Annotated in this window: 115 protein-coding genes, 6 tRNA genes and 1 riboswitch; of the genes, 37 read left to right on the forward strand and 84 right to left on the reverse strand. The window is 37.9% G+C overall.

All coding sequences use genetic code 11. The features are described 5' to 3' along the window. Positions 1 to 172: 172 nt before the first annotated feature. The 18 genes from EXE10_RS06390 to EXE10_RS06475 form a co-directional block, all read right to left on the reverse strand. Positions 173 to 247 (reverse strand) — tRNA-Thr (locus EXE10_RS06390). A gap of 14 nt (positions 248 to 261) precedes the next feature. Then, positions 262 to 337, reverse strand: a tRNA-Gly gene (locus EXE10_RS06395). 37 nt (positions 338 to 374) lie between these two features. Next, positions 375 to 458, reverse strand: a tRNA-Tyr gene (locus tag EXE10_RS06400). 54 nt (positions 459 to 512) lie between these two features. Then, positions 513 to 588 (reverse strand) — tRNA-Thr (locus EXE10_RS06405). A gap of 97 nt (positions 589 to 685) precedes the next feature. Continuing rightward, positions 686 to 2,179 carry an anthranilate synthase component I gene (trpE, locus tag EXE10_RS06410; RefSeq protein ID WP_130112781.1) on the reverse strand — a complete coding sequence of 498 codons (1,494 nt, stop codon included), beginning with the start codon at positions 2,177 to 2,179 and terminating at the stop codon, positions 686 to 688. Between the two features lie 153 nt (positions 2,180 to 2,332). Further along, positions 2,333 to 3,001: an HAD-IA family hydrolase gene (locus EXE10_RS06415; protein WP_130112782.1), complete on the reverse strand. Its 669-nt coding sequence runs from the start codon at positions 2,999 to 3,001 to the stop codon at positions 2,333 to 2,335. A 94-nt stretch (positions 3,002 to 3,095) separates the two neighbouring features. Then, complete coding sequence (locus EXE10_RS06420; RefSeq protein ID WP_130112783.1) at positions 3,096 to 3,815, reverse strand: FHA domain-containing protein; 720 nt, start codon at positions 3,813 to 3,815, stop codon at positions 3,096 to 3,098. A gap of 143 nt (positions 3,816 to 3,958) precedes the next feature. Next, on the reverse strand, positions 3,959 to 6,232 hold the full coding sequence (gspD, locus tag EXE10_RS06425) for a type II secretion system secretin GspD (RefSeq protein ID WP_130112784.1): 2,274 nt from the start codon (positions 6,230 to 6,232) through the stop codon (positions 3,959 to 3,961). Positions 6,233 to 6,273: 41 nt separating this feature from the next. Further along, positions 6,274 to 7,137: a type II secretion system protein N gene (locus EXE10_RS06430; protein ID WP_130112785.1), complete on the reverse strand. Its 864-nt coding sequence runs from the start codon at positions 7,135 to 7,137 to the stop codon at positions 6,274 to 6,276. Continuing rightward, complete coding sequence (gene gspN / locus EXE10_RS06435; RefSeq protein ID WP_068972944.1) at positions 7,137 to 7,880, reverse strand: type II secretion system protein N; 744 nt, start codon at positions 7,878 to 7,880, stop codon at positions 7,137 to 7,139. Before gspN ends, EXE10_RS06430 begins: the two co-directional genes overlap by 1 nt. Positions 7,881 to 8,044: 164 nt before the next feature. Continuing rightward, positions 8,045 to 8,371 (reverse strand): H-NS family nucleoid-associated regulatory protein, encoded by a 327-nt coding sequence (locus tag EXE10_RS06440; protein ID WP_087553917.1) that lies wholly within the window; start codon positions 8,369 to 8,371, stop codon positions 8,045 to 8,047. A 215-nt stretch (positions 8,372 to 8,586) separates the two neighbouring features. Next, a complete protein-coding gene (locus EXE10_RS06445; RefSeq protein WP_130112786.1) occupies positions 8,587 to 9,021 on the reverse strand; it encodes an acyl-CoA thioesterase in 435 nt (144 codons plus the stop codon). Positions 9,022 to 9,028: 7 nt separating this feature from the next. After that, on the reverse strand, positions 9,029 to 10,222 hold the full coding sequence (locus EXE10_RS06450) for a hypothetical protein (protein WP_087553918.1): 1,194 nt from the start codon (positions 10,220 to 10,222) through the stop codon (positions 9,029 to 9,031). Positions 10,223 to 10,226: 4 nt separating this feature from the next. Then, positions 10,227 to 11,060, reverse strand: a complete 834-nt coding sequence (locus EXE10_RS06455) for a hypothetical protein (protein ID WP_130112787.1) — start codon at positions 11,058 to 11,060, stop codon at positions 10,227 to 10,229. After that, positions 11,057 to 11,836 carry a uroporphyrinogen-III synthase gene (locus EXE10_RS06460; RefSeq protein ID WP_130112788.1) on the reverse strand — a complete coding sequence of 260 codons (780 nt, stop codon included), beginning with the start codon at positions 11,834 to 11,836 and terminating at the stop codon, positions 11,057 to 11,059. Before EXE10_RS06460 ends, EXE10_RS06455 begins: the two co-directional genes overlap by 4 nt. Positions 11,837 to 11,849: 13 nt before the next feature. Continuing rightward, complete coding sequence (hemC, locus tag EXE10_RS06465) at positions 11,850 to 12,773, reverse strand: hydroxymethylbilane synthase (RefSeq protein WP_213073845.1); 924 nt, start codon at positions 12,771 to 12,773, stop codon at positions 11,850 to 11,852. A 107-nt stretch (positions 12,774 to 12,880) separates the two neighbouring features. Further along, entirely contained in the window at positions 12,881 to 13,618 is a 738-nt protein-coding gene (locus tag EXE10_RS06470; RefSeq protein WP_068972950.1) for a LytR/AlgR family response regulator transcription factor, read from the reverse strand. 49 nt (positions 13,619 to 13,667) lie between these two features. Continuing rightward, a complete protein-coding gene (locus EXE10_RS06475; RefSeq protein WP_165382996.1) occupies positions 13,668 to 14,828 on the reverse strand; it encodes a sensor histidine kinase in 1,161 nt (386 codons plus the stop codon). On the opposite strand from EXE10_RS06475, the gene argH reads away from it, so the two are divergent. Both argH and EXE10_RS06485 read left to right on the forward strand, forming a co-directional pair. After that, positions 14,819 to 16,249: an argininosuccinate lyase gene (gene argH / locus EXE10_RS06480; RefSeq protein WP_068972952.1), complete on the forward strand. Its 1,431-nt coding sequence runs from the start codon at positions 14,819 to 14,821 to the stop codon at positions 16,247 to 16,249. The two genes, EXE10_RS06475 and argH, sit on opposite strands and share 10 nt — an antisense overlap. A 41-nt stretch (positions 16,250 to 16,290) precedes the next feature. Continuing rightward, positions 16,291 to 16,560, forward strand: coding sequence for an oxidative damage protection protein (locus EXE10_RS06485; protein ID WP_130112790.1), 270 nt, complete (start codon positions 16,291 to 16,293; stop codon positions 16,558 to 16,560). A 399-nt stretch (positions 16,561 to 16,959) separates the two neighbouring features. Here EXE10_RS06485 and EXE10_RS06490 read toward each other — a convergent pair whose 3' ends face one another. After that, positions 16,960 to 17,598 carry a sterol desaturase family protein gene (locus EXE10_RS06490; protein WP_130112791.1) on the reverse strand — a complete coding sequence of 213 codons (639 nt, stop codon included), beginning with the start codon at positions 17,596 to 17,598 and terminating at the stop codon, positions 16,960 to 16,962. Positions 17,599 to 17,832: 234 nt separating this feature from the next. Here EXE10_RS06490 and EXE10_RS06495 point away from each other — a divergent pair, with 234 nt between their 5' ends. Both EXE10_RS06495 and aqpZ read left to right on the forward strand, forming a co-directional pair. Then, entirely contained in the window at positions 17,833 to 18,852 is a 1,020-nt protein-coding gene (locus EXE10_RS06495) for an AraC family transcriptional regulator (protein ID WP_130112792.1), read from the forward strand. 260 nt (positions 18,853 to 19,112) lie between these two features. Beyond that, entirely contained in the window at positions 19,113 to 19,805 is a 693-nt protein-coding gene (gene aqpZ / locus EXE10_RS06500) for an aquaporin Z (RefSeq protein WP_130112793.1), read from the forward strand. A gap of 132 nt (positions 19,806 to 19,937) precedes the next feature. Here aqpZ and EXE10_RS06505 read toward each other — a convergent pair whose 3' ends face one another. The 3 genes from EXE10_RS06505 to EXE10_RS06515 all read right to left on the reverse strand — a co-directional run bounded on the left by EXE10_RS06505 (position 19,938) and on the right by EXE10_RS06515 (position 23,571). Further along, complete coding sequence (locus EXE10_RS06505; protein WP_068972957.1) at positions 19,938 to 20,183, reverse strand: hypothetical protein; 246 nt, start codon at positions 20,181 to 20,183, stop codon at positions 19,938 to 19,940. A gap of 76 nt (positions 20,184 to 20,259) precedes the next feature. Next, positions 20,260 to 21,312, reverse strand: a complete 1,053-nt coding sequence (locus EXE10_RS06510; protein ID WP_130112794.1) for a DNA/RNA non-specific endonuclease — start codon at positions 21,310 to 21,312, stop codon at positions 20,260 to 20,262. 378 nt (positions 21,313 to 21,690) lie between these two features. Beyond that, positions 21,691 to 23,571 carry a potassium transporter Kup gene (locus EXE10_RS06515; RefSeq protein WP_087553926.1) on the reverse strand — a complete coding sequence of 627 codons (1,881 nt, stop codon included), beginning with the start codon at positions 23,569 to 23,571 and terminating at the stop codon, positions 21,691 to 21,693. 119 nt (positions 23,572 to 23,690) lie between these two features. Here EXE10_RS06515 and EXE10_RS06520 point away from each other — a divergent pair. Beyond that, positions 23,691 to 23,781 (forward strand) — tRNA-Ser (locus tag EXE10_RS06520). 198 nt (positions 23,782 to 23,979) lie between these two features. On the opposite strand, the gene EXE10_RS06525 is transcribed toward EXE10_RS06520, so the two are convergent. Continuing rightward, positions 23,980 to 24,324, reverse strand: coding sequence for a hypothetical protein (locus EXE10_RS06525; RefSeq protein WP_228255410.1), 345 nt, complete (start codon positions 24,322 to 24,324; stop codon positions 23,980 to 23,982). A gap of 296 nt (positions 24,325 to 24,620) precedes the next feature. Here EXE10_RS06525 and EXE10_RS06530 point away from each other — a divergent pair, with 296 nt between their 5' ends. From EXE10_RS06530 to EXE10_RS06540, 3 genes are all read left to right on the forward strand, one after another. Then, positions 24,621 to 24,848 (forward strand): hypothetical protein, encoded by a 228-nt coding sequence (locus EXE10_RS06530; RefSeq protein WP_068972961.1) that lies wholly within the window; start codon positions 24,621 to 24,623, stop codon positions 24,846 to 24,848. A gap of 420 nt (positions 24,849 to 25,268) precedes the next feature. Continuing rightward, complete coding sequence (locus EXE10_RS06535) at positions 25,269 to 25,781, forward strand: tetratricopeptide repeat protein (RefSeq protein ID WP_130112795.1); 513 nt, start codon at positions 25,269 to 25,271, stop codon at positions 25,779 to 25,781. Between the two features lie 345 nt (positions 25,782 to 26,126). Next, positions 26,127 to 26,202 (forward strand) — tRNA-Thr (locus EXE10_RS06540). Positions 26,203 to 26,305: 103 nt separating this feature from the next. Here EXE10_RS06540 and EXE10_RS06545 read toward each other — a convergent pair. The 5 genes from EXE10_RS06545 to EXE10_RS06565 all read right to left on the reverse strand — a co-directional run bounded on the left by EXE10_RS06545 (position 26,306) and on the right by EXE10_RS06565 (position 31,591). Continuing rightward, positions 26,306 to 27,121, reverse strand: coding sequence for an SAM-dependent methyltransferase (locus EXE10_RS06545; protein ID WP_130112796.1), 816 nt, complete (start codon positions 27,119 to 27,121; stop codon positions 26,306 to 26,308). 32 nt (positions 27,122 to 27,153) lie between these two features. After that, positions 27,154 to 28,452, reverse strand: coding sequence for an FAD-dependent oxidoreductase (locus EXE10_RS06550; protein ID WP_130112797.1), 1,299 nt, complete (start codon positions 28,450 to 28,452; stop codon positions 27,154 to 27,156). A 720-nt stretch (positions 28,453 to 29,172) separates the two neighbouring features. Further along, complete coding sequence (locus EXE10_RS06555) at positions 29,173 to 30,051, reverse strand: pirin family protein (RefSeq protein WP_068972965.1); 879 nt, start codon at positions 30,049 to 30,051, stop codon at positions 29,173 to 29,175. A 188-nt stretch (positions 30,052 to 30,239) separates the two neighbouring features. Further along, positions 30,240 to 30,803, reverse strand: coding sequence for an alkyl hydroperoxide reductase subunit C (ahpC, locus tag EXE10_RS06560; protein WP_130112798.1), 564 nt, complete (start codon positions 30,801 to 30,803; stop codon positions 30,240 to 30,242). Between the two features lie 155 nt (positions 30,804 to 30,958). Next, positions 30,959 to 31,591: a TetR/AcrR family transcriptional regulator gene (locus EXE10_RS06565; protein WP_171457593.1), complete on the reverse strand. Its 633-nt coding sequence runs from the start codon at positions 31,589 to 31,591 to the stop codon at positions 30,959 to 30,961. A gap of 132 nt (positions 31,592 to 31,723) precedes the next feature. On the opposite strand from EXE10_RS06565, the gene EXE10_RS06570 reads away from it, so the two are divergent. Beyond that, positions 31,724 to 32,194 (forward strand): hotdog fold domain-containing protein, encoded by a 471-nt coding sequence (locus EXE10_RS06570; RefSeq protein ID WP_068972968.1) that lies wholly within the window; start codon positions 31,724 to 31,726, stop codon positions 32,192 to 32,194. A gap of 70 nt (positions 32,195 to 32,264) precedes the next feature. Here the strand turns inward: EXE10_RS06570 and EXE10_RS06575 are convergent, their stop codons facing one another. After that, the gene (locus tag EXE10_RS06575; RefSeq protein WP_130112800.1) at positions 32,265 to 32,714 is read right to left on the reverse strand and encodes a hypothetical protein; all 450 of its coding nucleotides are present in this window, start codon (positions 32,712 to 32,714) and stop codon (positions 32,265 to 32,267) included. 314 nt (positions 32,715 to 33,028) lie between these two features. After that, entirely contained in the window at positions 33,029 to 33,175 is a 147-nt protein-coding gene (locus EXE10_RS21445) for a hypothetical protein (RefSeq protein ID WP_165382997.1), read from the reverse strand. A gap of 156 nt (positions 33,176 to 33,331) precedes the next feature. Here EXE10_RS21445 and EXE10_RS06580 point away from each other — a divergent pair, with 156 nt between their 5' ends. The 3 genes from EXE10_RS06580 (at position 33,332) to EXE10_RS21450 (ending at position 35,531) form a co-directional block, all read left to right on the forward strand. Then, a complete protein-coding gene (locus EXE10_RS06580; protein WP_130112801.1) occupies positions 33,332 to 34,303 on the forward strand; it encodes a PDZ domain-containing protein in 972 nt (323 codons plus the stop codon). Positions 34,304 to 34,436: 133 nt separating this feature from the next. Beyond that, complete coding sequence (locus EXE10_RS06585; protein ID WP_130112802.1) at positions 34,437 to 35,030, forward strand: recombinase family protein; 594 nt, start codon at positions 34,437 to 34,439, stop codon at positions 35,028 to 35,030. A 3-nt stretch (positions 35,031 to 35,033) separates the two neighbouring features. Beyond that, the gene (locus EXE10_RS21450; RefSeq protein WP_165382998.1) at positions 35,034 to 35,531 is read left to right on the forward strand and encodes a hypothetical protein; all 498 of its coding nucleotides are present in this window, start codon (positions 35,034 to 35,036) and stop codon (positions 35,529 to 35,531) included. 404 nt (positions 35,532 to 35,935) lie between these two features. Here the strand turns inward: EXE10_RS21450 and EXE10_RS06590 are convergent, their stop codons facing one another. The 7 genes from EXE10_RS06590 to EXE10_RS06620 form a co-directional block, all read right to left on the reverse strand. Next, on the reverse strand, positions 35,936 to 36,355 hold the full coding sequence (locus tag EXE10_RS06590; protein ID WP_130112803.1) for a hypothetical protein: 420 nt from the start codon (positions 36,353 to 36,355) through the stop codon (positions 35,936 to 35,938). Position 36,356: 1 nt separating this feature from the next. Then, positions 36,357 to 38,480 carry an integrase gene (locus EXE10_RS06595; RefSeq protein ID WP_130112804.1) on the reverse strand — a complete coding sequence of 708 codons (2,124 nt, stop codon included), beginning with the start codon at positions 38,478 to 38,480 and terminating at the stop codon, positions 36,357 to 36,359. Continuing rightward, positions 38,473 to 40,029 carry a site-specific integrase gene (locus tag EXE10_RS06600; RefSeq protein ID WP_130112805.1) on the reverse strand — a complete coding sequence of 519 codons (1,557 nt, stop codon included), beginning with the start codon at positions 40,027 to 40,029 and terminating at the stop codon, positions 38,473 to 38,475. Before EXE10_RS06600 ends, EXE10_RS06595 begins: the two co-directional genes overlap by 8 nt. After that, complete coding sequence (locus EXE10_RS06605; protein ID WP_130112806.1) at positions 40,022 to 41,248, reverse strand: site-specific integrase; 1,227 nt, start codon at positions 41,246 to 41,248, stop codon at positions 40,022 to 40,024. Before EXE10_RS06605 ends, EXE10_RS06600 begins: the two co-directional genes overlap by 8 nt. A 155-nt stretch (positions 41,249 to 41,403) precedes the next feature. Then, entirely contained in the window at positions 41,404 to 41,979 is a 576-nt protein-coding gene (ssb, locus tag EXE10_RS06610) for a single-stranded DNA-binding protein (RefSeq protein ID WP_130112807.1), read from the reverse strand. 51 nt (positions 41,980 to 42,030) lie between these two features. Further along, positions 42,031 to 43,395: an MFS transporter gene (locus EXE10_RS06615; RefSeq protein WP_130112808.1), complete on the reverse strand. Its 1,365-nt coding sequence runs from the start codon at positions 43,393 to 43,395 to the stop codon at positions 42,031 to 42,033. Positions 43,396 to 43,567: 172 nt separating this feature from the next. Next, a complete protein-coding gene (locus EXE10_RS06620) occupies positions 43,568 to 44,653 on the reverse strand; it encodes a DUF475 domain-containing protein (protein ID WP_130112809.1) in 1,086 nt (361 codons plus the stop codon). A gap of 220 nt (positions 44,654 to 44,873) precedes the next feature. On the opposite strand from EXE10_RS06620, the gene tenA reads away from it, so the two are divergent. Next, positions 44,874 to 45,545, forward strand: a complete 672-nt coding sequence (gene tenA, locus EXE10_RS06625) for a thiaminase II (RefSeq protein WP_087554238.1) — start codon at positions 44,874 to 44,876, stop codon at positions 45,543 to 45,545. Positions 45,546 to 45,606: 61 nt separating this feature from the next. On the opposite strand, the gene EXE10_RS06630 is transcribed toward tenA, so the two are convergent. From EXE10_RS06630 to EXE10_RS06640, 3 genes are all read right to left on the reverse strand, one after another. After that, positions 45,607 to 45,960 (reverse strand): DUF1304 domain-containing protein, encoded by a 354-nt coding sequence (locus EXE10_RS06630; RefSeq protein WP_068972974.1) that lies wholly within the window; start codon positions 45,958 to 45,960, stop codon positions 45,607 to 45,609. A 153-nt stretch (positions 45,961 to 46,113) separates the two neighbouring features. Then, a complete protein-coding gene (locus tag EXE10_RS06635) occupies positions 46,114 to 47,079 on the reverse strand; it encodes a hypothetical protein (RefSeq protein ID WP_130112810.1) in 966 nt (321 codons plus the stop codon). A 203-nt stretch (positions 47,080 to 47,282) separates the two neighbouring features. Next, positions 47,283 to 49,124: a choice-of-anchor I family protein gene (locus EXE10_RS06640; RefSeq protein ID WP_130112811.1), complete on the reverse strand. Its 1,842-nt coding sequence runs from the start codon at positions 49,122 to 49,124 to the stop codon at positions 47,283 to 47,285. Positions 49,125 to 49,300: 176 nt separating this feature from the next. On the opposite strand from EXE10_RS06640, the gene mdtD reads away from it, so the two are divergent. The 4 genes from mdtD to EXE10_RS06660 all read left to right on the forward strand — a co-directional run bounded on the left by mdtD (position 49,301) and on the right by EXE10_RS06660 (position 52,876). Then, positions 49,301 to 50,692, forward strand: coding sequence for a multidrug transporter subunit MdtD (gene mdtD, locus EXE10_RS06645; RefSeq protein ID WP_130112812.1), 1,392 nt, complete (start codon positions 49,301 to 49,303; stop codon positions 50,690 to 50,692). Positions 50,693 to 50,760: 68 nt separating this feature from the next. After that, on the forward strand, positions 50,761 to 51,729 hold the full coding sequence (locus tag EXE10_RS06650; RefSeq protein WP_130112813.1) for a hypothetical protein: 969 nt from the start codon (positions 50,761 to 50,763) through the stop codon (positions 51,727 to 51,729). A gap of 71 nt (positions 51,730 to 51,800) precedes the next feature. Further along, positions 51,801 to 52,490: a GH25 family lysozyme gene (locus EXE10_RS06655; protein ID WP_416346097.1), complete on the forward strand. Its 690-nt coding sequence runs from the start codon at positions 51,801 to 51,803 to the stop codon at positions 52,488 to 52,490. Beyond that, a complete protein-coding gene (locus EXE10_RS06660; RefSeq protein ID WP_130112814.1) occupies positions 52,454 to 52,876 on the forward strand; it encodes a hypothetical protein in 423 nt (140 codons plus the stop codon). Before EXE10_RS06655 ends, EXE10_RS06660 begins: the two co-directional genes overlap by 37 nt. Before the next feature lie 122 nt (positions 52,877 to 52,998). Here EXE10_RS06660 and EXE10_RS06665 read toward each other — a convergent pair whose 3' ends face one another. Beyond that, the gene (locus tag EXE10_RS06665) at positions 52,999 to 53,190 is read right to left on the reverse strand and encodes a hypothetical protein (protein ID WP_130112815.1); all 192 of its coding nucleotides are present in this window, start codon (positions 53,188 to 53,190) and stop codon (positions 52,999 to 53,001) included. A 119-nt stretch (positions 53,191 to 53,309) separates the two neighbouring features. Here EXE10_RS06665 and dinB point away from each other — a divergent pair, with 119 nt between their 5' ends. Beyond that, the gene (gene dinB / locus EXE10_RS06670; protein WP_130112816.1) at positions 53,310 to 54,365 is read left to right on the forward strand and encodes a DNA polymerase IV; all 1,056 of its coding nucleotides are present in this window, start codon (positions 53,310 to 53,312) and stop codon (positions 54,363 to 54,365) included. 55 nt (positions 54,366 to 54,420) lie between these two features. Here the strand turns inward: dinB and EXE10_RS06675 are convergent, their stop codons facing one another. The 5 genes from EXE10_RS06675 to EXE10_RS06695 all read right to left on the reverse strand — a co-directional run bounded on the left by EXE10_RS06675 (position 54,421) and on the right by EXE10_RS06695 (position 58,003). Then, positions 54,421 to 55,023, reverse strand: a complete 603-nt coding sequence (locus tag EXE10_RS06675) for an alpha/beta fold hydrolase (protein WP_130112817.1) — start codon at positions 55,021 to 55,023, stop codon at positions 54,421 to 54,423. Positions 55,024 to 55,029: 6 nt separating this feature from the next. Beyond that, on the reverse strand, positions 55,030 to 55,671 hold the full coding sequence (locus tag EXE10_RS06680) for a glutathione S-transferase family protein (protein ID WP_130112818.1): 642 nt from the start codon (positions 55,669 to 55,671) through the stop codon (positions 55,030 to 55,032). Positions 55,672 to 55,766: 95 nt separating this feature from the next. Beyond that, positions 55,767 to 56,165, reverse strand: coding sequence for an OsmC family protein (locus EXE10_RS06685; RefSeq protein WP_068972985.1), 399 nt, complete (start codon positions 56,163 to 56,165; stop codon positions 55,767 to 55,769). 49 nt (positions 56,166 to 56,214) lie between these two features. After that, complete coding sequence (locus EXE10_RS06690; protein ID WP_130112819.1) at positions 56,215 to 57,162, reverse strand: pirin family protein; 948 nt, start codon at positions 57,160 to 57,162, stop codon at positions 56,215 to 56,217. A 229-nt stretch (positions 57,163 to 57,391) separates the two neighbouring features. Then, positions 57,392 to 58,003 carry a TetR/AcrR family transcriptional regulator gene (locus EXE10_RS06695; RefSeq protein WP_228256793.1) on the reverse strand — a complete coding sequence of 204 codons (612 nt, stop codon included), beginning with the start codon at positions 58,001 to 58,003 and terminating at the stop codon, positions 57,392 to 57,394. A 95-nt stretch (positions 58,004 to 58,098) separates the two neighbouring features. On the opposite strand from EXE10_RS06695, the gene EXE10_RS06700 reads away from it, so the two are divergent. After that, complete coding sequence (locus EXE10_RS06700) at positions 58,099 to 59,565, forward strand: carotenoid oxygenase family protein (RefSeq protein ID WP_130112821.1); 1,467 nt, start codon at positions 58,099 to 58,101, stop codon at positions 59,563 to 59,565. Positions 59,566 to 59,578: 13 nt separating this feature from the next. Further along, on the forward strand, positions 59,579 to 60,061 hold the full coding sequence (locus tag EXE10_RS06705; RefSeq protein ID WP_130112822.1) for a GFA family protein: 483 nt from the start codon (positions 59,579 to 59,581) through the stop codon (positions 60,059 to 60,061). Between the two features lie 228 nt (positions 60,062 to 60,289). On the opposite strand, the gene EXE10_RS06710 is transcribed toward EXE10_RS06705, so the two are convergent. From EXE10_RS06710 to EXE10_RS06775, 14 genes are all read right to left on the reverse strand, one after another. Beyond that, positions 60,290 to 60,568 (reverse strand): DUF2798 domain-containing protein, encoded by a 279-nt coding sequence (locus tag EXE10_RS06710; RefSeq protein WP_087552593.1) that lies wholly within the window; start codon positions 60,566 to 60,568, stop codon positions 60,290 to 60,292. Further along, positions 60,558 to 60,875, reverse strand: coding sequence for a DUF3861 domain-containing protein (locus EXE10_RS06715; protein ID WP_130112823.1), 318 nt, complete (start codon positions 60,873 to 60,875; stop codon positions 60,558 to 60,560). The genes EXE10_RS06710 and EXE10_RS06715 overlap by 11 nt, the downstream gene beginning before the upstream one ends. Positions 60,876 to 60,893: 18 nt before the next feature. Then, on the reverse strand, positions 60,894 to 61,289 hold the full coding sequence (locus EXE10_RS06720; protein WP_068972992.1) for a transcriptional repressor: 396 nt from the start codon (positions 61,287 to 61,289) through the stop codon (positions 60,894 to 60,896). Positions 61,290 to 61,329: 40 nt separating this feature from the next. After that, positions 61,330 to 61,863 (reverse strand): PadR family transcriptional regulator, encoded by a 534-nt coding sequence (locus EXE10_RS06725; RefSeq protein ID WP_130112824.1) that lies wholly within the window; start codon positions 61,861 to 61,863, stop codon positions 61,330 to 61,332. A gap of 201 nt (positions 61,864 to 62,064) precedes the next feature. Beyond that, complete coding sequence (recJ, locus tag EXE10_RS06730; RefSeq protein WP_130112825.1) at positions 62,065 to 63,768, reverse strand: single-stranded-DNA-specific exonuclease RecJ; 1,704 nt, start codon at positions 63,766 to 63,768, stop codon at positions 62,065 to 62,067. A 25-nt stretch (positions 63,769 to 63,793) separates the two neighbouring features. Further along, positions 63,794 to 64,450, reverse strand: coding sequence for a pyridoxamine 5'-phosphate oxidase (gene pdxH / locus EXE10_RS06735; RefSeq protein WP_087552598.1), 657 nt, complete (start codon positions 64,448 to 64,450; stop codon positions 63,794 to 63,796). Positions 64,451 to 64,589: 139 nt separating this feature from the next. Then, the gene (gene glmM / locus EXE10_RS06740; protein WP_068972996.1) at positions 64,590 to 65,921 is read right to left on the reverse strand and encodes a phosphoglucosamine mutase; all 1,332 of its coding nucleotides are present in this window, start codon (positions 65,919 to 65,921) and stop codon (positions 64,590 to 64,592) included. Positions 65,922 to 66,093: 172 nt separating this feature from the next. Next, positions 66,094 to 67,560, reverse strand: a complete 1,467-nt coding sequence (guaB, locus tag EXE10_RS06745) for an IMP dehydrogenase (RefSeq protein ID WP_130112826.1) — start codon at positions 67,558 to 67,560, stop codon at positions 66,094 to 66,096. Between the two features lie 253 nt (positions 67,561 to 67,813). Next, positions 67,814 to 68,179 (reverse strand): YkgJ family cysteine cluster protein, encoded by a 366-nt coding sequence (locus EXE10_RS06750; protein WP_086322735.1) that lies wholly within the window; start codon positions 68,177 to 68,179, stop codon positions 67,814 to 67,816. A 138-nt stretch (positions 68,180 to 68,317) separates the two neighbouring features. Then, positions 68,318 to 69,115 (reverse strand): MBL fold metallo-hydrolase, encoded by a 798-nt coding sequence (locus EXE10_RS06755; RefSeq protein ID WP_068972999.1) that lies wholly within the window; start codon positions 69,113 to 69,115, stop codon positions 68,318 to 68,320. A gap of 189 nt (positions 69,116 to 69,304) precedes the next feature. Further along, entirely contained in the window at positions 69,305 to 69,883 is a 579-nt protein-coding gene (locus tag EXE10_RS06760) for a TMEM165/GDT1 family protein (protein ID WP_130112827.1), read from the reverse strand. Positions 69,884 to 69,972: 89 nt separating this feature from the next. After that, a riboswitch (yybP-ykoY riboswitch) is annotated at positions 69,973 to 70,127 on the reverse strand. A 118-nt stretch (positions 70,128 to 70,245) separates the two neighbouring features. Further along, positions 70,246 to 72,213 (reverse strand): 2-oxo acid dehydrogenase subunit E2, encoded by a 1,968-nt coding sequence (locus EXE10_RS06765; protein ID WP_165382999.1) that lies wholly within the window; start codon positions 72,211 to 72,213, stop codon positions 70,246 to 70,248. Between the two features lie 2 nt (positions 72,214 to 72,215). Continuing rightward, positions 72,216 to 74,924: a pyruvate dehydrogenase (acetyl-transferring), homodimeric type gene (gene aceE / locus EXE10_RS06770; RefSeq protein ID WP_087552601.1), complete on the reverse strand. Its 2,709-nt coding sequence runs from the start codon at positions 74,922 to 74,924 to the stop codon at positions 72,216 to 72,218. A 283-nt stretch (positions 74,925 to 75,207) separates the two neighbouring features. After that, a complete protein-coding gene (locus EXE10_RS06775; protein WP_130112829.1) occupies positions 75,208 to 75,891 on the reverse strand; it encodes a M23 family metallopeptidase in 684 nt (227 codons plus the stop codon). Positions 75,892 to 75,995: 104 nt separating this feature from the next. Here EXE10_RS06775 and EXE10_RS06780 point away from each other — a divergent pair, with 104 nt between their 5' ends. Beyond that, a complete protein-coding gene (locus EXE10_RS06780; protein WP_130112830.1) occupies positions 75,996 to 76,445 on the forward strand; it encodes a DUF721 domain-containing protein in 450 nt (149 codons plus the stop codon). Positions 76,446 to 76,542: 97 nt separating this feature from the next. Here EXE10_RS06780 and lpxC read toward each other — a convergent pair whose 3' ends face one another. The 8 genes from lpxC to gshB all read right to left on the reverse strand — a co-directional run bounded on the left by lpxC (position 76,543) and on the right by gshB (position 85,928). Beyond that, positions 76,543 to 77,445 (reverse strand): UDP-3-O-acyl-N-acetylglucosamine deacetylase, encoded by a 903-nt coding sequence (lpxC, locus tag EXE10_RS06785; RefSeq protein ID WP_068973005.1) that lies wholly within the window; start codon positions 77,443 to 77,445, stop codon positions 76,543 to 76,545. A gap of 125 nt (positions 77,446 to 77,570) precedes the next feature. Beyond that, positions 77,571 to 78,761, reverse strand: a complete 1,191-nt coding sequence (gene ftsZ / locus EXE10_RS06790) for a cell division protein FtsZ (RefSeq protein ID WP_068973006.1) — start codon at positions 78,759 to 78,761, stop codon at positions 77,571 to 77,573. Between the two features lie 162 nt (positions 78,762 to 78,923). After that, positions 78,924 to 80,186 carry a cell division protein FtsA gene (ftsA, locus tag EXE10_RS06795; RefSeq protein WP_068973007.1) on the reverse strand — a complete coding sequence of 421 codons (1,263 nt, stop codon included), beginning with the start codon at positions 80,184 to 80,186 and terminating at the stop codon, positions 78,924 to 78,926. A 63-nt stretch (positions 80,187 to 80,249) separates the two neighbouring features. After that, positions 80,250 to 81,104 (reverse strand): cell division protein FtsQ/DivIB, encoded by an 855-nt coding sequence (locus tag EXE10_RS06800; protein ID WP_068973008.1) that lies wholly within the window; start codon positions 81,102 to 81,104, stop codon positions 80,250 to 80,252. A gap of 3 nt (positions 81,105 to 81,107) precedes the next feature. Beyond that, positions 81,108 to 82,037 (reverse strand): D-alanine--D-alanine ligase, encoded by a 930-nt coding sequence (locus EXE10_RS06805; protein WP_130112831.1) that lies wholly within the window; start codon positions 82,035 to 82,037, stop codon positions 81,108 to 81,110. 81 nt (positions 82,038 to 82,118) lie between these two features. Then, positions 82,119 to 83,567 (reverse strand): UDP-N-acetylmuramate--L-alanine ligase, encoded by a 1,449-nt coding sequence (gene murC, locus EXE10_RS06810; protein WP_068973010.1) that lies wholly within the window; start codon positions 83,565 to 83,567, stop codon positions 82,119 to 82,121. 13 nt (positions 83,568 to 83,580) lie between these two features. Next, the gene (gene murG / locus EXE10_RS06815) at positions 83,581 to 84,678 is read right to left on the reverse strand and encodes an undecaprenyldiphospho-muramoylpentapeptide beta-N-acetylglucosaminyltransferase (RefSeq protein ID WP_130112832.1); all 1,098 of its coding nucleotides are present in this window, start codon (positions 84,676 to 84,678) and stop codon (positions 83,581 to 83,583) included. A gap of 305 nt (positions 84,679 to 84,983) precedes the next feature. Further along, complete coding sequence (gene gshB / locus EXE10_RS06820) at positions 84,984 to 85,928, reverse strand: glutathione synthase (RefSeq protein ID WP_087552604.1); 945 nt, start codon at positions 85,926 to 85,928, stop codon at positions 84,984 to 84,986. 111 nt (positions 85,929 to 86,039) lie between these two features. On the opposite strand from gshB, the gene EXE10_RS06825 reads away from it, so the two are divergent. Together EXE10_RS06825 and EXE10_RS06830 are read left to right on the forward strand one after the other, a co-directional pair. Continuing rightward, positions 86,040 to 86,228, forward strand: a complete 189-nt coding sequence (locus tag EXE10_RS06825) for a DUF3565 domain-containing protein (protein WP_130112833.1) — start codon at positions 86,040 to 86,042, stop codon at positions 86,226 to 86,228. 204 nt (positions 86,229 to 86,432) lie between these two features. Further along, positions 86,433 to 86,948 carry an SMI1/KNR4 family protein gene (locus tag EXE10_RS06830; protein WP_130112834.1) on the forward strand — a complete coding sequence of 172 codons (516 nt, stop codon included), beginning with the start codon at positions 86,433 to 86,435 and terminating at the stop codon, positions 86,946 to 86,948. A gap of 122 nt (positions 86,949 to 87,070) precedes the next feature. Here the strand turns inward: EXE10_RS06830 and EXE10_RS06835 are convergent, their stop codons facing one another. Beyond that, entirely contained in the window at positions 87,071 to 87,601 is a 531-nt protein-coding gene (locus EXE10_RS06835; protein WP_130112835.1) for a hypothetical protein, read from the reverse strand. 81 nt (positions 87,602 to 87,682) lie between these two features. After that, entirely contained in the window at positions 87,683 to 88,333 is a 651-nt protein-coding gene (pyrE, locus tag EXE10_RS06840) for an orotate phosphoribosyltransferase (RefSeq protein WP_130112836.1), read from the reverse strand. A gap of 40 nt (positions 88,334 to 88,373) precedes the next feature. Between pyrE and EXE10_RS06845 the strand changes: the two genes are divergently transcribed. Both EXE10_RS06845 and EXE10_RS06850 read left to right on the forward strand, forming a co-directional pair. Further along, entirely contained in the window at positions 88,374 to 89,192 is an 819-nt protein-coding gene (locus EXE10_RS06845) for an exodeoxyribonuclease III (RefSeq protein ID WP_130112837.1), read from the forward strand. Between the two features lie 585 nt (positions 89,193 to 89,777). After that, a complete protein-coding gene (locus EXE10_RS06850) occupies positions 89,778 to 90,125 on the forward strand; it encodes a Spx/MgsR family RNA polymerase-binding regulatory protein (RefSeq protein WP_087552609.1) in 348 nt (115 codons plus the stop codon). A gap of 60 nt (positions 90,126 to 90,185) precedes the next feature. Here EXE10_RS06850 and EXE10_RS06855 read toward each other — a convergent pair whose 3' ends face one another. Further along, positions 90,186 to 90,617 (reverse strand): DUF2147 domain-containing protein, encoded by a 432-nt coding sequence (locus tag EXE10_RS06855; RefSeq protein WP_068973019.1) that lies wholly within the window; start codon positions 90,615 to 90,617, stop codon positions 90,186 to 90,188. A 153-nt stretch (positions 90,618 to 90,770) separates the two neighbouring features. Here EXE10_RS06855 and EXE10_RS06860 point away from each other — a divergent pair, with 153 nt between their 5' ends. The 3 genes from EXE10_RS06860 (at position 90,771) to EXE10_RS06870 (ending at position 93,925) form a co-directional block, all read left to right on the forward strand. Next, the gene (locus EXE10_RS06860) at positions 90,771 to 91,685 is read left to right on the forward strand and encodes an alpha/beta hydrolase (protein WP_130112838.1); all 915 of its coding nucleotides are present in this window, start codon (positions 90,771 to 90,773) and stop codon (positions 91,683 to 91,685) included. A gap of 355 nt (positions 91,686 to 92,040) precedes the next feature. Beyond that, on the forward strand, positions 92,041 to 92,643 hold the full coding sequence (locus EXE10_RS06865) for a GGDEF domain-containing protein (protein ID WP_087552655.1): 603 nt from the start codon (positions 92,041 to 92,043) through the stop codon (positions 92,641 to 92,643). Between the two features lie 439 nt (positions 92,644 to 93,082). Beyond that, positions 93,083 to 93,925: a GGDEF domain-containing protein gene (locus tag EXE10_RS06870; protein ID WP_228256794.1), complete on the forward strand. Its 843-nt coding sequence runs from the start codon at positions 93,083 to 93,085 to the stop codon at positions 93,923 to 93,925. Positions 93,926 to 93,962: 37 nt separating this feature from the next. Here the strand turns inward: EXE10_RS06870 and EXE10_RS06875 are convergent, their stop codons facing one another. From EXE10_RS06875 to EXE10_RS06890, 4 genes are all read right to left on the reverse strand, one after another. Then, positions 93,963 to 94,640, reverse strand: a complete 678-nt coding sequence (locus EXE10_RS06875; RefSeq protein ID WP_130112840.1) for a glutathione S-transferase family protein — start codon at positions 94,638 to 94,640, stop codon at positions 93,963 to 93,965. Positions 94,641 to 94,750: 110 nt separating this feature from the next. Then, positions 94,751 to 95,518, reverse strand: a complete 768-nt coding sequence (locus tag EXE10_RS06880; RefSeq protein ID WP_130112841.1) for a transporter — start codon at positions 95,516 to 95,518, stop codon at positions 94,751 to 94,753. Positions 95,519 to 95,538: 20 nt separating this feature from the next. Next, positions 95,539 to 96,075: an ankyrin repeat domain-containing protein gene (locus EXE10_RS06885; RefSeq protein ID WP_130112842.1), complete on the reverse strand. Its 537-nt coding sequence runs from the start codon at positions 96,073 to 96,075 to the stop codon at positions 95,539 to 95,541. Between the two features lie 175 nt (positions 96,076 to 96,250). Further along, on the reverse strand, positions 96,251 to 96,604 hold the full coding sequence (locus EXE10_RS06890; RefSeq protein WP_068973025.1) for an HPF/RaiA family ribosome-associated protein: 354 nt from the start codon (positions 96,602 to 96,604) through the stop codon (positions 96,251 to 96,253). A gap of 500 nt (positions 96,605 to 97,104) precedes the next feature. On the opposite strand from EXE10_RS06890, the gene EXE10_RS06895 reads away from it, so the two are divergent. The 4 genes from EXE10_RS06895 to EXE10_RS06910 all read left to right on the forward strand — a co-directional run bounded on the left by EXE10_RS06895 (position 97,105) and on the right by EXE10_RS06910 (position 99,117). Further along, positions 97,105 to 97,845 (forward strand): outer membrane protein OmpK, encoded by a 741-nt coding sequence (locus EXE10_RS06895; protein WP_068973026.1) that lies wholly within the window; start codon positions 97,105 to 97,107, stop codon positions 97,843 to 97,845. 126 nt (positions 97,846 to 97,971) lie between these two features. Further along, on the forward strand, positions 97,972 to 98,475 hold the full coding sequence (locus EXE10_RS06900) for a GNAT family N-acetyltransferase (protein ID WP_130112843.1): 504 nt from the start codon (positions 97,972 to 97,974) through the stop codon (positions 98,473 to 98,475). Between the two features lie 32 nt (positions 98,476 to 98,507). Beyond that, on the forward strand, positions 98,508 to 98,813 hold the full coding sequence (locus EXE10_RS06905; RefSeq protein ID WP_130112844.1) for a hypothetical protein: 306 nt from the start codon (positions 98,508 to 98,510) through the stop codon (positions 98,811 to 98,813). Further along, positions 98,758 to 99,117, forward strand: a complete 360-nt coding sequence (locus EXE10_RS06910; protein ID WP_130112845.1) for a hypothetical protein — start codon at positions 98,758 to 98,760, stop codon at positions 99,115 to 99,117. Before EXE10_RS06905 ends, EXE10_RS06910 begins: the two co-directional genes overlap by 56 nt. Positions 99,118 to 99,142: 25 nt before the next feature. On the opposite strand, the gene parE is transcribed toward EXE10_RS06910, so the two are convergent. Together parE and EXE10_RS06920 are read right to left on the reverse strand one after the other, a co-directional pair. Next, complete coding sequence (gene parE, locus EXE10_RS06915; protein ID WP_130112846.1) at positions 99,143 to 101,020, reverse strand: DNA topoisomerase IV subunit B; 1,878 nt, start codon at positions 101,018 to 101,020, stop codon at positions 99,143 to 99,145. 16 nt (positions 101,021 to 101,036) lie between these two features. Further along, positions 101,037 to 101,621, reverse strand: a complete 585-nt coding sequence (locus EXE10_RS06920; protein WP_130112847.1) for a YqiA/YcfP family alpha/beta fold hydrolase — start codon at positions 101,619 to 101,621, stop codon at positions 101,037 to 101,039. Between the two features lie 243 nt (positions 101,622 to 101,864). On the opposite strand from EXE10_RS06920, the gene EXE10_RS06925 reads away from it, so the two are divergent. Next, a complete protein-coding gene (locus tag EXE10_RS06925; protein ID WP_130112848.1) occupies positions 101,865 to 103,196 on the forward strand; it encodes an alpha/beta hydrolase in 1,332 nt (443 codons plus the stop codon). Between the two features lie 269 nt (positions 103,197 to 103,465). Here the strand turns inward: EXE10_RS06925 and EXE10_RS06930 are convergent, their stop codons facing one another. From EXE10_RS06930 to gshA, 3 genes are all read right to left on the reverse strand, one after another. Beyond that, a complete protein-coding gene (locus EXE10_RS06930) occupies positions 103,466 to 104,203 on the reverse strand; it encodes an SH3 domain-containing protein (protein WP_165383000.1) in 738 nt (245 codons plus the stop codon). Between the two features lie 72 nt (positions 104,204 to 104,275). After that, positions 104,276 to 104,770, reverse strand: coding sequence for a disulfide bond formation protein B (locus EXE10_RS06935; protein ID WP_130112850.1), 495 nt, complete (start codon positions 104,768 to 104,770; stop codon positions 104,276 to 104,278). A gap of 51 nt (positions 104,771 to 104,821) precedes the next feature. Then, positions 104,822 to 106,399 (reverse strand): glutamate--cysteine ligase, encoded by a 1,578-nt coding sequence (gene gshA, locus EXE10_RS06940; RefSeq protein WP_130112851.1) that lies wholly within the window; start codon positions 106,397 to 106,399, stop codon positions 104,822 to 104,824. A gap of 246 nt (positions 106,400 to 106,645) precedes the next feature. On the opposite strand from gshA, the gene EXE10_RS06945 reads away from it, so the two are divergent. Next, complete coding sequence (locus tag EXE10_RS06945) at positions 106,646 to 107,185, forward strand: DUF924 family protein (protein WP_130112852.1); 540 nt, start codon at positions 106,646 to 106,648, stop codon at positions 107,183 to 107,185. A gap of 1 nt (position 107,186) precedes the next feature. On the opposite strand, the gene EXE10_RS06950 is transcribed toward EXE10_RS06945, so the two are convergent. From EXE10_RS06950 to EXE10_RS21880, 3 genes are read right to left on the reverse strand one after another with little or no spacing between them, the layout of a single operon-like run. Further along, complete coding sequence (locus EXE10_RS06950) at positions 107,187 to 107,873, reverse strand: HAD family hydrolase (protein WP_130112853.1); 687 nt, start codon at positions 107,871 to 107,873, stop codon at positions 107,187 to 107,189. 47 nt (positions 107,874 to 107,920) lie between these two features. After that, positions 107,921 to 108,160: a dihydrofolate reductase family protein gene (locus EXE10_RS21875; protein WP_265937136.1), complete on the reverse strand. Its 240-nt coding sequence runs from the start codon at positions 108,158 to 108,160 to the stop codon at positions 107,921 to 107,923. Between the two features lies 1 nt (position 108,161). Further along, positions 108,162 to 108,413 carry a dihydrofolate reductase family protein gene (locus tag EXE10_RS21880; protein ID WP_228256796.1) on the reverse strand — a complete coding sequence of 84 codons (252 nt, stop codon included), beginning with the start codon at positions 108,411 to 108,413 and terminating at the stop codon, positions 108,162 to 108,164. Positions 108,414 to 108,672: 259 nt separating this feature from the next. Between EXE10_RS21880 and EXE10_RS06960 the strand changes: the two genes are divergently transcribed. From EXE10_RS06960 to EXE10_RS06970, 3 genes are all read left to right on the forward strand, one after another. After that, positions 108,673 to 109,239 (forward strand): CC0125/CC1285 family lipoprotein, encoded by a 567-nt coding sequence (locus EXE10_RS06960; protein WP_130112854.1) that lies wholly within the window; start codon positions 108,673 to 108,675, stop codon positions 109,237 to 109,239. Between the two features lie 18 nt (positions 109,240 to 109,257). Continuing rightward, on the forward strand, positions 109,258 to 110,577 hold the full coding sequence (locus EXE10_RS06965; RefSeq protein WP_130112855.1) for a DUF445 domain-containing protein: 1,320 nt from the start codon (positions 109,258 to 109,260) through the stop codon (positions 110,575 to 110,577). Positions 110,578 to 110,775: 198 nt separating this feature from the next. Next, positions 110,776 to 111,141, forward strand: coding sequence for a rod shape-determining protein (locus EXE10_RS06970; RefSeq protein ID WP_130112856.1), 366 nt, complete (start codon positions 110,776 to 110,778; stop codon positions 111,139 to 111,141). A 318-nt stretch (positions 111,142 to 111,459) separates the two neighbouring features. On the opposite strand, the gene EXE10_RS21455 is transcribed toward EXE10_RS06970, so the two are convergent. After that, on the reverse strand, positions 111,460 to 112,198 hold a 739-nt coding region (locus EXE10_RS21455), incomplete at its 5' end, for a hypothetical protein (protein ID WP_165383001.1).

A 112,198-nucleotide genomic window follows, 5' to 3' on the forward strand; every position in this document is an offset into this window, starting at 1 on the left:
CTTATTACGTTCAAACTTAGCCTTAGCCATTTGTTCTTCCTCGTTTATGTCGAACACGAGTTAAACAACTCAGCATCGACAGTCGTCTAAAAAACTAGACACCTAATACTTGAAAAGCAGACTAATAAGCCTGCTTTTGGAATCTTTTGCGAATAATCGCTAAACTGTAATCTGGAGCTCTTATCGAGATTTGAACTCGAGACCTCTCCCTTACCAAGGGAGTGCTCTACCACTGAGCTATAAGAGCAAAATCATCTTCGATGGAGCGGGAGACGAGGGTCGAACTCGCGACATGTAGCTTGGAAGGCTACCGCTCTACCAACTGAGCTACTCCCGCTTAATGTTGGTAATTACCACTTATCGAAGTGAAGTAATGGTGGTGAGAGAAGGATTCGAACCTTCGAAACTTTCGTGGCAGAGTTACAGTCTGCTCCCTTTGACCGCTCGGGAATCTCACCATTTACACTTACTTTCAGTGTTGTTCTTTTTACTACACGCTTGAAACTTTAAGATGGTGCCGGCACACGGATTCGAACTGTGGACCTACTGATTACAAGTCAGTTGCTCTACCAACTGAGCTATGCCGGCGTTTCTTTTGTTTCGTACGTTTCGTATCGGAACGGTGTGCAGTTTAGCAAAACTCTGAATCCTTGCAAGTGTTTTTTTAAAAAAAACTATCAAAAACTCATAAAATCAATCCGTTTGACGATAATTCAACCGCTTTGATCACTGCGCGAGCTTTTATTTGGGTTTCATTCCACTCAGATTCAGGATTTGAGTCGGCAACAAGCCCTGCACCAGCCTGTACATAGACTTTATTTTCACGAATGACACAGGTACGAATCGCAATCGACATGTCCATTTCACCATGCCAGCCTAAATAACCAACAGCTCCACCAAAAATACCGCGTTTTACAGGTTCAACTTCATCAATAATTTCCATCGCACGAATTTTTGGTGCACCTGAAAGTGTTCCCGCAGGGAATGTTGCTTTAAAAACATCCAAAGCATCAACATCATCACGCACTTCACCTTGCACATTGGACACAATATGCATGACATGCGAATAACGTTCGATCACCATTTGATCAGTCACTTGAACTTTACCAATTTTTGAGATGCGACCGACATCATTTCGACCTAAGTCAATCAACATTAAATGCTCTGCAATTTCTTTTTCATCTGAAAGCAAATCTTTTTCGAGCGCCAAATCTTCTTCTTTGGTTTTCCCGCGCGGGCGCGTGCCTGCAAGCGGACGCACAGTCGCAATGCCATTTTCCAGACGTGAAAGAATCTCTGGTGATGAGCCTACAATGTGAAATGGCTTTTGATCTGAAATGGTTTGACCTTGCACCAAGAATAAATAAGGCGATGGATTGAGGTGACGTAAGGCACGATAGACTTGCAATGGCTCACCATCAAAATCAGATACCATACGATGCCCTGGCACGACTTGCATCACATCCCCAGCACGGATGTATTCTTTGACTGTTTCAATTGAGGTGAGATAATTTTCTTTACCTGTGAGTGATTCAAAATGTGGCGCTGTATGCTTCTGCGCCACCAAACTGATTGGTGTCGCCAACAGAGCTTCAATTTGATCTAATTGTTGCTGTGCTTTTGCATAAGCATCTGAATCTTGAATATCCGCATGTACAATAAGAAATAGCGTATCTTTTAAATTATCAAAAACGATCACTGTTTTAGACAGCATCATCCATAAATCTGGTAAGCCCACAGGATCGGCTTCAGGCACATTTTTTAAACGTGGCTCGATATAGCGTACTGAGTCATAACCAAAGTAACCCACTAGCCCACCTGTAAAGCTTGGCAATGCTGGTAAATCTGCTTGTGTAGGTACTTTAAACTGCGCTTGGAAATCACGAATGAACTGAAATGGGTCACTACAATCCTGTGTTGCAACCTGTCCATCTGGTGATTGAATGGTGAGTTGCCCAGCATTACACGAGAAAACCGTTGATTCGCCCAATCCAATAATAGAATAGCGCGCCCAATTTTCCCCACCTTCAACTGATTCAAATAAATAAGCTTGTTGATGTTCTTTCAATCGTGCAAATACAGATAATGGTGTATCTGTATCTGCCAATCGCTGGCGATAGACTGGAATTAAGTTATAGCCAGCAGATTTTAATTGTTCAAATTGCGCTAAAGTTGTCATGAGGAATTCTCTCTATTTTCGATATTACTAAGTTTGATTGCGATAGATCTAACTTAGTGACGCCATCGAAAAGCAGTTTTGCTGTTCATTCCTCTTTCCTTTTCTCACAACTTATTTAAAAACTTAATCCAAAAATTAATTTACACAGCCAATTCAAGCCAAAAGTTCAGCCAAATTATCGACCACTTGCTGCGGTTGGCATAAATGAATGTCTTCACCATGATTATAACCATAGCTGACCACAATACAATCAACCTCTGCACGGCGCGCTGCCTCAACATCATTACTTGAATCACCCACCATGAGGGTTTTTTCTTTGCTCGATTGATAATGCTCTACACAATAGTTCAACTGAATCGGGTCAGGTTTACGCTTTTCAAAACGATCACCACCAATCACATCGGCAAAATAGTGATCCATGTTTAAAACTTCTAGAATTTTTCGAGCAGGCTGTTCTGGCTTGTTGGTCACACAGATTAATTTTTTATTATTTTTAATTCCCCAGTCCAAGAATTCTAAAATCCCATCAAATGGACGGGTATCTACACAAGGTTCAGCATTGTAAATTTCTAAAAAAGTATCTAAGAGCTGTTGATGCAAAACTGGATCAACCTCACCTTTTAAATACTTCAAGGTACTTTCACAAAATAATGAGGTGCCTTTACCAATCCAAACACGCACTTGTGCTTCTGTGACCAAAGGTAAATCTAAACGCGCTAGACTCAAATTCATCGCACGATATAAATCAAAAGCAGAATCGACCAATGTTCCATCCAAATCAAATAAAATTAAGTCGCGTTGGGCCAATTTTGCTACATTCATGATTTACACCCCGTATTTATTCACATTCAAAAAAATCAAAGTACAGACAACAAAGGCATGCGATTGCATGCCTTGAGTGTATCGCATTCAAAACTTATTTAAAGAATAGCCATGCAATAATTGCCAAAATAACCAAGGCAATAATGGTATATAAACCCAACATTGCATTTTTTTGGGTAGTCACTTCTTCTTTTGCACATTCATCTGAAGTTTTAATATCACATGCTTCTGGTATTGGCGTAGCATGAATATCAACATTCGCAGGGATTGGTGCTGGTTTTGGCACCCCCATACCTGTTGGCATTCCGTCTTTTGAAACCTGAACATTTGCATCACGTGCAGAAAGTTCTGGCATACCTTGCTCATTCATTTGTTGAGCAGGTGTTTTTTCAACAGGTGCTTGTTGAACCTCAGCAGTTGCAATCGCTTCTGACGGCTGTTGAATTGACTGTTCAACTGGCGTCGAAACTGGCTCGACTTCAATCTCTGGTACTTCTGTTCCTACAACATTTTCAACAGGTTTTGCAGGAGCAAGCACACTAAACTTAATACTGGCAAATTGAACAATATCACCATCCATCAACAGCTTATCTTGATCGATACGAATATCGTTCACAAAAGTGCCATTGGATGATTTTAAATCTTGAACCCAAAGCGCCTTGTCTTTAAGCAAAAATGCAGCATGACGACGTGAAATTTCAGCAGCTTGTAATTGAAGATCGGCATCTTGGTGACGTCCAACCAACATATCACGGTCAACCGTAACTTCCTGCCCTTCAAGTTCACCTGTAATCGCTTGTAGTTTCCAAGTCATGATATTTTCTCATTTCCAATTCATTTCTAGTTTAGCACGACGCATTCATCCGTCCACTGTCTAGGGTCAAATAATACGCATCACATAGTCTGGAGCTTTATTTGTAAATAGTAAAAAGCTACACCGCTTGAGAGTTAAGCCCACTATGAACCTTTTGATTGTTGCCTAATAATATTGCTCGGTTCTTCAGCAACAGGTGTGGTGATAGCCCCTTGAGGTGTTGATTTTGTCACACCACCTGATGGTACTTTCTGATACTGGCTTGGTTGCTGTGCAGGTTGCGCGGGTGTTTGAATAATTGCTTGTGAACTTTTAGGGGTTTCGATTGGTAAACGCTGTTGGAATACATCATCGACACTAGCTGGAAGTTTGGCAAAGTTACCCTCTTTATCAAGTGCCAATTGCAAGCTATACAATTGATCATAACGTCCCTGTGAAAGACGACGCATTTCGTTGTTATCTGCTACAATCGTTGGGTGAATAAATACAAGTAAATTGCGCTTTTTGTTCGACTTTCCATCAGCTCTAAATAAGCGACCAAGACCTGGAATATCACCCAATAATGGTACTGACTGGCGCGTATGCTCAGAATCATCTGAAATCAATCCACCTAAGACCACAGTCTGCCCATGATCAGCCAACACCGATGTTTTAATCGAACGTTTTTTAGTGACTAAATCCTGCGCCTGCCCCTTATTGTCAGTTACCGCAGAAACTTCTTGTTCCACTTCTAGACGAATCGAACCACCCTCACCAATATGTGGAACAACTTTTAAGGTCACACCGACATCTTTACGCTCAATCGAGGTATAAGGATTAACCGTCCCACCTGTACCCGTACTGACTGAGCCCGTAACAAAAGGAACGTTCTGACCCACAACAATATAGGCTTCTTCATTGTCCATCGTCAGAATCGACGGTGTAGACAATAGATTCGACTTAGTACGTTCTTTGAGTGCTTGAATCAAAGCACCATACAAGCGTCTTGAACCATTTGCACCTTCTTTATAATCACCTAAAACCAGTGATGTACCTGAAGGTGTCAATTTAGATGCCGCACCTGCCGCACCACCTGTTAAATAGCCTGCAGCGATACTCGCCAAACTTGACCCGACATTATCAAAACTCATCAAGCCGACACCACTGCTCAAATCACCCATTGCCCATTGCACACCGAGTTGATCTGCATCATTTCCTTCAACTTCAATAATGGTGGCTTCAATCAACACTTGTTGACGACGGATGTCTAGTTGCTGAACTGCCGCGTCAATTTCTCGCATCAACTGTGGCTCAGCTTTGACGATCAATGCATTCTGAGTACTGTCCGCAATAATGCTGACCCCGTTAGCATTAAAACTAGAGACATTGTTTTGATTGTTGTTATTTGAGTTTCCACCAAGATTAATACTTGGTGTTGAAATACTGCTACCTGAGCTTGATGAACTGCTGTTATTCGAATTATTTGAGTTATTAAAATTATTGAGGCTACTTGAGCTATTGTTTGATGAACTATTCGATGAATTATTAGCACTTGAATTCACCGCTTGTCCTGTAACCAGGCCTTGTAAAATTTCAGATAAGTTTTTCGCACTGGCATATTTAAGTTTAAATACTTTTAATCCACCCAAACGATCTGCCGATGGCACATCCAACATTTCAATCATGTTGCGAATGCGCTTACGAGAACCCGTATCACCTTTGATGAGAATACGATTGGTACGTGCATCAGCAACGATACGCACTCGTGCACCTGCATAATCTTTTGAAGCACCTGTTGCACTCATCGCTTCAAGTTGTTTAATAATTTCTTCAGCTTGGCTTTGTTGTAATGGCACAGCTTCAATATCATTCTGACCTGTACCATCCAAATTACGGATAATAGTTTCAAGCTGATAAATGTTGGCAGCACGATCAGACACAATTAAAGCATTTGTCCCTTGGATTGCAGCAAGGTGTGCAAATTGTGGCATCAAAGGACGTAAAGCAGGGATCAAATCATTTGGATTGGTATTTTCCAACCAAATCACACGAGTGACGACTTGATCACCTCGTGCATTGTTACGTGGATCATATGGCACACCTGAGTTTTTCACATTGCTGTCAGGTACAAGGCGAATGGTATTCCCTGATGGCACAGCCACCACACCATTGACATTTAAAACCCCTAAGAACAAATCATAAACTTCATTTTTATTAAGCGGTTTATTTGAAATAACCGTAACGTTGCCACGTACACGTGGATCAACCGCAAAGTTTTTACCTGTAATGTCTGCAACTTCATTAATAAAAGCAGTGAGATCAGCATCGCGTAAGTTGATTTTCCACGTTTGTGCATGTGATGCAGTGCTCACCGCCATCATCATCGGTGTAGCAGCGACTAAAGCCCAAAGTGGTCGATTGTGATTCAAAAAAGCCATAACTTATTATCTATCCTAATTTTATTTGTAGTCCTAGCCACTTACAAACTTTGCTGTATGGTCATCACCTGATCACCACGCTTAATTTCAATTTTAACTTTGCCTTCACGTTTGGCTTGTTCTAAGAGTTGAACATCACTCTGTCCTTGCCCAACAGCCTGACCATTCAGCGAAAGAATACGATCGCCTGAGCGAAGCCCCAATTTATTCCGAAGCGCTGCGGGGGTTTGATCTGTCACTTCGTAGCCTTGACCGCCACTGGTGCTTACCCCCATGTTCTTTAGGTATTGTTCCCTATTTTCATTCATTCGATCAATAGCCTGCCCTAAAGCATTTTGACTCGAATTTTGCGGTACTTGTGGCGTTGATTCAGGATTACTGGATGGTGAAGGCGTAGATGGATTTTGATTCTGTCCATCTGCATTCTGCGGTATAGGTTGATACAAACTATCTAATTTATTAAAACGTAATTCCTTAGAGTTATTACCATTCTGACTTAAAACAACATGATCCCAATAGACTTCTGACAGTTGATAACTTGTTCCCTCAAGCGTATCCCCCACCGCATAACGGTCTGCAACCTCTTTAACTTTAATCACTGCCGAAGAAGCGCGCGAAGGATAAGCAACCATAACACCTTGCAACTGCATCGGAATACTGTCATCAGCCGCAGCATTAGAACCCACTTCATTAAACAATGAAAATCCTGAAATATTCGGCACCTGAACTTGTTGTGACCCCAAACTCACTTGTTCAGGCTGCATCACTTGTGGCGGGGCAACCACCCACCAAAAAATAGATGCCAACTTCCAACACAGCGCCAAAATTAATATGAATAATACAACTGGAGCAAGTTGATCCGTTTTCTTCCACGAGATATTTTCAAATTGTTGTCTTAAATTCATTAGAAACCACCTTGAATCAGGGGTTGTCTAGTACTGATCACATAAGTGTCTAGTCCTGCTTTTCCATCATAAGATGGTACATTCAATAACATGCGCTGTGTTAACTGCACATCAAGCATCATGCTCGGATCTAGGCTAATATTTGCCATCTTCTGACTACGTTGATCTTGAATATCAAAAATCAATTTACCTGCTTCATCTTTGAGCTGACCATTCAAGGATGGGATATTCATCTGATCTTGACGTTGCCCAAAGGTATAACGAAGTTCACCACCACCCCATTGTAATTTACCTTCAGTATCACTAAAGCCTGTATCTTTTTTAAATCGAAGTGTCATATCTGAAATTTGAATTGAATTGGCTGGCCACTGCCAATTGGCAACATTTTTTAATGTCTCTGGTGCAATTTGCCCCTGCATCTTATTGATAATAATCTTTTTCCCAAAGCCATAACCAACTACCCCATTCAGTTGAGTTTGACCGCTATGTACTTCAACATTGGCACCGACACGTAGTAAAAGCAAATCCCAAGGACGTGTACGCCAAGTGACTGAACCTCGTAAATTACCTTTATGCCAATCTGCTTGACCCTGCCAAATATTGCCACTGACATTCTGTAATGTCTGATTATTTTTATAAAATTTAGAAATTAGCCATGTTGCAGGGACTTGTAAAAGTACAAAAATTAAAAAAGTGATAACCCCAGTAATCCACCAAGTGATCTGTTTTGATTTTTTATTCATCCAGCTTTACCATAATTCATTTATTCTTCCGTGCGAGATGATGCCCTCTTTCTCTATACATTATGCATAATTTTTTCACATCGCCAATTCACTCTTATAAAAAAACCAAGCTGTTTTGCTTGGTTCTTTCATTTTATGGGTCTTGAATGACACTTCGATGAAGATTAGATCAAGAAATCTTCTAATTTTGCACCTTTTTCAATTTCTGCAACTAACCAGCGTGGTTGTTTACCACGACCCGTCCAAGTATCTGCAGCGTTATTTTTATTACGGTAACGTGGCTCTACAACTTTACGCGTCGTTTTTTTGCGTTTTTGCGCGCCATACTCAATGAACTGCTCTAAAGTCAAACCAGCAGACTCTGCAATTTTAATAATTTGATTATATGCGTCTTCAACAGCTTGATCTTTTTTAGATTCAATTAATGCTTCTGCTTCAGCTGTTAATTTCCTTAACTCTTCAACCGATAAATTACTAATATCAGGCATCATTAACTCTCCACTTAAATTCATAATAATTATTTAAAATAATTTCTCAGCAATAGTATTTTTATTTAACTCAATTAGCAATAGTTAGCTTTACTTATTAATACATAAAAAAACAAAAAATAGATTATTAGCTAAATCATTATATATCACCTTAAATAAATATATATGTGATTTAGCTACACTTCGCTATTTAAAATATATTTCAGTTTTCATTCCCATTAAGCAAGGCCATTTTCTACGGTCGCTTCTAAATCAATAATAACTTTACGTAAATGCTCAGGAATCAAAGTTTTTTTCATTTCATCTTTATCAACAAATACAATCACAGCATCGCCTTCAGCAACGATTTGCTGTTGTTGTTGACTAAATAAAACATAATACATGCGAATCGCGCTATTGCGCATTTCTTCAATACGTGCACCGACTTCTAATACATCGGGATAAAATACAGGCTTTAAATATTTACACTGACTCGAAGATACAACGGTTAAAACTTCTTGTTCAAATACATTTAGGCGATCAAAATATGCGATACGTGCACTTTCGATATAGCGATAATACATCACGTTATTTACATGACCAAAAGCATCCATATCTCCCCAAGCGACTTTTTGCTCATAAACTACAGGGAATTTCACTAAATCATTGTTCATAATTTTCTCAGATTTTAAATTGAATATAATTGCTGTCTTTTTCAAAAATTGAATTCAATTGTTGAATTAATGCCTCATTACCATTCAATGTCGCTTTAATTCTCAAATAGTTCATCAAAACATCATTTGGATATAATGTTAAAAGTTGATCTGCTTCATTATCTCGTTGTGTCGCTGTATATATATGCCACATTGCAAAACTAAATACAGGAATATTCATATACTTGGTTTCTAGTTTTATAATTTGTTGCTCTAACTGCTCATAATCAGGGTTTTGACGCAACAGTTGATGCTGGAACCACAAATAAAAGACATCTTGATCAAATTTTTCATCGAGTATTTGAATCGCCAATTGTTGCTGTTGCTGTGCCAATTCAGGCAAACGCATAATGAGTTTTAACCATAAAATCTTGGTTTCATAAGGCATTTGATCTAATTGTGGTTGTATTTCAAAGAATTTTTGCTGTAACAATTCCAAGTCTTCGAAACTTGCTTGATCATAACAACCCAAAAGTTGCATGAGCCATTGTTGCTTTGTTGCTATTTCCAGTTGACCAAACTGAGTGCCATGTAAGTATTGCCATGGAAATTGAATTGCAAATTGCCCCCATAACTTTTGTAGACGCAATTTATAACTTTCTGCGAGTTCACCTAACCAAGGTGATAAATCATGTCCATTTAGAAACTCTAAATGAGTCAAAGCTTGTTGTTGATCTTGCTGTGCTAAATAAATTTCAATTCGCAAAATTTCTGCAAGTTCAAATGCTGAAGGTGGACTATTCTCCAGTATCTGTAATGCTTCAACACACTGAGCTTTTTTGAATAATAACTGTGCGTGAATAATTGATTTGAGCAAACCAGATTGATCAAAGATATTACGAATGACCTGTTCTTGCTCTTCTTCACCATCCAATAACCACAATACCCCTAATTTTTCAAAGGGATGTAAATTATTAAAACTTAAAATCTGTTCTAATTTTCTTTTTTCACGATTTAAATAACGTTTTATCAAATACCATGCAAGGTGCATGAAAAAACTTATCCACACGCCAAAAAACAACAACACCCACAGATTGGTTTGGATCTGAATATTATGCCATAGCACATAAACATAGCCTGCGCCTGCGCTATAACTCAACACACTGAGAACGGCAAAAATAATCAGGCTAATCAGGGCATAGATTAAAAATATATGCTTCATTCAACTACCCCAAAACTGCCAAGCTACTGAGCTTGGGTATAGGTGCTTGTGTAATCTGCTTAAGCTTTAAAATCTGTTGCTTCAGTTTCTGACTCGTCGCATCAGGTAAGGTATCTAACAATTGCACAACTTGATTCAACATCTCTTGATATTCAGTGCTTTGCCCTTTGCTCAAAAGCTGTTGTGCAAGTAATAATCTGAGCTGTGCTTCTTTTAAAATAAATTTGCGATTTGCCAAAGCTGCTGAATCTGGCTCAACAATATCAACACTAAGCCACTTCTCCCAAAAATGCTTTGGATGGTCTTGAGGCACACTAAGTTGATTATTCTTTAACTCTTTTTGCAAACTTTGGTCAATTTGTTTAATAAGGATATTTAATTGATCTTGTTGCGCATTGCGATCAATCACAAACTGCTGAATGCTTTGCATATCTTGTGCAATGGCTTGGTGTAGACTTTGCTGTACTGCATCCGCTAAAGCATAATGATCCAAAGATTGGTTCAGCTCAGTTAAATGCTCAATTGCATAAACAAATTGCTGTTGCTGTAGAGCAAACTGTACCAATTCTAATTTTTGTTTAATCACCACACTCGGGCTAATACCCACAATTTGTTCAGGTACTGATACGACTTTTTGAGCTGTTTCTTTTTTTATAGGCTCATCACTTTGACGTTGAACAGCAACCAATTGATCATTCAAACTGGCATTTTTTTGCTCACTTTTATGCAAACTTTGCTGAATCTCTGTGAGCTGTTGCGAAACATGATAGAAGTCATAACTCAATTTAATGAGCCATCCTAAAGCGATCAACAATAAGATATAGATAAACTTCTTCATAACTTCCTTTGCAACTGCATAATACTTTGTAGAATTGTATTTGGCTCTAAATCTTGAACCTGAGTAATATTAAAACACTTTTGAGTGACATTTTTATCATGTTGCAATAATTGATACAAACGCTCACCCAAAACTAAATAATGGCAATCATTGACTATACTGGTATGAGTCTGAGTTAACGCCAACCAATTACGCCAGCTTGCTTCACTGCTTATACAGTTCCAATATGGTTTTGGTTGATCAACTTGATCAAGAAAATCAAAGAGTAATTGCGGTGTTTGTTCGGGGCAATGACGCTCATACAAAACAAAGTTTAACACTTGAATTTGGCGAGCTTGGCATTGTTGCATCATAAACTGACGCCCACCCTCACCTCGCCAAAAAGCAATTTTTTTTAAACCTGTGAATGTATTAAAAATAGGTAGACTAAGCATTCCTTCAGAAGTCTCCACTTCTGGAATGTCACTGTCAATGCCATACTGATTCAATACTTGAGCCGTCTTTCTCCCTACAGCAACCCAGTGGATATGTCGAATTTGCTCAAGAGAAAGCCCTGCTTTTTCCAAATACTGCATGCCGATTTCAACAGCAGTTGGGCTGACTACAACAATGACTTGTGTATCAATCAATTGTGAATAAAGTAGCTCTAATTCTGAACTATAGGGACATGCCGTGAGTTCCAACAAAGGTAGATTTACGACTTCAAAACCCGCAGTACTCAAGCACTGGGTCAGTGCTTGAGCTCGATCGATTGGGCGAGTATTGATAAAAAGCATGAAGACTGAGAAATTAATCTTGATACAGTGCTTTGAGAAGTTCTCCAGCACCTTGTTTTAATAGCACTTGAGCCAACTGTACGCCTAGTTGTTCCGCATCTTCTGCTGAACCAGTCACTTGACTACGCAACAATGTTTGACCATCAGGACTCCCCACACGCCCTTCAATCGACAAAATTTGACCATCCAATGTTGCAAAACCTGCAATTGGAACCTGACAACCACCTTCTAAATAGGCATTAAATGCGCGTTCTGCACGAACACAAGCATTTGTTTCAGCATGCATCAAAGGTAAGATCAAATCTAAAATTTCCTGATCATTTGCACGACACTCTAAACCCAAAGCACCTTGACCGACTGCGGGTAAGCTCACTTCTGCTGGTAAAGTGTGACGAATACGCTCTGAAAGTTCTAAACGCTTTAGACCTGCACTGGCAAGAATAATGGCATCGTACTGCCCCGCATCAAGTTTCGATAAACGTGTCCCCACATTGCCACGTAAATCAATCACATCAAGATCAGGACGCTGTTTTAAAATCTGACTTTTACGGCGTAAGCTCGAAGTTCCCAATTTTGCACCTTGTGGCAAATCTTCAAACTTTTCATATTGATTGGATACGAAAGCATCGAAAGGATCTTCACGCTCGCAAATCACAGCAAGCTCTAAACCTTCTGGCAGTTGCATCGGTACATCTTTCATCGAATGAACCGCTAAATCGGCACGACCATCAAGCAAGGCTGCTTCTAGTTCTTTAACAAATAAACCTTTACCACCGATTTTCGCCAAAGGCGTATCTAAAATTTTGTCGCCTTGAGTCACGAAAGTTACCAACTCCACTTTTACATGCGTGTGTAGTTGCTCTAGTCGGTCACGAATATGCTCAGCTTGCCACATTGCAAGCGGGCTTTGACGAGTTGCTATTTTCAAGGTTTTGATCATGTCAGCTTAGCCAAATTTTTAAACACCCTAAACTTACCCTGCAATCATAAAATTGCAAGTAAATTATCAAATGATTTAAAGGCAAACGTTAATTTCCTACAAAATTATAAATTTTGCATGCGCTCTCTTAACAATGGTAAATGACGACGACTCACAGCAAGTCGCTCTTCGAGTTCACGACAACGTGCTTGATACTGCCCTGACGCAACCATTTCTAGACCATCCAAATAATCCAATGAAATGAGCGCATTGCGATGAATTCGAATAAAGCGATCAGAAAATTCCGTTTCCAAATCCTTTAATGTTTCATCTATCAATACACTGCCATTTTTATGACGTACCGTGACATATTTTTGATCTGCCAAAAAATAATAAATATTTTCAACAGGAATCAACTCCAAACCTCGATAGGTTTTTGCAGCAATTTGCTGTCTTTGCACTTTTTCTTCCATGAGTTCTTTTTGTTCTAAGTTAGTTAATTGAGCTTGCGTCAGTTTGGTCACATTCTCCAAAACTGTTTCTAACTCAGCTTTTGCAATTGGCTTCAACAAATATCCTTTTGCTTGAGACTGAATTGCTTGTAAAGCGTGCTCATCAAACGCTGTACAAAAAATAATAGCAGGCATGGGATTAAAATGTGCCAAATGCTGTGCACAAGTCAAGCCATCCATTTCTGGCATTTGAATATCTAACAAGACTACATCTGGCTCAAACTGCTGAACCATTTCCAGAGCTTGTTTGCCATGTTGTGCTGTCGCTACAACCTGATGCCCCAATTGCGCCACCAATCGTGATAGCCGTTCCACCGCAAGTGGTTCATCATCACAAATCAGGATGTCCATTACACCTCCTTGCCCAAATCCCTAATACTTATTTTAATAAATTTCTCAGTCATCTATTTTTATACTGATATTGAATAACAGTAGTAAATAATCCATTTCCCGCATAATTTCGAAAATAAACAGAATCACCAAAATGTGCTTTTAAACGCTGTTTTACATTTTCTAAAGCAATTCCATGCCCTTCTCTAACTTTTATTCTATCTTGTAAAAATGGGTTAGTAATGACTATATTGACTTGATTTTGCAATATTTCAACCAGTATTCCAATTTTAGCGTCGATGATCTTTTTCTCAACACCATGGAAAATACTATTTTCAATGAGTGGCTGCAAAGTGAGTAAAGGTATTTTAACTTGCCCTAATAATTCTGGATGCAGAATATTCCACTCCACTTTTAATCGTTCTCCTAAACGAATTTGTTCAATTGCAATATATTGCTTAGACAGTTCCACTTCTTCTTTTAAAGTCACCAGTTTTAATTCTTGTAAGCTTGCTCTAAATAACTTTGATAAATCAATCAGCATTTGTTCAGCTTTATCTGGATCTATGGCAATTAAACTCACCACACTATTTAAACTATTAAATAAAAAATGAGGGTGAATCCGTGCTTGCATCGCTTGAACCCGTGCATTCAACTCGCTGTTTTGTTGTAAAACAGATTGCTCTCGAATATACATATAACGCAAACAAAATGCGCCCAATAACACCCCATAACTCAAATGTAGGATCACATTATGAAAGATTTGATCGACGCTTATATTTTGTAATGAAATATGTGAACCAATAAATCCAAGAAGATTTAAAACAACACTGGTACAAAACACGATCGTTTGTAGCAAAATAAAACTAAATATCGCTGCTGAAAAATAGCTATATTCTGAGAGGCGTTTTTGGAAGATATCTTGAAAAGCAGCAAATGCCAGTAATATCCAATTAATATATAAAATATAAGCTAAAACGTGTCCAAAATTAAGATTCGACCAAGATTGTGCCTCTGCCAATGCCAATAAAAATGCCAATACATTACTGGCTATAAACAATTCCAATAAATATTGCCCATGTCCCATTTTGCTAAAAAAATAAGATTGATGAAAATGTGTTCTCGATTTTATTGACGAATGATTACGCTTTCTTTCGGCAAGAGAGACTGAATTTGCTATACTAGCCTCAGTTTTACTGCTTTTTTTCTTATTGAGCCGATATGACCACATCTTCTAATTCCTCTAATCCGTCACAAGCCCAAACTTCAGGCATGTGGGGCGGTCGTTTCTCCGAAGCTACTGATGCCTTTGTTGCTGAATTTACTGCATCTGTTCAATTTGACCAACGCTTTTATAAACAAGATATTGCAGGCTCTATTGCACATGCAACCATGTTAGCAAAAGTTGGGGTCTTGACTGAACAAGAACGTGATGACATCACCAACGGTTTGAACACAATTAAAGCTGAAATTGAAGCGGGTAACTTCGAGTGGCGCATCGACTTAGAAGATGTACACATGAACATCGAATCACGCCTCACTCAGCGTATCGGTATTACAGGTAAGAAATTACATACAGGTCGTAGCCGTAACGACCAAGTGGCAACAGACATCCGTTTATATGTGCGTGATGAAATTGATGCCATTTTAAAATTATTGGAAAAATTACAAAAAGGTATTTTGGGTCTTGCTGCAAAAAACACCAATACCATCATGCCTGGTTTTACCCATTTACAAACTGCACAGCCGGTGACTTTTGGTCACCACTTAATGGCGTGGTTTGAAATGTTGGTGCGTGACTCAGAACGCCTAATCGACTGTCGTAAACGTGTCAACCGTATGCCTTTAGGTTCTGCTGCGCTTGCAGGAACAACCTATCCAATTGACCGCGCATATACTGCAGAATTGTTAGGTTTTGAAGCTGTTGCTGAAAACTCACTTGACGCTGTTTCTGACCGTGACTTCGGGATTGAGTTTAATGCCGCTGCATCTTTAATCATGATGCATTTGTCACGTATGTCAGAAGAAATGATCCTATGGACTTCTGCACAATTTAAATTTGTGAATATTCCAGATCGTTTCTGTACAGGTTCTTCGATCATGCCACAAAAGAAAAACCCAGATGTTCCTGAGTTGATCCGTGGTAAAACAGGTCGTGTCTATGGTGACTTAATGAGTTTATTAACACTCATGAAAGGTCAACCGTTGGCGTACAATAAAGACAACCAAGAAGACAAAGAACCTTTGTTTGATGCGATTGATACCGTTCGTGGTTCACTCATGGCATTTGCAGATATGATTCCTGCATTGGTTCCAAATATTGAAATCATGCGTGAAGCTGCACTTCGTGGCTTCTCTACAGCAACAGATTTAGCAGATTATCTTGTTAAAAATGGCGTGGCGTTCCGTGATGCACACGAAATCGTCGGTAAAGCGGTTGCTTTAGGTGTTGAAGAATCGAAAGATTTATCTGAACTCACACTTGAGCAACTTCAACAGTTCTCTGACTTGATTCAAGCAGATGTGTTTGAAAAAGCACTGACTTTAGAAGCATCAGTGAATGCACGTAACCATATCGGCGGTACTGCACCTGCTCAAGTTGAAGCTGCAATTCAACGTGCTTATGTACGCTTAGAAAAACTTTACGCTTAATTTTTTAAGTTTAATTATCAGATTAAATTTGGAGTATTGATATGTCTCGACAAATTTTTTGCCGTAAATATCAAAAAGAAATGGATGCTTTAGACTTTGCACCTTTCCCTGGTGCAAAAGGTCAGGAATTATTTGACACGATCTCTAAGCAAGCTTGGCAAGAATGGCTCAAACACCAAACCACGTTGATCAATGAAAAACGATTGAATGTGTTTGAACCTGATGCGAAGAAGTTCCTTGAAGAACAACGTGAAAAATTCTTCAACAATGATGAATCATTGGAAAAAGCTGAGGGGCTAAAACCTGAGTAAAAAGAAAGCAACGCTTTCTTTTTACTCAAGGCAAACATTTGAAAAGCTCCTGAATTGGGGCTTTTCTTTTGTCTAGAACATTGCTCTGCCCTGAGGAATATATTCCGCAAGAAGACAAACCTCAAAGATCCCATACGCTTTGATCAAAACAATCTCCATACATTTGGGGATTGTTTTACTTTCACTTTTCTACAGCCATAAAAAAAGGAGTCTTGGAGACTCCTATAAACTTCAGAAACCACAGCTTTTCCGAAACACTTTCGATGCTTAATGTATCCGAATTCATACTGTAGATATTGACAATATATACATATTTTTTTGACAATTCACGACAATAGAACTCACTCATCAGTGATTCATGTCATTTTCATTGTTCAAACTTTCTGTGCAAATAGCACGTTAAGCCACAGAATCTATCGTATTTTCAGCATCATCACTGATCAATTTCGGTGCTTTTTCCACCCATTTTGCAGGAAAGAACTGTTCCACTTTGGTAGATAACCATCGTGCAACAGGTTCAGGCAATGCCACACCCAAAGGATTCTGTTCTTTTAAATCTGCTGATGAAACCACACGTGTTCCCATCAAATAATCAAACCACGGTTTTGTCACACACCAGTTCGCATCTTGGTTAGAATTCATATGGTGGTCATAATGCCAAGGAATTTTTTTCTTCGCCCAATCTGGCTCTAAATGTGCACGACGGTGAATATAGTAATAATTACATGCACTATATAAAGATGCTGCCACCATACCTTTTGAAATCGGATAAAAAATTAGACTCGCCGCACTTGCAACGACCGCCAAGGAAACGATTTCATTTTTTGTACGCCAGTTTGAGATCCCTTCAACATAACCATCGTCATGAAAACCTTGCTTACGCACCTCTCTATGATGCTCCCAATGAGATTTCATACTGTCTGGCACGGGGCTATAACGTGGCTGCCCTTTACGATGAGTTCCATGTAAAATGAACTTATGTGCAACCCATTCAAAACCATTTGCAACAACTAATCCTACAACAAAGCCTTTTAGCATGACTCTCTCCTATTCTTCTCATATTTTTTAATATAAAGCGTAATAGAAATTTAATATTGACAAGAAAAGTCTTTTACATTGACAAATTACGACAATTATTAGGGTGTGCTTTTCTCTACATTAGCTCAACTTGATTACGCCAGATAACAGTTTTGACTTGTTTGTGCTGTTTAATTCTGATTAGAATAAGCTCGTTTTTAAAATAATATTTTTGTAATAAAAAAGACGATACATATGCAACTACTCAAGGATTATGTAGGCTCAGTCTATGGTGGACTCGGACAATTATTACTCGCATACGCTGAAGCGAATCATCTAAATATTTCAGAGAAATTACGTCAAGTTCAAACACAAGAACGTTTTGACTTTAATCTATGGCGTGAACTTTTAGATGATATTCAAACGCAAGTACAAAGCCCTGCTTTAGGTGTAGAAATTGCAAAACATTTGCAGCCCAAGCATATTGGTATTATTGCGTATATCGCCCAATCTTGTGACACCATGGGTGAAGCATTAACACGCTATTTTGACTTTCACCGCTTGGTTTATGATGGAAGCCCTCTCAAAGTCGAACCCTTTGATAACGATAACATTATTATTCGTTGGGATACTTTACCGTCTCACTTGACAACACAAATCACGGATGAAATTGCGATTGCCATCATGGTGCAATTTTTAAGACATTTTTTATCTTCACACCACACCAAAATCCATCAAATCAATTTCACCCATGAAAAGCCTAGCAATATGGCAATTTATGAAGATTTTTTCCAATGCCCTGTGCTGTTTAAACAAGCCAATCCTGAATTGGTCTTTCCTCTTCAAGCATTAAGCACCCCACTCAATCAAGGTGATCAAACTCTACAAAAACTCTTAATGCAGCAAGCGCAAGCTTTATTGGATGATTTGCCAAATTCAACACAATTAGATCAACGATTACAGCAATATATCTTATTAGGTCTTCAGAAAAACCATTATCAAATTGAGCATATTGCACAACAACTCAATATGTCTGTAAGACAGCTTCAACGCCATTTACAAAACCAAGGTACAACCTATCAACAGCGCGTCCAAGAAATCCGAAAGATTCTCGCTCTTCAATATTTGCAAGATCCATTCCTTGGTTTACATGAAATTGCTTTATTACTGAGTTATTCAGAACAAAGCGCCTTTCAGCGTGCATTTAAACAGTGGACTGGAATGACCCCACAACAATGGCGAATACAGCATAGAAATGCCGAAATTAAGGCATAAAATGAAATACTAAAATATCAGCAAAAGCTCATCAGTTCATACAGACTCTGAATGATAGCAATCAATGTATGGACTATGTCATCTCTATTTTAGTGAACTAATTCAATAGTTTTTTGTGTAACAGAAATAGTTTTCTAGTTTTATTTTTCTATTTTAGCTTATTATTTAGGCGCCAGAATAAAGATTCACAAACTCTCACGGCTGACGCCAATTTAAATGTGGCACAGCTTCATTCCGCAATAAAAAAAATAGGAATACTCATGAATAGATATTTAGCAGAATTTCTCGGAACTTTTTGGCTTGTTTTTGGTGGATGTGGTAGCGCAGTCTTAGCTGCCGCATTCCCTGAACTCGGCATTGGTTTTGCTGGAGTTGCTTTAGCATTTGGTTTAACTGTACTCACAGGTGCGTATGCTTTTGGACATATTTCAGGTGGGCACTTTAATCCCGCGGTAAGTGTAGGATTATGGGTTGGTGGTCGCTTTGACGCCAAAGATCTTGCCCCTTATATCATTGCACAAGTTGTCGGAGGTATTGTTGCTGCCTTTATTTTGTATTTGATTGTTCAAGGGCAAGCTGGATTTACAGGTACAGGGGGATTCGCTACCAATGGTTATGGTGATTTATCACCAGGAAAATATTCACTTGTTTCCGCGCTCATTATTGAAATTGTACTGACGGCTATATTTTTGATTGTAATTTTAGGTTCAACGGATAAGCGTGCTCCTGCTGGCTTTGCGCCGATTGCAATTGGTCTAGCACTTACATTGATTCATTTGATTAGTATTCCTGTCACCAATACATCTGTAAATCCTGCACGAAGTACTGCTGTTGCAATATTTGCTGAAACGGCGGCATTGGGACAATTATGGCTGTTCTGGGTCGCACCGATTGTAGGTGCTGTGATTGGTGCTGTGATCTACAAAATTGTTGGTAGTGAATCACAAAATTAATTGTTGATAAGCCTTTATCTATGTACAAAATCAAAAAACCTGCTTCGGCAGGTTTTTTATAGAAAATCTAAAGCGTGAACGATTTAACATCAACCACATACGATCATTTGCATCTTGAAGAACAATGAAATGCTACAGAAAAGGATTCTCTATTTCACCTTCAGTTTGACGTTCAATCTGTTCAGGTAAATTCGATTGCTTCTCTAGATGTGCAACGATGTCGTTTAAATAAGCTTGCAATGCCTTGGCTGACTTCAATCCTTGTTGGTCTTTACTAATCTGTAAATTCCCATAAATACTGACACAGTCTAACTGATTTTCTAAAGTTAAATCATGAATCGAATGTGACTCTGTTCCATTTTCAAATGGTTTAAACATTTTAATTATCTCGATTTTTCTATATTGGGACAGTATAAATCCTTTGTTGAAATATACTGCACGTCATCCACTGTATTTATTTCAAAAATTGTAAAATATATTGCAATAATGCTTCGACCAATTGTTTAACTAAAGCATCTTTGGTTTCTTCATCTACTTCCGGAATTTGCAAACCCGTTGTCGATGATGAAGCATTTCCCTTTCCATCGGGTTGGAATTGCTTTTGTAGAGCCTTAATTTGTGCAGTAGGCACAGTCTCAGCACATTGGCTTTCTGCATCCCAATGTGCATATTCAATATCTTTATTCGCTTTAACTTGATTGGCAGTTAAAGGCAATTTATAGGTATTGCGCTTTTGCTCCTCGGTCAGCTGTGGAAATAAATTGATTCCCAACTGTTCTTCTAAATAACAAACGCTGACGACTTTTACCTTTAATGAATTGTCATTCGGTGCATAGTACGCCCCGATAATGCCATGTTTAGGAATATAGATCGCTTTAAATACAGCTGTTGGAACAATCACACCATTGCCAATGGTTTTTAACTTTTTCCCTGAAAATACAGGACCAGTAACGACATAAACGTCTTTTTTCTGTTTAGTCACCATTGCCCGAGTGGCTTCTTCTAACTCACGCCACACTTGTTGATTATTTTTGGGCGCTTGCGGCACCATATTGGCTAAAGAAAAGCTATCAAACTGTGATGCTGTATTTGACATATCTGCATTGGGCGACATGTGCCCACGATCATAACCTGAACCACGATAGTCAGATAACAATGCACGATGATTTGAACTTACACGCTCTTCCTCATGAAAATTGTCTTCACGTTTGATTTTTTGACTTAAACGACTTGGCGATAAATATTCTGCAGTCCACAAAGGTGTTTTTGAAACGCCTGAGTACATCACATTAAAACCATTGAAGCACAACGGATAACTATTTTTCTTTAAACTGTCTTTAGTGAGTATTGGGGGTTCATCACGATAGAACTGATTTAAACATTCCGAGTTATTGCTGCTACCTTGTGTAAAAGGGATTAGTTGAGATATTTTTTCTTGTCCAAATGCAATCGCAAAGCTACCTGTAGCTACCACACCTAATACTATTTTAACGATTGAATTTTTCAACGAAGATATTCCCAAGCTACATCAAACCATGCAGTACAACAAACAAGTATTCAAAATCATTTTTGAATATAAACAGCTTAACAAGCGAACATCTTGAAAGATATTGTGTGAATATTCAACTGAATAAAGCTTCTACAACTTCTGTGCAGTAAAACAGCACTACAGCTCAAATTTAGGCATAAAACCTTATTTATTCAGAATAGAATGGCAATTTTCAAAATATCCCTTGTTAGAACATCCTTGATTATGTCATTTAAAATAAAGCATCTCGACCCATGTACGACATATTCCGTCGTTCTAAACATGTTTTTACACTGAATATTTCCAACAGATATAAAAAAGCCAGAATCAATTCTGGCTTTTTCACATATTCACATCTTAAATTTCAATCTGACTACCCATTTCCACCACACGATTTGGTGGAATTTGGTAGAAATCACTGACGGGACTGGTATTGCGTTGCATAGATATGAATAGTTTTTCACGCCACGGTGCCATGCCATCACCAACAGTATGAATCAAGCGATCTCGGGAAATAAAGAAGCTGATATGCATCATGTCAAATTCAACATCGAGCTGTTTATATGCCAGTTCTAAGGCATTTGGAATATCAGGCTGATCTTTAAAGCCATAATAAACAAAGACACGTTGGAAGCGATCGTCTAGAATTTCAACCCGTATACGTTCTTGATCCGACACATAAGGAACATCACGGGTCACCACCGTCACCAGAATGTTACGCTCATGCAAAACCTTGTTATGTTTAATATTATGCAACATAGCATGCGGTACAATATTTGAATTACCTGTTAAGAATATCGCTTGTCCTGGAACGAATTGAGTTTCATCACTCAAGCTGACACTCTTAATGAATAAATCCAACGGCAATGCATCTTTTTCCAAACGATTGGATACAATTTCTCGCCCAGTACGCCATGTCATCAGCACCGTAAATGCGATGCCACCAATCAACATTGGTACCCAACCACCCGAGAAAATTTTAAGCGATGTAGATGCAATAAATACCAAGTCGATGAATAAGAACGGAATTGCGAAAAGTGCCAATTTCCATTTTGGCCAACGCCAGAAACCATATGCCAAAAAGGCAATCAAAATCGTGTCACAGAGCATAGTCATGGTGACGGCTACACCATAAGCATTGGCAAGATTAGCACTGTTTTGGAAAATCAAAATCAACAGTAGAATCGAAACATACAAGATCCAGTTAATAAACGGGATATAGATCTGCCCTTGCTCCACATCAGAAGTATGATGCACTGTTAAGCGTGGTAAATAGCGTAATTGAATGGCTTGATTCGCCATTGAAAATACGCCTGAAATCACCGCTTGCGAAGCAATCACCGCAGCCATAGTCGCTAGTGCAATCACAGGATACAGCGCCCATTGTGGAACCAATAAAAAGAATGGGTTTTCGATGGCATTTGGGTCACGAAGTAGTAAAGCACCCTGACCCGCATAGTTTAAAACCAAACTTGGCAATACGATGGTGAACCAAGCCAGACGGATTGGCGGTCGTCCAAAATGCCCCATATCTGCATAGAGTGCTTCCCCACCTGTAACTGTTAGAATCACCGCCCCCATGGTCAAAAAGGCAACCAATGGTTGATGAAAAATAAAGTTAATCGCCCAATGTGGACTCAACATCATCAAGATATAAGGGGTCTGGCTAATACTATGAATACCAATCAAACCAATTGAAATAAACCACGTTAATGTAATTGGACCAAAGAGTTTCCCCATTGTTCCTGTTCCATGACGTTGTACGAGGAATAATGCTGTAAGTATTCCAATGGCTAAGGGTACGATCCATTTATTAAACATCGGCGTGGCAATGCTGAGACCTTCAATTGCCGAAAGAACTGAAATCGCTGGGGTAATGATTCCGTCACCAAAGAATAATGATGCACCTATGAAACCAATGGCGATCAGGAATATTTTTTTATTGTCTGCTATTCGTGTTGAACGGAGATTCAATGCCAACAATGACATGATCCCGCCTTCACCATTGTTATCTGCACGCATGATCATGGTGACGTATTTGAAGCTAATCGTCAGCATCATGCACCAAAAAATGAGCGACAGCACTCCAAGTACTGTCGCTTCTGTTATGGCAATATGTGCGGCGAGGAAGCATTGTCGAAGTGCGTACAATGGACTTGTACCAATATCTCCAAATACGACCCCGAGTGCTGCGAGCGTAATCGCAGGAAGCGCAGCTTTTTTTGCAGTACTTTGCATAAATTCGTCTTCAAATATTAGACATTATTTTGGCGAATCATATCACCGAAAAAAAAAATTTGCTTTAAATCAATTGTTGCTTGGCATAAATCCTTTTTTTAGTTATCATCCCACGCCTTGGTGAAGTGTCCGAGTGGCTGAAGGAGCACGCCTGGAAAGTGTGTAAACGTTTATAGCGTTTCGAGGGTTCGAATCCCTCTTTCACCGCCAAATATGATTTCTACGGGACTGCATCGTAGTGTTAAAGGCTTGAATCTAAAAGGTTTAAGCCTTTTTTACGCCTACATGTTATGAAGCAATCTCATAATCTTCTCATATTTTTGGCGGCACATTTGACGGTATCTGCTCGCAGATGATTATCAAAATGACTCATTAAAAACACGATTATCAATTATATTTTCAATCATCCTACTCTTTTAAAATTGCCTTACTTTCCTTCTTCAAATCACGATTCTCAGATAAACAATTGCGTTGCCATTTCACTTTAAAATCTTCAATCGCTTTTTGTCGTGATAATGGAATCTTATAAATTGGAACACGCTTTGCATCTTCAATCATTGCTTTTAATAACTGAGCTTCTTGCTCAGTTAACGCTTCTGGATTGAGATCAATATCATCTAGAGATAAACCACTTTGTCTCAGCTGTATCAGTGTTTCAGAAGTATCATCAACCAACTGACATGCTTTCGGAGTTTCTGCATGGACGAAAGAAATCAACAAAAATAAAATACTCGTACTTATGATTCTCAACATTTGTCATTCTTCAATCTTGTTCTTTTCAGTTCATCTTTATACGACATTCCCAATATTTTTTGAAGTAAATAGATACATCTCCACAGATCATAAATTGCAAGTGACTATTTCAATTCAAACTTTCTTGAATTAGTATCAAGAGAAAAGAAACTTCCAGCCATCAGCAAGGAGGAAATTAAACATAAAATAATAATCAAATACATATAGATGAAATATTCACTCAACAAAATAATCAAGCAATATCAATTCGCGACTCAAGCAAGTTAAGAGCATAAAACTGCTATTCGGGAGTGACAATGAATAACAGCACCAATTATGTAAGACAAGTGAAAAATGCTAAACGTGGTGGATACACCCCTACAATTGCCAAGGATGTAAATAAACATAAAATTCAAAAAGCGATCCGGTTAATTGAGCAATGGAGAAAACTCGCAGATGAACTTAAACCCCAAATGCAAATTGATATGGCGATTACCTTAGAAGAATGCGCGCAAGATTTAGATCTCATTTTAAGGAGTAAATAGATTTTCTTCTGACATGAAAAATTCGCACTTCATATAAACTCATACATTTAAAATACCAACACAAGGCTTACTTTTAGGTAAGCCTTTTTAATGAAAATACTGTTCAAACATTTTTAATATCGTCATGAAAATTTATTGCTAATCCAAAAGTAAACTCAATTATTTGTTTAAATTAAACTTAATCCTTATGTTAATCAATCTAAAACAAAGTGAATTAATTAAAATAAATTAATCTTAAATAGACTTTATTTAATATATATTAATAATGCAAAATCAATATAAATCAAATGTTTAATTAATAAAAAATAAAAAATGAGAAAATAATCACATTTTTTAAAAATAATTTGAATTTATCTATTTACACATCATTCCAACTTTGATAAAAATAATGCATACAAAGTCACATTAAGAAAAAATATTATGAAAAATTTACATAAAATACTATTCGGAGCTTTAATTTTTGCAAACGGTGCTTTTTTTTCAGTTTCAAGCTTTGCAGAAACTTCAACAGCGACTCAAGCCAGTTCAGCAGACTGCCACACATTTGCATGGAATCTAGAAGCAGCTCAAAAAGGAAATATTGAAGCACAATATGATTTAGGCATGATGTACTTCAATGGTGACCAAGTTAAACAAGATCACGCTCTAGCGATGCAATGGCTAACTTCTGCTGCACAGCAAAATAATATCAAAGCACAATATCGTTTAGCGATGGTTGCAGAGATGGGGATTCACAGCACAAAGAATGCCACTGAAGCATTTAACTGGTACTTAAAAGCTGCGAATCAAGGCTATACCAAAGCACAGTACAAAGTTGCAGATGCTTACCAAACTGGCACAGGTGTTGCACAAGATCAAGTAAAAGCACAAGAATGGTTTAAACATGTAGCCAATCAAGGTAATACACTTGCTCAAGTGGCTTTGAAAAACTAATTTCATTTTTGTGAGTGATTAAAACCTCCAGTTAATCACTCACTTTTTATTCTGTAATTTTAATGATAGCAATGAATAACAGATGTTGTGCAATAATAAAATCACACTCTAAATCTTGAAGAATATGGATACGCGAAAAAGTCATCCGCAACAGTTTGCGGCATGAACCAGTCATGGTGCAAGATATACAAGTTAATGTAAGACTCCACCTAGCAAGCTTCAAAACAATTTTAAAAGATACTTTTCTTTTTGAAGTGCATAACATCAATAAATAATAAAGAAAATTTAATTGCTTATTTTTTGGCTTGCAAACTTACAAAAATTCTGTAAAATTCTCGCCACGTTGCCGGCATAGCTCAGTTGGTAGAGCAACTGACTTGTAATCAGTAGGTCCACAGTTCGAATCCGTGTGCCGGCACCATTTTATACTTAGCCTCGATTTTTAGTGAGGCTTTGTTGTATTTAATGCCTATGATTTGAATAATATAAAGTTTCCAAAACTGATTTAAAGAATAAAGATAAAGCTATATTTTCACTGCACTGATTTGAACATATTTCACCAAACCATCATCAATCAAGGCTTGACATAATTTTGCAGTCATTGCGATTTTGAATTGATCCAGTCCACGCTTCCCTTTTGGTCGTGAAGCAATATAACGACTAAAACCAGCCAAGACGTTTACTGAAAAATCCTGAATTTGCACTTGCTCAAAACCCGATTGCTCAATCAATTGTTGCAATTGAGTTTGGTTTTTTAAATTTTCAAATTTTACATCTGCGGCTTTTAGTAAGCCCCGATATTTTAACTTTTGTTTTGAATTTAAAACGTGATCTGACCACATTAGATAATGAAAACCTAAACGTCCTTTTGAATTTAAAACAGGGTGTACTGAATGTAGAAATGAATTTAAATCACTGTGATATGCAGCATCTATACACATCACGACATCAAAAGGCTGCCTAAACAAAATTTCATTTAAATTTAAAAATGATTGATGATGAATTGCTGTGATTTGCGGAAGTATTTTTTGAATATTTGAAATACATTGTTGTTGTAATTCGACTGCTTCTAAGTCTTGAATATGATAATGATCTAGCCAATAGCGTAGACTTGCACCCTGCCCACAACCTAAATCTAAAACACGATCGCTGCGCTTTAATTGTACAGACTGTGCCAAATGCTCTGCCAATTGCATACAGGCTTGCGGATAAGATGATGTTGCATCATCCCAATAACCTAAATTGGTCCAAGCACATTCAGCAGTATCACCCAATATTTTTGCATTGATTGCATATTTATGCTGAGGCAATTTGTGCTGAATCGCTTGAATCCATTTCATGTTTTTTCAGAAGAGATCATTAAGGTATTTTCTTAATACCCTAACTGTGGTGCAACTTCAACATTTGGTTTCATTCCAACGAAAGGTAGTGGTGCACCAAAAATCTCAGCAATATGCATTGCAGAAGTTACTGCTGATTCAAGGATTGGTAAACCATCACACGACCATGAACCACAATAAAACACTTTACGATTTGGCGCTTTATGACGTTGTTGCAACTCTTTATTTAAAGCAACAGTCTCACGATCAACCACAGCACGAGTTAATGAAACAGTAGAAATCACTTTTTTCGGATCAATTTCAGTCACAGGCCGCCAAGTTTGGAAGACTGGTGATTTACCCACTAGACTTGGTTCGATCGAATTCAACCACACTGTAAATTGTTGCTTGGTAAATTTACGATCCATCATATAACTAAGTACTGCCCAATCCTTACGATTTGGTGGCATTACGGTTGAATCAGTGTGCATCACCAATTCACCTTGCTCGAATTTGAACTTTTGCAATAACGTAATATCTTCAGCAAATTGATCTTTATTTAAAAACTGATCTAATTTATTGGTTGGTGTAGCAACAACCACACGGTCAAACTGGAATATTTCACCTTGTGCATTTGCAACCAATACGCCTTCACCTTGTTCTTCAACTTTAGTAATTTCCGAACCACTATGAATATCGATTCCTTCAACCAATTTATCGACAAATGCAGGTGTGCCACCGTGTAGACGTAACAGCGCATCACCATCTGTCAATTGTCTAAGGAAAATTAAAAGTGGTTTTGCAGGCCATTCACCGATAGTTTTTGGATCACAAGTACAGATCGTATAAAGTACAGGCATCACTGCACCATGCCAAAATACTTCTTCAATTTCATTATTATTTATAAAATCGGCAAGGGTAATATCTTGATTTTTTGACTTAAAATATTGATGAATGGCTGTCTTTAACTGCAACATCCCTTTTACTAAACGCCAACCGTATTGTTTAATCCCTTTACGGTTATTGATGATCGGAAAGTTTCCAATACGTGTACGAGAGGTCGTTAACCACGTTTCAGTTTTGTCTTCAAACAACCAACTACATGCCATGAAAGTACGCACTGGAAAGGTTTTGATTCCAAGATGAGTCGCTAGGCTTAAGGTATTTTTCCATAAATGTGGATTCATCACACGCAGTGGTGCATCAATCAATCCACCTTCAAATGCGATACTATGACTATCCATACCACGACCAGGTAATGCTTCGAAGATGGTAATGTTATGACCCGCATCTTTCAAAATTCTTGCGGTCGCCAGTCCCGCCATACCACTACCAATCACTGCAATATTCAAAGTTATTATCCGTGCGTAACCATTTTTTTTATTATGAGCTATAGCCGAATAAATCACGGTATTAAAAAGTTCCAGTTTTAACTTTTTTTTGTTGAATTTTTTTGGTCAAAATTGCAAATTGGCTGTAACGTTTATATTTCCGAGCTTTTATTCTAATTAAGCGTTTTCTGTAGTTCCTATATTTCAGTTTTATTTCTATCTATATAAAAAATTCTGTTAAAAACAGCAGGATAAATTAACTATTTTTTAAAAAAGCTATTTACAAAGGTTAGTTTCTTATTTATTATTCAAACCACAAAAACGAGAATTAAATCACATAATAAACAAAAATATTAAATTATAACAATATGAACAATAACATTAACTACAGCATAAAAGGGATCTCTATTGTGTGGAATAGAGATCCCTTTTTTTACTTTGAAACGTCATTGAAACATAAAAAAATTACATATTTTTAAATGCACATAATATTTAAAAAACTTTTTATAATTAATGTATATAAATTAACCATAAAAATAATTACGTGCTTTACATCACATTTCTAATTCACTATTATGCATCCACAAACGATAACTAGATCACAAGAATATCATCTATAAAACTAGAACTACAGCGAATAAAGAGCCTCTATCGTGTGGGATAGAGGCTCTTTTTTTTATGACCAAAACATTCACTGATGTTATTTAGCAAATAATACTGGACACTCTGTAATCAATAAAATTACTCAACCTCTACGGCAATTTCACCAAACTTTCCATTATTAAAATCATCAAAAGCTTGGATGATTTCATCTTTGCTATTCATCACAAATGGACCATAACCTTGGATCGGTTCATTTAGTGGTTTACCTGTAAGCACAAGGAACTTGGCATTTTGTACCGCTTCGACTTGTACATGTGCTTCACCATCTTTGCCAAAAATGACGACCGAATGATCTAGCACCTGTTGAGTACCGTTCAGCAATAATTCACCTTCCAATAAAACGATCAAACTGGTGTGATCAATTGGAACATGAAAATGAGCTTGATGACCTGCTTTGAGCACAACATCCCACACATTGATTGGGCTAAAAGTGTTTGCTGGACCTTGCTGTTCAGCATATTCCCCTGCAATTACACGTAGATAACCAGCCTCATCATCAAATTTAATCACTGGGATTTGTATCGCTTCAATGGCTTGATACTTCGGTGCAGTCATTTTATCACTTGCAGGCAGGTTGACCCACAGCTGTACCATTTCAAACAATCCACCCTGTTCAGCAAATTCACTTGAATGGAATTCTTCATGAACTAAACCTGAACCTGCCGTCATCCATTGCACATCACCTGTTTTGATTGTGCCACCGCCACCATGTGAGTCTTTGTGTGTCACTTCACCTTTATAGGCAATGGTCACTGTTTCAAAACCACGATGTGGATGTGAACCTACACCATGTTGTGCTGTGGTAGGGTCAAAATGATAAGGTGCTGCATAGTCCAACAGTAAAAATGGACTAATGGTTTGCCCTAAACGATCATAAGAAAATAGATTTTTTACAGGAAAACCATCACCAACCCAGTGCATCTGTTGATTGCGATATACACCTACAACTTTTTTCATCATTTCTCTCCGATCACGAAGTTTTAACTTATTTATATCTTAGCTGTTTTAAGCTATTTAATAAGGGTCTAAGTTGATACTGTGCTTTCTATTAATAGGATAATGAGCGTTGAAATGTATGCTGAATTTAAACAAAAAAATCCAGAAACTGAGTTCTGGATTTTTCTTTGAAATCTGTAAATCTAAACTTAGATTTTACCGATCAGGTCAATAGATGGAGCAAGGGTCGCATCACCTTCTTTCCATTTTGCAGGGCAAACTTCACCTGGATGTGCATGTACATATTGCGCAGCTTTCACTTTACGAAGAAGCTCTTGCGCATCACGACCAATACCACCTGCATTGATTTCAATGATCTGGATTTTACCTTCTGGGTCAATCACGAAAGTTCCACGATCCGCCAGACCATCAGCTTCGATCAATACTTCAAAGTTTTTCGCCAGCGTCCAAGTTGGATCGCCAACCATGGTGTACTGAATCTTTTTGATTTCTTCAGAACTATCATGCCATGCTTTATGAGTGAAATGAGTATCTGTGGACACTGAATAAATTTCTACACCCATTTTCTGAAATTCTGCATAGTTATCTGCAAGATCGCCTAATTCAGTTGGGCAAACAAATGTAAAATCAGCAGGATAGAAAAATACAACTGACCATTTACCTGTCATGTCTTTCTCAGACACTTCGATAAATTCACCATTTTTGTACGCTGTTGCATTAAACGGTTTGACTTCAGTATTGATTAAACTCATTTAGTATTCCTTCAATTTGTTTCAGGGATTGCTTATCTGTGAAACTAGAATACGAAACTCTTTTAAATTGGTAAAACAGTAGTTTTTTATAAAATCAATCGAAAAAATAGATTTATAAATTCTTTTAACTTTTACTTTTCAATTGATGATGCCGATCATTCCACACTCGGAAATTCCACCAAGCTTCTCCATGCCGAATCTGCTAATTTCTCTTTATAACTTTGTGGAGATGTTTTGACTTGATTGGACAACCATGCGCGGCAATAACTTTCCGTTGCACCAATCACTAAGGACAGCAACAATTCATTGGGAATATTTTGCAGGTTTTGATGGTCATGAAATTTTTGAACCAAATTCATTAAATAATGATTACGTTGTTGATTCTTTTGCTTTAATTCAGCTGTATCGTCCTGACGTTTTACCATCGCACTCGATAGATATAAAAAGCGTGCAAAATCAGGGAAATCCGTCACCCAGTCAATATAACTATGCACAATGGCTTTAATCGCATCTTCTAAGGACTGGACTTCAAGTAAAGCCTGTTCACGGCGTTGCGCTTGATCATCTAAGGCAGAAAAATACAATGCCTGAACAATGCCTTCTTTATTTTTAAAATGGTGATAAATCGCACCGACACTGGTCTCTGCACGCTCACGGATCATCTCGATATTGGTCGTTTCAATGCCATGATTTAAAAAACAATCCAGTGCTTCATTCAAAATAATACGCTTTAATTCAGCACGGCGACCACTGTAGATTCGTTCTAACAACACCAAATTATTCATGATTCAACCCGTGTATTTCCATTCATAAATGCCTTCGATTGACTCTCAAGTACAAAGAACATCGCTCTTTTGCCATTAACAGAATATTATTCTGCATTAGAATTATATTCTGATTTATTTAAACAGGAAAGAACAATGAGCCAAGCACTAAAATTATGGAACAGTTTTAAAAATAAACCCGCAGGAAAATGGACATTTTCAAAATTAATTTGTTTTAAAGCGCCATACTTCAACAGTATTTCGCCTGTCTTTGAACAACTGAAAGAAAATTATTGTGAAATTAAAATCAAAAAACACCGTGCTGTGCTGAATCACATTGGAACGGTGCATGCGATTGCAATGTGTAATATGGCAGAACTTGCAGGCGGAACCATGACCGATGCGACTGTACCTTCTTCGCATCGTTGGATTCCAAAAGGCATGACCGTGGAATATTTAAAAAAAGCTGAAACTGATTTGGTGGCGATTGCCACGCCTGTAAATGCTGATTTTCAATGGTCGGAAGGCAGTGATTATTTGGTCAATGTTGATGTCAAAGATACAGCCAATGAAACCGTGTTCAGAGCGGTGATCACGATGTGGGTGTCAGCGAAGCCAAAAAAATAAGAAAATAATAAGCACAATAAAAACAGATGCGCATACCGTTCCCGTATGCGCACCCATCATAAAAAATGATTTAAGATTTTGCCTCGCAGATGTATTGATACAGTGCCTCGTCTTCTGGAGTTTCTAAATTCATCGGCTCAAAATAAACAGGCATAGTTCCATCTTGATCAATGGCAATACCATTTGGCTTAAAGCGCTGACTCATCTCATAAGCACGGGTCTGCTCAGCGCAATTGATTAAATGTATAGCTTGAATATAACCTTTGGGTTCAATTTTCAAAGAGGGTACACCATAGGTATAAACATATTTATAAGCAAACCTTTTCACTTGCGGGTATTCAGCTGAAATAGCTTCATTTCCAGTAAAGTGTTGTATCAATGTTTTGCCATATTCACCCTGATGAATCAGCGCCCACGGTGATGATTTTTTCGGTGTCTGTGCCTGTTGCTTCGTTTTCGGCTCAGCGACGGCATTAACAGTGATACTTAATAGTACAATCCCTATACTTTGTTTCAGCATGATTTTCCCCCATTAAAATAATGTTATCTATGCGTTATATACTAAATCTTGAGTAACCGCTTGTTTTTATTTTGGTTAATTGAACCAATAAAAAAACCCTCTGCGTTCACAAAGGGTTTTGGTATGTATAGCCGTTTTAATTCAAATTAGAACGGATATACATACCAAATTATAATTAACATATATATTTCAAAAACTTAATATACTATGTATTGTATTTTGTAAAAATACAATGAAAAAATACTTAAAAATTTACACTTTTTTATTACACTGAAATTTAGTGTTAATTCGCAAGCTATGAAAAAACAAATACACTAAACTGGAACATAAGCCTGAGCTAAACGCTTTTCTGTAGATGCCTGTGTCGTGTAAAAACGCTCTTGAATAGCATATACAAAATTCTTCAAGGACTCTTCGTCTGTAATCGTGTATTTACCATTTGCATCTGTAGGTAAGCCCAAGGTTTGAATATTGATAAGGTTGATCGGTTCAAGCTATATGAAATTGAACGCTGTACGTGAATGAAATTGTTTTAGCAGGGTAATCATGCTCACTAATTCACGTAGAGAGAGCTATTTGATATATAATTTTGTATAAATCTTAGATAAAACATTTCTATGAAAAAGAAAATTCTTACTTTCAGTCTTTTAATGGCATCAGGTTTTTCTACTTATGCTGATTTAGTCGAGGCTGATTCTTATACATACCTATATGAAAATAAAGATGGAAGCACTGTTATTACCAATAAAAAGAGCAGTAATCCGAACTTAACTTTAATTAAAGTAATCAAATCAAGAAGTAGTGGAGATGATGATTTAGGTGTACAGAAAGATATTTCAAAAAGAAGTGATAAAAACGTACGTACAATCATAGCTACAAGTGATGATGGGTTTATAGATGTTCCTGTAAAATCATATTCAAGTAGCAATAAAATTGCTGTTACTAATGTTGCTAAATATTACAAACCCACTATTAAAATTTCGGCAGAGGATATTAAAAATATTGAATACATCAAGCCTAATCAAGATGTAACAATTACAGAATTAAAGTGGCATGAAGATGCCAGTCAATCCTTATTTGAAAACGCCTATATAATGCTTGGAGTGAGCGAGTTTAGTGATTGGGAGTTGTCAAAAAAAGACATAATACAGCAAGCTAGAAAAGTTGGTGCAAGTGTTGTAATTTTCAAAAAAAATAGTTCTTCTACTGTTTCTTATACAAGGCAAGATGACCCAAATAATTTGGATTTTATCTATGATTATGAAGTTAAATTCTTCGTCAAATTTAAATTTAATAATGCAGAAAGAATTGGTACGATCATAGACATATTACCTATTGATTATAGATCACTATACCAACGAAATACTGGTATTTATGTTAAGGGGGTAATTAATGACTCAAAAGCCTATAACGCTAATATTTTATACGGTGATTTAATTATTTCTATTAATGGCATTGCTGTTTTTGGAATTGAAGATTTTAATAAAGTCAAAAATGCTGAATTGGAAAAAACAAAGACTTTAAACTTTAAGATACTTCGTATTGTCAAAGATGATCTCAAAGAAATAGAAATACCGATCAGTTTTTAAATAGAAGTAGTCTATCATTAGACTATACCCTAAAAATAAAACTCTCTTATGATAAATAAACTATCATTAAACTAGTTTAATAAATTAAATGATAGTGTTATCATAGTACTTAATCAAAGAGAGTTAAACGATAATGACAGTAAGAATATATGTCCGTGCTAGTACAAAAGATCAGGATGCAGAGAGAGCATTAGAAAGTTTAAAAGAGTTCGCTAGTACCATTCACGGCGTTACTGTTGAATATATAGAGAATGAATCAGGTACAAAGCTAGATAGACCTGTATTAAATAGATTATTAGTAGATGCAGAGAATGGGGATACATTGCTTGTTGAGAGCGTAGATAGACTATCAAGGCTTAAACAAGAAGAATTTGAAGTACTGAAAGGACGTATAAAAGAGAAAGGATTGAAGCTAGTTGTTGCTGACCTACCTACAACTCATGTTCTATTAAATACAGACGACACCATTACAAGCTCTATCCTGAATCTAGTTAATAACTTGTTAATTGATTTACTTGCTACTATGGCTCGACTTGATAATGAGAAACGTATAGAACGAATTAAACAAGGTTTAGAGAGAAGCGGATACAAGCCACACGGAAAGAAAGCTGATACTGCTAAACATGATCGTATTAGAGAGTTAAGTAATAAAGGTTTAACTAAAGAAGAAATTGCAAAGGCTGTAGATTGTGGCGTTGCTACTGTATATAGAGTTTTAAAAGGATAAGGTATGGATGTTTGTATTATAGATTGGTCTGCTCTAGGTGGCATATTAGGAGCTATAGCAACTTTTGGAGGTACAGGAGTAGCTTTATACATATTTAAACAATGGAGAAGTCAAAAGGGTTCAGAAGTGATTTCTAAAGTTGCACAAGAATTAATAATAAAAGATATGGAGTTACATGAGTATGTATCAGAAATTAAAAGTAAAGAATTAGAAGAGTTAAAATACAAATTATTAAATTACTCAAATAATATTAATCTTTTCATAAAATTAATTGATAACAATGATAATATATCTTTTTTAAATGAAGTATATGATAACTATAGGGATAATTTGTTTAAATATCTATGTAATGAAAACTTTAATGAAAATGAATTTAAAAAAAAATATAAAGAAGTTTTTAATAAATATAAAGATAAAGATAAAGATAAAGATAAAGATAAAGAAGTTAATAAATATCATGTATTATTAATTTCATATATAAAGTATAAAAAAATAGAATGACAAAAGCGTGTAGGCGCACCATACCTCACACGTGAGCATATACACACGTACACGTGAGAGAGGGTACAGATTTATTTCTGATACCCTTTTATTGTTTTAAGTTGATAGATAATAAATAAGATTGCTACAGAGCATAATAAGAATGTCATAGCTCCACCTCCTTAAACTGTTCTAATAGCTTCATATCATCTACAAGTGGCATATAGAGCCTTAAGCCTTAAGCATTAATACAAAGAAAAGCAGGAATGCCTTCAATGTAGGTAAACTAATACAGTTAAAAGCATACCAACATGCTCTAAAAAGCATTATCTATCCTATTGAAAGTTAAAGATCCAGTTTATTTTGATTCTTTAACTTTACTATTGCTTCTGAACTAAGAACTCATTTAGCTCTTCGATTGTTGATCAATCCGAACTTTTTTTGCTCATTGGCTCATTCAATTTAGCAATGCTGAGCCCATACTTATGGGCATTGTATTGCCACACCACAAACTGTTCCAACAGCATAGCGTTTTCTTTTTCCAATCTAGCATTCTTGGCCTCCAAAGCCTCAATTTTAGTTTGAGCGATTTTAAGACTAGCAGGGAGTTTGTTTCTCTTATTAATATTTACATTCAAAGCCTTAGATGGCTTTTTACATTGGTCATAAGCATTCTTAATACGAGCGTATTTCTGCAATGTTTGACGAGTTGGTGCAGGTACAAGTTCTAACTGTAATTCAATAGCCTTACAGAGCCGCTCCCATGTCAATTTCTCATCTAGAGACCAATAATCAAGAAGCTCGACAATATTTTCAATGTCTTTGTCAGTTAAATGCTGTGCCATATCAAATCCATGAATCCATTAGCAATACAGAATTGAGCGAATGTGTCTCACCCTCTATCTTTTTACGTTGAGTATTCTCAATAACGGGGATACGTTTACGACCTGCTTTTTGATACGCTAAATCGAGATGTGTAACATCTTCAGAAGATGGAAGGCTCAAAGGAGTACCATCAGGAATATTTGGATCATCCAGTAGAGCAATCATCTGTTCACAACGTTTAATTGTAAGCTCTCTAGTGTGCAACCAGACCGTTGAACCAGTAACATTTTTACTAACAGCCTCCTTATCCTTTGCCCATAAGATTTTTTCTTTTCTAAGTCGATCTTGAAGCCGTTTTTTCTTTTCATCATCCCCCTTAATACAGACATGCTCTGTACAATTAAGACAGTTTCTATACTTTAGGCAGGGTTCATCAATATAAGAATGTGTACAAAGTCCAAACTCGGTAGTATGCATGGACAATGTTGTTTTGGTATTTAGCTCTTGCAGAGTTCGAGGTGTAGCTATTTGGAATGTAAATGTACTATCAGTATTTACTGTGCCAACCTCATTTTTCTGCATCTTAATTAAGCCATAATTACGATCTTCAACCGAAGTATGGTCATATACTCGATTTTGCTTCATATCAGCCCGCCCTGACCATTTAGCGAGTAACATGCTATCCATTCCATTGGTATTTGCTATCGTATTCAATAAATGTCGAAACTGATGTGTAGACATACTATAGTCACCATATCCCCACCGTTGAAAAATAGATTGCACATTAGCTAACTCATCTTTTCCTCGTAACTTCTTTTTGGTTGGTGATAAATCTTCATTTAAAGTATCAATATGGGGCATCCATAATTCTGAGAAAATAGTTGCTTTATCACTATGGAATTGGTTTGCAAAACAACAAAATAATGCTTCAGACCATTTAACCTGAATACCATTACCAGTCTTAAAAGGTACATAAGGAAAACCTTGAGGCAGTCTCTTTCGCAGCATAATATTTAAATCATTCAGGCAGACTTCATAATCACTAATAGGAATATCACGAGTTTTTAAAAATTGTCTTGCACTTTTATTTGCATCAATAGCATCACATATTGACTCATCAAAACCCATTGCCAATAATACTTCACTACGTTTTAAAAATTGATGATCAGGGACATCAGGACAAAGCTCATGTCTCGGAAATTTATCACTTGTCTCAAGCAAATATGCTAAATGTCTAGACTTTTCTGACATCTTAATCAAACGTTCAATAGCCCGTTTTACCGTTGGTATCATGACACTTGGAATATATTTAATGTCATGCCCATAATTTTTCTGTGCATACCACCTAATACCTAATACTGTCTCAATATTAGAACCATCTGCTGTAAGCCCTAAACTGCTCTTAGAAAGCGTTTGGACTTCTTCCTCGTGGATACAATTATGCTTTAAGAAAAATAGCTCTGATGCTCGTTCTGGCGCAGCTAGAAGCAAACTCACAGCACTGGTGACAAAAATATCTCTATCTGGCAATTCTGAATCTTTCCGTGAGAAAATATCAGCTAATGCAAAAATCGCATCCTCATCAGGAAGTTTAGATTCTCTATATTCCTCTGACTCCTCATCTAGCACAATCGACTTATCAGCAGGTTTTTTAATTGGATTTTTCCATTCTGGTAAAGCAACTATTTTTAATTGGCGAAGAAAATCCAATAGAATCTTTAGTTGTCTACCTACATGGTAAGCAGAACTCGCTTTATAATTCACTTTTGCATTTTCAGCAGCCAAGTCAAAATCTGCAATAACCAATTTAGTTAAATCAACTTCACCATATCGGTCTAAGCATATTTGTTCTATTGCCCGAATTGAAAGAATTGTATCTTGGGTTTTTAACTTGCTCTTAATTCTCTGATACTTAACATACGCTTTGGCAAATTCTAGAATTGAATGATGCAAAAGATTTTCAGGTAATCTATCTTTGGATGAAATACCCATTTTGACAAAGTTTACTTCACCTTTCCAATAATTTTCATCAAAACTAATATCTTCATTTAATTCTGATAACTGTTTAACAAAATCAATAAACCGCTTTATTTCGGAGTAAGGAGATTGGATTTTGTCAGATGGAAAATATATTAAATTATCCATGATTAAACTCCTCACAAGCATCAATAACTTGCTGAACAGCAATAATTGTTCGATCATTCACGGCAGCGACTTCAAGGCTACACCCCATCGCAATTAGATCATCTCGTTCTTTTATTAATTGCTCTAGAACTAGATGGTGAGGTGCATTTGCCCAAGGCATAAACTTGCTACACAGATAACATGCGATTGGTGCATAATCGTTACAGTATTGATGTGTACCACATGAGCCGACATCACAATCCTGTTCTACATAAGAAATTCTATTCGCATCTTTAACTTGTGATTGAGCCTCAATCTCATCCTTTACAACTTTTCCCTGAAAAGCATCTGCATATTTGCGTAAACTTTCATCCATGATAGATGATATTTGCTGTGCAATTTCAGGAATACTTTGCACATAGCAATGCGCATTCTGGGTGTCATGATGATCTAACAGTTTTGCAATAACATTCACGCCTGCTTTTTGCCTAGCAGCATTTGTACCAAGCGTGTAGCGAAACCGATATGCAGTGATATGTATTGGTTTACCGGTTTCCCTTGACCGAACACCAAGCTTTCTTACCGCCCCTTTCAATATTTGGGTTAATTCAACCGTAGGCAAATGAATAATTTCTTTTGGCAAAATTTCTGATATTTCATGCCGATTTTCCCAATCCAAATTAACCAATTTCTCAAAATCATAAAATAGCGGTAGCTCTGCAAACTCTTGTTCAGATAGCTCTCGTTTTATTTCTTTACTTAATTTCTGCTTTAAAATTCGAGTATGCTCAAACAATATTTGTACGATACTTTCACGAACTCCTACTTCACGAAAAGCATAACGAAATCCACTAGCACCTCTTATTTTAGCTTTTGGAATATTGAGTACATGAACTTTTTTTTCATCCTTAAACTTATACTTATCGGTCTCGTATAAGTCTTTTACTTTTAACCCAGCAATTTGTATTGGTCGTCTACCTGTCGCACAAAAAATACGAATTAAGGCAGCCTCATAATAGGAAATCTTATTTTCTGCTAAATATTCATTGGTTCTAGTGATAATTGTTTGAAATTCAAATGGGCTAAATGGACCTTCATCTGGATCAAGGGAAAGGACCGCTGCTCCTTTTTCATTGCCACTCAATCTCCATGAATCCATTAGATCGTAAACTTCATCCTCTACTGAGGAATAACCCAAATCATATAGCTTCTTCAAAAAGACTCGTAGCATAACTACTTTGTATTCATCTTTTTTTGCCGAATAAAAATTTTTATAGTTTAAAAGACCTTTAATTGAAAAATGATCTTGATCAGTAATCTCAATATATTTACCAATATATTCGCACATGTTTGCTGTATGTGAACTTGAACTATACTTAGCAAAATGAACCAAAGTCATGACTACATCATATTGGACAGAAAACTCAAAATTTCGTATCCGAGAAATATCTATAGTTTTATTGATATCTAATACCCATTTCTGATCATCAATACTAAACTCATAACCTTTGAATGAGGTAAATGTATTTTGCGACTTATCTAAACTATCGATTCGAATTGATTTATTCATTTTCATTCTCAAATTTTTCTTGGATAGCTAATCCAACCTCTACGGCACGCTTATTCTCTGCACGTCTTGAATATCTTCTTGCACTTTGTGAGTTAGGTATCCAACCCATCAGATACGCACGATCTCTCTCAGCCTGATCTTCTGTTATTTTTCCAGATTTAATTAAAGTCTGAACTTTATCTGTATATTTATCATTCCATGTATGCCTAAATGCATGTGCATGCACATTGAATAAAACGACTTCAGAAATTTCTGAAAAAATTTTGTCTAGTGCATTAATTGAAAGCGGCTGCCCCTTATTTGATAAGATCAAAAAGTCTGTTAACTCTGCATTAGGCACTGTCGATCTATGATTAAGAATATAAGTATCCAATTTTTTCTTTAGATTCTGGTTGAGTGCAATTGATCGACTTCTGGTTTTAACCAACGGTTGATATAGCCTAGAATCACTTCCATCATGAGGATTACGCTTAATAGTAAGATACGACGTACCACCTTGAGAGGGTTTTATATCTGTAATTTTTAAATTTAATAATTCACCTTTACGACACCCAAGATATAAAAACAAATAGGTAATCAGCTCATTTCTATAAGTAATGTAATCTGAAGTCCAAATACGGTTCTGATTATCAGGATCAACTGCCTTTAAAATTTTATTTAGTTGATCAGTATCAAAAGATTTGTATTCAGCCTGAATATCCATGGACTTACGAGGTCTACGAGATTTTAAAAACTGCTTTGTACTTGTTATTGCAGATGAATGAAGATGCGTCTCAAACCACCCAATATATTCGGCAAAATTAGTTAACCGCCGATATATCAATTGTTTGGATACATAGCCCTGAGTAACAACCAATTTTGCTCTAGCTCGCTCTTTGTTATTACTTTTTGGAAAACTTATGATCTTTTTTTTTGAAGCTGTCCCGCTTAATCGGCTACGATTGAAACTGGTTAAATTTACTAAAGCTTCGATTTCATTTAATTTTAAAAAATCTTTATTTTTAATCCTTTGTTCCAAATCAATTCCTAACTTATCCAATAACTGAAACAGCAACTTAATATCTTCTAGAATAGCTGTAATAGTATTGATTGATTGACCACGATTTCTTAAATGAATGATCGTATATAAATTTGGATAAGTCATAGGAACGCCATCACTATTCAAAAGAACAGCAAATCTCTCTCCACTACTCATTACAAATCTTTTAACAGACATCATAATTAAATTTAACAAAATATCTAAGTATTAAATATCATAATATATAAATAAAAAAATTTACAGAACTATTTCTAGTGTCTGTAAATTTCTTTTGTAACTAACTGCTAATAAAGAATAATTTTATAAACTTTACAAAACATGGTCTCTAGTAGGTGTCAGAACGGAAGGTCATCATCTAAATCTGCTGGTGCTGCCGCTGGAGCAGGCGCTGGTTTAGGCGATTGGAAACCTTGATTGACATTGTTTCCAGCATTGCCATAACCACCTTGGTTGTTATTTCCATAGCCACCTTGGTTTCCACCCTGATTGCCATAACTGCCTTGGTTGCCTTGATTATTGTTGTTGAAACGCGGTTGGTTATAACCACCGTTTTCACCACCCTCGCCACCTTGCTGACGGTTCGAGTCTAACATTTGCATTTGTTCACCACGAATTTCTGTGGTGTAACGTTCTTGACCATTTTGGTCAGTCCATTGGCGAGTACGTAAAGAACCTTCGATATACACTTTCGAGCCTTTACGTAGATATTGCTGTGCAATTTCACCTAAACGGTTGTGTAACACAATACGGTGCCATTCTGTTTGTTCTTTTCTTTCGCCCGTATTTTTATCTGTCCAAGATTCACTTGTTGCAATTGAAAATTGAGTGAGAGAGCCCCCATTAGGGAAAGTTTTAGTTTCAGGATCACGACCTAAAGTACCAACTAAAATAACTTTATTTACACCACGCATTAGACGTTATCTTCCTATTCGATTCTATGTTTTACTTTATAAGAGTTATGTTTAAATGGCTACCTCTTTCCCGAACAAGTGCGTTAAATGTTGTCGCCCAGCATCATCTATTTGCTGTTTATCAACCTTTATATAAGCCACTTGCTGTTCAGACATGACCACGACCTCTTCAATACCACGAATTGCTAATAACTGAGAAGTCCAATCATCGGTTTGTTTATTCTCAGGTAATCGCAACACGATTGATGTTAAATATCGTGGTTGAGCCAGCCCAAAACTAATGAGCAGCCAAATTATAGCAATTGCTGATAAAACACTCCAACCCATTGTTGTATTATTCAGCAAAATTAATTGCCCACCGAGTGTGCCACCGAAAAAAGCCCCTAAAAATTGAGCACTTGCATTGACACCCATGGCTGTTGCTTTGGATTGAATTGGTGCAGTTTTAGATAACCAAGAAGGCAGTAATGCTTCCATCACGTTAAAGGCAATGAAAAATAAACCCAATCCTAACAATAAGATATATTTAGACTCATAACCAAAAATCAAAATAATTAAGCCAACAATGATTCCTGCAATCGCAGTCAGGAAAATACTACGCATTTTGCGATATTTTTCAGCAAGAATAATACTTGGGAATGCAAAAAACAGACTGATCACTAATAAAGGCAAATACACAATGCCGTGTTTTGATAATGGAATGCCTGCAAAATTAATCAATTGCGATGGGACATAGACAAACATCGCCGTCAGCAATAAATGCAGTGAAAATACCGATACATGTAGACGATTGAGATCCCCCATTTTCAAGACTTGCTTGAGTTGGTTGAGATAGCCTTGATTAAAATTCTTATGGTGACGTGTGGTTTTCGGCACGAGGAATAAGCTTACAATCGCCAATAAGCCCATGATGGTCGTTACCCAGAATAATCCTGAGATACCCACTAAACTGGTGAGCCAAGGTCCTAAGCTAAAAGCAACAGTAAAAGATAAACCAATACTCATGCCCATGACTGCCATGGCTTTGGTTCGGTTTTCTTCACGGGTGACATCGGCAAGCAATGCCATCACAACTGCGGATACAGCCCCTGCCCCTGCGATTGCACGACCAATGATGACACCATAAATGGTTTCCGACATTGCCGCGATTGCACCACCTAAGGCGAATAGCAATAAGCCAAAGACGATCAGCGGTTTTCGGCTAAAACGGTCTGCCCAAAGACTAAACGGAATTTGCAAAATGGCTTGGCTTAGACCATAAACACCGACAGCCAAACCGATTAAAGCAGGAGTGGCATATTGATACGACTGCCCTGCTACAGCAAAGACAGGAATAATCATGAACAACCCCAACATGCGTAAAGCAAAAATACTACTTAAAGCAAAGGTCGAGCGGCGTTCTAAAGGATTCATCATATCTACTGGCTTATCAAAACTGGCGAGCTAATCTTTAGCCACATCATCGCATATTGTGGCAACTTTGTGAAAACATTGAGCATAAAAAAGAGCACTTTCAAAGTGCTCTCTATTGTAATCATTTTTCTTAAAAATGGATGAATCCTATTTCTGAAAAATAATCGTGCTAATCCTAGCCTTTCTGTTCAATGCGTTTGTTATATTGAATCGAAGCAATCACTGCCCAAACAATAAATGCTACACCGATTAAACCTGTCACAACTTCTGGTACGTGCAGACCAGTACCACTTGCAAGCATGATAAATGCCAAAGCACCAATCGCATAATGCGCACCATGTTCTAGATAGATATAAGCATCCAATGTACCTTTATCGACAAGATAAATCGTCATCGAACGAACAAACATCGCACCAATCGCTAAACCCAGCATGATGATCACAACATCGGAAGTAATCGCAAAAGCACCAATTACCCCATCAAAACTGAATGATGCATCGAGCACTTCGAGGTAAATAAAACCACCAATACCCGCTTTAATAATACCTGTCGGTGCACCATTGGCATCATGCCCGACCGCATTACCATTTTCATCCACCTCAGGCTCACCACCCAACATGTGACTCAGTACTTGTACACCTACATAGACCACGATACCCCAAATTCCAGCCATCACGACAACCAAACGGCTTTCTTCTGCAATATTTGCAGCCATGATCAACAATCCAATCAAAGCAAGGAATACTGACATTGCAGGAACGTTTGCAAGATTTGCCAAACGCTTTTCCAACCATCTAAACCAGTGCGTATCTTTACCTTCATCCAAGAAGAAGTTTAAGAATACCAATAGTAAGAATGAACCACCGAAAGCGGCGATTTCAGCATGGTGTGCCATTAACTTAGCTGAATATTCAATTGGATTATTCAATGCCATACGCACAACGTCCATCATGCCCATGTCTGCTGTTACAGCCACGATCACGACAGGGAAAACCAAACGCATACCAAAAACAGCGATAAGAATACCCACTGTTAAAAAGATCATTTTCCAAAAATGATCCCAGTTACGTAGTACAGATGCGTTCACAACAGCATTGTCAAAAGATAAAGACACTTCCATGACTGCGAGAATCGCTGTAATGGTAAGCGCTGTAATCATCGCTTGGACACCCGCTTCAGGATGATGTGCAAAGCCCCAATATGCGGCAAGCCCTAAGCATATGATTGAAAATATGATTGAGAAACCAAAATGTTTCATCATGAGAATTAACCTACGGAAAATAGTTTTTTAAATCGATCAAACTGAAATAAAAATTGAGTTTTTAATGCGCTCATTATGACGACTTTTTCACACTTTTCCAAAACACTTCGTATGATTTTTTGAATTATCATTTTTATCCAAATTTCTTTTCATATCTTGTGCAACGATCTATTGCTATATTCTCTTCACGACAGAATTTTATTGTGATTGGATCTCTTCTATGTCTTTTTCTCAAGACGTTTGGCAACGTAATCTTGCCTTATACCAAAAAACCCTCGCCCTACCATTTAATCAGGAACTTGCCAGTGGTTCATTAAGCAAAGAAGCTTTTTGTCACTACGTGATTCAAGATGCACATTATTTGGTGGCGTATGGACGTGCTTTAGCCGTCTGTGGCGCAAAAGCCTTTGAAGCGGATGATATTATTCAATTCACCCAAGGTGCTAAAGAAGCCATTGTGGTTGAACGTAGTCTACATGATGGTTTCATGAAAGATTTTGGCATCAGTAAAGATGATTTTGAAAATACGCCTTTAACTTTGGCATGCCATCATTACACGTCATTTTTAACTGCAACAGCATGGTCTGAAAGTTACCCTGTGGTACTGGCTTCATTGCTTCCATGTTTTTGGATTTATGCTGAAGTGGGCAAAGATATTGTCAGCAAATCCGTTGCCAATAACCCTTACCAAGCATGGGTCGATACCTACTCAGGTGAAGAATTTAATGAAGCGGTGAAAAATGTTTTAGCGACGATTGATCGTATCGCGGAACGTTGTGATGCAGACACGATTGAGAAAATGCACAAGGCTTATACCAAAGGTGCTGAACTGGAATGGTTATTCTGGGATGGTGCGTATAATCAAAGACAATGGTTAGGCTTAGATCAATAATCTAAATCCTCTCAATCTTCTTATCAAACAGAAGATTGAGAGGATGAGTGAAATGTAAGAATTACAATAAATTCACAACCAATAAGGCAACCAAAGCAGGTAATGCCTGAATATATAAAATCTTTTTACTCGCTGTCACAGCACCATAAATCCCAGCGACCAATACACAGCCTAAAAAGAAATTCGCCAATTGAATAGCAAACGGTGCAGATGCACACAAAGACCAAATTAAACCTGCTGCTAGAAAACCATTATATAAACCTTGGTTTTGTGCCAATACTTTGGTCAGTTTGGCTTTTTCCAAACTATTACCAAAAGCTTTCATTCCCATCGGTTTGTCCCACAGAAACATCTCTAGAACCAAGAAGTAAATGTGTAGCACTGCTATGAATCCGATTAGTATATTGCCAATCATACTCCGCTCACCTTTATCATTTTTGCATTATGTGGATGAAGCTAAAATTAGCATATAAATTTAACTTTTTAATTCTTAAATAATGACGTTAACGTTAACGTTGTCAAAATAAAATATCACCAAACCCTTTTTGATGATATTTCATGAAAATAATTAATCCGAAATCAGTTGATATAACCAAGGTAAAGCTGTTGCAAGCAGAATACTGACGGCTAAACCGAACATCAATTTCATCGCATCTTTACTAACATTACGAGAGGTTCGATATTTATTCACTTCATTCAAATGCATCGCCATGGCAAATTCACGCCCTGCCAATAAGCCTAAGAACACCCAAGTGGTACTCATCGGAATATTACTAAGCTCTTTAAATACCAATAAAATCGTCGCGTACATGAAGTCAATAATTGTGGCTGAACGGACATCTTGCACCCCAGTTTTAGTGTCAATAATATTTTGAATCGCCCCACCACGCTGATAAAACACCACACCCAATAAAATCACAAATACGCTGATCGCAAAAAGCATAAACCATAAAGGCACGGCGCGAGGAACATAAACAAAGATATTAGCAAGATCTTGAATCAGCCACTGACTCCATAAAAAACCTGTCGCTACCCATTGGATGGCAATCCATGCTTTCGGTGTCGGCTGATGCCGTGTTTCACTAAAATAAATCGTGACTTTTTTGACCACAAAACGATAAATAATGATCGCTGCGATAAATGCAACCGCGTAACCCATCATTGACTTGGTCAGCATTGCGCTCAAGCTACTCGGAGAGAAAATCGTGAGCACTAAGAACGTGGTACTGACAGGAATACCATAGCGTGTCAAAAACAGCAGAATCAGTGGCGGAATAACATACAACCATGTCATTCCTTCTTTGGGAAATGGAATCGTTTCTAGACGACCATAGGATGCGTCACCCACGCCTGATACCCACCAACCGTACATTAAGACAACTGTTAAAATGGTACTGGTGTACAGCCAAAGCATCCACCAAGGGCGATGTGCATTGGAAGAAATAAACGTTCCTAAGGTTTGCGGAACATCATTCCCCACAATGGAATAAGCAGCTAGACAGAAGCCAATGATCATTAAAACATCAATGCTCATGATGCTAAACCTCTATTTAGACACATAAAAAAGCCGTCTTTCATTTGATAAAGTGTGCGATATTATTCCACTTTTCATATTTTAAACATGTTTAATTATTCATATCCTGTAAAATTAAAAACAGGAGTCACATTGGACTCCTGTTAAATATTTGATAAATGAATAAAAATCATTCTTTAAACAGATCTTTTTGCTTCAACCACTTATCTAATATTCACTTGATAGACTGCTGTTGTACCACTAACTTCATTTCCAACAATCAGCAAGGGTTTCGCATTTGGCGAATCTTTGGCAGCAACAAAAGTTAAGCCTTCTGGGCCCAAATCACTCTTTTCGATCAAGCGCTGCTTCCCATCTTTATCCAAAATCGGTTGCCCTTTGGCATCGGTATAGACCTGATCTTGCTTAAAAGTACGGTCATTAAAATATTGCATAAACGTCGGTTTTTGAGGGTTGCTAATATCATAAACCATAATGCCACTTTGACGTTCTAAACCAATAAATACAAAAGTCTTTTTGCCAATTTTACCAATCGTGATTCCCTCAGGCTCAGGTCCTTTATTATCACTACGATCATCCAAAGCTGGTGCTTCATGGTCGCTGTTAAAATAATTTGGGAATAATTCAGCAACTTTACGTTCTAGCTCACTGCCAGAGTCCCAGACCAATTTTCCTTGCGCATCCCAAATGCTAAATGATCGCGCACCATAGGCATAAAGCTTGTTATATGTCAGTAAACCATTGGCATCCAGTTTAGGAGAACCATCTGCATTGGTTGCATACCCCATATTCCATGCAATATTTAAACGTCCAAGTTGCGCATCATCACGGCATAATGCTGGATCGGTTGCTGTCGCACCACAATATGCAAATACAGTTGGATCCAGTTTCGCACCTTTTGCACCAATAGCAATTTGTTGTAAATGTGCAGGATAATCACCCTTACTATTAAAACCTTTGACGTTAAACAAGTGCTTCATACGAATGGCTTCGACATAACCTTTACTGCTATTTCCTGCAAAATAAGCAGTTTCATCTGCCAACCATTCACGTGAATCACCTTCATTGGCTGTGACTAAATACGTTGAACCATTGGCTTGATAATGTGAAATTGCATCAGGCTGATACATGCCCTGCACACCTTGCCATGCTTGGATATTGATTTTTTTATCTTTGTCACTCACATCTAAGGCATTATTTTCAAGACCATGATCTTTATAGCCTAATGCAAAAATATCAGTCACTTTTTTTGCGCCAATATCAATTTTAGCAATCGCATTATTTTCTTGTAAGCTTACCCATGCAGTCTTACCATCATCACTAATAGTAATGTATTCAGGCTCTAAATCTTGAGCAACTGTCGCATTTGGTCCAAAAATTCGCACACCTGATTGAATCAACTCAGCCTTTTTATCATTCCACGCTTTAAAGTCTGCAACAACTGCGGTTGGTTTGGTGATGTCTGATACATTGATAATGCTGATTGAACCTTCTGGATCGACACTATAGTCATTATTGGGTTCAGCCTCGTTCGCAACCAAAACCGTCTTTGCATCTGGGCTGAACGTGAGCATGTCAGGCAATGCACCAACGTCTACTTTGCTGATAAATTTCAAATCTTTGGCACTAAAAAATGCCACGATACCTTTATCTGTTTTGGTTTTCGCTTGAACCGCTAAAGCAACAATACCGTTTTTCACAGCAACAGAATTTACTTCAGAATCAGTAAGTTGATCGCGTGCTGAGAGTTCACCGATATGTACGGGCGCTTCAGGTTTCGTAGCATCCAAGACATCGACCAAACCTTTTTTGGCATTGACTACAAAAATGCGTTTTGTCGATGCATCAAAAGCTGGAATTTCTGCTGCACTTTCCGCAAATATGCCTGTTTCATAACGACCAATGCGACTTAGACTGATACTTTCAGGTGTAGCCTCTTCAACCACTGGTGGTGTGATTACCGCTGTGTCATTGTTATCATCATTACATCCAACCAACCCCAGTGTAAGCATTGCAACACACAATGCAGAAATTTTGAATTTCATGTTTTACCTAATATTTGCTTAAATTTTGACTAATTTATTAAGCTTAGGTGTAAACTTCATGACACTCATATGTCAGTTTTATTGCAAAAAATTGACCATTACAGTGATCAAAGCACAACACAAAGCATCAGGCTTTTGTTTTAAAATATCACCACTCACCCCAAACTCTTGCTCATATGACTGTCGCACCCACGCATTTAAAGTTACAGCCTGAATTTTATTTATTGGTTTTTTTGGTGTCGATCGGCTTTTTTATGCAAGGTTTAGACACCACCATTATCAATACAGCATTACCTGCAATGGCAACGAGCTTGCAAGAAGACCCGCTCAAAATGCATGGTGTGGTGATTAGCTATGTTTTGGCTGTGGCTGCCTGTATTCCTTTAAGTGGATGGTTTTCAGATCGTTTTGGTGTCCGTAATACTTTTTTTGCTGCCATCGTCATTTTCACTACAGCATCTATCGGTTGTGCATTATCTAACAGTTTTAATACTTTAATCATATTTCGTGTTCTACAAGGGATTGGTGGTGCATTTCTCTTGCCTGTTGGGCGTTTGGCCATGCTGAGAATTATTCCCCGTGAACAGTTTTTATCGGCAATGAGTACCATGAGCCTTGCGGGCTTACTCGGTCCATTGGCAGGTCCTATTCTTGGTGGATGGTTGGTTGAATATGCCTCATGGCATTGGATTTTTTTAATTAATGTTCCGATCGGGCTACTTGGGATGTTAGTCACATTTAAAGCCATGCCAAATGTCACTGAAGCCTCAGTAAAATCATTTGATTTAAGTGGTTTTGTGCTTTTAGCCATTGCGATGATTGGGATGGCTTTAGGGATTGAAAATATTGCCAGTACTGAAGTTTCAAAATCACTGAGTATAGGTTTACTGATCTCAGGGTTCATTGCCGCTTTAATCTATGCTTATCATGCGCATACGCATCAAAATGCCTTATTTCGTAGTCGCTTATTTAAAAATAAAATCTATTCAATTGGTGTTTTAGGCAACTTTTTCGCGCGCTTTGGTAGTAATGCTGTCCCTTTTCTTTTACCGCTGATGCTACAAGTTGCGTTTAATATGGAGCCCTTTATGACAGGTGTGATGTTGACACCAATCGTGATCGGTTCATTGGTTTCTAAACCGATTATTCGACCAATTTTGCAACGCACAGGCTATCGTTCAATTTTAATTGTAAATACCTTATTGATCGGGTTGTGTATTGCCAGTTTTGCTTTACACACAGCGGACACACCGACATGGCTCAGAACATTGCATTTCTTTGTCTTTGGGGTAATTAACTCACTTCAATTCGTCGCCATGAATACATTTACACTCAAAGATTTACCGCAACAAGATGCCAGTAGTGGCAATAGTTTCTTGTCGATGATTATGATGTTGTCGATGAGTATCGGGATTGCAGTTGCAGGGACTTTACTGAACGCTTTCACAAATTACTTCAATCAAGCACATATTACCCAAGCATTCCATTACACGCTAATTTGTTTAGGTTTAATGAATATCGTGACCATGATTATTTTCCTACAAATTCCCAAGAATTTTAAGGATTAAAGGCTTCAAAATAACTTAGATAAAATAAACTAAATAAAGTGACTAAATAAAGAATAAGGAAACACAACATGATCATTCCCAAATATTGGGCTGAAGCAAAAATAACAATTCAGCATGAAGAAAAACAAATAACCATTAAACGCTTTGGATGGTCAGATCTGAGTATGGAGGATGCTCAAATACATGCTGAAGCTCGCAAAACTGAAGCCGTTGAGAAGCTTAAGTCTCGCCAAGATGTCCGAAAATTTGATCATAAAATTCCTTACAATAGCAGTGAAGGACTTCCCATACGTGAAGAAATCATAGACCAACAAAATGATGTAATTATCACGCGTAATTCTTATGGTGCGCTTTGTCTAAATACACCTGATGTACTCTTTGCAGATATTGATTTTAATGATGTACCAAGTCGACAATTGTATTTTTCAGGCTTATTTACACTCTTTTTGCTCTGCGCTGTGAGCGCATTATTATTCAAATCATGGATTGTACTTGGTATAGGTATACTGTTTTCGATCATGATCAGTCGACAAACTGCTGAAAAGTTATTAGAGATTCAACATCGATTTATTGCCAACCCTGAGCAACAGGGCTTAGCACTCATTCGTAGTTTCTCTCAAAGCCATCCAACATGGCATTTACGTGTCTATCGGACACCAAAAGGCTTTCGTGTTTTAGTGATGCATCAGATATTTGATCCAAGAGGTGAGGAAGCTCAACAGCTTTTCAACGCATTACAAGCTGATCCGAATTATGTACGCATGTGTAAGAACCAAAATTGTTTCCGCGCAAGAATCAGCCCTAAACCTTGGAGAATCGGTGTCGAAGCATTGCGTTCAGGTGTTTGGCCTGTTCAAGAAGATCGTTTACTCGACCGAGAAATTTGGATCACAAAATATCAGTCACTTGCTCAGAAATATGCTTCATGTAAGTTTATAGAACAATTGGGTAGTCAATTGACGCATCCCAAGGCAAAACGCGTACAATCGATACATGATCAATACTGTAATGCGAATCTTAACTTAGAAATCGCATAACATGCGTACAGGATTATCTTGTGAAACATTCAGCCAAAACCGCCAAACTCATCCGTACTCGTTTCACGTTAATCATCACGGGACTGTGTAGTGTAATTGGTTTGGCAATGTTGTATGTTAATATTGCTTCTGCTGAACCTTATCCAATTAAAGGCTTCGATGTGTCACACCATCAGGGTGATATTGATTGGAAAAAAATCTCTCCAAAGCAATATCAATTTGTTTATCTCAAAGCCACAGAAGGTGGTGACTATCAAGATGATAAATTTCAAGACTATTGGTTAGAAGCACGTGAACGTGGCATGCGCGTTGGTGCGTATCACTTCTTTCGTTTATGCCGTGATGGCGATATTCAAGCACAGAATTTTATCAAAACCGTTCCGATCAAAACCAATGCACTGCCCCCTGTCATCGACTTGGAATATGATAGCAATTGCATCAATACATTCACCAAAGAACAGTTGCTCAAACAGATCAAATCTATGCATGACCAATTGCAAACGCATTATGCCAAACAACCAATTTTCTATACTTCAAAAGTGTTTTATAACATGGTGTTAATCGGTGAATTTAAGGATACCCCGATTTGGATTCGTGAATATAAAGAACAACCTGATTTAAAAGATGGACGTCCGTGGACATTTTGGCAACGCACCAATCAAGGCAAAATTTCAGGTATCAATAAAAATGTCGATTTGAATGTGTTTCATGGTGATGAAAAACAATGGAAACAGTTTTTGCAGCGGAATTATTTACACTAAAAACATCCGATAACAAGAGAAAAATTATGGACTTTCTTCAAGATGTCACGCATGAACAATTTGATTATTGGATCAATTTTTATTCCGTTATTTTTACACTGCTTATTTTATCTTTATCCATCAACCTTAGCTTTTTTATCAAAAATATATGGAATCGAATACTGTCCATCTTGGTGATGAATGGGATTTTTGCGCTTATTTTGGATTATTTTTTTGCTATTCCTCAAGTCGGATATCACGAACAACGCATGTTTTATGTGTTTATTTACAAAGGATATAACCAAAATTTGTTTGGTGGTTTTTTTACTGTGATCATTGCATTCATTGCCCTACTCATTCTCTTACTTCGATATTTTTTACAATGGCGGAAGCATCACCATGTATAGAATCATTAAATTTTCACTCATCATCAGTGTTTTACTCATTTGAATATTCATCCATTTTTTCAGTAATTGTTGGCTGCTTCTGACGGATTCACAGAATGATCTTTCCAAACAATCCAATCTTTTCACCTTTCAACCGACACAGATCGATTCAGGCAGTGGAGCGTATTGGCGTTATGCAGAAGATCATAAAAACGATTACTATTTTTCAGAACAACAGGCTCAAACTTACTATGTAATGTCCAAGCAACAAACTTGTAAACCTTTAAATCATGTAGATTTTTCAACATGGTGTCAGCCACAAAAATATACTCCATAAAGTCATATACTCCGTCATCATTTGACGTAATACATTCATCGCAATAAATTTACAGATGAGTCCTCAGCCCAATTCAGTTAAGATAAAATTGATCTTGTCGCTTTGACTTAAGTACCTATGCGAAAAATCATTCATATTGATATGGACGCGTTCTATGCCTCAGTAGAACTGCGTGAACGTCCTGAGTTGCAACATTTACCTGTGGTGATTTCCTCACATCACCCTCGGGCAGTGATTGCTGCTGCATCCTATCCTGCACGGCAGTTTGGACTCCGTTCTGCTATGTCGATGGGACAAGCCAAGAAACTTTGCCCGCAAGTGGTGGTGATTGAACCTAATTTTGATAAATACCGTGAGGTATCACAGCAGATTCATGAGATTTTTCAACAATACACACCGCTGATTGAACCACTTTCTTTAGATGAAGCTTACTTAGACGTCACTGAAAATTTAAAAAATATTCCCAGTGCGACAGAAGTGGCTGAATGTATTCGTGCAGATATTTTCAAAGTGACAGGCTTAACTGCATCCGCAGGGGTTGCCCCAAATAAGTTTCTCGCCAAAGTTGCCTCAGATTGGAATAAACCGAATGGTATCTGCATCATTAAACCCAGTCAGGTTCAGCATTTTATTCATGATTTACCATTAAAAAAAATCCCTGGCGTGGGCAAAGTCACCCAAGAAAAATTAACCAGTTTAAATCTACAAACATTGGGGGATTTACAGCAGATTGATGAAAATGTACTGATTCACCATTTTGGAAAATATGGCAAACAATTGTTTCTATATGCACAAGGGGTTGATGAACGACCTGTTCAAGCTGAACGACAACGTCAACAAATTTCCAAGGAAACCACCTTTGATGATGATCTGACCCTCGAACAATGCTCAGGCTGTTGGGACACGCTAATTGAACGAGTCTGGCTCAGTTTAGATAAAAAACAAATGTCTGCACGTGGTGTCACGGTCAAACTGAAATTGAAGAACTTTCAAGTGTTACAACACAGTAAAAGCTTTAAAATGGCTTTGAAATCTCAACAAGAAATGGTGCAAGTCATTCAAATTTTGTTAAATGAAATGCAAATTCCCAGTCATTTTCAATTCCGTTTGATCGGCGTCGGTTTATACCAACTCGCAGAACAGCAAGATGAGTCACAACTGTCTTTGTGGTGAACGCACTCTTAAAGAATCTCTTGCTCAAATCACAGAACAATGAATAAATCTAAAATTATTCAGCCAATCTATCCAAAAATTTTTGAATCAACGTTGATACTTGATCTGCATGAACATTCGCCAAATCATGTTGCCCATTTTCAATCACATGCAGTTCTGAAATCACAATCTTACCATGTAAATATTGCCCCACTGCCACTGGACTGATCGGATCATTATTTCCCCAAATCAATAACACAGGACAGTCAATTTTATAAAGCTGTTCATCTAAAAAGATGTGCGGACGAACGAACCAATCAGGCACAGAGAAGTTTAGTTGATAATCCTCTCTCCAATCCGCCACATCAAATGGGCTTAAGTCGATACCACCTGATGTCGCGACCAAGACTACAGCTTCAATCAATTCTGGCTTTTGCAATGCCGCTTGCACCGCAAAAATTCCACCCATTGATTGCGCAATGATGACTGAGGGTTGTTGAATTTGATCTAGAACATAACGCTGCAAATCTTCGAAACTGTGTACATCGACATGATCGGGATAACCACCAAAACTGGGATAAGCGATTACTGTCTTTTCTCCAGTCACAACGAGTTTTTCTGCAACAGGGCGCCAAAATTCAGTATTTCCAGATGCACCAGGTAAAAAGATCAAATTCATTGGGTACTAAAAACCACTTTTTGCTTTAGCATTTTGAAATGCGGGGCGCTGTTGAATACGGTCAGCATATTCTTTTAATAAGGGATATTTCCCTGCCACACGCTCTTGCAAAGCAACGATCGGAAAACTCATTTGAATATCTGCAAAAGAAAAATCCCCTGCAAAATAATCATGTTTGGTTAAATGACTTTCTAAGAAAGGAATGTGATCTGCCAACCGAGGATTAATAAAACCTGCTTTTACGCCTTCAGTAATCTTCTTTGCAACAGGTTTAATAATAAAAGGCACATGCTTGGGTACATTGCTCAATACCAAGTTAAATACCAATAAAGGCATCAAAGAACCTTCTGCATAGTGCATCCAATAATTGTATTGCATCAGATCTTTGGGTTCGTGAGGTTTGAATTTATTTTCAGTGTCATAAGTGCTTTGTAAATAATCCAAAATCACCGCAGATTCAGCAATAACCAAATCACCATCCGTTAATACGGGCGCTTTACCTAAAGGATGAATCTGTTTGAGTTCAGGTGGCGCAGCAAAAGTCGGTAAGCGTTTATAATATTTGACTTGATATTCGACACCTAACTCTTCCAACGCCCACAAAATTCTCAGAGAACGTGACTGTTCCAAATGATGTAACGTAATCATTGTTATTGCCTCTATTATTTTGCATTGACTATAAGCGATTATGATAAAAAAAGGCATCTTGTTTTTACAAAATGCCTTTTCATTGAAATAGAAAATCAAATAATTGACGTATTAATTTCCACACTACGCAACAAAGTTTTGGTCACAGGTGTTTTCTGACAAATATCTAAAACCTTCTGATGTAATTCTTCAGTTAAAGGTTGAGCAAATGACAAACGACGTTCAATCCATTCCTGCCCTTCTTTATTGGCATTAAAATCTGCTTTAACTTGAAACTCACCCAAATCAAAACCTTTGTGTTGCGCATACATACGCAAGGTAATCATGGTACAAGAAATCAAGCCTGAACAAATAAAATCATACGGCGCTAAACCCTTGTCCTGCCCACCAAAAGATTCAGGTTTATCGGTAATCAAATGATGCTTACCACTGCTTACCTCTCCAGACCACGGTTCAGGCAAGCTTTTTACTTGAGCTTGTGCAATAACAGCCATATTATTTTCCTTATCTGAATTCATTATTTAAATGAGCGATGTAAATGACTTACTTCGATGGACGCATTTTTTCAGGGAATGCTGGAGCTTCTAAACGTGCACCCTCATAATCAGGAATCGTGCCAAAACGTGCATCGTGATTGATCCATTGCTCAGTCGCAATTTTCAATTCTTCCTGAGTACGTCCCACCAAATTCCACCATAGCAAAATTGGGGACTCAAACGGCTCACCACCAATCAACAATAAACGTGAGCCTTGCGGTAACTCTACCTCAATTTGAGAAACACCTGGCTCTAACACCACCATGTTATCGCTATTCAAAGTATGACCATTGACTACCGCATCACCTTCCAATGCAAGGAAGCCATATTCATATTTAGGGTTCAGCGGAATCACAGATTTGGTCGATTCTTTGGCAAAAAAATCGATCCCAAGTAATTCAGTATGGACTTTGACAGGTGAATGTTTACCCAAAAAATCACCGACTAATACGGTAAATTCAATATTGTCTTTTTCTACAATCGGCAATTCTGGGTAATGATCAAACTGCGGTGCCATATTGATTTTGTCGTCAGGTAAAGCAATCCATAATTGCGCAGCATGCATTTTGGTTTCAGTATTTGGCGCAACCTCAGTATGTGAAATACCATAACCTGCGGTCATTAAATTGACCTGTTTCGGGCGAATGAGTTGCTTAGAACCGATGCTATCGGTATGCATCAATGTGCCTTCTATCATCCACGTAAATGTTTGCAAACCGATATGCGGATGCGGTCCTACATCTAAGCCATCACCTTGTGAAAAGTCCACTGGACCTGCGTGATCAAGAAAACACCATGCGCCGATCATACGCTTTTGGCGACTCGGTAAAGCACGTTTAATGACTGTGCCTTTGCCTATTTCCGCAGCGCGAATAGGAAAATCTTGAATAAATTGATTCACATATTTTTCGCAATCATCTGAATGGGAAAGTTCGGTAAAATTGGTATTGGTCATTTTATTATCCTAAAGTTGTTCATCAGTCTAGGATGTCTATTCAACATCTTTTGTACTTTAATTACTTGAATTGATCATAAAGAATCAATTTGCGTCGAACCATCACTATCTTAATACGCTGAATACCATCTATAGGACAATGATAATTTTGCTTTTTGTTGTAAATCATCAGATAACATTCTGTCAGTGCCAGAATAAAGCCATTTCTAAAACCATTAAATCAAGAGCATCACTCAGTTTTTAAAGTCTCCAAAACCTGATCAATCATATTTTCACGATCAATCTCAGACAAATCATCAAACTGCCCATCGACCAGTAAATGACTTAAACCATGCACCACACTCCATGATTTAACCGCAAGCACTTTGGCTTTGGCGTCATCTACAGACACATTTAAAGCATTGGCAATCGCATATAACATTCCTGTATAAGCCAAATTTGCCATCGCTTTTAAGTTTTCATCGGCTTGGCTCACAGTAAAACGTCCGTACATTAAACGAAACAGTGCAGGATACTGCATGGCAAAAGCAATATATTGTTTACCTGACAAAATAAAACCTTGCCTACTGTCCTCCGAGTTTTGAATCGCCTGACCTTGAAGCGTTAATAATTGTTCAAAACCATGAATCGCCATGGCAATTAATAATTCTTCTTTATTGGCAAAATGCCGATAAACGGAATTTGCCGAAACGCCAATAATTCGGGTCAGTTCACGCATACTGAACTCAGTGCCCTGCGAAGACTCCAATAAAATCAAGCCCTGCGTCAATAAAGTTTCACGCAGATTGCCATGATGATAAGTCGTGACCGAATCGTGGATTTTTTTATTCAATGTTGACACCGTAAACATTAATATTATAAATTAAATGTGACTACTGTACACATTGCACAAATTATACGAAACAAGCAATAAAAACTCAAAAAGGATGCAGAATTATGTCAAGTTTCATGAATAACTTAGCCAATAATCGCTTGGCTATGGGAACACTGAATTTCTTTGCCGAACTTGCAAAAAAGCGCATCCCCTATGTGGATGATAACCCCTTTCTCAAAGGTCCTTTTGCACCTGTCGCTGAATCATTTCATCACGATTTCAACGTCATTGGTACGATTCCAAAGCAGCTTGATGGTCTCTTTTTACGCATGGGACCGAACCCATTAGAAGTGAAAAATCCTACACTTTATAACTGGTTTATTGGCGATGGTATGGTGCATGGACTACGCCTCAAAGATGGACAAGCCTTATGGTGTAAAAGTCGCTATGTCGGCACACATCAGGTTCATGACAAATTAAAACGTCCTCGCATCGAAGGCAATCCTCGTGGTGTGGCAGACATTACCAATACCAATATTATTGGTCACGCAGGAAAAATCTGGACCATTGTAGAAGCAGGACCGCTTCCTGTTGAAATGGATGCCGAGCTGAACAGTGTGCGTTATCGTTTATTTAATGATGATGAAAAATTTGCATTTTCAGCACATCCACACAAAGACCATGAAACAGGTGAATTACATGCGATTTGCTACGATTCTTTGGTGATGAATCAAATTCATTATCACGTGATTGATCAAGATGGAAAACTGAAAAACCGTGTCAGCATTCCTGTACAGCATGGTCCAATGATGCATGACTGTAATATGACCGCAAGTAAAATGGTAATTTTTGATTTGCCGATTACATTCTCAATTTCCAATATCATGCGTGGTGCTGATTTCCCTTATCAGTGGAATGAAAAACATCAAGCAAGAATTGGTTTATTACCTAAAAATGGCAATGCCGAAGACATTCGTTGGTTCAAAGTCGATCCATGTTTTATTTTCCATAGTTGTAATGCTTATGATCTAGAAAATGGCGATGTGATTTTAGATGCTGCTGTGCATGATGAAACCTTTAAAAACACCATTCAAGGTCCATCGGATGGTCAGGTGGTACGTTTTGAACGTTGGCATTTGCAATATGCAACAGGTGAAATTAAGCGTACAGTCATTTCTGCAACACCTCAGGAATTCCCTCGTTTTGATGAGCGTTTGGCAGGAAAACCCTATCGTTATGCTTATACGATTACTTTAGGCGAAGAAGGGATACCGGGCAATCCAACCGATATTCAAGCGAATTATTTGTTGAAACATGATTTAGAGTCGAATGAAACCACACAACATTTTTATGGTGAGGGTTATGTGACAGGTGAAGTGATTTTTATTCCAAATTCTGATGCTCATGGTGGAGATGAAGGTTGGTTAATCTCTTATGTACATTCAATCGACTGCAAAAACAGTAAAGTGGTGATTTTGAATGCCAAAGATATTACCCAAGAACCTGTGGCGATCATTGAACTGCCGACACATATTCCTTTAGGTTTTCATTCCAATTGGGTGAATCAAGCGGACTTAGATGTAAAGTAGGAGAATAAAAAATATGGAAAATACACTAATCATTCAACAGGGGCGTTGTACATGTGGGCAATCCTCTTTTAGTGTCGATGGTACGCCACTGATTCGATTTATTTGCCACTGTCGTATTTGCCAAGACCTTTATCAAAAGCCTTTTGCCGATGTTGTGATTTTCCCTGAAAATGCGGTCAAATTGCAAACCACTGAATCGGTTGAATTTAAGAAGTTTCGTGCACCACCTGCGGTCAATCGTGGCATTTGTAAGTCCTGTGCAAAACCTGTGTTCGGTGTGATGTGGGTTGCGCCATTTACACGATTTGCATTTGTTCCTGCGATGAATTTAGCAGATTCTTCTCAACTGCCTGAACCTGTAGGACATGTGTTTTATCATCGCCATGTTGAGGAAATGTATGATGGTATGCCGAAAATCAATGGCTATGTGGCGAGTCAATTGTTTTTATCGCAGAAGATTTGTATGAGCATGGTATTACAGAAATTTTCATCATAATGATCAATAAAAAAGCCTGACATCCTGTCAGGCTTTTTTACGTATTTGATGCTTTGGTCTGACTCCTGTCGAACCTGCACTTCCTTTGCTGTCTTTTATTATTTTTTCTGGAGCATCCTGCTCTCTATGTCCCCATGATAAGAAATTGATGTTGATCTGTATATGCGACAAATCCCTAAATCTTTGTACGCTTAAGCTTACATCGACATGACTCATTGCATCATAAAATTATTTCGATGGAGGTGATAAATCAACCACCAAAGCAGTAAAACGACGTACTAAAGGTAAGAAAATCATCACGGTGGGAAATGCAACCAACCATGAAAATAGCCAGATTCCCAACCATTGACTAAAAAAGCCATCAAACCAACCGATATTTTTCCATAAATTAAGCATGGAAATTGTGCCACTCATCAACCCAGAAAGGAGTAATGGCATAATGACACCTGCATACTTGGCAGGAAGTTTTGGGATTCGCCCGATCATCATTGCAGATTTATCTCGCATTCAACTCAGCTCTTTGCTTTACCTGTTGCTTCATATTTTTCATAAACTGTAAAATGGCAGGCTCTAAGTCTTTGAATAGAATATGATCTCTATGCATAAGCATTACTTCTAAAAACAATTTCAAACCAATCGCAAAAGCTTTGGTGGTTTCCTCATCAAAAAACTCAGCTGCAGTTAAACGTTCTACAATTTTAAAAATATCATCATGATTGCCAACATTAAATTCAATGTTTTCATCATAAGTTGATGGATTGCCTTTAGCATCAGCGAGATGCTGAACGGTCACATGGTATTGATGTTGCTTCATATTTATACTCTTTTCATTTCAATGGGATGTATGACCAAATTCAATATCAACCACATCGACATTGAATGACTGAAATACATGTACGAGAGATTCAATCAACGATTCTTTATTCACTTGTGCTAAGGCAGAACATTGAATATTCAAAGCACCCATATCTGACAATTCTGGAACTGCATATTTGGTATCACTTCGACCCTGCTGCTTTTGAATGATTAATCCTGATTTTTCTAAGTCACACACCACACGGTAAATCGTTGAAAGACTCACTTTTTGCTGTGTTAAATAAAGTTGCTGATAGATTTGCTTTGCTGTTAGCTGTTCATTTCTGTCTAAAAGTACTTTTAAAACAGCAACCCGTGCTTGAGTGACTTTTAAATGTACCTGATGCAATTTCTGTTGGATCTGAATGCTCATATTCACCTCAGTTCGTTAAAACATCGTGCTCAACACTGTGTTATAAACGCCCGATTTCCACCGCAGCCTGATCTATTTTTTCAGCGATTTGTCGCACCTGTTCAGAGTCAAAATCATTATTTTTCAGCTTTAATCGTAATGCTGTTTTTAAATTTTCCATTGCTCGGTGAATATCAAGAAGTTGATCATTTCCATGAATTTCACGACGTGTTTCTAAGCGCTCTAATAAATGCTTAACTTGATCATTTTGTGATTGAAGATGTGTGTTTCCTGCTTCAGTAATGTGATATTGCTTACGATCACCCTCCGTCATGTGTGCTTGAACAAAGCCCATATCTTCTAACCAACTTAATGTTGGATAAATTGTGCCCGCACTTGGGCTATAACCACCACCGACTAAATCACTAATCTCTTTAATAATTTCATAACCATGTTTCGGCTGCTGTGCAATCAAATGAAGAACTAAAAGTTTCATTTTTCCTGACTCGAATAATCGACCACGACGTCCGCCATGTCCTCGTTCTGCATGTTCATGACGTTCAAAGTCATGCGATGAAAACTGGTCTGATTTCATAAGAACTCCACAGCAATGTGATTAATTAACAATTAATAAGATATATCTTAATGTATCTTTAAGCAATAATTTTTTTACAATTCGACTTTAATATAATGATAAATAATGAATTTTTAATTAAATCTTACGATATATCTTAATTCATAAAGATATAAAAAAGGACGCTTAACGTCCTTATTGTTCAACATCATCTTGTTTAAATTATGAATCTAAATACAACATTTTAAGTTGCAAACTCACTCTGCCATTAAATTGATTCTTATCCAATTCATAAACAATATGCACCGTACTTTGAGTTGGATCAAAATTAAATTTATTCAAAGCATTAAAGGCAATTGCATCAATTAACTGACCATTATCCAAGGCTAAACGCAATTTTAAATGCACATCTTTTAGCCAACGATGTTCAGCAACTTTAAAATGCCCTTCAAATACAGGTGCAGGGAATTTTTGCCCCCAAGGACCCAATGCCTCAAGTGTATCTACTGTTTCAATCTGAAAAGCTTCAGTCGGTAATTCACCATCTGTCCATAAAGTCGCTTGAAACAATTCATCATCCGACTGTGCAATCAATTCAGTGAACAAAGCCTTAAATTCTTCAAAATGCTGTTTTTGAATGGTTAAACCTGCCGCCGCTGCGTGACCACCAAAATGACTGATCAAATGCGGATGTTGTTCGGCAACTTTTTCAATACTGTCACGGATGTGAATCCCATCAATTGAACGTGCTGAACCTTTGATATGAATCCCATCATCATCAGCGGCAAAGACGATACTCGGACGATGAAACTGTTCTTTTAAACGCCCAGCGACAATTCCAATCACCCCTTGATGCCAATGCTGTTCAAACATGACCAAAGCAGCAGGTAGGTTTTCTTGATCAAGCTGTAAGTTTTCCAGCTCAGTCAATGCTTCCTGTTTAATTTGGGTTTCAACCTGACGGCGTTCTAAATTCAAATCATTGAGTTGACGTGCAAACGCATGTGCGGTCTGCATATCGGCTGCCAACAGACATTCAATCCCGATGTCCATCGTATCCATACGCCCTGCGGCATTGATTCGAGGACCTAAGACAAAACCCAAATCAGAGGCTTTTAATTCAGCTGAATCACGTCCTGCAATATCGAGCAAAGCACTGATGCCTGCACGGCATTGATTCTGCTGAATCCGTTTCACCCCTGCATCCACAAGGATACGATTGTTATAATCTAAACTGGCAACATCGGCATACGTGCCTAAAGCCACCAAATCTAAATATTGCGGCATTTTCGCAGTAGATTTACCCAATTTGGCACGATAACTACTTAGATTTGCCAAGAGGTAAAATGCAACGCCTACCCCTGCCAAAGCTTTACTTGGAAACTCACAACCCAATTGATTGGGATTGACTACAGCTTCAGCTTTCGGTGTTTCTTTTGTGGTTAAATGGTGATCTGTAATAATGACTTGCATGCCATACAACTGCGCCTGTTCCACACCGGCATGACTGGAAATACCATTGTCCACCGTGATCAATAAATCAGGCTGATACGTTTCAAAGGCTAAGTCTGCAATTTTAGGCGTTAAACCATAACCATATTTAAAACGATCAGGAACGAGATATTGAACATTTGCATCCATTTCACGCAATGCGAGTATCATCAAAGCGGTACTGGTTGCCCCATCAGCATCATAATCACCGACAATAACGATTTTTTGTTGCTGATCAATTGCTTGATCAATAATATGAATCGCTTGATCTAAGCCTTTCATTTTCGGTGCAAGTAGATATTTTAGCTTTAAATCGAGTTCTTGTTCAGACTGTACACCGCGTCGCGCCAATATTTCTGCAATAAAGGATGACACACCCTGAAAGGTTTCAGGGCATGATAATAATGGGCGCTGTTTAATTTGAAGTTTTGACATTTTAAATGAATGCTTAGGAATATTTTTAAGGCATTAAACGCTGTAACTTCCAAAAACCATCTGTTTTTTCATAAGTTAGACGATCATGCAAACGATTTGGACGCCCTTGCCAAAATTCATAATAATCTGGTTCTAGACGATAGCCACCCCAAAACTCAGGTTTCGCTAATTCAGCTTTTTCAGCAACTCGGTCATGTAATTCTTGGAAGCGTTGTTGTAATAACTCACGACTTTCAATCACACCACTTTGCGGAGTACTAATATGTGCAGCGATTTGGCTATCACGTGGGCGTTTGTGATAATAGTCTGTCGATTCTTCTAAAGAAATTTTCGTCACTTGCCCACTGACACGCACTTGTCGTTCCAGTTCCGGCCAATAAAATAAGAGTTCAGCATAAGGATTAGCGGCTAAATCCAAACCTTTTTGACTGTCATAATTGGTATAAAAGTCATAACCTGCTTCGGTCGCACCACGCAGTAATACAGTACGAACATGCGGACGTCCTTGTGCATTGGCTGTTGCCAAAGACATTGCATAGGGTTCATGAAGTTTTGCTTCTAAAGCCAAATTAAACCAATTCAGGAACTGCTCATGTGGTTGCGTATCCACCTGTTCCTCATGTAGTTCACCTTTTTGATAAGTCAGACGAAGCTCACTTAAATCTTTAATCACATCACTCATGAACCTAAACCTTGCATTCTGCTCTTTCATCCAAAGAGGCTAAGGGAAATTGATCAAACAACTTACAATTTAAAAAGATTAGGGTCTGATAACAGACCCTAATTTTATTCTTTATTGAAAATAATAAAGGTCAAAATCATCAAACTGCATTTTTACGTACAGCATCTGCTAAATGATTTGCTAAATCAGTTACTTCTTGCAAATCATCGCCTTCTACCATAACACGGATAATCGGTTCAGTCCCTGATTTACGAATCAAAATTCGTCCACGACCTTTCAATTTTGCTTCGACTTGGTCAAATTCAGCGACCAATGCAGGAATCGAATAAGGGTCAAACATTTCTTCCAAACGTACATTCACCAAGACATTCGGTAGTACTTTAAAGTCTGCAACCAACTCGTCTAAAGCTTTATTTTGCTCAACCATCACTGTCAGTACTTGCAACGCTGCAATAATGGCGTCACCTGTGGTGCTCTTGTCTAAAGTCAAAATATGCCCTGATGGTTCGCCACCCGTCACCCAGTTGTTGTCTTCAAGATTCTGTAATACATAGCGATCACCCACTTTAGCACGGACAAAAGGCACCCCTGCTTTTTCAAGTGCCAATTCGAGCGCCATATTACTCATCACTGTACCGACAATCCCTGCTGGCTTTTGAGAAGCTTGAGTCGCAAGAATATACAGAATATGGTCACCATCGACCAACTTACCATGACGATCAACTAAAACAACACGATCTGCATCACCATCAAAAGCCACACCAAGATCAGCCTGATGTTCAATCACTGCTTTTTGTAAATTCTCAGGATGGGTTGAACCGCAATCTTTATTGATATTTAAACCATCTGGCTCATTATAAAGTGCAATCACTTTTGCACCCAACTCACGGAATACCGCAGGACCGACGCTATATGCCGCACCATTGGCGCAATCCACCACAATTTTTAAATGGCGTAAATTGAAATGGTATGGGAAAGTTGATTTACAAAATTCGATATAACGACCATTGGCATCTTTAACACGAACACTTTTACCCAAGTTCGCGGTGTCTTCGATTACGATGTCATTTTCAAGCTCTTTGTTAATGGCTTCTTGAATCGAATCTGGCAGTTTTTTACCTTCATCTGAGAAGAATTTAATCCCATTATCAAAATATGGATTATGTGATGCAGAAATCACGATACCTAAGTTGGCATGTAATGCACGTGTTAAGTGCGCAATCGCAGGTGTTGGCAAAGGACCAAGCAAATGTACATAAACACCTGCGGCATTTAAACCTGCTTGTAATGCTGCTTCTAAAATATACCCTGATAAACGTGTATCTTTACCTAAAACCACAATCGGTTTTGATTTTGGACTAATTTGTTTTAAAACTTTCCCTGCTGCAAACCCTAACTTAAGTGCAAATTCTGGGGTAATTGGGAGTTCACCAAATTTTCCACGAATCCCGTCTGTTCCAAAATAACTCATCTTTTACCCACTTATTATGTGTTACATAACGATTAATTTTTCAATTCGATTACTTTACACCAAAATAAAAAAGCCGTCATAAACTGACGGCTTTTTTCAATAAAAACACTACAAAAGGCTAAGCCATTCGATCATTTAGCTAAATACTAAATGAAGCGAAAAGCTTGTAATATTAGCCTACACGGTAGTTTGGTGCTTCTTTCGTAATCGTTACATCATGCACATGTGACTCTTGCATACCCGCAGAGGTAATTTTCACAAATTTTGCATTTTGACGAAGATCTTCAATCGTAGAAGAACCGGTATAACCCATAGATGAACGTAAACCGCCCATCATTTGATGCACGATATTGCCCATTGGACCTTTATAAGGCACACGACCTTCAATACCTTCTGGAACAAGTTTCTCAGCACCTGCTTTTGAGTCTTGGAAATAACGATCTGCAGAACCAGTCGCACCCGCCATCGCACCCAATGACCCCATACCACGATATGCTTTATAGTAACGACCTTGGAAGAATTCAACTTCACCAGGTGCTTCTTCAGTACCTGCCATGAGTGAACCGACCATGATCGTGCTTGCACCTGCACCAATCGCTTTCGCCATATCGCCAGAGAAACGAATACCACCATCCGCGATTAAAGGAATTTGATCTTTTAATGCATTGGCAACACTATCAATCGCAGAGATTTGTGGCATACCAATACCTGCAACGATACGTGTGGTACAGATCGAACCAGGACCGATACCTACTTTAACCGCATCTGCACCTGCATCTAATAATGCTAAAGCAGCATCACCTGTTGCAATGTTTCCGCCGATTACTTGTACTTGAGGGAAATTAGCTTTCACCCAACGTACACGTTCAATCACCCCTGCAGAATGACCATGTGCTGTATCAACCACAATCGCATCTACACCTGCTTCAACCAATGCTTCCACACGGCTTGGAGTTTCCGCACCAGTACCGACTGCAGCACCAACACGTAAACGACCTAATTCATCTTTACAGCTATTTGGATACAATTCAGCTTTACGGAAATCAGTCACCGTAATTAAGCCTTTGAGTTCGTTGTTTTCACCAACAACGATCACTTTTTCAATACGATTTTTTTGAAGAAGTGCTTGGATATTTTCTTTAGATTCATTTTCACGAACAGTCACAAGACGATCTTGCCCTGTCATGATATTGCTGACAGGTTGTTCAAGATTGGTTTCAAAACGTGTATCACGTCCTGTCACAATACCGACAACTTTGCCATCTTTAACAACAGGTACACCACTGATATTGTTTGCTTGAGTAATTGCAATCAATTCACGTACCGTGGTTTCAGGGGTTACAGTGATTGGATCTTTCACCATGCCCGCTTCGAATTTTTTCACACGGCGTACTTCTGCAGCTTGAGCAGCAATATCCATGTTTTTATGTAGAATACCGATACCACCATTTTGCGCCATCGCAATCGCCATACGTGACTCAGTCACAGTATCCATTGCTGCTGAAACCATAGGAATATTCAGTTGAATGCCGCGGGTAAGGCGTGTCTTTAGAGAGACATCTTTTGGAAGGACTGTTGAATAGGCAGGGAGTAATAAGACATCATCAAAGGTTAGGGCTTCTTGAACGATGGTCAACATAACAGGCTCGCTGGTAATTTCCGTGAGCTATTATATACAAATTTCAGTTTAAATTTCATTTTTTATTATCAGGAATTCTTTGATTCTTTATTTTACTTAAATTTTCAGGCGCTTATTCAAAATAATAAATGAATTATAAATGAGTTTTGATAGTACCAAGCCAGATTTATAATTCATCTGAGAGCCTAAATACGTCAACATTTCTTGGCAATAACCCGAAAAAAAGCATGTTGATGAGGCTCATCTATTCAAATCAACAGACTTGATCAAAATCTTCATCATTACTCGGCAATACAGGTTCAATTTCGATCAAAGGAATTAAATTATGTGCAGCACGCGCTTTATTACACTGAGCATCGCCTGCTTGGACTTCTTTACATGAAGAACTCCGTTGTTCATACATAGTGCAACTGACCTGTTGCCCGATCTCACCAGATAGCATGACACAACGTGGATTTTTTTGATTGGTTCCTTTCATACATGAATAAACAGGGGTTAATTCTTCGACGACTTCATCAGGCATGATCTCTCCCTCTGCCCAATAAAAAGACACTCGAAAAAAGGCGCAACACGCCCCACAGCTTAAGCACGCATCCTGTGCAGGGATTTGAGACAACATATTTTTAAAATTCTCGTGGTCAAAAAAACCTCTTTCACTTTAATTCAGTAAAAGAGGTTTAAAATAGATTTTGGCGACTTAAATCCTAAAAAAAAATATTCCCAAACACAATATTTTTTAGTGAACTTTTTGTATATTTTATCGCGGATAAGTAAATACGGATTCGTCCATTAAATCTACGCCACATTGTAAATTTTCAATCCAGTCGAGGAATTGATTGATCATATCTTTGCCCACAAATGGCTTACCATGTTGTGGCACAATCATTTCAATATCCATTTGACGAACCATTTTCACCCAAAGGCGAATTACACGGTTAGTACACATATAACGTTGGTGGAAACCACGCATCGTCGGAATGTGGGCATTAAAATCATCAATAGGCGTTGAAGCGTCATCTACAATTGATGCCCCCATATCCCCAGAGAATAAAATTTTAGAAATTGGGTCATAAAATTGGAAATTACCCACTGAATGTAAGAAATGTGCAGGAATCACTTTAATTTCAGTTTTCCCCAATGGAATAGAACCACCTTGGTCTGGAAGCTCAATCAAACGCTCCAACCAACCACCTTTCATACGATCACTCATAAATGCTGAGTTTAAATGCGGTAAGAAACGTGCCCACAACTTAGATGCAACCACTTTAGCATCAGTATAGACCAACCAACGTGGCATAGAAGTGATAATGTCAGGATCTTGGTGAGAAGCCATCACATAATCTAGGTTTTGTAGACGAGTATATTTATTCAGTTCCATGGTTAAAGGAACATAAGTTAAATCACCACCTGGATCTAAAACAGCAGCACGCTCATTATTTAAGATCAAAAACTGGTTGGCTTGTACGCCTTCTCCTTTAACCAAACTGGTAAAACTGATGCATTTATGTATGCCATCATCATACAAAACCTGCGACGTGGTGCGATCTAAAGCCATTGTGAAAACCCCAAAACCTTTTTTAAAATAAATCTTTACTTATCACTTACAACATATAAGGTTTTCTTTAAAGTTACAATAAATATACAACAGAAGTTGAATAATAATTTGTGTGATTATTCTCAAAAAATAAAAAAACCTTACATTAGGTAAGGTTTTTTTAAAGACAATGAGAGGATGGAATGAGTTTTAGAAAAAATAATGCTGTACCAATGCCGCAACACCGATCACAAGGAAAATCAGCGCACCAATTTTATGAATCAGGGAAATCGGTAGCTTATCTGCCAATTTATTGCCAATGAATACCGCTGGTGCATTCACCAACATGATCCCAAGCGTAGTTCCTAAAGTCACCCAACCGATACTGTCAAAGCGTGCAGCTAAAGCGACTGTGGCAATTTGGGTTTTATCGCCAATTTCCGCAAGGAAAAACAGTACAAAAGTTGCGCCAAAAACTCCATATTTTTGCCATTTATTGATACTTTCAGATTCATCATCTAATTCATCTGGAATCAACATCCATCCAGCCATAGCAATAAAACCAAGCGATACAATCCATAACAAAATAGTAGGGCTCAACACCGTGGTAATCCACTGTCCAAGTACAGCAGAAACACCATGATTGACGACTGTTGCCAAGAAAATAGCAATCAGAATAGGAACAGGTTTACGAAAACGTGCAGCAAGAAGTAATGCGAGTAATTGTGTTTTATCGCCCATTTCGGATAAAGCAACAACCACTAAAGAGATGAGGAAGGCATGTAACATGTCGGAGTCTCTGGCTAGCAATATTTACCGATGACTTATCCCTCCTGCTAGCCAATATGAATAGTCACCTATCCAACGCGGAGTGATAAATCAAAGGTCTTGCCAACAAAACTTTGCCGAAATATTTGAAAATTCAGCAAAATTGGTTCTTTGCTATGATGACCATGTTCTGTTGAACAATTATGTTGACCATCACCTATTCATTTTTAAAAATGAATAGCGGCTACTCCCCAATGAAGTGTGAGTTTATTTTAAAGAGCATTTGACTTATTTTCAATGACATTTATCCAAAGCACATCAATAAATTCCTTACTACAAAAAACCCCGCCGTAGCGAGGTTTCATTTCAAACTCAATTTTAACTTAGAGCAAAATATTACGAATATCGGCTAATAGCTTAGTTAATTTATTGGTAAAACGTGCTGCATCCGCACCATTGATCACACGGTGATCGTATGACAATGACAGTGGCAACATCAGCTTCGGATCAAAGCCTTCACCATTCCACACAGGTTGCATGGTTGCAGGTGAAATACCCAAAATCGCCACTTGTGGCCAATTCACTAAAGGCGTAAATGCGGTTCCACCAATCGAACCTAGACTGGTAATGGTAAAGTTTGCACCTTGTAAGTCTTTCGGAGAAAGTTTCTTATCACGGGCTTTTTTACTCAGCTCACCGAGTTCAATCGCAATTTGCTTAATTGATTTTTGATCAGGATTACGTAACACAGGTACGGTCAAACCATCTGGTGTTGCTACTGCAATCCCCATATGGATTTCATTACGCAATAATACTGACTTTTGATCATCCGCCAAGTGCCCTGCAAAATACGGCTCTTCTTTCAGTAAGAAAGCCACAGCTTTAGCAATGAACGCAAGAATCGTTAAGCTAATACCATCTTGTTTAAATTTACCTTTGAGTTCACCACGCCAAGCTTCAAGCTCGGTAATGTCTGCCAAATCAAACTGTGTCACTTGCGGGATGAAATTATTTAATGACAATTGCGGTACAGACACTTGCTGTAAGCGTGTCATTGGCGCAATTTCACTACCGCCAAATGCACTAAAGTCTGGTAATGCCGGTAAACCTGAAGCCACTGGTGCAGCTGCTGTTTGTACAGGTTGCGGTGCAGTTAAGCGTTGTTTCACATAAGCAAAAACATCTTCTTTCACCACACGATCATGCGGACCTGAAGACTCAACTTGTGCCAATAATACGCCGAGTTCACGAGCGAGTTTACGTACCGCAGGGCCTGCATAGACTTTGGCATTTTCAGCTTGTTGCGCTTTGCTGAGTTTATCCGAACCATCTGCTACAGGCGCGTGTGGCTCAACGACTTTTTCAGCTTTAGGTGCCGTTTTCGTTTCAGCAACTGGTACTGCTACTTTTTCTTGAGCAACTTCCGATGGCTGTACATCAGCAACACCTTCAATCGTGACCAAAGGCATACCTTGTTTGACGCTTTGATTTTCGCTGACATGAATCACTTTGATCGTACCAGAGACATTACTTGGCACTTCAACTGAAGCTTTGTCAGACTCAACCACAACAAGACTTTGATCTTTTTCAACACGATCGCCAACGCTGACCAAAATTTCAGACACTGAAGCCTTGTCCACACCTAGATCAGGTACAGCAATGTCTACAGATCCTGATTGTGCAGGCTTCACTTCAGTTTTTGGCGCTTCAGCAGGTGCAGAAGTAACAGGCGCTTGTTTGGTTTCGGCAACAGCTGCTGTAGTTTGAGCAGAAGTTGTTTTAACCGTGATTAAAACCACACCTTCTTTGACGCTATCGCCTTCTTTGACGATCACGCTTTCAACTGTACCTGCCACTGTACTTGGAACTTCTACAGTCGCTTTGTCAGACTCAACCACCACGATGCTATCGTCTACTGCAATTTCATCGCCAGCTTTAACAAGGATTTCACCGACAAGGGCTTTTTCCACGCCAATATCAGGGACTTTCACTTCAACTGTCTGTGATGTTGTTGCTGTAGGTGCAGTCGCAGCTTTAGGCTGTTCTGTCACTGTCTCAATTTGTGCAGGGACTGCTTCAGCTTTTTCTTCAACTTGTGCAGGCTCTGATTGTGTTGTTTCCGCTTCAGCAGATTCAACTTCGATCAGCACTTCACCTTCTGAAACTTGATCACCTTCCGAAACCGCAATACTTTTCACTACACCTGCCGAAGTGCTTGGCACTTCAACAGAGGCTTTATCTGACTCAAGCAACACAATGCTATCATCGACTGCAATTGTGTCACCCACTTTCACTAAAATTTCAGCGACGGTGGCTTTATCTACACCAATATCAGGAGTTTTAATTTGCATTATTATTTCTCCTCAGTCGGTTCAGCATAGGCTGCAACTTCTTGTACAGATGGATGAGCTTGCGGTAACCAAGCGACTGGACGATCTACATCTAATTCAAATGAAGAGATCGCATCTTTCACTAAGCGTGCATCCACTTCACCTTCATCCGCTAATTTTTTCAATGTCGCAACAACGATATGTGCAGCATCTACACCAAAATAGCTACGTAAATTACCACGCGTATCAGAACGACCATAACCATCAGTACCTAATGCGACAAATGGACGACCATCTGGAAGATAAGCACGGATTTGTTCGCTATATGCGCGCATATGATCTGTTGCAGAAACCACAATACCGTCAGTATCACGCAACTGCTTAGACACCCAAGATTCCTGACCATCTTCAAGTGGATGTAAGCGGTTATATTCTTCAACAGCCATACCATCACGTGCCAATTCGTTAAAGCTGGTCACGCTCCACACGTTAGAATGGATTTGATATTCATCACGTAGGATTTTCGCGGCTTTGATCACTTCACGCAGAATCACACCAGAACCGAGTAATTGAACAGTGGCTTTTTCATCTTTTTCAAACTGATACATACCACGTTTAATCCCCTCTTCCACGCCTTCAGGCATTTCTGGGTGTTCGTAGTTTTCGTTCATCACTGTTAAGTAATAGAACACACGTTCTTGATTGACATACATGCGTTTTAAACCATCATGCACAATCACAGCCAACTCATAACCAAAACAAGGATCGTAAGACACACAGTTTGGAATAGTATTTGCCAAGATATGAGAGTGACCATCTTGGTGCTGTAAACCTTCACCGTTCAAGGTTGTACGACCTGCTGTCGCACCGAGTAAGAAACCTTGAGCTTGTGAATCACCAGCGGCCCATGCAATATCACCAATACGTTGGAAACCGAACATCGAGTAATACATATACATCGGAATCATTGGCAAGTTATTGGTTGAATAACTAGTACCCAATGCAGACCAAGCACTCATCGCACCTGCTTCATTGATCCCTTCTTGAAGCATGTGACCATCTTTAGCTTCACGGTAGTTCATCAACTGTTCTTGGTCTTCTGGCGTATATTTTTGACCATGAGCAGCGTAGATCCCTAACTGACGGAACATCCCTTCCAAACCGAAAGTACGTGCTTCATCAGGTACGATAGGCACAACACGGTCTTTAATCGCCTTGTCTTTCAACAATGCAGCAATCAAACGCACCATTAACATCGTAGTCGATTGTTCTTTATCACCACTGCCTTTCAATACACCATCAAATGCAGAAAGTTCAGGAATTTGTAATACTTCGCTTTCTTTACGACGTGCAGGTAAATAACCACCTAAACTTTCACGACGCGCTTTCATGTATTTTATTTCAGGTGAATTTTCACTTGGGCGATATAGTGGAACGTCTTGAAGTTGATCATCGGTAAATGGTAAGTTGAAACGATCACGCACATACTTCAAAGAATCAATTTGCATTTTCTTGATTTGATGCGTTTTATTGACTGCTTCAATCTCATCCGACAAGCCATAACCTTTCACCGTTTTCGCAAGAATTACAGTAGGTTGACCATTACTGGTCATCGCTGCTGCATAGGCTGCATAAACTTTGTATGGGTCATGTCCACCACGATTTAGATTATCAATATCTTCATCGCTAAGGTTTTTAACTAATTCAGCAGCTTCTGGATATTTACCGAAGAATTTCTCACGTGTATATGCACCACCTTTTACTTGATAGCGTTGATAATCACCATCGACAGCTTCTTCCATACGTGCTTTTAATGCACCAGAAGTATCTTTATCAAGTAAAGAATCCCAATGACGACCCCAAACAACTTTTATCACACGCCAGCCAGCACCACGGAAAACCGACTCAAGTTCTTGAATGATTTTACCATTACCACGCACTGGACCATCTAGGCGCTGTAAATTACAGTTCACCACCCAAATCAAGTTATCTAACTTCTCACGACCAGCCAGCGAAATTGCGCCTAGACTTTCAGGCTCATCCATTTCACCATCACCGAGATAAGCCCACACTTTACGATCTTCTTCTTTGATCAAACCACGGTTCATCAAATACTTTTGAATGTGCGCTTGATAGATCGACATAATCGGACCTAGACCCATCGATACCGTTGGGAACTGCCAATAATCAGGCATCAAATATGGATGCGGATAGCTTGAAAGACCTTGACCACCGACTTCACGACGGAAATTATTTAATTGATCTTCAGTTAAACGACCTTCCAAGAAAGAACGTGCATAAATCCCTGGCGCACAATGACCTTGATAATAAATCATGTCACCGCCAAAGCTATCACTATTGGCACGGAAGAAATGGTTAAAACCCACATCATAAAGCGTTGCAGAAGATGCAAAGCTTGCCAAGTGACCACCAAGATCATCACCTGTTTTATTGGCACGTAGTACCATCGCCAACGCATTCCAACGAATCAATGCACGAATACGACGTTCCATATCTGGATCGCCAGGCATAGCTGGAGATTCCGCAACTGGAATGGTATTTAAATAGGGAGTATTTAAACGTTGAATAGGAACATGCTTAGAAATTGCTTGTTGATATAATTTTTCTAATAAGAAAGCAGCACGTTCTGTACCCATATGTTGTAACACAGAATCAAAGGCATCTTGCCATTCTTGAGTTTCCTGCGCGTCAGTATCACCGTAATACGCCATTTCTCGCCTACTCCTTGAATAATTTTCTATATGTTATATGTATCATGTTTTAGGCTTGTTAAGTTATCGTTACAGATGAATGCAGATTGTTGCTATTATTTAGGAACTAAATAGTCATTGACCAAATAACACTTAAAATAACAAAAAACCGCCAATATAGGCGGTTTTTTATACAAACTAAATTTTATTCAGTGATAGTCTGAATACTCGACGCTTCAACGCGACTTTATTAATCAAGGACTCAGCAAAATATCACTTTATGTTTGCAAATAGACTGAATGAATTATGGCAGCATCGCTAAGTAAGTAGATGGATTTTTACGTTGACCATCTTTTACTACTTCATAATGTAAATGCGGACCCGTACAACGGCCTGTACAACCCACATTGGCAATATGTTCACCAGCTTTCACTTGATCGCCGACACGAGCAATGAGACGTGAAGCATGCGCATAACGCGTGATATAACCATTGCCATGGTTAATTTCAACATATTGACCATAGCCTGTACCCCAACCTGATTTGGTTACAATTCCAGGACCTGTTGCATAAATCGGTGTACCGCTTGGCGCAGACATATCTAAACCAGAATGGTTTTCTGCACGTCCACCCATCGTACGACCACCAAAGTCAGAGCTGACACGTTTCAAATCTGGTAATGGATGCGTGACTAACCAAGAATAAGGAGAATTTGCAGAATAGCGAGAAGAAGAACTTGTTGTAGAACTTGAACCGTATTTTTTAGCAATACTGGCATTGTTTAATTCGATTGGTTTGTCCTGACTGCGTAAAGATACATTCATTTTTGCTGAAGCAGGTAAATCCAAATCATCTGGATTGTATGCACCTTGAGCTAAAGTTCTTGATAAATGTTCTAAACGATCTGTAGATTGAACCATATCTGCTGATGCAGAAGTCACGGCAGCAGTTGCCAGAGTGAATGCTAAAAGAATACGTCGCGTGTACATAAAAACCTCTTGAACTGTTCTTCGTCCATTTCTTGTGTGATCTCATCCTTGATATCCGCTGAAATGAGCGCTTAAGATAGGACATCACTATGTAGGAATAATGTATGTCTGAACCAAAAAACGTCTTTCAACCAACAAGACAACACGTAAAAACAGGAAACTTATCGTTTCTTACAAAGCAAGTTGCCGAATGGCAAAAACTTACTAAATTAATTCAACCGCACTTACCTCAGCCTGAGGATTGGCAAGTTGTATGTTATCAATACGGTATTTTGACTATTACCGGTGAAAATCAAGCCATGATTAGTCAACTCGGTTACCTTCAAAAACAGTATATTTCTCAATTATCACAAATCAATGAATTACATGATTTACAAAAATTACAAGTCCGCTTGCGTATTCAAAATAACAATACTGAAACAAACCCGCAACTCACAAAAATGATTCGTAACATTCCACCTGAAACATCAGAAATGTTAGAAAATGCTGCTAGTTTTGTGAGCGACCCTAAGCTTAGCCAAGCTTTACTACGTTTGGCAAGCAAAAAAAAGTAAACAGAATAGATAAAAAACCGAATTTGAATGGATAAAATGTGATCTATATCGCTTTAAATTTCGTTATACTATAACACAGACCACTAAAGACAATGACTTATGTCACATTGACAAAATGAATTGGACACAACTTCTCGTCATCAAATGTTACAATTTCGTAGCTAGTTGGATCACTTTTCACATTGCGTAAAAGTTGATTATTCAGTGCATGTCCAGATTTATAACCATCAAATTTGGCAATAATCTGATGCCCTAACAAATATAAGTCGCCAACAGCATCTAAAATTTTATGTCGTACAAACTCATCAGCAAAGCGTAAGCCCTCCTCATTGACGACACCTGTATCATCCAAGCCAACCGCATTGTCCAAACTTGCACCCAATGCCAAATTATTGGCTTTTAGATAGTCCAAGTCTTTCATAAAACCAAAAGTACGTGCACCACTCACTTCATAGACAAAGGTTTCGGTTGAAAAGTCGATAGTTGCAGACTGATATTCTTTAGCAAAGGCAGGATGATCAAAATCAATGGTGAAGTTGATCTGGAATCCATCATGTGGTGTGAACACTGCACGTTTATCATCGATCAAAGCTTCTACTGGCTTTAAAATACGAATGAATTTCTTAGGTGCATCCTGTTCAACCAAGTCCCCTTGCATTAACAAGTAAATAAACGGACCCGCACTACCATCCATAATAGGCAGTTCTGAAGCAGAAACTTCAATAATCAGATTATCAATCCCTAAGCCAGCAATGGCACTGGTGACATGTTCAATCGTACCCACTTTAGTGTCTTGATTGACCAAGTTTGAGCACATGAATGCTTCTTGAATCAGCATCGCATCTGCTGGAATATCCACAGGAGGATCTAAATCAATTCGACGAAATACAATACCCCCATCCGCCACATGTGGCAAAAAGTTAATCATGACTTTTTGTCCGCTATGTAGACCGATGCCACTCGCTTTAACGACTCGCTTCAGGGTACGTTGTTTCAACATGCTTACTCGATATTCATTCTCAAATCCGCTATACGTTAGCACATTTAGCCATTGATAAAAAACAAAAAAGGTAATGAATCTCACTACCTTTTTCGATGATCTTAATGATTTTCAAGAATAATCAATTATTTACGCTGTTGATTCTTCAAATAATCTTGAATGCTCATTGGTGTAGAACGACCACTTGGGCTTGGGGCAACAACAGGCGCGCCTTCTTCTTGACGCTTACTGATCGCAGGGACATCATCTTCATCAACAACCGCATTGTGTTGAGTTTGTTGCGCATAGGTATTTGCAACATTTACATGTGTTCTACGTTTTGCTTCAGTCGCATCACTGGCATTACGCGTTAAACCTGTCGCAATCACAGTGACACGGATTTCATCACGTGCATCTGGGTCAAATACTGTACCAAAGAATACTTCACCTTCTTCAAGGTCGACGATTTGGTTAACCACATCTGTAATCACTTCAGTTTCACGTAATGTCACATCAGCACCACCAGTGATGTTAATTAACACACCCTTGGCATTCATGATATTTACATTATCAAGTAAAGGACTGCGGATCGCCAAACGTGCAGCTTCTTCCGCACGATCTGGACCACTACTCTTCCCTTCACCCATCATTGCATAACCACGGGTACTCATCGCAGTTTTTAAATCGGCAAAGTCAAGGTTGATATGACCAGGACGAACTACAAGATCAAAGATACTACGCACCGCATTTAACAATACATCATCTGCTTTACGGTAAGCATCTTGCATAGAGATGTCACCATAAACACTGAGTAAGCGTTGGTTTGGGATAATAATTAAAGAATCTACATGTTGCTCTAAAGCTTCAATGCCTTTTTCCGCTGAACGTTGACGGCGACGACCTTCAAAATTGAATGGTGTAGTTACCACACCAACTGTCAAAATACCCATTTCTTGTGCAATTTCAGCAACGACAGGGGCAGCGCCTGTACCTGTACCACCACCCATACCCGCAGTCACAAACACCATGTCTGCACCTTCAAGGTGTTGACGAATTTGTTCACGGCTTTCTTCAGCAGCAATTTGACCTACATCAGGGTTTGCACCTGCACCCAAACCACGTGTACTTTGTTCACCTAACTGCATTTTGAAAGGTGCATTCATACGATCTAGTGCTTGTTTATCTGTATTTGCACAAACAAATTTCACACCTTTGATGTCAGATTGCACCATGTGTTGTACAGCATTACCACCGCCGCCACCAACACCAAACACAGTAAAACGGGCTTGACCGTTGTTATCGGTTTGTTCATCGTCTAAAAATTCAAATGAGGCCATGACCTTTAAATTTCCTAATATATTTGGCAGTCACTTAAGCCCGTATACTGCCTTGATCTTCAATAATAAAAATTGTTTTTAGGATGCTGTTCATTAAAGAGCTTGTCAAGTATTGGTTCGCTTACTTACAACTTCCTAACAATATTCCCCAGAAAATTACACCTAAAAAATACCCTTTAATTTGTTATTTAAAGCATTCCATCCATTCACAACTCTGTCAAAAAACGGACGACTGCCTTGAACTTCTGGCTCTTCAATCGCTTCTTGCATATCACTTTGGCTAAATAAGAGCAGTCCAGCTGCTGTAGCATACATTGAACGACGTAGTGATGGTAAGTGCTGATCATCCGTTACAACTTGTAATGGTGGATTACCTAAATGCGCTGAGACACCTAACATGCGACGCGCTAAATTCACCATACCTTCAATTTGACAAACATCACCTGTCAAAACCACGCCATGATATAAGCTTTGTAAAGCACCACGTTGCTCTAATTCATAACGCACTTTACTGAGGATATCCTCATAACGTGCGATAATGATTTCAGCCAATTCAATACGACTAATGGTTTGTGGTCCATCGATCGCTTCAAACTGAATCATATGGTCTGGCTTTACTTGGTGAATGTCCACACAACCATGTAATAGCTTGATACGTTCAGCTTCTTCAGTGGTGGTTTGTAAAACGGTTGCAATATCACGAGTTACATTTTCACCACCACACTGAATGGTATGAGCAAGAACCAAGTGTCCTTCTATATAAACTGCAATATTGGTCGTTCCCGCACCAATATCCAGTAAACACACACCATATTCTTTTTCGTCTTTCAACAAACTACCTTCTGCTGTTGCCAAGCAAGAGACCACCATTTTTTCTACAGAAATATTGGCACCTTTCATGGCACGATCTAAATTCTGCATGGTGCTAATTGGCATCATCATCAGTTGATAATGTGCAGTCATACTATTTGCTGATAAGTTGATCGGGTTTTGTACCCATTCACTTGAATCATCCAACTCAAAACCAAGTGGCACAGCACTTGCCAAGTAATGATCCGCAGTCATATGGCTCGCTTTTGCCAACTCCAAAGCACGCACCATTTCAGTTGTGGTAATGGTGTGTTCAGCATTCGAAATCGGTGTACGCCCAATTGCATAATGGCTTTGTAATTCAGTACTTGGGATAGAGACCCATGCTGAATGTATGCGACATTCAGCCATATCTTCAGCTTCTTGAACGGCTTGTTTAATTGCATTTGTGACTTTATCAAGGCTAACGATTTTGCCTTTATTCATTCCCTTATTGCGTGCGCTCGCCATACCAATAACCTGAATATTATCAGGGGCATGTACTTTTCCAATCAGTACTGAAACTTTATGTGTCCCAATGTCAATTGCAACAACTGAGGGAACAGCTTCATTCATCACTTTGCTACCATTATCTTCATTGTTTATCTTTGGCGTTACGCCTCTTTTTCAAGCCACGTATTATGGCTGTGCAACGACCCCACCTGCAACGGCTGTGTCATTACTGGTTACAACAAACTGACCATTCATAATTTTGGGTGCAACTGAATTACGCCATTGAATCGACAATCCATTTCGATAGCGCAAATCAATAGCAGCAATATTTGGCCAAACTTGCTTAAGGTCTGTTTGTGCTAAATGACTCAAACGTTGCAGTTTACTCATGGTTTGATCTTGATCAACAATAATGCGCAGACCTGAATCAAACTGCATAAACCAAGTCATACGCTCAGTCAGATAAAGCTCTTTTAAGCGTAAATTGACTGGGTGAAATAATTGATTAATTTCATTATAACGACGCATCATCACTTTGGATTGGCTGAGTGGCCCATGAAGCAATGGCAAATTTGAATGGTTTTTCGCCACAGCCTCTGTATAAACATCTCCAGCATCGCTCAACAATCGCCCCGTTCCCCAACGTGCGATTGCATGACGTGGCATAACACGCACTCGAATACCATTTGGCCATGCACGAGAGACCACAACACGATCTACCCAAGACACCTCAAGCGCCTTATCTCGAATTTGCTCCAAATCCGAAGTGAAATAATTATTTTTAACCACAGGTGCCAAATGCTGAGTCATCGCAGCAGATTCTACAGATGAAGTTGTACCTACAACTTCTAAGGTGGCAACACGTGCATCAGTCACCACCTTATATAAACCATATATTCCTGCAAGTAATACAACAATTGCAACAAACATCAATACCCAACTACCGAGGTCTAAGAGCTTATCCTGACGTGTCGGTGGCTTATCATGTATTGATGTAATTGCTGCCTTTTTACGGCGCATCGAAGCAGGAAGTTGAGCCATAAATTAGTGTGCTTGTTCCGTTAGCGTTTGCGCTAAAATTTCAACACATAATTCATCAAAACTATACCCTACAGCTTTGGCTGCTTTAGGCACAAGCGAATGACTCGTCATCCCCGGTACAGTATTCACTTCCAATAACCAGAAGTTACCTTGCTCATCCAACATCGCATCAATACGCCCCCAGCTACTTGCACCCACAGCTTGAAAGGCACGTAGACAAAGCGCTTGTAGGTTTTTCTCTTCAGTTTCACTCAAACCACATGGAATACCATATTCCACATCATTACGGTTGTATTTTGCTTCATAGTCATAGAAAGCAACATCCGCAGGTGGTTGTAAGCGAATTACTGGCAAAGGCTGACCATTAAGGAATGAAATCGTATATTCACGACCCGTAATCCATTTTTCAGCCATCACAATCGCGTCATGCTTTGTTGCTTTTTCAATTGCAGCAATCAAATCTTCAGCTTTTTCAACCTTACTCATCCCTACACTTGAACCTTCATGTACAGGCTTGATAATGAGTGGTAAGCCAAGATTTTCAATCACTTCTTTTAAATCAGAATCTTTTGAAATAATGCGATATGGTGCAGTTGGTAAGTCAGAACCTTGCCAAATTTGCTTGGTTTTCACTTTGTCCATGCCAATCGCAGAACCCTGAACACCTGTACCTGTATAAGGTACATTCATCCATTCTAAAGCGCCTTGGATTTGACCATCTTCACCACCACGACCATGCAATACGATGAATGCACGATCATAGTTTACAAGTTCCGTCACGCTACGTTCTTGTGGATCGAAGCCTTCAGCATTCACACCTGAACGTAATAATGCTTCTAAAACAGCTTTACCACTATCTAATGACACCTCACGCTCAGCAGATTTACCACCAAGCAATACCGCTACTTTGCCGAATTTAGAAGCATTTGACACGTTTAAATCCTTAAACTTATAAGTTAGTCAATTTTAAAATTTCAGGGCTTTATTCAACTTTTCCGAATAAAGCTTACTCAATTATTTTAAATAAAGTTGGTTTTGAGCCAATTCTACCGAAATTGCTCCCACGTTACCCGCACCTTGTGTTAATAACAAGTCATTTGCTTGTAACACTTTTTGTATCGCGTTCTGCAAATTGCCTTCCACTGGGTCAATTAAGATCGGCTCAACTTCACCACGTAAACGAATACTACGTGCCAAAGAGCGACTATCCGCCCCCACAATTGGCTTTTCACCTGCAGGATATACCTCTAATAGCAACAATTGATCAACTTGTGACAACACGTCAACAAAATCATCAAAACAGTCACGCGTACGACTAAAACGGTGTGGTTGGAACATCATCACCAAGCGACGATCAGGATGGCTCGCACGTGCAGCTTTAATCGTAGCTTCAACTTCTTTCGGATGGTGACCATAGTCATCCACTAATTTTACCGTGCCTTCGCCCAGCTCATATTCACCTTGAACTTGGAAGCGACGACCTACACCACTGAAGCTCTCTAAAGCACGTGCAATCGCAGCATCAGAAACACCTTCATCGGTTGCAATACCAATTGCAGCAAGTGCGTTTAAGATATTGTGCAAACCAGGTAAGTTAATGGTTAAACGTAACGGTTCACGACCTTTGCGCAACACTGTGAAGCTCGATTGCATGCCTGTTTGTTCAATATCAATCGCACGAATATCATTGTCTTCATTGAAACCATAAGTCACCACTGGACGACCGATACGCGGCATGATTTCACGAATATTTGCATCATCCCCACACACCACCGCCAAACCATAGAACGGCATTTTTTGTAGGAATTTGACAAAGGTATCTTTCAATACATCAAAACTACCACCGTACGTGTCCATATGATCTGCATCGATATTGGTCACAATCGCAGCCATTGGTTCTAAGTGTAAGAATGATGCATCAGACTCATCCGCTTCTGCCACAATAAAACGGCTCGCACCGAGTGCAGCATTCACACCCGTACGATTCAGCAAACCACCGATCACATAAGTTGGATCCATGTTTTCTTCTGCCAACATACACGTCACTAGACTTGTCGTTGTGGTTTTACCGTGTGTACCTGCAACAGCAATCCCATGACGGTAACGCATTAACTCACCGAGCATTTCAGCACGACGCACTACAGGCGTACGTGTTTCTATTGCAGCTTTCACTTCTAAGTTTTCAGGATCAATCGCTGTAGATACAACGATGACATTGGCGCCTTTAATATTTTCAGCACTATGTCCGATATAAACTTTGATTCCGTTTTCTTCAAGTTGAGCAGTGGTTTTCGATGCTTTAATGTCAGAACCAGAAACCTTGTAGCCTTGGTTTTTCAACACTTCTGCAATACCGCACATTCCAGCGCCACCGATCCCCACAAAGTGGATATGTTTGATACGGCGCATCTCTGGAACTTTAATCAGGTTTTTTGCTTTATCAGCTGGGCTTGTTGGAGACATAATCAACTCTAACTTACAAATCTTGAATTAAACCAACCACACGTAGTGTTGCATCTGGTTGAGCTTGTTGACGAGCTTTCACCGCCATTTCCATTAACAATTGGCGGTTCATCAACGGAGTCAGTAAATCCTTTAACGAATCTGGAGTCATGGTACTTTGCGGACAAATCTTCGCTGCACCCGTTTTCTCCAAAAATTTTGCATTGGCAGTCTGATGATCATCAACTGCACTTGGCAATGGTACAAAAACAGCTGCTACACCCGCTGTTGCCACCTCTGTTACAGTCAACGCACCTGCACGGCAGATGATTAAATCAGCATTGCTATAAGCTTGCGCCATATCTTCAATAAACTGCTGTACTTCAACCTGCATATCTTCAGGCGCATCTGCATACAATGCTTGAGTGGTCTCTTGCTTATTTTGACCACATTGATGAAATACTTTTAATGGCACATTGAGCTGTTTTAAAGCCTGTGGTACACATTCATTCAACGCTTGCGCACCCAAAGAACCACCGACGATGAGAATATGTAAAGGCTCAGCATTGGTTTCACGTTCTTTATAGCGAAATGATGGATTATAAATCGCTGTAATTTCTGCACGCACAGGATTGCCTGTGGTGACAATTTTTTCACTTTGAGGAAAAGTATTTGGAAATGCTTCGCAGACTGTTTTGGCAATACGTGACAATTGCGTATTGGTAAAACCTGCTACCGCATTTTGCTCATGAATAATCACAGGAATACCCAATAAGCGAGCAGCAAGCCCACCAGGACCTGCAACATAACCACCAAAACCTGCAACAGCATCGACTTTAAGCTGTTTCATATAGCGCATTGCGCTCAGTGTCGCTTTTAAAATTTTAAAAGGTGCTACAACTTTACGGACAATCCCATTGCCACGCACACCCTGAATATCAATTTGATAAATAGGAATATTATGTTGTTTTAATAATCGATTTTCCATACCTGTCGGTGTTGCGAGCCAAGATACTTGACTGCCTTGTTGTTGCAACTCTTTTGCAACTGCCAATGCAGGAAATACATGTCCACCCGTACCCGCCGCCATCATCATGACGTGTTTTGGTGTGCTTTGCTGAGGTTTGGTCACGGTCTAATTCTTCAATACAAAAAAAATAAAAGTTTAACGAATATTTTAAACAACCAATTGTAATCACAATCCGCTATGGGGAAAAGTTTATTTACTTTTTTTCACCAAGCATTTCATTGTTTTTTTCTACTGATTTGAAAGTTTAAACTACTTTTATCATTAATCAGCAAGAATTTGTTGAATTAATCGTTATTTTTAATATGTATCGTGTTTATCTTTATTTTCAGCGCAAAAAAATAGAGCCGTTTTAGACTCTATTTTAGTTAAAATTTAAAATAAGTTAATCATTCAAACTCAGCTTAAAGTTATACTTGCTGACCTGCTTCCAATACCGCAAATAAATCATCAGCAATTGACGTTCCAAATTGAGTATCAATTTCACGAATACAGGTTGGACTGGTCACATTAATTTCAGTGACATAATTTCCAATCACATCCAATCCAACAAAAACTAAACCTTTTTCTTTTAAGAATGGACCGACTTTTGCTGCAATCGCTTTATCATTTTCAGTCAATGGGCGCGCTTCACCTAAACCACCTGCTGCCAAGTTTCCACGCACTTCACCATTTTGTGGAATACGTGCCAAGCAATAAGGTACAGGCTCACCATTGATCATAAGAATACGTTTATCCCCATCAACAATTTCAGGGATGTAACGTTGTGCCATGATCGGTTGTGTGCCATTTTCAGTGAGAATTTCAATGGTTGAACCAATATTTACACCATCTTGATATAAACGGAAAATCCCCATACCGCCCATACCATCAAGCGGTTTCACAATCACATCACCATGTTCTTTCAAGAACTCACGAATCAGGCTCTGCTGTGAGGTCACTAAAGTCGGCACTTGTAATTCTGGGAACTGTGTTGCAAATAGCTTTTCGTTACAATCACGTAAGCTTTGTGGTTTGTTAATAATCCACGCGCCTTCACGTTCTGCTTGCTCTAAAATATACGTCGTATAAACAAAGTTCATGTCAAATGGTGGATCTTTACGCATCAACACCACATCATAATCTGCAAGTGATTCTTTTTTCTTTTCACCGAGTTCGTAATAGTGGTTGTAATCTTCAAATACTTTTAATGGTGAAATCAGACCAAATGCCTTGCCTTGATCGATATATAAATCTTGCTGTAATGCATAGCCAAGTTCGTGTCCACGACGTGATGCAGCCCATAGCATTGCCATAGTTGAATCTTTTTTCAGGTTTACATTTTCGATGGGATCCATCACAACAAGTACGCGCATAGTTTCACTCTTATCAAATTTTGGATTGCATGCAGTATAGCGGAGAAAGATATGTTCTTTTTCTAAATTTCGCTAAACTCTATGCAATTATTGTGAATAGACTTTTAGGATATGTTGCAAAAGATTATTGGTTTTCATTTGGATGAAGAACAGCATTGGGTGGCTGATCTTGAGTGTGGTCATGGGCAGCATGTGCGTCATACACCACCTTGGCAAAACCGCCCATGGGTCATGACTGAGCAAGGTCGTCAGGAGAAATTAGGGGTAGCGTTAAATTGTAAAAAATGTGAGGAAACATAAATTAGCCTAGCATTTAAACAACACATCATTAACTTGAAGTCACAGTACATTGTTATTGATAGATTTTCTATCAAGAGTAAATATGATTTTCATGGATACAATAACCACAAATAAACGAAACAATTCCAAAACAGAAAATTATAAAGAAAACGTTAACTATCCTGTTGCTCAATTTTAATAATACTTTTTAACAAAGGATAAAAAATGCAACAATTATGGCAACGCTTAGAGACTATTTTAAAAGATTCTCATCCATCTCTATTAGCAGACCTTGCTCCACCTGCTACAGATAGCGAAATTGCAGATTTAGAAAACCAAATTGGAGCTAAACTTCCTGATGATTTTATCGCTTGCTTAAAAATACACAACGGACAACATGGTAAAGCGGACGGATTATTTGATGGCTCAGAGTTTTTATCCATTTCACGCATTCTACAAGAATGGTCTACTCTAAAAAGTGTACTTGATAGTGGTATATTTGATGAACTTGGTATAGATGAAGATGCTTCAAATAATGGAATTAAAAGTTCTATGTGGAATTTAAAATGGATTCCATTTATTAGTTATGGCAATGGTGACAATTGGTGTTTAGACCTTGACCCTGCTGAAGATGGAGAATTTGGGCAAATATTTCAATATTGGCATGAAGATTGTGAAACCACTAAAGAAGCCAATAATTTTACAGAATGGTTTACAAATTTTATTGATCAATTAAAATAAAAAACCATCAAAATAAGGAGCTCTTGCTCCTTATTGATCATTCTTATATTTTCAAAAAATACACCTAATCATTATTTATTATCAATTTTATTATTACTTATTCATTTATTATTTATCTATCCTTAATTCTGATGCTCAGGCTTTACACTCTCCACCAAATACTTATCTGCCGACCGTGGATCACGCGGTAAATTTAATTTCACACGACAACCAAACTCCACATCATCCTTTTCAAACACAATAATTTCTGCATTTAACTCAATCGGACGACCCGTTTCAAAATCCGTCTGTTGTAAAGTTTCACCAAATAATTCTGCATATTTCTTTTCAAGATGAGCAATGCTTAAATCATTGATCATTACCTTGATTGCGTATTTTTGATGGGCACACTCTGGCTCACGCTGAATCCGTGATTTGCGAATATAGCTCATTTCTGACGGTCGAAGCATCAACTCATTGATCAACTTCTTTTGAGCATTGGCATTGATATTTAGAACCAGATCAAACTGCTCTAAATCTTTCCACTGAAATGGGTTCTGTCTAAAAAACATATCCCGTTCAAACTGGTAACGCTGCCAACGTCGCTGGTCTACTTTTTTTGCAAAGATAATACCAAGTACCAGTACAACGACAATGATTAGTAAAATCAACATTGAAGAAGCTATCCGACCCTATACATAGATTATAAAAATAAGGAGCTTCCGCTCCTTACTTATCTTATCGATTTTTTTAACTTATACACCATATTTAACGCGATAAGCTTCCATTTTTGCTAAAGCGTCTTTTTCACCTTTAGCATCCAAATAATCCATCAAATCTTTCATGGTAATCAACGCACGTACAGGAATCTCTAATTCCTTTTGCACTTCTTGAATTGCAGACAATTGACCTTGACCTTTTTCTTGACGATCTAGGGCAACCAATACACCTGCAATCGTTGCACCTGCATTTTTCAGAATAGTCACCACTTCACGAATCGCTGTGCCCGCAGTAATTACATCATCAATAATCCAAACTTTTTTACCCTCAACAGAAGCACCGACCAACACACCACCTTCACCATGATCTTTGGCTTCTTTACGGTTAAATCCCCACGGCACACTTACACTGTGTACTTGAGACAAAGCCACAGCTGTAGCAGCAACAAAAGGAATCCCTTTATACGCAGGACCAAAAATCACTTCCACATTGTTACATTGTGTTAATTTATCAGCATAGCCTTGAGCTAAAAGTGATAATGCTTCACCATCGTTGAGTAAACCTGCATTAAAAAAATAAGGGCTCACACGACCTGATTTTAAAGTAAACTCACCAAATTTAAGCACACCGCGTGATAATGCAAGTTCGATAAAAGCTTGAGGGTTAAACTGAGCTGGCGTTGACATGAGGTGCTCCAAAATTCATACATTGAGGTTATGACTGCGCATGATACCAAAGAGTAGCTATCCAAGTGATCAAAAAATTTTAAGAGTTGTTTCAATTAACGTAAATGGCTTACGTTCTTCCGTCACAAAAGGTCTACTTGAATGGATGGAAAAATCAGATGCCGATGTCATCTGTATGCAAGAAAGTCGTATTACCCATGAACAATGGACGGATAAATTTAAACCCGAAGGCTGGTTTGCCCATCTATTCCCCGCAGAAAAAGCGGGCTATGCAGGCACTGCAATCTACAGTCGATTACCATTTAAATCTGTACAAAATGGTCTAGGTTTTGAACTCGCCGACAGTCAAGGGCGCTTTATCACTGCTGAATTTGACTTAGGTCTAGAAAAATCTGCACATATTTGTTCGCTCTACTTACCTTCAGGATCTTCAGGTGATGAGGCTCAAGCACGCAAAGATCACTTTTTAGATGAATATACAAAAATCCTCAAACAATGGCGTGATGAAGATAAATCCATCATTGTTTGTGGCGACTACAACATCGTCCATAAACGCATTGATATTAAAAACTGGTCAGGTAACCAAAAATCTTCTGGCTGTTTACCGCATGAACGCGCATGGCTTGATCACATTTATGATGACTTAGGTTATGTCGATACTTTCCGCGAAGTGCGTAAAGAAGCCGAAGTATATTCTTGGTGGTCAAATCGTGGACAAGCACGTGCTAAAAACGTCGGTTGGCGTATTGATTACCAAGCTTGTTCACCTGATTGGAAACAACGCACAGTCAATGCATGGGTCTATAAAGATGAATGGTACAGCGACCACGCCCCTGTCATTATTGATTATCAAATTTAATCAAATTCTTAGCGGATTTTTCAGTTTTAAAAACAATACACTCAGTGAACAATTGTTCGCTGAATACAAGTTAAAAACCTACAAATTTTGTCGCGTTATCGTATGTTTTCCTCACCCGAAAAGGCGCATTATATTTCCACGGCACAGGGACATGTCAGGATGACAGCAAAAGGATTGGACGCCGTAGGATGAAAAGGAAATAAATATTTTATATTTATTTTTCAGGGATGTGACAATGGACGTTGTATTGAGACCCGCATAATCAGGATGATTAGATGCGGGTTTTCTCTTATTCTAGGGCACCATTTTAGAATCTAAACTTTTAGAATTAAAATAAAAATTGATCGCCTTATTTTTCATATTCGCAAACCTTTTTATCTTCCATTACAATAAGCAGATTCTAAATTTCAACCCAGCCCATCATTCATATTGCTGATTTAAATTTAGCGCTCAAATGTTAAATTTTTATGACATACGTCACATATTTAAAATTATTCTACCGTTTCTGATACGGTTTACATTGACAATTTTGCTAATCTTTATGGGCAAATCAGACAATTTTTAGGTTACTTATTAGGACAACACATGCTAAAAGTTTACGGAATCAAAAACTGTAATTCAATGAAAAAGGCTTTTGATTTACTCACCGACCTTGGGCTGAACTATGAATTTCATGACTATAAAAAACAAGGGATTGATGCTGATACTGTAAAAGTATGGCTCGACAACATTGGACAAGATATTGTTTTAAATAAAAAAGGGACGACTTGGAAAAAATTGACTGAGCAAGAACAGCAACTTGCTTTATCGAGTGAAGCTGAATTGATCAAAGCATTGACTACGCATACCAGTTTAATCAAACGCCCTGTCATTAATTTAGATGGAAAATATATTGTCGGTTTTAATGAAGATGAAATTCGAGCATTGAAATAAGCATTCTCTTCAAACAATAAAAAACCGATCAATTGATCGGTTTTTTTGTAGTTGATGCTCTTAGTTCGCACGAACCCAAACTTGGTTACGACCAAGTGCTGAAATACCAACGTAACCACGTAATTTCAACTGATTACCAGCTAACTCAGCTTTTAGCTTATAGGTCTTACCATTTTTAGGATCTAAAATAGAACCATTGTCATAGTTTTTGCCACCTACATTTTTTAACCCATGTACAATCGTTACGCCCTTTAACGATTTGTTATGGTATGCCCCATCACATTTAGTACAGGCATTTTCTTCACCAGGTGTCAAAATGCTTTGAATCGTTGCACTCAAAGTTCCATTTTTTTGTTCAGTGAATTTTACGACAGCTTTAGGTTTCTTCGTCGCATCATCAATCGTCGTCCACGTTGTCCCGTTCAGTGGATCTGCGGCATGTGCAAAGATGGCTGTTGATAATAAACCTAATGCAAGTACAATTTTTTTCATTGTTTTGTTTTCCCTAGTCTAATTGACACTATATAGTATCGAAAACTCACATCGAATTAGCAATTTTTCTCTGTGACTATATAGTGTAGCCTTGTAACAATTGTTGGTAAACCCACAAAAATAATGTCTAAAGATGAATAATATGGAACAAACATGAAGATCAATCCTGCGTTGAAACAATATTTTACAGAATCAATTCTTAAATCAAGCTTCAAATTTCCGAGTCGTTTTAACCTCCCCCCAGCAACCGCACGTTTTGGTATCGAACAACTCTCTCGTTTTATTCCACAACGAAAAGATGTACAAATTCGTTCATTGCGCGTAGCAGGTATCCGCGCAGAAGAAATCAAACCTCAAGCACATTCGACCCAGTTAATTTTCCATATTCATGGTGGTGCTTTTTTTGTTGGTTCATTAAAAACTCATCGTGCTTTTTTATCTGAAGTTGCTGCACGAACCCAAATGCAAGTGTTTCATTTAGACTACCCTTTAGCACCAGAGAATAAGTTTCCAGAAGCTGGCGATGCAATTTATGATGTTTATCAACAACTTTTAGATCAAGGCATATTACCTAAAGATATTATTATTTCAGGGGACTCGTGTGGTGCGAACTTAGCATTGGCTTTAGCGCTGCGCCTGAAAGAAGAAGACCCTAAACAGCTTCCTAGTGCATTAATCCTCATGTGCCCATTCTTGGATTTAACCCTGACTGGAGAATCTTTGCGTTATAACCAAAATTTGGATGCCTTGCTCTCTATTGAAGCACTCGAAGCAGGAATTGACTTTTATGTACCTAAACATTTAGATCCATCACTTCCACCGCTATCACCTATTTTTGGAGATTTGGAAGGGCTTCCACCAACACTGGTACAAATTGGATCAAAGGAAATTTTACTGTCAGATGCACAACGCTTTGAACAAAAAGCAACAGAGGCAGGGGTTAAAGTCACTTATAAGCTTTATACAGGTATGTGGCATAACTTCCAAATGTTTAGCCCTTGGTTTGATGAAGCGAAAAGGTCATTAGCAGATATTGCTGAGTTTGCACATCGTATTGATCGCAGCTAAAGATTAATCGTCGCAAAATATAATAATTGAGTGGAAAATAGCCCAAAACAATGAGCAACAATTTAAAAGACAAGCATTGTTGTTCATTCTATAAATAAAAAGTCAATGAATTCTCTTTTAATACTCATAAATTCATTTTGAATCTATAAATACGTTTCAATCATTAAAACTACTCAAATAATACTATTAAATTTAGTTTCATTATTAAGTTTAACTGCAAAATAAATCACATTATTATAAATATAAATAGACTCCCGTCATCTTTAATTTTATTTTTTTATTTGAATTCAATCAAATAAACTGCTACATTCGTCGAATGAAACAATAAAAAAATCAAATGCGGATGGGCAAAGAAATGCGTAATAAAATTTATTCTGAAAGACGACGTAAAATACATTCTCTCTTCAATCAAATATTGAAGCGTACTTTTATTGCCAAAATCATGCAGAAAAATCAGATCAGCAATAACATTGAAATCGATCCAGATACGGGTATTTATAACCAATTTGCAATTAACTCATATTTGAAAGAATTACACCCTCAAGTTGAATCAAACTTTGGAATTATTTTATTAAGCATCGATAATTTAAACAAAATAAAAGAAAATTTCAGCTCCCAGATAGCCCGTAAAGTTTTAGCATCCATTGCCCAAGCTCTATTAAAAAATCTTCGCGATACAGATCTTGTTGGCCGCTACAGCGAATCAGAATTCATTTTAATTCTCAGTGATGTCAATCTAGAACAAGCCAATCATATTGCTGAACGTCTGACTAACTTAATCAATCAAAGCCCATTAAAAATCATCGGTAAAATAATTCCGATTCAGGCAAGTCATGGAGTTTCAATTTCTCAATATAACAGCTTAAGCAATACTGTATTAGCACAAGCAGATCTTGCATTGCATAACACAAAAATTAACCACGAACAGTTTTATACCAGTACTGGGCTAAATTCATAAATATTTAACTTTATAAAAAGTGCAATCATTAGCCCTGAAAGTTAAATATTTTTAATATTTTCATAGATTTAATTTTTAATAGTTAAACGTGGGGTAAAAATGAAGGCATCTTTCATAGATGATTAGTCACTATATAAAGTCATTAAAAAACCAATTTAATTCAGATATTATTATGAATTGGAGTAATATTCATAAAAGTATTCTAGTATTAGTCTTGGCTTTTGGAATCCAATTATTGTGGATTTTTTGGAAATTATGGATCATCAACACACCAAGTATTTGGCCATGGGTTAATCTACCCCTTATTCATACTCAAATTTACATCAATAGCATTTCAGCCTTTTTTTTCATTGGTTTAGTTTGTATTTGTTATAAATTCCAAAAAAAACATTGGGCACATCTTTTTTTCCCCCACTTAGTGATTAGCATTTTTACGCTCATGTTTATTAGTGATGGTTTTTTGGTCGGCATATATAGCCCTGCAACCATCTTTGCCTTTGTATCTATTTCAGGTATCGGAATTATTTTATTTAACCGAAAATTTATTTATATCCATTTATTTAATGCTTTTAGCATTGCAATCATACTCATGTATTGCACTTACAAAAATTTAGTGCCCTACGCTCCCATATTTAGTCAAACATTATTAGAACATGATCCCCAGAAAAATCTATTCTGGGTTTTAAGTATGGCGTACTTTATTATCCCTATCCTGATTGCATGTCTAGTTTTATGTGAAGTATTGCTCTCTCAATGGCGCCATCGTGAATCATTAATTCAAATTTTGAGCCAAACTGACCCCTTAACCAATCTATATAATCGTCGATCTTTCAATGAAAAATTAAGCCTAATTCAGAATACTCGCACACAATATGCAATTATTCTCATTGATATTGATCATTTTAAAATGATCAACGATGATTTTGGTCATCATATTGGCGATGAAGCGCTTAAAGCTGTTGCCCAACTTCTGTCGACCCTCGTACGAAGTTCAGACATTGTAGCCCGCTATGGCGGCGAAGAATTTATCATTGCCATGCCTGAAACATCACTTACAATCGCACGTGAAGTTGCAGAGCGTTGTCGCCTTGCCATCCAAAATCAGACATTAGAGACACTCACTCAGAAAAAAATCAATCTAACAGCAAGTTTTGGAGTCGCAACCTCAGAGGATGAAACGCAAATCAATAAAATCATTCATCATGCTGATCAAGCACTTTATCGTGCCAAAGCCTATGGACGAAACCAAGTTCATTTTCATGGTGAAACAAACCACGGTTAAATCAATTTAACTGGAAATAATCACCATCACACTGCATTTATTCAGTTCGATAAGGCTCTTCACATTCTACAAATCTAAATTCAGCTTTTGCTTCCTGAATCCATTGCTGCACTGCTGGAACTGCCAAGATTTTCTGTACATATTGCTGACTGAATGATGATATTGGGATGCCATAGCCTACGAATCGCATCACAACTGGCGCATAGAATGCATCGACAATACTAAATTGATCGCCACACAAAAAACTGTCTGTGCTTGGTCGTTCTGACCATAATTGCTCAATACGTTGCACATCTTGCTGTAGTTTTAGATTATCTTGCCAAAGTTTTGCGCCAATGTTTGTTAAATCTGCATCGATATTCATTCCACATAAACTGCGTAAAGCCATAAAACTGCTATGCATCTCTGCGCACATAGAACGAGCGCTTGCTCTTTGTCGAAAGTCATTTGGCCATAGATATTTTTCAGGAAACTTTTCAGCCAAATATTCACAAATCGCCAAAGTATCCCAGATTAAAAATCCATCATCGACTAACGCAGGGACTTTTCCTGTCGGGTTAATTTTGAGGATACTGTGTTTGAATTGACTGTCTAATTCAAAGTGATCAAAAGGAATCAGATGTTCTTTGAATGGTATAGCAAAGTGCTGCAATACCAACCATGGACGCATTGACCATGTGGAATAATTTTTATTACCAATAAATAATTCTAACATGCGACCATCCTCCTAATTTTTTCTTATCATTGATCTTTGATGTGTATTTTCTTCAATTTATAGACAAAAAAAGAGTAGATCAACTACTCTTTTTAGTTCTTCAATACAACTTAGAATAGGAATGAAATGCCTAAACCAGCAGTATAACTACGATCCTGACCGCTTAAATCCACACCAATGCTTCCATCGATCTGTGTGCGATCATTCAGTGCATAAATCAAACCTGAACCTAAACCGTATTCATAATCTTGGCTTTCTGTTTTGGAATAAATAAATTCAGAAAAACCAGAAAGATTACCTGCGATTTTATAACCTACAGTCGGTATGGCCGTGACTGACCAGTGACCATCTTGTACCGCATAGTTCATGGTAATGCCAGTATTCACTAAATCATTGTATTTATAATCAAGTGAAGTCCCAATACTATAAATATCATCTTCCTCAGTGAAGCCTTCATTGCCTGTCGCAATAACAGCTTGTGCAAGGACTGCCATAGATAATTTATCATCTTTTAAATCAATGGCTTTTTTGATCCCGATAGACACATCACCAAGACCTGAGTCATCATGTTTCTCACCCTTGTATTTGGTCTGTGTCCAAGCTGGACCTGCCCAACCCAATTGCAATTCCATACTAGAAGTTAAACCTGTACGGAAAAACATGTCTCCATTGAGCGTAACTGTTTTTTCTTTCGCACCATCGACGGTGGTTTCAGTATAGCTTGCACTTGGTAAGCCTTGTTCCCAAGCCAATTGACCTACAGGAGTGATGCCCGTCCCAAAACCTGCTCCAGGACGATCGAAGGAAAATTCTGCTGCCATTGCGTTTATACTTAGACTAGAAGCCAGAACCAAAGTGATTTTATTTAATATTGCCATATCAGGACTCAAACTTACGTTTATTCGTTGGACATTTTCGCACCGCGACTACGTAGTAACTCTAAAGTTTCTTTCTCTTCAGGTAAAGCCTGTGACCAATCTATTTGATCAAATTCACAATCAAAAAATAGATCACTAATTGAAGACAAGATGGTTTTTCCTTCTTCATCACGGGTATTTGGGTCAACTTTATGATCTAACAATTTTTGTACCGCAGGTACACATGCTGCACTTGCTGCATCCCAAAGAGGACCATAGCACTCTTCTGCATCCCATAGATAAAAGTTTGCTTTGGCTTGAATCAGTGCATCTAAAATATCTAAATGTGGTTGTAAATCCTGAGCTTTTTGCTCAGCACTCAAAGGTTTTCCTGCTTCATAAGCATCACAGATTTTTTCCCACCATTTAAATAATCCATCTGACCAGATCGAAACAGCAGGACCTTTTTCAGGTTCCATAAAGTTGGGATCAAATCCATCTGCAAGCAAACGCTGAATTTGGGCAAGGTCTAAATCTTCTAAAGCCTGTACAAAGACTTGTTGTTGTGCTGATAACATATTGATCTCACAATTATATTCTTATATTCATTATGACTATTTTTTTTTAAATAGCTCATAAAATTTTAAATACTTCTCATTTTTAAATCCGTACAGCATTTATTGTTAGTTTCTGACAAAGTACATAACATTTATTTTACAGCCACAAAAAAAGCCCCGAAGGGCTTTTCATCATTTATGCTTCATCAGCATCTGCGAGTTCTAATTTCCCACCACGTGGGTTTTCTGTTTTCTCTAGGGTGTGTTCTAGACTACGTTTCACTCGCTCAATCGCGCCATGTAGTGATAGATCAATATTTTTTGCTCTATGCTTAACAACGACTGGCTTTAAACCTGCTGCTTTTAATTCGATCATGCATTGAATATCATCATCCCCACCTTTATCTCCATTTTCATCGCTGATATGCACTGAAAATTGAGTAATTCGCTCACTATGGCGTTGAAATTCTTGATTTAGCTCATCTCGCACGTAGGTAATTAAGCGATCACTATTTTTAATATTTTTGTCTGTACGGATTTCAATATTCATAAAAAAACTTCCTCTTTCTAATCTAAAACTGAGTGCAAAATAATATTTTTGGCACACTTAAAGCTCATTGTATAAGTCGCTTTTTCACCTTCAATAAACTGGAACCGTAACTCCTCTATTACCAAGATGAACACTTTTGATGATCTGCAGATTGGTGTTCTTATACATTCAATATCAGGCTATATTGAAAAATATGCAAGTAGATTTTTAACTTTTTTATGAAAACAATATGAAAAATGACAACTTGTTACGTATTTTTATAATTTAATGATTTATTTAAATTTTTATTCGACAATTCCATGTGAATGACTCGACATTATTCAATTCCAAATATTTTTTGCGATTCAAAATTTCTTTTCTCGTCCGTCATCCATTTTCACGTTTTAAAACATTTTATGACTTGATGTTTACATATTTATTTACATTTTATCTGGTTTTGGCTTTATTTTTGCTAAAGAATCTGTATCCTTGTAGCGCTTTCTTGGGGGAGAGATTTTTTCATGAAATTTACACAAATTGCTGCTCTTTGCGCAATCGCTTCAACTGCAACTTTGGCTCAAGCTGCTCCTGTTTGGCAGGATTTCAGTTTAACAGGACTTTATGGTGAAAATTATGAAGTTGTTGATGAAAAGCAAACTACACTGACAGTTGAGTATGCTGCCAAAGTAAAATACGCAGATGTATTCTTCTTTATGGATCGTATGCGTGGTAGTGATGATCACAAAAGCACATATTTCGAATTAGCTCCTCGCCTAAGCCTTGGTGAAGTTACTGGGAAAAAGCTTGCTGTTGGCCCAATCAAAGACGTTTTGATTTCGACAACGTGGGAAAGTAGTAGTGATGACTTCAACAATAGTTTTGACAATTTCTTGTATGGTGTTGGTTTTGATTTAGCCATTCCTTATACAAGTTTTGCTAGCATCAATTTTTATCGTGCGAACAACGAAAAGCAAAGTGATGACTATCAAATGACGCTTACTTACGGCGTTCCTGTAAAATTAGGTTCAGAAGACTTTTTGGTTGATGGTTTCTTAGATTGGTCAACTGCTGAAAAAGATTCAGGCGCTGCGCATGCAAGCGAATTAAACTGGACCACTCAATATAAATGGAATGCGGGTAAACATATTTCTCCAAATACACGTTTATATCTTGGTATTGAACATTCTGTATGGAATAACAAATACGGGATCAAAGGTAAAGATGAAAACAATGTCAGTGCTTTAGTGAAGTATCATTTCTAAGTGATCGCTAAGACATGATTTGAAAGGCAAGACTGCGGTCTTGCTTTTTTTATTGGTGTGATAGATTGCATCGCCAAATGATAATTTCTACAATAAAAACTCAATTACTTTAAATCGACCTCGTCCATGAATTTTCAAATTCGCCCCGCTCAAAGTTCTGACATTCCTCATATCATGCGGATTTATAATCGTGAAATTGAAAATGGTTTGGCGACATGGAATAACATCCCAAAAAGTTTAGAAGAATATCAACAATGGTTTACCGATTTAGAAGAGAGTAATTTTCCACTTTTTGTCGCTGAAGTTATTGAAAGTAAAAGCATTGCAGGTTATTCAGAATATTCGAGTTTTCGTAATTTTAATGGTTATAACCATACTGTTGAGCATGCAGTTTATATTGACCCACAGTTTGCACGTCAAGGTTTAGGCAAGGCATTAATGGTGAAACTGATTGAGCATGCGAAACAACATGATATTCATGTTATGGTCGCTGCGATTGATCATGAAAATACTGCTTCGATTCATTTACATGAACAACTGGGTTTTAAGCAAACTGGTTATATGCCTCAAGTCGGTCAAAAATTTGGTATGTGGCGAGATTTGGTATTGATGCAGTTAAATTTTGGGTAAATCCTAAAATATATAAAAACAATAGGGTAACTATGAAGCTACAGCTGATTCCAGTATTCGAATTAGAATATTCACATCCAAAAATTAAATTTCCTGAATTCCCTTTTACAGATGAAGAATATGAAAATTATTTTGACCAAGTCTATAAATTAAATGGTTTTGTAGATAAATTTCAGCCTATTGCACAAGGTTTTAACCTTTATTCTGTCTTACAAACGACTGAAAGAAATTTACTTAAGATTTTAAAGGATGCAATTCAAAAGAATAAAAATAGCTTAGAGGGTGGGCGATATATCAAATGGAATAAATCCGATCCTGACCCAGCGTTGTTGTTCTGATTTTAATGATGTAGATAGCTGGATTAATCTTGCTGAAAATAAATTAAAGGGGTTTTGGATTGGTCATCCAATGCTATGTTGTAAAATAGACAATGATCAAATTCAATTTATTGAAGAAGAGGAAGAAGAACTTGAGGATATTTATGTTTCTTTTTCTGAGTTCCAAAAAGCAGTATTGCAGTTAAAACAAGAACTTCCAAAAATCCGAGAATATATTTTAATAGTTGCAAATAAATATCAGCTTGATTTATCGGTAGTTAATCAATTTTTAAAATTTACTCAGATAGATCAAAACAATGCTTAGATTGTTTTGATCATTTGAAAATTTATCAAACACCCAAATCTGCTAAATTACCCTTCTGCTCTAACCACTCTTTACGGTCACCAGAACGTTTCTTAGCCAATAATTTATCCAACAAATTCGCAGTCAATTGCGTATCGTCTAAATCCAACTGTACCAAACGACGTGTGTTAGGGTCTAAAGTCGTTTCCCGCAACTGACTTGCATTCATCTCACCCAAACCTTTAAATCGAGTAATTTGAGGATTTTTGGTTTTTACTTTCTTTAAGATAGCTTCTAACTCTTGCTCATCCAACGCATAATGAACATCTTTGGCATCATCAATACGGAACAACGGTGGCATTGCGACATAAAGATGCCCTGCATCCACCATCGCTGGGAAATGCTTGACGAATAAAGCACAGAGCAAGGTCGCGATATGCAAACCATCCGAATCCGCATCGGCAAGGATACAAATTTTGCCATAACGCAATTCTGATAAATCATCACTGCCTGGATCAACACCGATCGCAATCGCAATATTATGAACTTCCTGAGAAGCCAAAACTTCATCCGAAGACACTTCCCAAGTATTTAAAATTTTCCCACGAATCGGCATGATCGCTTGGAAGTTTTTATCACGAGCTTGTTTCGCAGAACCACCTGCGGAGTCACCTTCCACGATAAATAATTCAGATTCTTCTAATGTATGCCCTACACAGTCTGACAATTTACCGGGTAAAGTTGGACCAGCAACGATTTTCTTACGTTCAACTTTTTTCGCAGCTTTTAAACGACGACCCGCTTTAGCAATCACCATTTCTGCAAGTTGCATCGCCACTTCAGAGTTTTGATTGAGCCATAAAGCAAATGCATCTTTGGCAATATTCAACACAATATTGGAAGCTTCACGACTCGAAAGACGCTCTTTGGTCTGCCCTGAAAACTGAGGTTCTTGGAATTTTAAAGACAGAATGTAATTCACCCCATCCCAAACATCTTCCGCTGACAATTTCATGTTACGTGGCAATAAGTTACGTAATTCACAAAACTCACGCATCGCATCCGTCACACCTGAGCGCAAGCCGTTTACATGCGTACCGCCTTGCGCGGTAGGAATCAAATTAACATAGCTTTCTTGAATTTGCTCACCACCTTCAACATTCCAGCAAATCGCAAATTCTGTACTGGCACGCTCAGCCTCACCTGTCGCAACAAAAGCAGGTTCTGGAACAATTTCACGGTCTTGCAATTCATCCATCAAATAGTCGACCAGACCATTTTCAAATTGCCATTCTATTTTTTCATCATTAATTTGGTCGATATAAATAATTTGTAAACCCGCAGCAAGCACAGCTTTGGCTTTTAAATTATGCTTTAACGCTTTTAAAGCAAATTTAGGCGAATCAAAATACTTGGCTTCTGGCCAAAAATGGACGCTTGTTCCTGAAGCTCTTTTGGGTGCTTTGCCTTCTAATACTTCTAATGGTGCAACAGGCTCACCACGTTCAAACGCCATTTTATAGAGGTTGCCTTGACGTTGAACTTCAACCTCTACACGGTCAGATAAAGCATTGACGACAGAAATACCCACACCATGCAAACCACCTGAAAATTGGTAGTTATCCGTGCTGAATTTACCACCTGCATGTAGTTTGGTGAGGATAATTTCAATCCCACTTTGTCCATATTCAGGGTGAATATCAACAGGCATCCCACGACCATTGTCTTCAACGGATAGGGAGCCATCTTTATACACCGTGACCGTGATTTTATTGGCATGCCCTGCAAGTGCCTCATCCACAGCATTATCAATAACTTCTTGCGCCAAATGGTTTGGACGTGTGGTATCGGTGTACATGCCTGGACGACGACGTACAGGATCTAAACCAGATAAAACCTCAAGAGATTGGGCTGTATATGACACGTTAATGTTTTTCCTTTTATTTTACGGAGTAGGATAAAAATTCCAAAATCATCGGGATTTTATCTGCAAAATTTTCCATCGCATGATTACCATGCATTTCAGTCATGATCAATGATGAATGTGGTGCTGCACTATAATAGCGTTCCGCTTCACGATAATCCAAAATTTCATCGCCTTGTTGCAGTAAAACCATGATTTTGTCTGCATCTTGCACAAATGACACAGCAATCGCTTCTAAGTGATCAAGTTGTGCATGGTCTAATGTCCATTGTTCAGTCACTTTGAGCGGAATATGCTCCATTCCAAATAGTTCGCGAAACAAAGCCCATGGTCGCATAGCGGGATTAATTAAAACAGCAGGCACACCGTATTTGGCGACCAATTGTGTCGCATAAAAACCACCAAGACTACTCCCCACTAGACCAACATCTGATAGTTCTTCAATCAATTGAGAGATTTGATCTAAAACCATTTGAGGATGTTGATTTAAATCGGGTAAATAAACATTATTCGATGAATGGTTTCGACAATATTCATCTAATTGTTGCCCTTTGATCGATAAAGGGCTACTTTTAAAACCATGTAAATAGATAATATTCATTGGAAATAAATTGCTTTTTCATCGCTCATGTTTTAGTTTTTAATGTGATATTCATCACAATATGTTTTAATTTGTATATGGTCGTGTTTTGTCCGACAAAAAATTAAAACAAAATTGCAAACATCTGTATTTTAATTAAATGTTCAGGATGAACAAGATAAGATGATTGCTTAGGAATTTATACATTGATCTTCGACAAAAATAAAGTCTTTGTTATGGGTCAATTAGGATGAGGAAATAACAATGCCAAGTTTAACCCCTTTACACGAAACATATTGTAAGTGGGATCGTTCGCCTCCAAGTCAGGCGGACGTACTTGAAGGTTTAGCACAATTGGTGAGTACACCATTGAGCGGTGTTGTTCAGGACTTTATCCAGTCGATTCAACGTGAAATGTTACTGAGTATTTTTGGTTTAAGTAAAACCAAAGCCAAACGCTTTCAGTCACGTCCAATTGTCGATAAATTCTATCAATTCGGCTATAACGCACTACAAAATTACGGTAGCCACTTACTTGCTCCTGTTTTACGAAAAACTATTGAACGCTTTCCAAATTTGCATGAAAAGTCACTCACATCATATATGACCTTTTTGGTCAGTGCTTTGAATGGTGTACTTGGTGATTATTTATTGGCAACCCATAATCCACTTGCACTTTCTCCAGTACTCTATGATCGCTATGGCACATTACAACAAGGTGATTTAGCGGGGCGTGTGGTGATTTTTTCACACGGTTTATGCATGAATTATCAAGATTGGAGTAATCGTGGTAATGGCGGAATCGGTGAAAAATTACTGGCTCAGCGTGATAACAACACCATGTTATATTTGCACTACAACACAGGACGTCGTATTTCAGCCAATGGACGTTCACTTGCCAATATCTTAGAAGATTTAGTCAAACGTAATCCACGTATCACCAGTATTGACCTGATTGGTCATAGCATGGGTGGTTTGGTTTCTCGCAGTGCTTTGTTTTATGGTAAACAGAATATGCATCAATGGTTGCATATGGTTGAAAACCTTGTTTGTATTGGCTCACCGCATCATGGTGCAGTATTGGAACGTTTCGGTTTCGCAATCCAAGATAAAATTGGCAACTTTCCAATTGTTAAAATTATCAGTCATGTGGTCAACATTCGCAGTAACGGTATTTTAGACCTGCGTTTTGGTAGTGTCCGTGATGATGACTGGGAACATAATAATGCACGTATTGGCTTAATGGACGATAACCGTAAGCCAGCACCACTCCCGTCACACATCAATACCTTTTTAATCGCAGGAACTTTAGAGTTTGAAAATCGTAAGAACCGTACTTTAAAAGTGATTGGCGACTATCTCGTCAGTGTGAAAAGTGCTTTGGGTGAACATCCAAATCCACGTTTTCAATTGAAATTACCTGAATCACATAAAGCTGTATTTTATGGCTTAAACCATTTTGATATTCAGTACCATCCATTGGTCGCAGAACAGATTGCCAAATGGTTCTACCCGCATCATGATGAGCTTGCAGAAGAACAAATTCGTAAATATTTGATTAAATTAGAAAGTATGCAAGGTATTGTAGAAACCTAGTTGAAGATATATCTAAAACAAAAGCCAACTTGAAGTTGTAATGCTGATTAGTTAAGCAGAATTATTGCATAAATTCTTAAAATCTCCCCTAACCCCTCTTTGAAAAAGAGGGGAACTTACTGTGACTAAAATAATTTTTAGTCATGAAAAGCTCCCTCCTTTGGAAAAGGTGAGGAACATATTCCGCAAGGGGGAGGATTTAAAAATCATTAATTGACTGGCATTAAACTTAAAGTTGGCTTTTTAGTGGCTAATTTCTAAATGCTCAATTAAATCGACTCATTCCACGCCTGAATTTTTACCACTTTGCCATTTTGAATATGAATCATCAGCACATATTGCGCTGCTCCACCACCTGCCAAAGGATTGATAACATAAAGATCTTGACCTTTACTATAGATTTCTGCATTGGCAAAATCTTGTAAACCACCTTTCGATAATGGCGTTTCAGAAATAAAATAGTTTTCTAGATCTTGTGATGGAATGTGAATATTTTTACCCTGATATAGAATATCCATAGAAGAAAATTGCAGACGACCTGTCGGCAATACACCATCTGTACCATAGAACGGCTTATTTTTATAATGTGTATAGACTAATTCTGTCTGTCCTTTAGGAACAGACTGTTTAAAATCTGATGGATTGAACTGTGCCTTACGTGTCATCACATGCACTTTATTTTGCCCAAGTGAATAACCAGCACTCTTCATATCACTGCTTTGAAGCTTCCACTTTTGAAAATCTTTAAACTTATTGATGCGACTATCGTGAATATAACCTGAACCATCTTTCAGGTAGAGAACATAACTAAACTGATTTTCAGCATAATCCCCCACAAAAGAAACGACTTCGCCATTATTTAATTTATCTACCACTTTTGATTTGGTGGAAGCTTGATCTCGAACATTCACATAACCATCTTTATCTTGAATCAAACCGAAATTATTCGACTGAGCAAAACTCAGTAATGGTATAAAAAGACTAGCAACTAAAAGGATTCTTTTCATTTTAAAATACTGATTATTTTTTAAATTTAAATATAAAAAGAGCCAGTTTTCACCAGCTCCATTGCTCATATTTTAATATTTACGGAATAACTGCCACAGGCTAATCAAAGCCAATACACTAAAGAACAACAAAGACCATGTCGGTAAAGACTGCCCTAAAAATGTCCAATCAATCATGGCACACTCACCAGAGCCTTTGAGGACATTTTCAAACACAGATTTGAGCGGTAATGTGTCTACCCAATAATCCAAGCCTGGACCACAACTCGGCACTTGGTCTTTTGGCAAATGTTGCAACCACACATGACGTGCAGCAACACCGGCTGACCATGAAATCGCGACTAAACCTAAGAAACTATAAATACGCTTAAACACATTGGTTTTTGGGTTATGCAAAAACGCAATGAGGGAAATGAATCCTAAACCAATCAGACCAATCCGTTGAAATACGCAAAGCGGGCAAGGATCAAGTCCTTGCACATGCTCTAAAAACAACGCAAATGACATTCCAATGACACTTGCCAAAAACAAAAAACCACTTACGAAGCGATAACTACGCCATTGCATGGAATTTCCCCATTATTGCATGAGTATATGAATCAATACTTTATTCAAAATTTATCTAAATTTACTCAAGTAATCTTCAAAACTTATACTTGTATCTTGTTCAAGTTGCTGTTGTTCTGCGAGAGAACTTTGAGTAAGTTCCTCAAAATACGCTAAAGTTTCTGGACTTAATACATGTTGTTCGTAACTTTCAATATGTTGGTTTGCCATATAGCTACCAAAGCCCCAAGTCCCGCCTTGTTTCATGGTATCTTCAATCACATGCGCAGATAGAGTCTGATCCACATCATCAACACGGATTTGCATTACAGCTAGGGCTTGACGATACAAATCCGTTGCATAGCTTTGATTTAACACATCAGCGAGTGGTTGCATTGCAGTGATATGTTGTTGAATCCATGCTAATAATGGAATTTCTTGATCAGTCTCAATAATTTTAGCATTTGGCGCACGACCACGATTGACCACTTCAGCTTGGTTCTGCTCAATAATATCTTGTTCAGCATCTAACAAATCTGGACTGTCTTTGAGTAAGCAATATAGTGCCACAACTTCCAAGAAACCTGCGGTATCTTCATCGATCCCGATTGCACTATACGGATTCACATCAACTGCACGAAGTTCTACATAGCCAATGCCACGATTTGCCAAAGCTTGAGATGGTGTTTCACCTGCTTTTGGCACTTGTTTCGGACGAACTAAGCTGTAATATTCATTTTCAATTTGTAGCACGTGATCATTGATTTGATTCGGCTCACCATTGGCATCATTCAAACCTAAACGGCTAAATTGTGCATACGGCGTATTCACCGCTTTTTGTAACTCTGCGACATAACATTCTAAATTGTTGTAATGAATGCCCAATTGTTTTTGCGCAGAATTTTGATAACCAAAACGCCCCATTCGCAATGCTGTTGCATAAGGTAAGAATAGCGTTCCTTTGATCAACGGTAATAAATGATGCTCACGTCCTGTCATAAAACATTTACATACTGACGGACTTGCGCCAACAAGGTACATGACCAATGGTGTAAGACGAATAAAATTACGAATTAAGCCCAAATAACGATGACTGCGGTAATCTTGCAGACTGAGTGCTTTCAGAGCTTCATCAGTTTCATGCTGTTGTAATTGTTCAAATAACGCATCGGGGAAAGAAACGTTGTAATGCACACCTGAAATGGTCTGCATACGGCGACCATAGCGAATGCCTAAACCATGACGATATAAAGTTTTGAATTTACCAATATTTGAAGTGCCATATTGTGCCAAACGAATATTTTCTTCTTGATCGTCCAACATACATGGCATAGACAATGTCCATAATTTTTCATCATTTTCTAAATGACGATTCACCACCGCATGCACATCTGCCAAAAATGACAATGCTTCAGGAATGCTTTCTTTCGGTGGAGTAATAAACTCCATCAAGGCTTCAGAATAATCTGTGGTGATATGCGGATGCGTCAGCGCAGAACCGAGTGATTTGGGATGATCTGCTTGTGATAAAAAGCCGTTGCTTTGCATACGCAAACTTTCACGCTCAATCCCACGTAACATCCCTTTGAATAAGGCAGAATCCACCCAACTTGGTAAAATAGATTGGGAAATCGCTTCGGGTTGACTCATACTGACTCGCTTATCTTAAAGGCTTCTCTTAAGAATTTATTCAAATAAAATGTTTTGGATGCTCGCAGTATAACGTGATTTATCGATATACACGTATATTCATCGATTTTTGCATTCAATATTCATTTTATTTTCGGCAATTTTTTATCACAAATGAAGACTACAAGATATCTAAAATATATGTTTTTATTACTAAATACCCACTAACAATTAACAATCTGTAAAAATTAAGGTTTTATAAAAGTTATGAATTATCAAACTGTTCTCGATTTTTGGTTTAGCGCTGAAACTCAACCCTACTGGTTTGCAAAGAGTGATGCATTCGATCAACAACTTCGCAATCAATTTTTAGACACTCTAGAGCAAGCACGCCAAGCTGAACTTTGGTCATGGCGAGAAAATGCCGAAGGTCGTTTGGCTGAAGTTATTGTTTTGGATCAATTTTCACGAAATTTATATCGCGACAGCCCTGCCTCTTTTGCACAAGACCCAATGGCTTTGGCTTTAGCGCAGGAAACGATCCAACGGGGATTGGATCAAAATTTAAGACCTGAGCAACGTTCATTTTTATATATGCCCTTTATGCACAGTGAATCCAAGATCATTCATGAACAAGCATTAAAATTATTTGAAGATTTAGGCAATCCAATCAATTTAGATTTTGAGAAAAAGCATAAAGTTATTATTGATCGTTTTGGACGTTATCCACATCGTAATGAAATCTTAGGGCGAGAATCGACTGTGGAAGAAATTGAGTTTTTAAAACAGCCGAATAGTAGTTTTTGATTTAAATTTTACCTGAATCAGAACCGTGCACTATTTTCAAAATAGCTGACTCTAGTTCATCATAATGATGAATACTTTGGTCAACATGCTGTGAGCCCAAAGATAATGTGGGATGAAAGAAAATCGTTTTCATCCCTACATTTTTTGCCCCTTGTATATCGGCAACGGGATTATCCCCAATAAAAATACAATCACTTGGCTTGCATTGTAATTGCCTACATACATATTCAAAAATCAAAGGATCTGGTTTCCGTAGTTCAACTTCTTCTGATACCACAACAATTGAAAAATATTCTGTTAAACCAAGTGCATAAAAATTATGTTGTTGAAATGGCGTTTTTCCATTGGAAATTAAACCCAGTTGATAACCTTGTTGAAACAGCTTTCGAATCACATCTTCAACATTTTCAAATGCCGTGGAAAATTTATTAAAATCGAGCACATAAGAATTTAAAAGCTCATCTACACCATACGGCTCAATTTTAAATTCTTCTTTTACTTGTGCGTAGACGGTATCTTTCCAAACACTGCCATTATTATCCAGCTCTATAAACCGTTGAATAAATGCTGACTTTTTATTGGCATCCACCAATTGAAAAAAATTGACCTGCCAATTTAAAAATTTGATTAATGAACGATTCCGATCTAACAAAGTCTGATCTAAATCAAAAAGAAGGACTTTTGGCATTGGATTCACCTGATCTAAAATTAAAAAACATTATTTTTAAGCGATCATTAGAAAATATAAGTTGTTTTAATGATCGTATTTTCAATCATTTCAGACTGTATAGATTTCAACTGTTGGACATTTGACTTAAAACTTGGGAACAGTGGAATGCCCTCACCTAGCAATACAGGCATCACAAAAATTTCCAAACTATTCAGTAAATTATGCTCAAGAATATAGTTCTGTAACTGTGTTCCTCCGACAACCCAGACATTCCCCTCAAAATTTTGTCTGAGATGGTCAACCAATTCATGAACACCATGATTCCATACAGAAAGTGACGATAAATCCTTTTTGATTGGGATATGGCCATTCACCACCAAATGAACAAATCACTTCATAAGTTTTACGTCCCATAACAACAATATCAATCTCTTGAATAAAGTCGTTATAGCCACAGTCAATTGCTTGATAAGGTGTTAAAAATTCAACTGAGCCGTCTTTTGTTGCAATATAACCATCTGCACTTGTCGCAATATAACCTTTTATTTCAATACTCATTCAATTCCCTATCAACCATTCCATTTGCCTCAAGTATATCAAATCCTTTTAGTATTGATATTCACTACAATCGCTTGGCTACTTCTATTTAGCTAATCGATAGTGAAGTCATATTTTAAATAAAAATGGCTATGCAAACTCATCATCTCTACCGATCAAGTAACAAAATTCTGCTTGAAATTCATGCTTAATTCATCAATTTATAACAATATAATGGGCATATAAATGTATTTCAGAATCTGCTGAAAAGGAGCGTTAAATGAAAAAGCAACTGATTGGTCTATCTATGGTTGTCGCGCTCGCAATCTCGGGTTGTGCAACCACACCGAGCAAACCACGCACTTTTGACCAACTTGGGCAATACACCACAGTTCCGCTGAATGAACATAGCTATCGCATTAGTTTTCAAGGTAATAGCAACATGAGTTTTGGTACTGCCGAAGAAATTACACTGGTCAAAGCAGCACAAACAACCTTATTGAATGGTTTTACTTATTTTAAAGTCTTAGATGATCCAAGTAATCGCACTCTACAGCCGCCTCGTAAAGCTGTCGTTTATCCGTCACAGAGTTACTATCCGTATGGTTGGGGCTACAGACGTCATCCAGGGTTCTGGAATGATCCATTCTATGATATGCCACAAGTGGTGACACTTGACCCTGTTCAAGTTTCCTATACGATTGAATGTTATAAGGATAAAAAATCATCGCCAAATGATGCCTTTGACGCTCGTCTGATTTTGCAATCTTTAGGGCAGAAATATGGCGTTAGTCCGACAGGACAGGTACTGCAACCACAACCTGTTACTGTACCATCAGCTAAATAATTATTTTTAGGACAATGCATGAGCGGAATTGAACAACGTGAATCAATCCATGAGGTTCCAAGCCTAGATCGCAGTAAACGCTTTGCAACAATTGCCTTAGTTGTCGCTGTGGTGGCTTGGTTTGCATTGATTATTTCCGCAAAACTATTGCCTGAATATGCATGGTTTATTCATATACTCATGCTCGGTGCGGAGGCTGGTGTAGTCGGTGGTTTGGCAGACTGGTATGCCATCACAGTGTTATTTCGCAACCCTTTTGGAAAAATTCCAATTCCCAAGTTTTTACGTGATCACACTGAAATTATTCCGCGTAATAAAGCGCGTATTGCCGAGTCGATGGGAAAATTTGTTCAGGAAAATTTTCTTTCTCCTCAAGTGGTTGAAAATAGTTTACAGAAAACTGACCTCAGTTTAGCAATCGGACAATGGCTTGCAAATCCAAAGAATAATGGTCAAGTGGTTGAAGTGATTCAGCAAACAGTGCCGAAGATTTTTGAATTTGTAGGACAGGAACAGATTGGACGCTTTATTCAAAATAACAGTGTGCAATGGGTTCGTAATACCCGTATGAATCACCTTGCCAGTGAAATGCTCCGTGCCGTGTTGGAAAATGATTTCCATCAAGATGTATTACAGCGTGGTTTAGATTTGGCGCATGAATGGATGATGAATCATCCTGAAAAAACCCGTGAATTAACCCAACGTTTATTTAAGGAACTTGGTGTTTCTCGACTTGCTAAAGGTGCGAGTTGGATTGGGATTGATGTTGAAAAGCGCACGATTGATTCAATTATTGAAAAAGTAGAATCGATGTTGGCGGATGAAGATCATCCGATTCGTCAAAAAATTGAGGAGGGTGCAAATCAACTAATGCTTCAATTGGCGGATAATAACAGTAATGCAAGTCTCCGTTTAAATGAAACCAAGAATGCCCTACTCGACAGTGAACCTGTACTGAATTTTATCAGTGGTGCGGTGGTGATTTTATGTGATGCGGTGAAGTCTGATTTAATGAAGCCTGACTCTGGTATTGCGATGAATTTACGTGTTGCAATTCAACAAGTCGGTGAAAATTTAATTCAAAATCAGTCTGTTCGTGATCTGTTAAATGATCGTATCAGTGGTATTGCAGTGAATTTGAGTGATCAATACAGCGAGAAAGTGATTAAGTTTATTAGCCAACGCATCCATGAATGGGATTCGACTGAAATGATCGCCAAGATTGAAAATGAAGTTGGTGGTGATTTACATATGATCCGTGTCAATGGTGTTGTCGTCGGTGCTTTTATTGGTCTGACTTTAGGCGTGATTCGCGCAGTGATTGATTTTGTGATTTGATGGTTTTATCACGCTTAGAGAAATAGCATTTATTAATACAGCCTAGCTTAAATACGCTAGGCTTTTTTATAGATGTTAATACACTAATTTAAAAATACTGATCACATTTTTGATAAGGTATATTTTTAATTATTGATAAATTTGAAAATTTATAAAAAGTATCACTATAATCCAATAAATTTTTAACTCAGAACTAAAATGCTAAAAGATGATTTAAAAAAATATCCAAAAGCCATATGGGTACATTTTTATAAAAACCGTATGATGTTGATGGCAATAGACGGTACTGTCAAAGCAATAGAAATTCCACAAATACCCTATCACCATCCAAGAATGATTTTGGCAGATTTTGAAAGCGCAACCGCAACTTTGAAAGCTTTAATGAAACACCATACTCAAGGTTCATCTTTTTTCAAACTGACTGCACCGATTGCGATTGTTCAAATCATGGAACTTATCCCTGATCATTTAACCAAGATTGAAATACGTGCATTTCAAGAATTGTTTTGGAATACTGGTGCGAGAAAAATAAAACTTTATGACCTTGATGGAAATCCCATTTGAAATGAAGAATGATTAATTTTTAAACTCTTAGAGCTAATGATTTTGTGATTTGATCGTTTAATTGATCTTACTTATCTTGTGAAACAATGCTTATTTTATAAGCGTGGAACATGAATATTCATGTAAAAAGTCTAGTTTATTCAAACTAGGCTTTTTTATGGATTACAAATTATTGAAATAATTAAACTAATACATTGCATTTCGCATAAGGTGTATTATGTTAATTTTAGGAAAACTTAATTCCTTAATGCGATAGAACCGAAAATTAGTTTTCGTAATAATTAAAAAATAAGGGAGATGATTACATCTCCCTTATAATTAAAGTGATTCAAAATCCGCTATGTATTTATTAAAGTTATTATTATTTATATCCAGTTTTGAGCTTTCTACTATTGGAAATATCCTCATATTAGGAACATTATTCCATTTGAATAAATTGTTTTTACCAAATGGATGTATAGCTACAATTGATAGAATTTTACTAGATTCAAGTCTCATTTCAGGCATATTGAAAACTGCAAGATTAGTATAGTATTTTCGGTATAGTTCATCTAAGACTCTATATTTTTCAAGAGTAGATGAGCTACTGTATTTTGAATCAAAAATAAAATACTTAACATCACCGTTCATATTTGTTTTTTTAAATATGAAGTCAGGGGTATAGTATCTATAATTAGAAGCTTTTTTATGATCTAAATAAACCAAATCATTATGCTGAGATTCATTACTAACTGGATTAATTGTTTTTTCATAAAATAGTTCTAATACGTTATCATCTTTTTGAAATTTAACGTATTCAGGAATAAAATTCTTAAAGAAAGTATGTTGATTTGACTTTAAAACTTTCCATCCCGCTTTATATATACTTTCAATGAAGCTATATAAACAAAACATTTCATAAATTTTTGATGTAGATCTAAGCTTTATTAAATTTTTGTTAATACCTAAGTCTGGGTCTCCTAAGTTATACCATTCAAATAACTTACTGAATATATTTCTATAGAAACTAGAGTGCTTTACAAACTGAGTGTTTTTTGGATATTTGTATCCAATAAAG

The organism is Acinetobacter sp. WCHAc060033 (assembly GCF_004209125.1).
GTDB lineage: Bacteria > Pseudomonadota > Gammaproteobacteria > Pseudomonadales > Moraxellaceae > Acinetobacter > Acinetobacter wuhouensis.

What these genes read in the sequence shown, in the direction of transcription:
- EXE10_RS06950 (WP_130112853.1), bottom strand. Translation starts at nt 107,873, where the DNA reads ATGCCAAAAGTCCTTCTTTTTGATTTAGATCAGACTTTGTTAGATCGG.
- EXE10_RS06765 (WP_165382999.1), bottom strand. Translation starts at nt 72,213, where the DNA reads ATGCAAATTAAAACTCCTGATATTGGTGTAGATAAAGCCACCGTCGCT.
- EXE10_RS06685 (WP_068972985.1), bottom strand. Translation starts at nt 56,165, where the DNA reads ATGGCTGTTATTGCACAAGCTCAAGTAAAAAGCTTGCCTGAACCGTGG.
- EXE10_RS06930 (WP_165383000.1), bottom strand. Translation starts at nt 104,203, where the DNA reads ATGAAAAGAATCCTTTTAGTTGCTAGTCTTTTTATACCATTACTGAGT.
- EXE10_RS06475 (WP_165382996.1), bottom strand. Translation starts at nt 14,828, where the DNA reads ATGTGGTCATATCGGCTCAATAAGAAAAAAAGCAGTAAAACTGAGGCT.
- EXE10_RS06555 (WP_068972965.1), bottom strand. Translation starts at nt 30,051, where the DNA reads ATGAAAAAAGTTGTAGGTGTATATCGCAATCAACAGATGCACTGGGTT.
- EXE10_RS06460 (WP_130112788.1), bottom strand. Translation starts at nt 11,836, where the DNA reads ATGCTTTTTATCAATACTCGCCCAATCGATCGAGCTCAAGCACTGACC.
- EXE10_RS06700 (WP_130112821.1), top strand. Translation starts at nt 58,099, where the DNA reads ATGTCAAGTTTCATGAATAACTTAGCCAATAATCGCTTGGCTATGGGA.
- EXE10_RS06545 (WP_130112796.1), bottom strand. Translation starts at nt 27,121, where the DNA reads ATGAAATGGATTCAAGCGATTCAGCACAAATTGCCTCAGCATAAATAT.
- EXE10_RS06450 (WP_087553918.1), bottom strand. Translation starts at nt 10,222, where the DNA reads ATGAAGCATATATTTTTAATCTATGCCCTGATTAGCCTGATTATTTTT.
- EXE10_RS06635 (WP_130112810.1), bottom strand. Translation starts at nt 47,079, where the DNA reads ATGAGCATTGATGTTTTAATGATCATTGGCTTCTGTCTAGCTGCTTAT.
- EXE10_RS06880 (WP_130112841.1), bottom strand. Translation starts at nt 95,518, where the DNA reads ATGGCAATATTAAATAAAATCACTTTGGTTCTGGCTTCTAGTCTAAGT.
- EXE10_RS06640 (WP_130112811.1), bottom strand. Translation starts at nt 49,124, where the DNA reads ATGAAATTCAAAATTTCTGCATTGTGTGTTGCAATGCTTACACTGGGG.
- recJ (WP_130112825.1), bottom strand. Translation starts at nt 63,768, where the DNA reads ATGTCAAAACTTCAAATTAAACAGCGCCCATTATTATCATGCCCTGAA.
- EXE10_RS06690 (WP_130112819.1), bottom strand. Translation starts at nt 57,162, where the DNA reads ATGACCAATACCAATTTTACCGAACTTTCCCATTCAGATGATTGCGAA.
- EXE10_RS06945 (WP_130112852.1), top strand. Translation starts at nt 106,646, where the DNA reads ATGAATTATCAAACTGTTCTCGATTTTTGGTTTAGCGCTGAAACTCAA.
- EXE10_RS06675 (WP_130112817.1), bottom strand. Translation starts at nt 55,023, where the DNA reads ATGAATTTGATCTTTTTACCTGGTGCATCTGGAAATACTGAATTTTGG.
- EXE10_RS06870 (WP_228256794.1), top strand. Translation starts at nt 93,083, where the DNA reads ATGTTTATTAGTGATGGTTTTTTGGTCGGCATATATAGCCCTGCAACC.
- glmM (WP_068972996.1), bottom strand. Translation starts at nt 65,921, where the DNA reads ATGAGTTATTTTGGAACAGACGGGATTCGTGGAAAATTTGGTGAACTC.
- EXE10_RS06650 (WP_130112813.1), top strand. Translation starts at nt 50,761, where the DNA reads ATGATCATTCCCAAATATTGGGCTGAAGCAAAAATAACAATTCAGCAT.
- EXE10_RS06525 (WP_228255410.1), bottom strand. Translation starts at nt 24,324, where the DNA reads ATGTTGAGAATCATAAGTACGAGTATTTTATTTTTGTTGATTTCTTTC.
- EXE10_RS06455 (WP_130112787.1), bottom strand. Translation starts at nt 11,060, where the DNA reads ATGAAGAAGTTTATCTATATCTTATTGTTGATCGCTTTAGGATGGCTC.
- EXE10_RS06760 (WP_130112827.1), bottom strand. Translation starts at nt 69,883, where the DNA reads ATGTTACATGCCTTCCTCATCTCTTTAGTGGTTGTTGCTTTATCCGAA.
- EXE10_RS06845 (WP_130112837.1), top strand. Translation starts at nt 88,374, where the DNA reads ATGATACCAAAGAGTAGCTATCCAAGTGATCAAAAAATTTTAAGAGTT.
- EXE10_RS06855 (WP_068973019.1), bottom strand. Translation starts at nt 90,617, where the DNA reads ATGAAAAAAATTGTACTTGCATTAGGTTTATTATCAACAGCCATCTTT.
- EXE10_RS06530 (WP_068972961.1), top strand. Translation starts at nt 24,621, where the DNA reads ATGAATAACAGCACCAATTATGTAAGACAAGTGAAAAATGCTAAACGT.
- EXE10_RS06835 (WP_130112835.1), bottom strand. Translation starts at nt 87,601, where the DNA reads ATGTTGATTTTACTAATCATTGTCGTTGTACTGGTACTTGGTATTATC.
- argH (WP_068972952.1), top strand. Translation starts at nt 14,819, where the DNA reads ATGACCACATCTTCTAATTCCTCTAATCCGTCACAAGCCCAAACTTCA.
- EXE10_RS06495 (WP_130112792.1), top strand. Translation starts at nt 17,833, where the DNA reads ATGCAACTACTCAAGGATTATGTAGGCTCAGTCTATGGTGGACTCGGA.
- ssb (WP_130112807.1), bottom strand. Translation starts at nt 41,979, where the DNA reads ATGCGTGGTGTAAATAAAGTTATTTTAGTTGGTACTTTAGGTCGTGAT.
- EXE10_RS06680 (WP_130112818.1), bottom strand. Translation starts at nt 55,671, where the DNA reads ATGATTACGTTACATCATTTGGAACAGTCACGTTCTCTGAGAATTTTG.
- EXE10_RS06725 (WP_130112824.1), bottom strand. Translation starts at nt 61,863, where the DNA reads ATGAAATCAGACCAGTTTTCATCGCATGACTTTGAACGTCATGAACAT.
- trpE (WP_130112781.1), bottom strand. Translation starts at nt 2,179, where the DNA reads ATGACAACTTTAGCGCAATTTGAACAATTAAAATCTGCTGGCTATAAC.
- EXE10_RS06490 (WP_130112791.1), bottom strand. Translation starts at nt 17,598, where the DNA reads ATGCTAAAAGGCTTTGTTGTAGGATTAGTTGTTGCAAATGGTTTTGAA.
- EXE10_RS06750 (WP_086322735.1), bottom strand. Translation starts at nt 68,179, where the DNA reads ATGTTGTCTCAAATCCCTGCACAGGATGCGTGCTTAAGCTGTGGGGCG.
- EXE10_RS06620 (WP_130112809.1), bottom strand. Translation starts at nt 44,653, where the DNA reads ATGATGAAACATTTTGGTTTCTCAATCATATTTTCAATCATATGCTTA.
- EXE10_RS06705 (WP_130112822.1), top strand. Translation starts at nt 59,579, where the DNA reads ATGGAAAATACACTAATCATTCAACAGGGGCGTTGTACATGTGGGCAA.
- EXE10_RS06430 (WP_130112785.1), bottom strand. Translation starts at nt 7,137, where the DNA reads ATGAATTTAAGACAACAATTTGAAAATATCTCGTGGAAGAAAACGGAT.
- EXE10_RS06505 (WP_068972957.1), bottom strand. Translation starts at nt 20,183, where the DNA reads ATGTTTAAACCATTTGAAAATGGAACAGAGTCACATTCGATTCATGAT.
- EXE10_RS06965 (WP_130112855.1), top strand. Translation starts at nt 109,258, where the DNA reads ATGAGCGGAATTGAACAACGTGAATCAATCCATGAGGTTCCAAGCCTA.
- EXE10_RS06590 (WP_130112803.1), bottom strand. Translation starts at nt 36,355, where the DNA reads ATGGCACAGCATTTAACTGACAAAGACATTGAAAATATTGTCGAGCTT.
- pyrE (WP_130112836.1), bottom strand. Translation starts at nt 88,333, where the DNA reads ATGTCAACGCCAGCTCAGTTTAACCCTCAAGCTTTTATCGAACTTGCA.
- EXE10_RS06925 (WP_130112848.1), top strand. Translation starts at nt 101,865, where the DNA reads ATGCCAAGTTTAACCCCTTTACACGAAACATATTGTAAGTGGGATCGT.
- EXE10_RS06935 (WP_130112850.1), bottom strand. Translation starts at nt 104,770, where the DNA reads ATGCAATGGCGTAGTTATCGCTTCGTAAGTGGTTTTTTGTTTTTGGCA.
- EXE10_RS06800 (WP_068973008.1), bottom strand. Translation starts at nt 81,104, where the DNA reads ATGGCTCAACTTCCTGCTTCGATGCGCCGTAAAAAGGCAGCAATTACA.
- EXE10_RS06445 (WP_130112786.1), bottom strand. Translation starts at nt 9,021, where the DNA reads ATGAACAATGATTTAGTGAAATTCCCTGTAGTTTATGAGCAAAAAGTC.
- gspD (WP_130112784.1), bottom strand. Translation starts at nt 6,232, where the DNA reads ATGGCTTTTTTGAATCACAATCGACCACTTTGGGCTTTAGTCGCTGCT.
- pdxH (WP_087552598.1), bottom strand. Translation starts at nt 64,450, where the DNA reads ATGAGTGATGTGATTAAAGATTTAAGTGAGCTTCGTCTGACTTATCAA.
- EXE10_RS06895 (WP_068973026.1), top strand. Translation starts at nt 97,105, where the DNA reads ATGAAATTTACACAAATTGCTGCTCTTTGCGCAATCGCTTCAACTGCA.
- EXE10_RS06615 (WP_130112808.1), bottom strand. Translation starts at nt 43,395, where the DNA reads ATGATGAATCCTTTAGAACGCCGCTCGACCTTTGCTTTAAGTAGTATT.
- EXE10_RS06420 (WP_130112783.1), bottom strand. Translation starts at nt 3,815, where the DNA reads ATGACTTGGAAACTACAAGCGATTACAGGTGAACTTGAAGGGCAGGAA.
- gspN (WP_068972944.1), bottom strand. Translation starts at nt 7,880, where the DNA reads ATGAATAAAAAATCAAAACAGATCACTTGGTGGATTACTGGGGTTATC.
- EXE10_RS06900 (WP_130112843.1), top strand. Translation starts at nt 97,972, where the DNA reads ATGAATTTTCAAATTCGCCCCGCTCAAAGTTCTGACATTCCTCATATC.
- EXE10_RS06665 (WP_130112815.1), bottom strand. Translation starts at nt 53,190, where the DNA reads ATGGAGTATATTTTTGTGGCTGACACCATGTTGAAAAATCTACATGAT.
- EXE10_RS06535 (WP_130112795.1), top strand. Translation starts at nt 25,269, where the DNA reads ATGAAAAATTTACATAAAATACTATTCGGAGCTTTAATTTTTGCAAAC.
- guaB (WP_130112826.1), bottom strand. Translation starts at nt 67,560, where the DNA reads ATGTTGACCATCGTTCAAGAAGCCCTAACCTTTGATGATGTCTTATTA.
- ahpC (WP_130112798.1), bottom strand. Translation starts at nt 30,803, where the DNA reads ATGAGTTTAATCAATACTGAAGTCAAACCGTTTAATGCAACAGCGTAC.
- lpxC (WP_068973005.1), bottom strand. Translation starts at nt 77,445, where the DNA reads ATGTTGAAACAACGTACCCTGAAGCGAGTCGTTAAAGCGAGTGGCATC.
- EXE10_RS06780 (WP_130112830.1), top strand. Translation starts at nt 75,996, where the DNA reads ATGTCTGAACCAAAAAACGTCTTTCAACCAACAAGACAACACGTAAAA.
- EXE10_RS06755 (WP_068972999.1), bottom strand. Translation starts at nt 69,115, where the DNA reads ATGGCTTTAGATCGCACCACGTCGCAGGTTTTGTATGATGATGGCATA.
- EXE10_RS06660 (WP_130112814.1), top strand. Translation starts at nt 52,454, where the DNA reads ATGGAAACAGTTTTTGCAGCGGAATTATTTACACTAAAAACATCCGAT.
- EXE10_RS06905 (WP_130112844.1), top strand. Translation starts at nt 98,508, where the DNA reads ATGAAGCTACAGCTGATTCCAGTATTCGAATTAGAATATTCACATCCA.
- EXE10_RS06415 (WP_130112782.1), bottom strand. Translation starts at nt 3,001, where the DNA reads ATGAATGTAGCAAAATTGGCCCAACGCGACTTAATTTTATTTGATTTG.
- EXE10_RS21880 (WP_228256796.1), bottom strand. Translation starts at nt 108,413, where the DNA reads ATGAGTATTGAAATAAAAGGTTATATTGCGACAAGTGCAGATGGTTAT.
- EXE10_RS06970 (WP_130112856.1), top strand. Translation starts at nt 110,776, where the DNA reads ATGCTAAAAGATGATTTAAAAAAATATCCAAAAGCCATATGGGTACAT.
- dinB (WP_130112816.1), top strand. Translation starts at nt 53,310, where the DNA reads ATGCGAAAAATCATTCATATTGATATGGACGCGTTCTATGCCTCAGTA.
- EXE10_RS06885 (WP_130112842.1), bottom strand. Translation starts at nt 96,075, where the DNA reads ATGTTATCAGCACAACAACAAGTCTTTGTACAGGCTTTAGAAGATTTA.
- EXE10_RS06720 (WP_068972992.1), bottom strand. Translation starts at nt 61,289, where the DNA reads ATGAGCATTCAGATCCAACAGAAATTGCATCAGGTACATTTAAAAGTC.
- EXE10_RS06485 (WP_130112790.1), top strand. Translation starts at nt 16,291, where the DNA reads ATGTCTCGACAAATTTTTTGCCGTAAATATCAAAAAGAAATGGATGCT.
- EXE10_RS06850 (WP_087552609.1), top strand. Translation starts at nt 89,778, where the DNA reads ATGCTAAAAGTTTACGGAATCAAAAACTGTAATTCAATGAAAAAGGCT.
- aqpZ (WP_130112793.1), top strand. Translation starts at nt 19,113, where the DNA reads ATGAATAGATATTTAGCAGAATTTCTCGGAACTTTTTGGCTTGTTTTT.
- gshB (WP_087552604.1), bottom strand. Translation starts at nt 85,928, where the DNA reads ATGCGCGTACTTGTTGTGATGGATCCCATCGAAAATGTAAACCTGAAA.
- ftsZ (WP_068973006.1), bottom strand. Translation starts at nt 78,761, where the DNA reads ATGGCCTCATTTGAATTTTTAGACGATGAACAAACCGATAACAACGGT.
- gshA (WP_130112851.1), bottom strand. Translation starts at nt 106,399, where the DNA reads ATGAGTCAACCCGAAGCGATTTCCCAATCTATTTTACCAAGTTGGGTG.
- EXE10_RS06710 (WP_087552593.1), bottom strand. Translation starts at nt 60,568, where the DNA reads ATGCGAGATAAATCTGCAATGATGATCGGGCGAATCCCAAAACTTCCT.
- EXE10_RS06960 (WP_130112854.1), top strand. Translation starts at nt 108,673, where the DNA reads ATGAAAAAGCAACTGATTGGTCTATCTATGGTTGTCGCGCTCGCAATC.
- EXE10_RS06865 (WP_087552655.1), top strand. Translation starts at nt 92,041, where the DNA reads ATGCGTAATAAAATTTATTCTGAAAGACGACGTAAAATACATTCTCTC.
- aceE (WP_087552601.1), bottom strand. Translation starts at nt 74,924, where the DNA reads ATGGCGTATTACGGTGATACTGACGCGCAGGAAACTCAAGAATGGCAA.
- EXE10_RS06715 (WP_130112823.1), bottom strand. Translation starts at nt 60,875, where the DNA reads ATGAAGCAACATCAATACCATGTGACCGTTCAGCATCTCGCTGATGCT.
- EXE10_RS06890 (WP_068973025.1), bottom strand. Translation starts at nt 96,604, where the DNA reads ATGAATATTGAAATCCGTACAGACAAAAATATTAAAAATAGTGATCGC.
- EXE10_RS21450 (WP_165382998.1), top strand. Translation starts at nt 35,034, where the DNA reads ATGGATGTTTGTATTATAGATTGGTCTGCTCTAGGTGGCATATTAGGA.
- EXE10_RS06515 (WP_087553926.1), bottom strand. Translation starts at nt 23,571, where the DNA reads ATGCAAAGTACTGCAAAAAAAGCTGCGCTTCCTGCGATTACGCTCGCA.
- EXE10_RS06575 (WP_130112800.1), bottom strand. Translation starts at nt 32,714, where the DNA reads ATGCTGAAACAAAGTATAGGGATTGTACTATTAAGTATCACTGTTAAT.
- ftsA (WP_068973007.1), bottom strand. Translation starts at nt 80,186, where the DNA reads ATGAATGAAGCTGTTCCCTCAGTTGTTGCAATTGACATTGGGACACAT.
- EXE10_RS06580 (WP_130112801.1), top strand. Translation starts at nt 33,332, where the DNA reads ATGAAAAAGAAAATTCTTACTTTCAGTCTTTTAATGGCATCAGGTTTT.
- EXE10_RS06630 (WP_068972974.1), bottom strand. Translation starts at nt 45,960, where the DNA reads ATGATTGGCAATATACTAATCGGATTCATAGCAGTGCTACACATTTAC.
- EXE10_RS06775 (WP_130112829.1), bottom strand. Translation starts at nt 75,891, where the DNA reads ATGTACACGCGACGTATTCTTTTAGCATTCACTCTGGCAACTGCTGCC.
- EXE10_RS06825 (WP_130112833.1), top strand. Translation starts at nt 86,040, where the DNA reads ATGTTGCAAAAGATTATTGGTTTTCATTTGGATGAAGAACAGCATTGG.
- EXE10_RS06595 (WP_130112804.1), bottom strand. Translation starts at nt 38,480, where the DNA reads ATGGATAATTTAATATATTTTCCATCTGACAAAATCCAATCTCCTTAC.
- EXE10_RS06470 (WP_068972950.1), bottom strand. Translation starts at nt 13,618, where the DNA reads ATGGACATCCTGATTTGTGATGATGAACCACTTGCGGTGGAACGGCTA.
- mdtD (WP_130112812.1), top strand. Translation starts at nt 49,301, where the DNA reads ATGACTGTCGCACCCACGCATTTAAAGTTACAGCCTGAATTTTATTTA.
- EXE10_RS06875 (WP_130112840.1), bottom strand. Translation starts at nt 94,640, where the DNA reads ATGTTAGAATTATTTATTGGTAATAAAAATTATTCCACATGGTCAATG.
- EXE10_RS06830 (WP_130112834.1), top strand. Translation starts at nt 86,433, where the DNA reads ATGCAACAATTATGGCAACGCTTAGAGACTATTTTAAAAGATTCTCAT.
- EXE10_RS06860 (WP_130112838.1), top strand. Translation starts at nt 90,771, where the DNA reads ATGAAGATCAATCCTGCGTTGAAACAATATTTTACAGAATCAATTCTT.
- EXE10_RS06585 (WP_130112802.1), top strand. Translation starts at nt 34,437, where the DNA reads ATGACAGTAAGAATATATGTCCGTGCTAGTACAAAAGATCAGGATGCA.
- EXE10_RS06920 (WP_130112847.1), bottom strand. Translation starts at nt 101,621, where the DNA reads ATGAATATTATCTATTTACATGGTTTTAAAAGTAGCCCTTTATCGATC.
- EXE10_RS06605 (WP_130112806.1), bottom strand. Translation starts at nt 41,248, where the DNA reads ATGATGTCTGTTAAAAGATTTGTAATGAGTAGTGGAGAGAGATTTGCT.
- tenA (WP_087554238.1), top strand. Translation starts at nt 44,874, where the DNA reads ATGTCTTTTTCTCAAGACGTTTGGCAACGTAATCTTGCCTTATACCAA.
- EXE10_RS06440 (WP_087553917.1), bottom strand. Translation starts at nt 8,371, where the DNA reads ATGATGCCTGATATTAGTAATTTATCGGTTGAAGAGTTAAGGAAATTA.
- EXE10_RS06600 (WP_130112805.1), bottom strand. Translation starts at nt 40,029, where the DNA reads ATGAATAAATCAATTCGAATCGATAGTTTAGATAAGTCGCAAAATACA.
- EXE10_RS06570 (WP_068972968.1), top strand. Translation starts at nt 31,724, where the DNA reads ATGAGCCAAGCACTAAAATTATGGAACAGTTTTAAAAATAAACCCGCA.
- murC (WP_068973010.1), bottom strand. Translation starts at nt 83,567, where the DNA reads ATGTCTCCAACAAGCCCAGCTGATAAAGCAAAAAACCTGATTAAAGTT.